Source organism: Roseibium sp. QJM3NY_11 (genome assembly GCF_056173175.1).
The window spans coordinates 2,657,824-2,771,612 of sequence record NZ_CM149660.1 but is presented as its reverse complement, the minus strand read 5'-3'; the positions used below and the strand labels follow the sequence as shown (position 1 = coordinate 2,771,612).

General features: G+C 61.6%; 109 protein-coding genes, 1 tRNA gene and 2 pseudogenes (2 of these 112 only partly in view). 47 read left to right on the top strand and 65 right to left on the bottom strand.

All coding sequences use genetic code 11. The features are described 5' to 3' along the window. The 3 genes from AC0VX3_RS12795 to AC0VX3_RS12785 form a co-directional block, all read left to right on the top strand. Positions 1–434, top strand: the 3' portion of a protein-coding gene (locus AC0VX3_RS12795; protein WP_475525030.1) for a MarR family winged helix-turn-helix transcriptional regulator. 109 nt of this gene lie to the left of the window's left edge; the window shows 434 of its 543 coding nt (coding positions 110–543); the start codon falls outside the window, past its left edge; the stop codon is at positions 432–434. Continuing rightward, positions 431–928, top strand: coding sequence for a PaaI family thioesterase (locus AC0VX3_RS12790; RefSeq protein WP_475525029.1), 498 nt, complete (start codon positions 431–433; stop codon positions 926–928). Before AC0VX3_RS12795 ends, AC0VX3_RS12790 begins: the two co-directional genes overlap by 4 nt. 67 nt (positions 929–995) lie before the next feature. Then, the gene (locus AC0VX3_RS12785; protein ID WP_475525028.1) at positions 996–1,811 is read left to right on the top strand and encodes a TrmH family RNA methyltransferase; all 816 of its coding nucleotides are present in this window, start codon (positions 996–998) and stop codon (positions 1,809–1,811) included. Positions 1,812–1,967: 156 nt separating this feature from the next. Here the strand turns inward: AC0VX3_RS12785 and AC0VX3_RS12780 are convergent, their stop codons facing one another. After that, on the bottom strand, positions 1,968–3,131 hold the full coding sequence (locus tag AC0VX3_RS12780; RefSeq protein WP_475525027.1) for an MFS transporter: 1,164 nt from the start codon (positions 3,129–3,131) through the stop codon (positions 1,968–1,970). Between the two features lie 405 nt (positions 3,132–3,536). On the opposite strand from AC0VX3_RS12780, the gene AC0VX3_RS12775 reads away from it, so the two are divergent. Continuing rightward, a tRNA-Thr gene (locus AC0VX3_RS12775) sits at positions 3,537–3,612 on the top strand. 134 nt (positions 3,613–3,746) lie between these two features. On the opposite strand, the gene AC0VX3_RS12770 is transcribed toward AC0VX3_RS12775, so the two are convergent. Next, a complete protein-coding gene (locus AC0VX3_RS12770; protein WP_475525026.1) occupies positions 3,747–5,747 on the bottom strand; it encodes a tetratricopeptide repeat protein in 2,001 nt (666 codons plus the stop codon). Between the two features lie 258 nt (positions 5,748–6,005). Here AC0VX3_RS12770 and AC0VX3_RS12765 point away from each other — a divergent pair. Then, positions 6,006–6,155, top strand: a pseudogene (locus AC0VX3_RS12765) (transposase); the annotation flags it as partial. A gap of 6 nt (positions 6,156–6,161) precedes the next feature. On the opposite strand, the gene AC0VX3_RS12760 reads toward AC0VX3_RS12765, so the two are convergent. From AC0VX3_RS12760 to AC0VX3_RS12725, 8 genes are all read right to left on the bottom strand, one after another. Continuing rightward, positions 6,162–7,916, bottom strand: a complete 1,755-nt coding sequence (locus AC0VX3_RS12760) for an AMP-binding protein (RefSeq protein ID WP_475525025.1) — start codon at positions 7,914–7,916, stop codon at positions 6,162–6,164. An 11-nt stretch (positions 7,917–7,927) separates the two neighbouring features. After that, positions 7,928–10,312 carry an amidase gene (locus tag AC0VX3_RS12755; RefSeq protein WP_475525024.1) on the bottom strand — a complete coding sequence of 795 codons (2,385 nt, stop codon included), beginning with the start codon at positions 10,310–10,312 and terminating at the stop codon, positions 7,928–7,930. A 1-nt stretch (position 10,313) separates the two neighbouring features. After that, complete coding sequence (locus tag AC0VX3_RS12750; protein ID WP_475525023.1) at positions 10,314–11,030, bottom strand: ATP-binding cassette domain-containing protein; 717 nt, start codon at positions 11,028–11,030, stop codon at positions 10,314–10,316. A 1-nt stretch (position 11,031) separates the two neighbouring features. Next, positions 11,032–12,060 (bottom strand): branched-chain amino acid ABC transporter permease, encoded by a 1,029-nt coding sequence (locus tag AC0VX3_RS12745; protein WP_475525022.1) that lies wholly within the window; start codon positions 12,058–12,060, stop codon positions 11,032–11,034. After that, positions 12,060–12,926, bottom strand: a complete 867-nt coding sequence (locus AC0VX3_RS12740) for an ABC transporter permease subunit (protein ID WP_475525021.1) — start codon at positions 12,924–12,926, stop codon at positions 12,060–12,062. Before AC0VX3_RS12740 ends, AC0VX3_RS12745 begins: the two co-directional genes overlap by 1 nt. Positions 12,927–13,025: 99 nt before the next feature. Next, on the bottom strand, positions 13,026–14,249 hold the full coding sequence (locus tag AC0VX3_RS12735) for an urea ABC transporter substrate-binding protein (protein WP_475525020.1): 1,224 nt from the start codon (positions 14,247–14,249) through the stop codon (positions 13,026–13,028). Positions 14,250–14,300: 51 nt separating this feature from the next. Continuing rightward, the gene (locus AC0VX3_RS12730; protein WP_475525019.1) at positions 14,301–15,887 is read right to left on the bottom strand and encodes a flotillin family protein; all 1,587 of its coding nucleotides are present in this window, start codon (positions 15,885–15,887) and stop codon (positions 14,301–14,303) included. Positions 15,888–16,025: 138 nt separating this feature from the next. Next, positions 16,026–17,129, bottom strand: coding sequence for a substrate-binding domain-containing protein (locus tag AC0VX3_RS12725; protein WP_475525018.1), 1,104 nt, complete (start codon positions 17,127–17,129; stop codon positions 16,026–16,028). A 115-nt stretch (positions 17,130–17,244) separates the two neighbouring features. On the opposite strand from AC0VX3_RS12725, the gene AC0VX3_RS12720 reads away from it, so the two are divergent. Beyond that, complete coding sequence (locus AC0VX3_RS12720; protein ID WP_475525017.1) at positions 17,245–17,667, top strand: MarR family winged helix-turn-helix transcriptional regulator; 423 nt, start codon at positions 17,245–17,247, stop codon at positions 17,665–17,667. A 213-nt stretch (positions 17,668–17,880) separates the two neighbouring features. Here AC0VX3_RS12720 and AC0VX3_RS12715 read toward each other — a convergent pair whose 3' ends face one another. The 4 genes from AC0VX3_RS12715 to AC0VX3_RS12700 all read right to left on the bottom strand — a co-directional run bounded on the left by AC0VX3_RS12715 (position 17,881) and on the right by AC0VX3_RS12700 (position 22,387). Continuing rightward, a complete protein-coding gene (locus AC0VX3_RS12715; RefSeq protein ID WP_475525016.1) occupies positions 17,881–18,456 on the bottom strand; it encodes a cupin domain-containing protein in 576 nt (191 codons plus the stop codon). 16 nt (positions 18,457–18,472) lie between these two features. Beyond that, the gene (locus AC0VX3_RS12710; protein WP_475525015.1) at positions 18,473–20,338 is read right to left on the bottom strand and encodes a TRAP transporter permease; all 1,866 of its coding nucleotides are present in this window, start codon (positions 20,336–20,338) and stop codon (positions 18,473–18,475) included. A 113-nt stretch (positions 20,339–20,451) separates the two neighbouring features. Further along, positions 20,452–21,378, bottom strand: a complete 927-nt coding sequence (locus tag AC0VX3_RS12705) for a TAXI family TRAP transporter solute-binding subunit (RefSeq protein WP_475525014.1) — start codon at positions 21,376–21,378, stop codon at positions 20,452–20,454. 391 nt (positions 21,379–21,769) lie between these two features. Then, complete coding sequence (locus AC0VX3_RS12700) at positions 21,770–22,387, bottom strand: biliverdin-producing heme oxygenase (protein WP_475525013.1); 618 nt, start codon at positions 22,385–22,387, stop codon at positions 21,770–21,772. 658 nt (positions 22,388–23,045) lie between these two features. Here AC0VX3_RS12700 and AC0VX3_RS12695 point away from each other — a divergent pair. Next, complete coding sequence (locus AC0VX3_RS12695; RefSeq protein ID WP_475525012.1) at positions 23,046–23,690, top strand: acyl-homoserine-lactone synthase; 645 nt, start codon at positions 23,046–23,048, stop codon at positions 23,688–23,690. A 143-nt stretch (positions 23,691–23,833) separates the two neighbouring features. Here the strand turns inward: AC0VX3_RS12695 and cyoD are convergent, their stop codons facing one another. The 5 genes from cyoD to AC0VX3_RS12670 all read right to left on the bottom strand — a co-directional run bounded on the left by cyoD (position 23,834) and on the right by AC0VX3_RS12670 (position 29,247). Next, positions 23,834–24,139 carry a cytochrome o ubiquinol oxidase subunit IV gene (gene cyoD / locus AC0VX3_RS12690; protein ID WP_475525011.1) on the bottom strand — a complete coding sequence of 102 codons (306 nt, stop codon included), beginning with the start codon at positions 24,137–24,139 and terminating at the stop codon, positions 23,834–23,836. Positions 24,140–24,150: 11 nt separating this feature from the next. After that, a complete protein-coding gene (gene cyoC / locus AC0VX3_RS12685; protein WP_475525010.1) occupies positions 24,151–24,744 on the bottom strand; it encodes a cytochrome o ubiquinol oxidase subunit III in 594 nt (197 codons plus the stop codon). Between the two features lie 14 nt (positions 24,745–24,758). Further along, positions 24,759–26,798: a cbb3-type cytochrome c oxidase subunit I gene (locus AC0VX3_RS12680; RefSeq protein WP_475525009.1), complete on the bottom strand. Its 2,040-nt coding sequence runs from the start codon at positions 26,796–26,798 to the stop codon at positions 24,759–24,761. Next, the gene (cyoA, locus tag AC0VX3_RS12675; protein WP_475525008.1) at positions 26,798–27,670 is read right to left on the bottom strand and encodes a ubiquinol oxidase subunit II; all 873 of its coding nucleotides are present in this window, start codon (positions 27,668–27,670) and stop codon (positions 26,798–26,800) included. The genes AC0VX3_RS12680 and cyoA overlap by 1 nt, the downstream gene beginning before the upstream one ends. Before the next feature lie 326 nt (positions 27,671–27,996). Further along, the gene (locus tag AC0VX3_RS12670; protein WP_475525007.1) at positions 27,997–29,247 is read right to left on the bottom strand and encodes an allantoate amidohydrolase; all 1,251 of its coding nucleotides are present in this window, start codon (positions 29,245–29,247) and stop codon (positions 27,997–27,999) included. Between the two features lie 146 nt (positions 29,248–29,393). Between AC0VX3_RS12670 and AC0VX3_RS12665 the strand changes: the two genes are divergently transcribed. From AC0VX3_RS12665 to AC0VX3_RS12625, 9 genes are all read left to right on the top strand, one after another. After that, the gene (locus AC0VX3_RS12665; RefSeq protein WP_475525006.1) at positions 29,394–30,953 is read left to right on the top strand and encodes an ABC transporter substrate-binding protein; all 1,560 of its coding nucleotides are present in this window, start codon (positions 29,394–29,396) and stop codon (positions 30,951–30,953) included. 337 nt (positions 30,954–31,290) lie between these two features. Further along, positions 31,291–32,235 (top strand): ABC transporter permease, encoded by a 945-nt coding sequence (locus tag AC0VX3_RS12660; protein WP_342892441.1) that lies wholly within the window; start codon positions 31,291–31,293, stop codon positions 32,233–32,235. Continuing rightward, positions 32,235–34,181, top strand: coding sequence for a dipeptide/oligopeptide/nickel ABC transporter permease/ATP-binding protein (locus AC0VX3_RS12655; RefSeq protein WP_475525005.1), 1,947 nt, complete (start codon positions 32,235–32,237; stop codon positions 34,179–34,181). The genes AC0VX3_RS12660 and AC0VX3_RS12655 overlap by 1 nt, the downstream gene beginning before the upstream one ends. Next, positions 34,178–35,185, top strand: a complete 1,008-nt coding sequence (locus tag AC0VX3_RS12650; protein WP_475525004.1) for an ABC transporter ATP-binding protein — start codon at positions 34,178–34,180, stop codon at positions 35,183–35,185. Before AC0VX3_RS12655 ends, AC0VX3_RS12650 begins: the two co-directional genes overlap by 4 nt. Positions 35,186–35,217: 32 nt before the next feature. Beyond that, positions 35,218–36,000 (top strand): FadR/GntR family transcriptional regulator, encoded by a 783-nt coding sequence (locus AC0VX3_RS12645; protein WP_342892438.1) that lies wholly within the window; start codon positions 35,218–35,220, stop codon positions 35,998–36,000. Positions 36,001–36,162: 162 nt separating this feature from the next. Further along, on the top strand, positions 36,163–36,507 hold the full coding sequence (locus tag AC0VX3_RS12640; protein ID WP_475525003.1) for a trypsin-like serine peptidase: 345 nt from the start codon (positions 36,163–36,165) through the stop codon (positions 36,505–36,507). 39 nt (positions 36,508–36,546) lie between these two features. Beyond that, complete coding sequence (locus tag AC0VX3_RS12635; protein ID WP_475525002.1) at positions 36,547–37,020, top strand: trypsin-like serine peptidase; 474 nt, start codon at positions 36,547–36,549, stop codon at positions 37,018–37,020. Between the two features lie 124 nt (positions 37,021–37,144). After that, positions 37,145–37,954 carry an NAD kinase gene (locus tag AC0VX3_RS12630; protein WP_342892436.1) on the top strand — a complete coding sequence of 270 codons (810 nt, stop codon included), beginning with the start codon at positions 37,145–37,147 and terminating at the stop codon, positions 37,952–37,954. Positions 37,955–38,247: 293 nt separating this feature from the next. After that, positions 38,248–38,772, top strand: a complete 525-nt coding sequence (locus tag AC0VX3_RS12625; RefSeq protein ID WP_475525001.1) for an Hpt domain-containing protein — start codon at positions 38,248–38,250, stop codon at positions 38,770–38,772. 165 nt (positions 38,773–38,937) lie between these two features. Here AC0VX3_RS12625 and AC0VX3_RS12620 read toward each other — a convergent pair whose 3' ends face one another. From AC0VX3_RS12620 to AC0VX3_RS12605, 4 genes are all read right to left on the bottom strand, one after another. Further along, entirely contained in the window at positions 38,938–39,969 is a 1,032-nt protein-coding gene (locus tag AC0VX3_RS12620; protein ID WP_475525000.1) for a DUF2336 domain-containing protein, read from the bottom strand. 218 nt (positions 39,970–40,187) lie between these two features. Beyond that, positions 40,188–41,429, bottom strand: a complete 1,242-nt coding sequence (locus AC0VX3_RS12615) for a transglycosylase SLT domain-containing protein (RefSeq protein WP_475524999.1) — start codon at positions 41,427–41,429, stop codon at positions 40,188–40,190. A gap of 326 nt (positions 41,430–41,755) precedes the next feature. Further along, positions 41,756–42,364, bottom strand: a complete 609-nt coding sequence (locus tag AC0VX3_RS12610) for a flavin reductase family protein (protein WP_475524998.1) — start codon at positions 42,362–42,364, stop codon at positions 41,756–41,758. A gap of 2 nt (positions 42,365–42,366) precedes the next feature. Then, positions 42,367–42,963, bottom strand: coding sequence for a nitroreductase family protein (locus AC0VX3_RS12605; protein WP_475524997.1), 597 nt, complete (start codon positions 42,961–42,963; stop codon positions 42,367–42,369). Positions 42,964–43,305: 342 nt separating this feature from the next. Between AC0VX3_RS12605 and AC0VX3_RS12600 the strand changes: the two genes are divergently transcribed. After that, the gene (locus AC0VX3_RS12600; RefSeq protein WP_342892430.1) at positions 43,306–44,358 is read left to right on the top strand and encodes a hypothetical protein; all 1,053 of its coding nucleotides are present in this window, start codon (positions 43,306–43,308) and stop codon (positions 44,356–44,358) included. 152 nt (positions 44,359–44,510) lie between these two features. Here the strand turns inward: AC0VX3_RS12600 and AC0VX3_RS12595 are convergent, their stop codons facing one another. The 3 genes from AC0VX3_RS12595 to AC0VX3_RS12585 form a co-directional block, all read right to left on the bottom strand. Further along, the gene (locus AC0VX3_RS12595; protein ID WP_475524996.1) at positions 44,511–45,359 is read right to left on the bottom strand and encodes a lysophospholipid acyltransferase family protein; all 849 of its coding nucleotides are present in this window, start codon (positions 45,357–45,359) and stop codon (positions 44,511–44,513) included. A 311-nt stretch (positions 45,360–45,670) separates the two neighbouring features. After that, positions 45,671–47,641 (bottom strand): threonine--tRNA ligase, encoded by a 1,971-nt coding sequence (gene thrS / locus AC0VX3_RS12590; RefSeq protein ID WP_475524995.1) that lies wholly within the window; start codon positions 47,639–47,641, stop codon positions 45,671–45,673. A 171-nt stretch (positions 47,642–47,812) separates the two neighbouring features. Continuing rightward, a complete protein-coding gene (locus tag AC0VX3_RS12585; RefSeq protein WP_475524994.1) occupies positions 47,813–48,268 on the bottom strand; it encodes an Lrp/AsnC family transcriptional regulator in 456 nt (151 codons plus the stop codon). 171 nt (positions 48,269–48,439) lie between these two features. On the opposite strand from AC0VX3_RS12585, the gene AC0VX3_RS12580 reads away from it, so the two are divergent. Continuing rightward, on the top strand, positions 48,440–49,345 hold the full coding sequence (locus AC0VX3_RS12580) for a DMT family transporter (RefSeq protein WP_475524993.1): 906 nt from the start codon (positions 48,440–48,442) through the stop codon (positions 49,343–49,345). Here AC0VX3_RS12580 and AC0VX3_RS12575 read toward each other — a convergent pair. From AC0VX3_RS12575 to AC0VX3_RS12565, 3 genes are all read right to left on the bottom strand, one after another. Next, positions 49,340–51,130 carry a B12-binding domain-containing radical SAM protein gene (locus tag AC0VX3_RS12575; protein ID WP_475525174.1) on the bottom strand — a complete coding sequence of 597 codons (1,791 nt, stop codon included), beginning with the start codon at positions 51,128–51,130 and terminating at the stop codon, positions 49,340–49,342. The two genes, AC0VX3_RS12580 and AC0VX3_RS12575, sit on opposite strands and share 6 nt — an antisense overlap. A gap of 110 nt (positions 51,131–51,240) precedes the next feature. Continuing rightward, the gene (gene yidD, locus AC0VX3_RS12570) at positions 51,241–51,591 is read right to left on the bottom strand and encodes a membrane protein insertion efficiency factor YidD (RefSeq protein WP_475524992.1); all 351 of its coding nucleotides are present in this window, start codon (positions 51,589–51,591) and stop codon (positions 51,241–51,243) included. 74 nt (positions 51,592–51,665) lie between these two features. Next, positions 51,666–52,118, bottom strand: a complete 453-nt coding sequence (locus tag AC0VX3_RS12565; RefSeq protein ID WP_475524991.1) for an iron-sulfur cluster assembly scaffold protein — start codon at positions 52,116–52,118, stop codon at positions 51,666–51,668. Positions 52,119–52,401: 283 nt separating this feature from the next. On the opposite strand from AC0VX3_RS12565, the gene folE reads away from it, so the two are divergent. From folE to AC0VX3_RS12525, 8 genes are all read left to right on the top strand, one after another. Beyond that, positions 52,402–53,037 (top strand): GTP cyclohydrolase I FolE, encoded by a 636-nt coding sequence (folE, locus tag AC0VX3_RS12560; RefSeq protein ID WP_475524990.1) that lies wholly within the window; start codon positions 52,402–52,404, stop codon positions 53,035–53,037. A gap of 47 nt (positions 53,038–53,084) precedes the next feature. Continuing rightward, a complete protein-coding gene (gene hisI, locus AC0VX3_RS12555) occupies positions 53,085–53,540 on the top strand; it encodes a phosphoribosyl-AMP cyclohydrolase (protein WP_475524989.1) in 456 nt (151 codons plus the stop codon). A gap of 202 nt (positions 53,541–53,742) precedes the next feature. Continuing rightward, positions 53,743–53,898: a periplasmic nitrate reductase, NapE protein gene (gene napE, locus AC0VX3_RS12550; RefSeq protein ID WP_475524988.1), complete on the top strand. Its 156-nt coding sequence runs from the start codon at positions 53,743–53,745 to the stop codon at positions 53,896–53,898. Between the two features lie 4 nt (positions 53,899–53,902). Beyond that, entirely contained in the window at positions 53,903–54,418 is a 516-nt protein-coding gene (gene napF, locus AC0VX3_RS12545) for a ferredoxin-type protein NapF (RefSeq protein WP_475524987.1), read from the top strand. Continuing rightward, complete coding sequence (locus AC0VX3_RS12540; protein ID WP_475524986.1) at positions 54,415–54,702, top strand: chaperone NapD; 288 nt, start codon at positions 54,415–54,417, stop codon at positions 54,700–54,702. The genes napF and AC0VX3_RS12540 overlap by 4 nt, the downstream gene beginning before the upstream one ends. Continuing rightward, on the top strand, positions 54,699–57,194 hold the full coding sequence (gene napA / locus AC0VX3_RS12535) for a nitrate reductase catalytic subunit NapA (protein WP_475524985.1): 2,496 nt from the start codon (positions 54,699–54,701) through the stop codon (positions 57,192–57,194). Before AC0VX3_RS12540 ends, napA begins: the two co-directional genes overlap by 4 nt. Positions 57,195–57,202: 8 nt before the next feature. Next, positions 57,203–57,673: a nitrate reductase cytochrome c-type subunit gene (locus AC0VX3_RS12530; RefSeq protein ID WP_475524984.1), complete on the top strand. Its 471-nt coding sequence runs from the start codon at positions 57,203–57,205 to the stop codon at positions 57,671–57,673. Beyond that, a complete protein-coding gene (locus AC0VX3_RS12525; RefSeq protein ID WP_475524983.1) occupies positions 57,673–58,329 on the top strand; it encodes a cytochrome c3 family protein in 657 nt (218 codons plus the stop codon). The genes AC0VX3_RS12530 and AC0VX3_RS12525 overlap by 1 nt, the downstream gene beginning before the upstream one ends. Before the next feature lie 61 nt (positions 58,330–58,390). On the opposite strand, the gene AC0VX3_RS12520 is transcribed toward AC0VX3_RS12525, so the two are convergent. Then, positions 58,391–58,822 carry a CBS domain-containing protein gene (locus tag AC0VX3_RS12520; protein WP_475524982.1) on the bottom strand — a complete coding sequence of 144 codons (432 nt, stop codon included), beginning with the start codon at positions 58,820–58,822 and terminating at the stop codon, positions 58,391–58,393. Positions 58,823–58,952: 130 nt separating this feature from the next. Continuing rightward, complete coding sequence (locus AC0VX3_RS12515) at positions 58,953–59,741, bottom strand: rhomboid family intramembrane serine protease (RefSeq protein ID WP_475524981.1); 789 nt, start codon at positions 59,739–59,741, stop codon at positions 58,953–58,955. Between the two features lie 586 nt (positions 59,742–60,327). Between AC0VX3_RS12515 and AC0VX3_RS12510 the strand changes: the two genes are divergently transcribed. The 3 genes from AC0VX3_RS12510 to AC0VX3_RS12500 all read left to right on the top strand — a co-directional run bounded on the left by AC0VX3_RS12510 (position 60,328) and on the right by AC0VX3_RS12500 (position 63,192). After that, complete coding sequence (locus AC0VX3_RS12510; protein WP_342892413.1) at positions 60,328–60,972, top strand: PAS domain-containing protein; 645 nt, start codon at positions 60,328–60,330, stop codon at positions 60,970–60,972. Between the two features lie 538 nt (positions 60,973–61,510). Continuing rightward, entirely contained in the window at positions 61,511–62,146 is a 636-nt protein-coding gene (locus AC0VX3_RS12505; protein ID WP_342892412.1) for a PilZ domain-containing protein, read from the top strand. A 524-nt stretch (positions 62,147–62,670) separates the two neighbouring features. After that, on the top strand, positions 62,671–63,192 hold the full coding sequence (locus AC0VX3_RS12500; protein ID WP_475524980.1) for a transglutaminase-like cysteine peptidase: 522 nt from the start codon (positions 62,671–62,673) through the stop codon (positions 63,190–63,192). Between the two features lie 175 nt (positions 63,193–63,367). Here the strand turns inward: AC0VX3_RS12500 and AC0VX3_RS12495 are convergent, their stop codons facing one another. After that, the gene (locus tag AC0VX3_RS12495) at positions 63,368–63,895 is read right to left on the bottom strand and encodes a gamma carbonic anhydrase family protein (RefSeq protein WP_342892410.1); all 528 of its coding nucleotides are present in this window, start codon (positions 63,893–63,895) and stop codon (positions 63,368–63,370) included. 6 nt (positions 63,896–63,901) lie between these two features. Continuing rightward, positions 63,902–64,228 (bottom strand): DUF6949 family protein, encoded by a 327-nt coding sequence (locus tag AC0VX3_RS12490; RefSeq protein WP_342892409.1) that lies wholly within the window; start codon positions 64,226–64,228, stop codon positions 63,902–63,904. A 174-nt stretch (positions 64,229–64,402) separates the two neighbouring features. On the opposite strand from AC0VX3_RS12490, the gene AC0VX3_RS12485 reads away from it, so the two are divergent. Then, on the top strand, positions 64,403–65,146 hold the full coding sequence (locus tag AC0VX3_RS12485; protein ID WP_475524979.1) for a hypothetical protein: 744 nt from the start codon (positions 64,403–64,405) through the stop codon (positions 65,144–65,146). Between the two features lie 64 nt (positions 65,147–65,210). Here the strand turns inward: AC0VX3_RS12485 and AC0VX3_RS12480 are convergent, their stop codons facing one another. Then, the gene (locus tag AC0VX3_RS12480; RefSeq protein ID WP_342892407.1) at positions 65,211–65,426 is read right to left on the bottom strand and encodes a DUF3126 family protein; all 216 of its coding nucleotides are present in this window, start codon (positions 65,424–65,426) and stop codon (positions 65,211–65,213) included. 120 nt (positions 65,427–65,546) lie between these two features. After that, positions 65,547–66,380: a serine O-acetyltransferase gene (gene cysE, locus AC0VX3_RS12475; protein ID WP_475524978.1), complete on the bottom strand. Its 834-nt coding sequence runs from the start codon at positions 66,378–66,380 to the stop codon at positions 65,547–65,549. 166 nt (positions 66,381–66,546) lie between these two features. Between cysE and AC0VX3_RS12470 the strand changes: the two genes are divergently transcribed. Then, complete coding sequence (locus AC0VX3_RS12470) at positions 66,547–67,359, top strand: enoyl-CoA hydratase-related protein (protein ID WP_475524977.1); 813 nt, start codon at positions 66,547–66,549, stop codon at positions 67,357–67,359. A 177-nt stretch (positions 67,360–67,536) separates the two neighbouring features. Here AC0VX3_RS12470 and AC0VX3_RS12465 read toward each other — a convergent pair whose 3' ends face one another. The 15 genes and pseudogenes from AC0VX3_RS12465 to AC0VX3_RS12395 all read right to left on the bottom strand — a co-directional run bounded on the left by AC0VX3_RS12465 (position 67,537) and on the right by AC0VX3_RS12395 (position 81,119). Continuing rightward, positions 67,537–68,427 (bottom strand): flagellin, encoded by an 891-nt coding sequence (locus AC0VX3_RS12465; RefSeq protein WP_475524976.1) that lies wholly within the window; start codon positions 68,425–68,427, stop codon positions 67,537–67,539. 16 nt (positions 68,428–68,443) lie between these two features. After that, on the bottom strand, positions 68,444–69,787 hold the full coding sequence (gene flgK, locus AC0VX3_RS12460) for a flagellar hook-associated protein FlgK (protein WP_475524975.1): 1,344 nt from the start codon (positions 69,785–69,787) through the stop codon (positions 68,444–68,446). 27 nt (positions 69,788–69,814) lie between these two features. Next, positions 69,815–70,300 carry a hypothetical protein gene (locus tag AC0VX3_RS12455; protein ID WP_475524974.1) on the bottom strand — a complete coding sequence of 162 codons (486 nt, stop codon included), beginning with the start codon at positions 70,298–70,300 and terminating at the stop codon, positions 69,815–69,817. A 2-nt stretch (positions 70,301–70,302) separates the two neighbouring features. After that, positions 70,303–70,569: a hypothetical protein gene (locus AC0VX3_RS12450; protein ID WP_475524973.1), complete on the bottom strand. Its 267-nt coding sequence runs from the start codon at positions 70,567–70,569 to the stop codon at positions 70,303–70,305. After that, entirely contained in the window at positions 70,566–71,822 is a 1,257-nt protein-coding gene (gene flgE / locus AC0VX3_RS12445) for a flagellar hook protein FlgE (RefSeq protein WP_475524972.1), read from the bottom strand. The genes AC0VX3_RS12450 and flgE overlap by 4 nt, the downstream gene beginning before the upstream one ends. A 12-nt stretch (positions 71,823–71,834) precedes the next feature. Then, positions 71,835–72,509: a flagellar hook assembly protein FlgD gene (locus AC0VX3_RS12440; RefSeq protein ID WP_475524971.1), complete on the bottom strand. Its 675-nt coding sequence runs from the start codon at positions 72,507–72,509 to the stop codon at positions 71,835–71,837. Between the two features lie 590 nt (positions 72,510–73,099). Next, positions 73,100–73,339, bottom strand: coding sequence for a hypothetical protein (locus AC0VX3_RS12435; protein ID WP_342892398.1), 240 nt, complete (start codon positions 73,337–73,339; stop codon positions 73,100–73,102). A 48-nt stretch (positions 73,340–73,387) separates the two neighbouring features. Beyond that, the gene (locus tag AC0VX3_RS12430; protein ID WP_475524970.1) at positions 73,388–73,861 is read right to left on the bottom strand and encodes a flagellar export chaperone FliS; all 474 of its coding nucleotides are present in this window, start codon (positions 73,859–73,861) and stop codon (positions 73,388–73,390) included. 3 nt (positions 73,862–73,864) lie between these two features. Then, entirely contained in the window at positions 73,865–75,562 is a 1,698-nt protein-coding gene (fliD, locus tag AC0VX3_RS12425; protein ID WP_475524969.1) for a flagellar filament capping protein FliD, read from the bottom strand. Positions 75,563–75,747: 185 nt separating this feature from the next. Next, a complete protein-coding gene (locus AC0VX3_RS12420) occupies positions 75,748–75,948 on the bottom strand; it encodes a flagellin (protein WP_475525173.1) in 201 nt (66 codons plus the stop codon). Positions 75,949–76,487: 539 nt separating this feature from the next. Beyond that, positions 76,488–76,920: pseudogene (locus AC0VX3_RS12415) on the bottom strand (flagellin); the annotation flags it as partial. A gap of 130 nt (positions 76,921–77,050) precedes the next feature. After that, positions 77,051–77,731 (bottom strand): RNA polymerase sigma factor, encoded by a 681-nt coding sequence (locus AC0VX3_RS12410; protein WP_475524968.1) that lies wholly within the window; start codon positions 77,729–77,731, stop codon positions 77,051–77,053. A gap of 450 nt (positions 77,732–78,181) precedes the next feature. Beyond that, complete coding sequence (locus AC0VX3_RS12405) at positions 78,182–79,066, bottom strand: alpha/beta fold hydrolase (protein ID WP_475524967.1); 885 nt, start codon at positions 79,064–79,066, stop codon at positions 78,182–78,184. 96 nt (positions 79,067–79,162) lie between these two features. Then, complete coding sequence (locus AC0VX3_RS12400; protein ID WP_475524966.1) at positions 79,163–79,918, bottom strand: alpha/beta fold hydrolase; 756 nt, start codon at positions 79,916–79,918, stop codon at positions 79,163–79,165. A 328-nt stretch (positions 79,919–80,246) separates the two neighbouring features. Next, a complete protein-coding gene (locus tag AC0VX3_RS12395; protein ID WP_475524965.1) occupies positions 80,247–81,119 on the bottom strand; it encodes a LysR family transcriptional regulator in 873 nt (290 codons plus the stop codon). A 149-nt stretch (positions 81,120–81,268) separates the two neighbouring features. Here AC0VX3_RS12395 and AC0VX3_RS12390 point away from each other — a divergent pair, with 149 nt between their 5' ends. After that, positions 81,269–81,661: a DoxX family protein gene (locus AC0VX3_RS12390; RefSeq protein WP_475524964.1), complete on the top strand. Its 393-nt coding sequence runs from the start codon at positions 81,269–81,271 to the stop codon at positions 81,659–81,661. 251 nt (positions 81,662–81,912) lie between these two features. Here AC0VX3_RS12390 and AC0VX3_RS12385 read toward each other — a convergent pair whose 3' ends face one another. After that, positions 81,913–82,815: an MBL fold metallo-hydrolase gene (locus tag AC0VX3_RS12385; protein WP_475524963.1), complete on the bottom strand. Its 903-nt coding sequence runs from the start codon at positions 82,813–82,815 to the stop codon at positions 81,913–81,915. A gap of 29 nt (positions 82,816–82,844) precedes the next feature. Continuing rightward, on the bottom strand, positions 82,845–83,474 hold the full coding sequence (locus tag AC0VX3_RS12380; RefSeq protein ID WP_475524962.1) for a DsbA family protein: 630 nt from the start codon (positions 83,472–83,474) through the stop codon (positions 82,845–82,847). Between the two features lie 113 nt (positions 83,475–83,587). Between AC0VX3_RS12380 and AC0VX3_RS12375 the strand changes: the two genes are divergently transcribed. From AC0VX3_RS12375 to AC0VX3_RS12350, 6 genes are all read left to right on the top strand, one after another. Next, a complete protein-coding gene (locus tag AC0VX3_RS12375; protein ID WP_475524961.1) occupies positions 83,588–84,484 on the top strand; it encodes a LysR substrate-binding domain-containing protein in 897 nt (298 codons plus the stop codon). Between the two features lie 225 nt (positions 84,485–84,709). Next, positions 84,710–84,955 (top strand): zinc-finger domain-containing protein, encoded by a 246-nt coding sequence (locus tag AC0VX3_RS12370; protein WP_348148774.1) that lies wholly within the window; start codon positions 84,710–84,712, stop codon positions 84,953–84,955. Between the two features lie 2 nt (positions 84,956–84,957). Further along, positions 84,958–86,160 carry an FAD-dependent monooxygenase gene (locus AC0VX3_RS12365; RefSeq protein WP_475524960.1) on the top strand — a complete coding sequence of 401 codons (1,203 nt, stop codon included), beginning with the start codon at positions 84,958–84,960 and terminating at the stop codon, positions 86,158–86,160. A 73-nt stretch (positions 86,161–86,233) separates the two neighbouring features. Beyond that, entirely contained in the window at positions 86,234–86,977 is a 744-nt protein-coding gene (locus AC0VX3_RS12360) for a competence/damage-inducible protein A (protein WP_475524959.1), read from the top strand. A 15-nt stretch (positions 86,978–86,992) separates the two neighbouring features. After that, a complete protein-coding gene (gene gpt / locus AC0VX3_RS12355) occupies positions 86,993–87,502 on the top strand; it encodes a xanthine phosphoribosyltransferase (protein WP_342892389.1) in 510 nt (169 codons plus the stop codon). Between the two features lie 294 nt (positions 87,503–87,796). Continuing rightward, positions 87,797–88,480, top strand: coding sequence for a L,D-transpeptidase (locus AC0VX3_RS12350; RefSeq protein ID WP_475524958.1), 684 nt, complete (start codon positions 87,797–87,799; stop codon positions 88,478–88,480). 54 nt (positions 88,481–88,534) lie between these two features. Here the strand turns inward: AC0VX3_RS12350 and sfsA are convergent, their stop codons facing one another. After that, the gene (gene sfsA, locus AC0VX3_RS12345) at positions 88,535–89,236 is read right to left on the bottom strand and encodes a DNA/RNA nuclease SfsA (RefSeq protein ID WP_475524957.1); all 702 of its coding nucleotides are present in this window, start codon (positions 89,234–89,236) and stop codon (positions 88,535–88,537) included. Positions 89,237–89,287: 51 nt separating this feature from the next. After that, positions 89,288–90,712 (bottom strand): TrkH family potassium uptake protein, encoded by a 1,425-nt coding sequence (locus AC0VX3_RS12340; RefSeq protein WP_342892617.1) that lies wholly within the window; start codon positions 90,710–90,712, stop codon positions 89,288–89,290. A gap of 329 nt (positions 90,713–91,041) precedes the next feature. Between AC0VX3_RS12340 and AC0VX3_RS12335 the strand changes: the two genes are divergently transcribed. Next, positions 91,042–93,213, top strand: a complete 2,172-nt coding sequence (locus AC0VX3_RS12335; RefSeq protein WP_475524956.1) for a putative bifunctional diguanylate cyclase/phosphodiesterase — start codon at positions 91,042–91,044, stop codon at positions 93,211–93,213. Positions 93,214–93,248: 35 nt separating this feature from the next. Here AC0VX3_RS12335 and AC0VX3_RS12330 read toward each other — a convergent pair whose 3' ends face one another. After that, complete coding sequence (locus AC0VX3_RS12330; RefSeq protein ID WP_475524955.1) at positions 93,249–93,716, bottom strand: MarR family winged helix-turn-helix transcriptional regulator; 468 nt, start codon at positions 93,714–93,716, stop codon at positions 93,249–93,251. A gap of 93 nt (positions 93,717–93,809) precedes the next feature. Here AC0VX3_RS12330 and AC0VX3_RS12325 point away from each other — a divergent pair, with 93 nt between their 5' ends. From AC0VX3_RS12325 to AC0VX3_RS12315, 3 genes are read left to right on the top strand one after another with little or no spacing between them, the layout of a single operon-like run. Continuing rightward, positions 93,810–95,585, top strand: a complete 1,776-nt coding sequence (locus tag AC0VX3_RS12325; protein WP_475524954.1) for an N-acetylglutaminylglutamine amidotransferase — start codon at positions 93,810–93,812, stop codon at positions 95,583–95,585. A 60-nt stretch (positions 95,586–95,645) separates the two neighbouring features. Beyond that, positions 95,646–97,370 carry an N-acetylglutaminylglutamine synthetase gene (gene ngg / locus AC0VX3_RS12320; protein WP_475525172.1) on the top strand — a complete coding sequence of 575 codons (1,725 nt, stop codon included), beginning with the start codon at positions 95,646–95,648 and terminating at the stop codon, positions 97,368–97,370. Next, positions 97,367–98,539: an osmoprotectant NAGGN system M42 family peptidase gene (locus AC0VX3_RS12315; RefSeq protein ID WP_475524953.1), complete on the top strand. Its 1,173-nt coding sequence runs from the start codon at positions 97,367–97,369 to the stop codon at positions 98,537–98,539. The genes ngg and AC0VX3_RS12315 overlap by 4 nt, the downstream gene beginning before the upstream one ends. 36 nt (positions 98,540–98,575) lie before the next feature. On the opposite strand, the gene AC0VX3_RS12310 is transcribed toward AC0VX3_RS12315, so the two are convergent. The 4 genes from AC0VX3_RS12310 to phnD (AC0VX3_RS12295) are packed head-to-tail and all read right to left on the bottom strand — an operon-like array spanning position 98,576 to position 101,760. Further along, entirely contained in the window at positions 98,576–99,250 is a 675-nt protein-coding gene (locus tag AC0VX3_RS12310; RefSeq protein ID WP_475524952.1) for a class I SAM-dependent methyltransferase, read from the bottom strand. After that, a complete protein-coding gene (gene phnE / locus AC0VX3_RS12305; protein ID WP_475524951.1) occupies positions 99,247–100,080 on the bottom strand; it encodes a phosphonate ABC transporter, permease protein PhnE in 834 nt (277 codons plus the stop codon). Before phnE (AC0VX3_RS12305) ends, AC0VX3_RS12310 begins: the two co-directional genes overlap by 4 nt. Then, complete coding sequence (gene phnC, locus AC0VX3_RS12300; protein WP_475524950.1) at positions 100,073–100,891, bottom strand: phosphonate ABC transporter ATP-binding protein; 819 nt, start codon at positions 100,889–100,891, stop codon at positions 100,073–100,075. The genes phnE (AC0VX3_RS12305) and phnC (AC0VX3_RS12300) overlap by 8 nt, the downstream gene beginning before the upstream one ends. Then, complete coding sequence (gene phnD, locus AC0VX3_RS12295; protein WP_475524949.1) at positions 100,888–101,760, bottom strand: phosphate/phosphite/phosphonate ABC transporter substrate-binding protein; 873 nt, start codon at positions 101,758–101,760, stop codon at positions 100,888–100,890. The genes phnC (AC0VX3_RS12300) and phnD (AC0VX3_RS12295) overlap by 4 nt, the downstream gene beginning before the upstream one ends. Before the next feature lie 298 nt (positions 101,761–102,058). On the opposite strand from phnD (AC0VX3_RS12295), the gene phnC (AC0VX3_RS12290) reads away from it, so the two are divergent. From phnC (AC0VX3_RS12290) to phnE (AC0VX3_RS12275), 4 genes are all read left to right on the top strand, one after another. Beyond that, entirely contained in the window at positions 102,059–102,880 is an 822-nt protein-coding gene (gene phnC, locus AC0VX3_RS12290) for a phosphonate ABC transporter ATP-binding protein (RefSeq protein WP_475524948.1), read from the top strand. An 87-nt stretch (positions 102,881–102,967) separates the two neighbouring features. After that, a complete protein-coding gene (gene phnD, locus AC0VX3_RS12285; protein ID WP_475524947.1) occupies positions 102,968–103,879 on the top strand; it encodes a phosphonate ABC transporter substrate-binding protein in 912 nt (303 codons plus the stop codon). Positions 103,880–103,946: 67 nt separating this feature from the next. After that, a complete protein-coding gene (gene phnE / locus AC0VX3_RS12280) occupies positions 103,947–104,867 on the top strand; it encodes a phosphonate ABC transporter, permease protein PhnE (protein ID WP_475524946.1) in 921 nt (306 codons plus the stop codon). Continuing rightward, a complete protein-coding gene (phnE, locus tag AC0VX3_RS12275; RefSeq protein ID WP_475524945.1) occupies positions 104,864–105,727 on the top strand; it encodes a phosphonate ABC transporter, permease protein PhnE in 864 nt (287 codons plus the stop codon). Before phnE (AC0VX3_RS12280) ends, phnE (AC0VX3_RS12275) begins: the two co-directional genes overlap by 4 nt. 571 nt (positions 105,728–106,298) lie before the next feature. On the opposite strand, the gene AC0VX3_RS12270 is transcribed toward phnE (AC0VX3_RS12275), so the two are convergent. The 6 genes from AC0VX3_RS12270 to AC0VX3_RS12245 form a co-directional block, all read right to left on the bottom strand. Then, a complete protein-coding gene (locus tag AC0VX3_RS12270; RefSeq protein WP_475524944.1) occupies positions 106,299–107,474 on the bottom strand; it encodes an alpha-D-ribose 1-methylphosphonate 5-triphosphate diphosphatase in 1,176 nt (391 codons plus the stop codon). A gap of 145 nt (positions 107,475–107,619) precedes the next feature. Then, positions 107,620–108,444, bottom strand: coding sequence for a phosphodiesterase (locus tag AC0VX3_RS12265; RefSeq protein WP_475524943.1), 825 nt, complete (start codon positions 108,442–108,444; stop codon positions 107,620–107,622). 74 nt (positions 108,445–108,518) lie between these two features. Then, positions 108,519–109,784 (bottom strand): extracellular solute-binding protein, encoded by a 1,266-nt coding sequence (locus AC0VX3_RS12260; RefSeq protein WP_475524942.1) that lies wholly within the window; start codon positions 109,782–109,784, stop codon positions 108,519–108,521. A gap of 126 nt (positions 109,785–109,910) precedes the next feature. Then, on the bottom strand, positions 109,911–110,858 hold the full coding sequence (locus tag AC0VX3_RS12255) for a carbohydrate ABC transporter permease (protein WP_475524941.1): 948 nt from the start codon (positions 110,856–110,858) through the stop codon (positions 109,911–109,913). After that, the gene (locus AC0VX3_RS12250) at positions 110,855–111,775 is read right to left on the bottom strand and encodes a carbohydrate ABC transporter permease (RefSeq protein WP_475524940.1); all 921 of its coding nucleotides are present in this window, start codon (positions 111,773–111,775) and stop codon (positions 110,855–110,857) included. Before AC0VX3_RS12250 ends, AC0VX3_RS12255 begins: the two co-directional genes overlap by 4 nt. Continuing rightward, positions 111,775–112,947, bottom strand: coding sequence for an ABC transporter ATP-binding protein (locus AC0VX3_RS12245; protein ID WP_475524939.1), 1,173 nt, complete (start codon positions 112,945–112,947; stop codon positions 111,775–111,777). Before AC0VX3_RS12245 ends, AC0VX3_RS12250 begins: the two co-directional genes overlap by 1 nt. Before the next feature lie 189 nt (positions 112,948–113,136). On the opposite strand from AC0VX3_RS12245, the gene AC0VX3_RS12240 reads away from it, so the two are divergent. Next, on the top strand, positions 113,137–113,789 hold the 5' portion of the coding sequence (locus AC0VX3_RS12240) for a LysR family transcriptional regulator (protein ID WP_475524938.1). The gene runs 244 nt beyond the window's last position; 653 of the gene's 897 nt are visible here — the first part of the coding sequence; its start codon is at positions 113,137–113,139; the stop codon falls past the right edge of the window.

Below are 113,789 nucleotides of genomic sequence, written 5' to 3'. Positions count from 1 at the left end.
TGGCCGGGCTCGGGCTGGAACTGACGCAGGCGCAGCTTCTGGCAGCCATCGCCGAAGGCTCCGCCAGCTCCGCTGCGGAAATCGCGCGTTTCCTCGGCATCGACCGGTCCACCCTCGCCCGCAACCTGAAACCGCTGGAGAAGGCAGGCCTCGTCACCCGGCGGCAGGATGGCGGCCGCAGGGTTCTGCCGGTCCTGACAGCGGAGGGCGAGCGCAAGGTCATCGAGATTCACCAGGCCTGGCAACGTGCCCAGGACGAACTCGGCGCATTGCTCGGTCCGGACGGCGCCGAAGCAGTCCGGGCCCACATGTCCGCGCTTCGCAAGGCCGTGCATGTTCTGGAAGACCATAAGCCGCCACGACCGACAGACGCCACATCGCCTGCGGAAACCCGAATTCAGCCCCTCCATAGCAGCCAGGACCCGAGTTCATGACCGACACCATCACCGAAAACGGCAGAGCCCATGCGCTCGATGCCCTGCCCCGATCCGCGTTCGCCACCCTGACGGGCCTGGACATCTTTGAAAGAATGATGGCCGGCGACCTGCCCGCGCCGCCGATCATGGCGCATTCCAATATAAGAATGAAGGAATTCGAAAAGGGACGGGCCGTGTTCTCGGGCCTGCCGGCGAAGGCGTTCCTGAACCCGCTCGGCACGATCCACGGGGGCTGGATCTCCACATTGATCGATACGGCGCTCAGCTGCGCCGTGCACACGACCCTGCAGCCCGGCGAGTTCTACACGACCACAAGCCTCAACGTGAACATGGTGCGCCCGCTGCGGGCCGACAGCGGCGAAGTCATCTGCGAGGGCCGGATCGTGCATCGCGGCAACCGCCTGGCGACCTCCGAGGGGGACCTGCGCGACAGTGCCGGCAAGCTGATCGCCCATGGCACGGTCAGCTGCATGATCCTGCAGCAGGCGTGACACACAAACGCCGGCTCATTGTCATCAGGCTCTTTTCCTGCGTCGGGATTCCGGTTAGAGCTGCGCCATGAGTGACGACAGAAAACCGTCGCGCCCGGGCGGCAAGCCCGGGTTTCGCGGCAACAGGAAATTCGCCGGCAAGCCGGCCCCGCGCCGGCCCGGCCTGCCGCCGGAAGGCCCCGTGCTGCTCTACGGGCTGCACACGGTCGAGGCCGCCTTCGCCAATCCTGACCGCAAGCGGCTGAAGCTCCATGCGACCGAGAACGCGCAAAACCGGCTTCAGGAGCGCGGCGTTGTCATTGACGTACCGGTCGAACCGGTGATGCCGAAGGCGCTCGATCGCATGGTCACCAGGGACGCCGTGCACCAGGGCATGATCCTGGAAGCAGATCCCCTGCCCGCCTATGGCCCGGAGCACCTGTCGGGCGCGAAGCTGGTGCTGGCACTCGACCAGGTCACCGACCCGCACAACGTGGGCGCCATCCTGCGTTCCGCCGTCGCGCTCGGTGCCGATGCCGTCGTCACCACCGAACGGCATGCCCCGGAAGAAGGCTCGGTGCTGGCCAAGTCCGCCTCGGGCGCCCTCGACATGATCAAGCATGTGCGCGTCAAGAACATGGCGCGATTCGTCGCCGAGATGACCGACGAGGGCTTCGGCTGCATCGCGCTCGACAGCGACGGTGCCGCCAGCCTGGAGGAGACGCCCTTCACCGACCGGACCGTTCTGGTGCTCGGCTCGGAGGGCAAGGGCGTGCGCCACGGCGTGCGCGAGGCTTGCGGTCTGACCGCCCGGCTCGACATGCCCGGCGCCATCCGCTCCCTCAACGTCTCCAACGCCGCCGTGCTGTCACTCTATGTGGCACGGATGAAGATGGGCCTTTAGAGCAAATCGCACTTGACCGGAATCGCTTTTCACTTTCTGGAACCAGGCGTTCCAACGCAAAAAGCGATGCTGATTTTTCCGTTTGAATGCAAAACGCTCCAGGAAACAGCCCAGTGCGCTATGGCCGTCCGGCTGAACGCCGCAGCAGGTGAATGCTCACTCGGCGGACTGGGCCTGCAGCCGGTTTGCGGCCCGCGTGAGAAATGGCGCCAGCACAAGACTCAGTCCGATCATCGGCGCCAGTGCCATCAGCCCGGCCCGGATCCCATAGGCATCGGCCAGCGGTCCGATCATCAGCGGCCCGGCCAGAAAGCCGAGCAGCGCGACGAATGAGAGCACGGCGACATTGGACGCCGCGCTCGTCCCCGGGGCGGACGCGGCCGCGCTCACACCGAGCGGAAAGGCCAGCGCCGCGCCGACACCCAGGATGCCGAGCGCCGCCAGAGCCGCCGGCGCGCCGGGAGCCAGCCAGATCCCGGCCAGACCCGCCAGCGCGACCGCAGCCAGCCCCTGCCCGAGACGGCCCGGCGGTGCCACCTGCCGCAAACGGTCACCGAACAGGCGCGTCGTCGCCAGGCACAGGGAGAAAACGGAAATGCCGAGCCCGGCCAGCCCCGGGCTGGCCGCGAACGCGTCGCGCAGGTAGACCGCCGCCCAGTCGGCGACGGCGCCTTCCACCAGCGTGGTGCCGAAGGTGAAGACGCACACGCCCAGAAGCAGCGGATGCGGCAGCCTCACCCCCTGCCGTCTCGGGGGCGCGACCGCGCCCGCCCCGGCAGCGCGCTCCGGCAGGCCCAGGATGATCGGCAGGACCAGGGCCTGCACCACAAGACCGATCCCCAGGCCGGCCACGAACGGATCGAAGTGCAGGCCGGCGACGGCCGAGCCGATCAGGGTTCCGGCCAGCAGACCGAAACTCCAGCAGCCGTGGGCCTTGCTCATGATCTTGCGGCCGGTGTCCTTTTCATAGTCGTCCGCCAGCACGTTCAGCCCCAGTTCCAGCACCGACAGGGATCCGCCGACCAGCACAAGCGCGCCCATCAGCAGCCATTGCGAGGTTGCCAGAAAAGGCAGCAGCATCGCGCTCAGGAAGACCGGATAGAACGCCAGCGTGATCTTCCGCGCGCCGATCCGGTTCGCCAGCCACCCGGCCACCAGCAGCGCGGACGACGTGCCCACCGGCCCCCCGACGAGCGCGAGCGCAAGCGCGCTGTTGCTGAGCCCGAGCGCCGTCTGAACGCCCGGAATATGCGGCAGCCAGGCCCCCAGCGCGATCGGCTGAAGAAAAAAGACAAGGCAAATGCGCTGCGACTGGGTCATCTGGACTGGTCCGGGAAAACGGGTGCTGACCGCCGGCATGCCGTCCTGCCGCGCAGTCTTGCGATGCAGTCTTGCGATGATGGCTGAAACCCGAAGGATTGAAGACGGCCTGCGGCCACCCGAAGAGAAATACGCTGCTACCAGACACGCTTTGCCGCGCAGTTTCAAGTCGGGGCACACGACCGGGGTCAAGACCGGCGCGGCGCAGCGCCGATCCGGACCGCACTTGTTTTCGCACAACACAAACACCCCCGGCCGGCCCGTGTCGTTCCGCACGTTTGTCCACAGCGGCTATGCAATTTCATGAAAAATCTCAGTGCCTTGACGCGAAACAAGCGCAGCTTGCCAAAAATTTCACTCGAGAGCATGGACAAGCGCGCCCAATCTGGTAGAAGCCTTCCCGGCGCCGGTATAGCTCAGCTGGTAGAGCACGTGATTTGTAATCTCGGGGTCGCGGGTTCGAATCCTGCTGCCGGCACCATTTTCCCTTTTCGATCCGAGTGATGAAAGCCCGCCAGCGAACCTGCGCAAGCGCGCGCCTTCGCGTGCGGATGTGTAGCGCGCAACTTCGTTTGGCGTTTCGCGCAACTTCACTTGGCACCCAGATTGTGAAGCCTACTCGCCGTCCCGATGCTCCGAAATGCGTCGGTTCGTTTCAGCGATCTTGTCTTCGAAATCGCGAGAATAGCGGTCGCCATATGCCTTGAAGTACTCTTCCGCAGAAAGCTCAAAGGCGTTTTTCGCTTTCGCGAATGTGGCCCACCCGCCCCCCTTTTCTCCAAGCACCTGAAGCGCGGCGCCCAGGTTGTTCTGCGTCATCGCCCAGGAAAGCGGAACCCGAGCGCGTGTCCTCTCTTCAAGCGCCAGGCGATAGGCCGTCACAGCCTCTTCAAGACGCACCGTCCCCGCCTCGCGCGCGCCAAGCTCCTGAAGCGCGGTGCCCAGGTTGTTCTGCGTCATCGCCCAGTCAAGCGGAACCCGAGCGCGCGTCCACTCCTCAAGCGCCAGGCGATAGGCCGTCACAGCCTCTTCCAGACGCGCCGTCCCCGCCTCGCGCTCGCCAAGCGCCGAAAGCGTGGTGCCCAGGTTGTTCTGCGTCGTCGCCCAGTCAAGCGGAACTTGAGCGCGCGTCATCTCCTCAAGCGCCAGTCGATAGGCCGTCACAGCCTCTTCAAGACGCACCGTGCTGGCCTCGCGCTCGCCAAGCACCTGAAGCGCGGTGCCCAGGTTGTTCTGCGTCATCGCCCAGTCAAGCGGAACCCGAGCGCGCGTCCACTCCTCAAGCGCCAGGCGATAGGCCGTCACAGCCTCTTCCAGACGCGCCGTCCCCGCCTCGCGCTCGCCAAGCGCCGAAAGCGTGGTGCCCAGGTTGTTCTGCGTCGTCGCCCAGTCAAGCGGAACTTGAGCGCGCGTCCACTCCTCAAGCGCCAGGCTAAAGGCCGTCACAGCCTCTTCAAGACGCGCCGTCCCCGCCTCGCGCTCGCCAAGCACACGAAGCGCGTCGCCCAGGTTGTTCTGCGTCGTCGCCCAGTCAAGCGGAACCCGATCGCGCGTCCACTCCTCAAGCGCCAGGCTAAAGGCCGTCACAGCCTCTTCAAGACGCACCGTCCCCGCCTCGCGCTCGCCAAGCACCTTTAGCGCGGCGCCCAGGTTGTTCTGCGTCATACCGCGTTGGTCTTGCGTTCGCGCCCTTGCGGCAGCCTCCTGCGCAAGCAGTATGGACACCTCAAGGTCGAAATTGAGCCCCTTGTCCCGGCCACGCTCGTACCACTCATCTTGAGCGCTGAGCAGTGCGTCGAATTGTTCATTGGGGTGGGAGGGCGGGTCGAGGTTAAGCTTGGCCAGAACGAAACGGCTGGCATTGTCGGGCCTGCGGGTCAGCACAGCCTGGGCGATGCCCTTATCGTAAAGTCTCGTGCGCGCGGCCTTGCGCCGTTCGTCTTCCTGATCCATTTCGACAAGCTCAGTCTCCAGAGCCGAAGCTGCCTCGTCGATCCTGCCTGCATCGTTCAGCGCGTCCATCCGCTCAAGAACCGCCGCGACCGCATCGCCGGTATTGGACGGCAGTCGCCCGCGTTCCGCTTCCGCATGCGCCACTTCAAGCGCCCGCTTAAGACCGGTCAAAGCCGCTTCGAAGTTGTCCGGTGACCCTTCCGCATAGCGCTCCGCAAGCGAAATCAGTAACCCTTCCTTGACGCCGAACTCCTTCGCCTGAGTAGCCAGTGACTGCGTCAGGTGCTCAACCAAACCCGGAGAACCTGCAGTCTCCTGAGGCTGGTTGATGATCGTGACAGGACTGTTTTGTATACTTCCGAGAACCGCGAGGCTGCCATCCCCTTCACTTCGAACTTCGGTCGGACCCTCCGTTTTGAGCACCGCGTTCGGACTGCTATCCATAGTTATCGTGCCACCGGCAATGTTGCCATCGCCCTCAGCACGAATGCCGTCTCCGGAATTGTCTTGCTGCTTTTTTGTCTCGGTGCTCTTTTTGGACTTCAGGAAAAAGGTAACAACTATCCAAGCGCCGCTGCAAAAGACCGCGAGTCCTCCGCCTAACCAACCCAAAGTCTTTCGGTTGTTCTCGTCGGTTAAAAACGCCCAGATATCCGCAAGCATTTGAGCCCCAGAAATAGAAAAAACTATCCTGACACCCTAGGCTTGCGATGCCGTGCAATCAACTCCCGAAAGCCTCCCTGAGAGTTCGCCACGCATAAGCTGCGACCAGCGGCACAACCCCGTTACCGGCTGCCCTGGATCGCTCCACCCGATAGGCCAGCCCATCATCCAGTCCGAGTGACGTGCTCCCGCTAAATGCCCTCGATTTGAGTTAGAGTTTTCCGCGACGATTTTCCTGGCTGGGAAGGAGCGGAATTGATGAAGGCATCGAAGTTTTCGGACGCGCAGAAGGCGTTCATTCTGAAGCAGGGCGACGATGGCGTTCCGGTTGCGGAGATCTGCCGTGAGTCGGGGATATCGGACGCAACGTATTATGCTTGGCCCAACACACATGCGGGTCTGATGCCGGCGATGCTATGTGCCTGAAAGAAGCTCGATCATCTGGTCGCGCATCACGAATTTCTGCGGCTTCCCGGTGATGGTCATCGGCAGATCTTCGACGATCCTCACGTGTCTGGGCACCTTGAAATGCGCAATCTGGCCATTGCAGAAGTCCCTCAGCTCTTCCGCGGAAATGCCCATCCCCGGCTTGGGGATCGCCCAGGCACAGATCTCCTCGCCGGATTTTTCATCCGGAATCCCAAACACCTGAACATTGCTGATCTTGGGATGACGCATGAGGTATTCTTCGATTTCACGCGGATAGATGTTCTCGCCGCCGCGAATGATCATGTTCTTGGCCCGTCCGACAATCGAGCAGAAGCCGTCCGCATCCAGCACCGCGAGATCGCCCGTCCGCATCCAGCCGTCCTGAATGCTGTCCGCCGTCTTCTCTGCATCGTCCCAATAGCCCTTCATCACCGAATAGCCGCGCGTGCACAATTCGCCCGTCTCTCCCACGGGAACAATCTGGCCATCGGCACCGATAACCTTGACCTCGAGATGGGGATGGACACGGCCGATCGTCTCGCAGCGCTTTTCAGTCGGATCGTCGACAAAGCTTTGAAAGGACACCGGCGAGGTCTCGGTCATGCCGTAGCAGATGGTGACATCGCCCATGTTCATGTCCGAATTGACCCGCTGCATGATCTCGACCGGGCACGGTGCTCCGGCCATGATGCCGGTGCGCAGGCTGGAGAGATCGCGCGGCGCCTTTTCCAGTGCTTCCAGCATGGCGACAAACATTGTCGGCACCCCATAGAGCGCCGTGCAGCTTTCCCTCGCCAGCACATCAAGCACCCTGTCGGGCTGAAACGCTTCGCCGGGAAACACCATGGCCGCGCCCTTGCTGACGGCCCCCAGCACGCCCATGACCATTCCGAAACAATGATAGAGCGGCACCGGAATGGCCAGCCGGTCGGTTTCCGTGAGCTGTATCCTGTCGGTCACGAACCGCGCATTGTTGACGATGTTGTAGTGCGAGAGTGTCGCCCCCTTGGGCTGCCCGGTGGTGCCGGATGTGAACTGGATGTTGACCGCATCATCAGGGCTGAGCGTCTTGTCGATGTCGGGCAGGCGCAGTTGTTGCGCCGGGCCGCCGAGCGTCCTGAGTTCATCGAAGGAATACGTTCCCGCCAGGCCGGCATCATCCATCAGAACGACGCTGCGCAGGTGCGGCAGTCTGGCTGCGCGCAGGCGGCCCGGCTGACACCGGTCAAGCTCGGGAGCCAGAGACGTGATCATCCCCGCATAGTCTGAAGACTTGAAGGATCTGGCTGCGATCAGGGCCTTGCAGCCCACCTTGTTGAGCGCATAGTCCAGCTCGGCCAGACGGTAGGCCGGGTTGATGTTGACCAGGATGAGGCCGACCCGCGCGGTCGCAAACTGGGTCAGCACCCACTCGAACCTGTTGGGCGACCAGATCCCGACCCGATCGCCCTTTTCCAGTCCGAGCGCAAGCAATCCCGTTGCCAGTTCGTCAACGGCCCGGTCAAGATCATAATAGCTCATCCGGATATTCTGTTCGCTGAACACCGCCGCCTCGCGGGGTCCGAACCGGGACACCGCCTCGCGCAGCAACCTGGGGATGGTGATATAGGCCAGCGGCGGATCGAAAGCGCCTCTCACATAGGAAACCCCATCCGCCGGAGCCGTTGTGTCGGCGCCCGCGCCAGAACTCGTGTCCCAGCCGACGATCCGGTCTGCGAGGCTTTCATTCAAGATCGACATGATCGTCTCCTTCAACCGGTGCGCCAGTCGCCGCTTTGTTCAAACGCGTGGGCGGCCTGATAGATTTTCATTTCACCGTAATGCGGTCCGACCAGCATCATGCCGATCGGCAATCCCTCGATCAGTCCGCAAGGCAGGCTCATGGCCGGCAATCCGCCATTGAAGGGCGCGGTGTTGGCGACCATTTCGAAGGCACGCTGGACATAGAGACTGATGGAACAGTCCGCAGGCGGAATTTCCTGCGGCTTGACCGGCATGGTCGGCATCAGCAGGACATCAAAATTCTGCAGCGCCGCCAGATAGCGTTCGTTGGCCCTGCGCATGAGGTTTTGCCCCTTGCCGTAGAACCGGCCCCGGTACTGGGTCTGGAAGTGTTCGCCGACGAACATGCAGGCCTTCAGTGAATGGCTGAGTTCGTCCGCCCGGTTGCGCCATTGCGCCATGTGATCGGTCATCGACGGCAGAAACAGGCCGCGGTAATTGCTGCCCGTGGAATGCCCCCACATCATGCCGTCCTGCAGGCCCTCAAGCGTGATCGCCGTCCAGGCGTCCATCGCCATGTGATGCTCCGGAATGGACACGTCTTCGACCCGCGCGCCCAGTTCGCGGAACCTTTCCGCTGCCTGCAGAACTTTCTGGTCAACGTCGCTTTCGCTGTTGGGATGTGCAAAGCCTTCCTTCAAGACGCCGATCCGCAGCCCCTGCGCGCCCCGGCCCAGAGCCTCGGTATAGCGGTAGGTCCTGGGCTTGTACTGGCGCGGGTCCAGCCCGTCTTCACCCGCCAGCACTTCCAGCAGAAGCGCGTTGTCGGCAACAGTCCTGGTGACCGGCCCCAGATGATCGATCGTCTGTTCGATCGGCATCGCGCCGGTATAGGGCACCAGCCCGTGCGTGGCCTTCATGCCATAGACACCACAGCACGATGCCGGCAGGCGGATCGATCCGCCCTGGTCCCCGGCAATGGCCATGTCGACTTCGCCGGTTGCGACCAGAACGGCGGACCCGCTCGACGACCCGCCGGCCATATACCCGTGTTTCCAGGGATTGTGGACTGGCCCCTTCGCGTTGGTATGCGAGCCGCCGGACAGGCAGAAGTTCTCGCAATGCGCCTTTCCGGCGATGACCGCACCTGCGTCCAGGAGCCTTGTGACGATGGTCGCGTCGATTTCGGGCGTGTACCCTTCCATGATCGACGACCCGTTCATCATCGGGACACCGGCGAGGCAGATGGTGTCCTTGAGGGCGATCCGCTTGCCGCGCAAGGGTCCATCGGGCGCGCCGCGCACCTCGGTCTTCACATACCAGGCGTTCAGCGGATTTTCCGAAGGGGCCGGGAAATGTCCGGGACTGCGCGGATAGCGGACTTCCGGCAGATTGTCCGGCATTGCGTCCAGCCGGTCATAGGCCTGCATGTAAGGCTCGATGATTTGCGAATATTCCTGCAATTCCGCATCGGAAAGGCTCATGCCGAAGCGGTTTGCCATCTCGCGCATTTGCGCAAGGGTCGGACGTTTGACTGTCATTGCTGTCACCGTGGAAGGCCGGATGTCTTGTGGCGGGGAATGCGGGTGGGCGATCGAAGCGGAGGCGACCGCCTCCGGGCTTCGGATCGGTCCGGGATCTGTGGAGTGGCGGGATACCCTCTCCCCTGGTCCCCGGGTCGCGCGCGCTGCGCCCAACCCGAGAAACTGGTTCACCTTGGCCTGATCGGAGAGTTCGTGCCTGTTCAGCTTTCCCGTGATGCGGCCGCGCTCCAGCACGAGAACCCTGTCGGACAGATCGGCGATGAAGTCGAAATTCTGCTCCACCAGAAGGATCGACAGACCCCGGGTCTTCTTGAGCTGCAGCAGTGTTTCAGCCATCTCTTCGATGATCGACGGCTGAATGCCCTCCGTCGGCTCGTCGAGAAGCAGGAAATCCGGATCGCCCATCAGGCACCGTGCAAGGGACAACAGTTGCTGCTCTCCACCCGAAAGCGCTCCGCCATCCCGGTCCAGCAACCGGTGCAGCCGTGGAAAATCCTCCAGAACCTTGTCGAGAACGTCCTCTTCCGGTCCGCCGGAATACGCGTGCCAGGCAAATCTCAGATTGTCGCGAACCGAAAGCTGCGGGAAAATCCCGCGCCCTTGCGGAACGTAGCCAATACCCAGTCCGGCCCGCTGGTTGGGGGGCATCCGGGTCACGTCGGTTCCATGAAACCTGACCGTGCCCGACGCCGGGGCCAGAAAGCCCATCAGGGTTTTCAGGAGGGTCGTCTTGCCCATGCCATTGTGGCCGAGAATGCCGACGACCTCGTTTTCAGCGACGGAAAACCCGATCCCGTGGAGGATGGGAACACGCCCGTATCCGCCGGAGAGCGCCTTGACGTCCAGAATTGCCGAGACATCGCCTGTCATGTCAGGCCTTCCTTCCAAGATATACGTTGCGCACGGTCGGGTCGGACATCACCTTGTCGACATGGTCCTCCATCAGCACCGCCCCCTGATGGAAAACCGTCACGTCCCGGGCAATCGAGCGAATGAACTGCATGTCGTGTTCGACAATGACGATGGCCGCTGTCTTGTTGACCTCGTGAATGATCCCGGTCATGCGCTCGACATCCTCGGCGCTCATCCCGGCGGCGGGCTCGTCAAGCAGCACCAGCCAGGGCTCGCCGACGGCAACGAGCCCCAGTTCAACGCCCTGGCGTTCCCCATGCGCGAGACGTCCCAGTTCGGTTCGCGCGATGGCGTTGAGCGAAAGGCGCTCGATGATTTCCTGCGTTTTCCGGTTGGCCTCGCCCTTTGGATGAAAGCGGCGGGCCGCCAGCCAGATGTTCTCGAAGACACTCAGGGCATCGAGGACATTCGGGGTTTGCGTCTTGATCCCGACACCGAGCGAGGCGATCTCGTGCGGCAACCACTGCGTGGTCTCCTCGCCGCGCATGTAGACATGCCCTTCGCTCGGCGTCTGAAGACCTGTGACGCATTTGAAAAACGTGGATTTGCCGGCGCCGTTGGGACCGATCAGACATCTCAACTCACGTGCCCTGAGCTTGAAATCGACGTTGTTGGCCGCCACAACGCCGCCGAAACGCATTGTCAGGCCCGTGGTCTCCAGGACGATTTCAGCCATATCAGACCTCCCTCCGGCGCGTATGCCGGGCGCGGATGGTCCGCCCGGACCGCCGGCGCCAGGGCACGCTACTGAAGAGATCCACAAGTGTCGGCACCGCCCCGCGCGGCAGGAAAAGCACGAACAGAACGAGGATGAGGCCCATGATCAGCGTGTTGTCGATCATGCTTTGCTGACCGAGCAGAAACTTCAGATAAGCAAGTCCGGCAGCCCCGAGGATCGGACCGAACCGTGTCCCCAGACCTCCGACGATGCACCAGATGATGATTTCCGCGGACTGGCCGAGCGAGAAGAGGTTCGGAGTGACGATCTCGCCCCAGTTGGCAAAAAGCGCCCCGGCCAAACCCGCAATCGCGGCCCCGGCCGTGAACAGGACCGTCTTTCGGGCCCGCACGTCATATCCCATCAAGGACATGCGGGTTTCGTTTTCCCGGATGCCGACGGCGATGCGCCCGAAACTCGATCGCAACAGCGCCGAGACCAGAAGAAAGACCCCGGCAAGCGCAACGGCACACACATGGAAATAGGCATCCCCCCAGATGTAGGCGTCCGGTCTGCCCGGAACATTCAGGGTCTGGAAACCGGGGATGCCGTTGAAGCCGCCCAGACGCGCGTTTCCGATGGTGTATTGAGGCCCGGCGGTCGAGTTGATGAACTTGAAGAGAATGAGGGTAACGACCAGCGTGATCACCCCCAGATACACATCGTTCAGGCGGCCGTAGAACATCATCGCACCGAGCAACGCCGCAAAGACCGCGGGCACCGCGACCGCCAGCAGCATCGGCAGAGTGCTCTCGCCGATGTTGATGGCCGCAATGGCATAGGTATAGGCGCCAAGCCCGAAAAACGCGGCCTGACCAAAGCACAGGAATCCACCGAAACCCCAGATCAGGCCGAGGCTGAGGCCCAGCATTCCATAGATGACCAACACCGTGAGCGTGAATGTGCTGATGAAGACCGGCATCAGCCATATGAGCAGCGCCGTTGCGATCACCGTCGCGACGATGTCTTTCTGGAAACTGCCGTTCATCAGAATTTGCCCCGGAAGAATTTGCTTGTGATGCCCTGCGGGATCAGGCGCAGCAGCACCACGGCGGAGACCAGGAGGGCGACCTCGCCGAACACGGGCGACACTGCAAAGGTGAACACCTGGTTGACCGCGCCGAAGAAGCCGGCACTGGTGAGCAGGCCCGCGATCAGGGATGGTCCGCCGGCAATGACCGTGATGAAGGCCTTGGCGATATAGGCGCCGCCGGAGGTTGGCACCAGACCGACCAGAGGCGCCAGAACGGCGCCGGCAAGTCCTGAAAGCGCCGATCCGCAGAAGAACGTCGCCATGTAGATGCGCTCAGGGCTGTATCCGAGAGCTGCGGCCATGTCGGCGCGCTGCATCGCGCCCCTGGCGATCAGCCCGGCCCGGGTTGTTTTCAGGATCAGGAAGACGGCCAGAAGCAGAAGAAACGCGACGGCGATGATGAAAAAATTGTAGCCGCCGATCTGATAGTTTCCGACCGAGAACCCGGGGATCGGTGTGGAGATACCGGTCGTGGTATTGCCGAAGATCATCGTCGCCAGACCGATGAAGAACAGGCTCAATCCCCAGGTTGCCAGCATGGTATCGACAAGCCGGCCGTAGAGCCGGCGGATCACCAGCCGTTCAACGACCAGTCCGATCATCCCCACGATGAGGGGGGCAACGACCAGCATGGCGATGAAGATGTTCACGCCCAGGTCCACGGCGGTGATGGTCGCATATCCGCCCATCATCATGAATTCGCCATGGGCAAGGTTGATCACCTTCATCATGCCGAAGACCACTGCAAGTCCGGCGCTGATGAGGATGAGAGACCCGATGGCGTAGAGAATTTCCAGCAGGATTACGAAGAAGAGATCCATCCCAGGTGCCCCACGGCAATAGTTACCCTTGGAACGCAAGCGCGTTCCGCCCATCGGCTGCAACGGCCCACGCCGTCGCAGCCGGTCAAGTCCGGGAGGTCAGATCTTGATTTCGTATTGTTGATTGTCGTTGGGATTCGCCTTCAGATCGCACACGGCCTGGGTGTCGATAGGCGCGCGCTGCGGCAGACCCTTGATGACCTTCATGCGCTGGTTCTCAAGCTCCATGATGTAGACATCGAGATAGGCATGGTGCGATTTGGAATCGACCGTGACCTTGCCGGCCGGGCCATCGATCGTCACGCCGTTCTCGAGAGCCTCGACCACCTGATCACGGTCCAGGGAACCGGCTGCCCGAATGCCTTCAGCCCAGGTCATGACGCCCTGGTAGGTGGACACGGCAAGTTCGTGAATGCTGCTCGTGTCGCCATAGGCCCGTTCCCAGTTTGTCTGGAAATGGGTATTGGCCCGGCCACGAAGCTCTTCACTGTAGTTGTAGGCAACCATGATTCCATCGCCCTCTTCCGGGGTCAGGACCTTGTGTTCATTGCCGACGCCAAGCGTGGTGGAGGCAAGCGGGATCCGGTCTTTCATTCCAGCCGCGGCCCATTGACGGAAGAAGGACAGATGAGCCCCGCCGACCAGCGGCGCGATCACGAGATCGGGTGCTGCTGTCTGGATCTTGGCGATTGTCGATCCGAAATCGGACACATCCAGCGGGAAGAAATCCACGGCGACCGTTTCGCCGCCGTTTTCGGCAACATATTTCTGGATCCACTTGGCCGTAATGTGTCCGTAGTTGTAGTCGGCGGCGAGAACGTAGACCTTCTTGCCACCCGCCTTTTCCAACGCATAAGGCACCAGCGCCTCGACCTGCTGCGCAGGCGTGACACCGTTGATGAAGATGTTGCGGTCGCAGACGCCCCCCTCATAGAGCACGTTGTAGAAATACAGCGTCTTGGATTTGCGGAGCGTTTGCCGAATGGCCTCGCGGGACGCCGACAGGATGCCGCCGTGCACCACGTCGACCTGATCCTTGCGGACGAGCTGCTGCGCATACTGGGTGTAAAGGGCGATGTCGGACTGGGTATCGTAAGCCACGACGTTGACCTGTCTGCCAAGAAGGCCGCCGAATTCATTGATTTCATTGACCACGAGCCGCAGCGCCATGTCCATCGGTTTGCCGTAGGCGTCAAAAATACCGGACGTATCAAGCAACGACCCCAACTTGATGGTCTCGGCGGCCATGGCCCCGCGCGGCAGCAATGAGGATCCGGCAAGAGCTGTGGCTGCTGCCAGTAGACTTCTTCTGTTCAATGTCATTTCAGACCTCCTGAGTGGACCTTCAGTCCCGTGGTGGAATGCGCCCCGGCATCATTCTTTGGTTTTTGGCTGGATGCGGTTGGCATAGTCGGCCGTGCGGCCGGCAAGGTTGGCATCAAAATCCAGACCGATTTCTTCGCCCATCTGTTTCATCGCGGGCAGGCGAACCGCCATTCCGAGGATCTGATCCATGGCTGAGCCGAAGGCGCCGTCGGCGCCGTCACCGGAGCCGCCGCCGTTGACGCCGGTTATCTGGTTGATGCGAATGGAATCGATCTTCTCGACCGGCTTCATCATCTGCGTCATGATTTCAGGCATGCGGTCGAGCTTGCGCTCTTCGAGCCGCATCCGGATCACCGCTTCACTCAAGGTGTTTTCCGCGGAATTGAGCGCACTCATGCCGGCAGCTTCAGCCTCCATGCGAATCCGGCCGGCCTCGGCGGTCCTAGCTGTCGCAGACGCCTCCGCCTCGGCTTTGGCCAGCAATGTTGCCGTGTCGCTTTTGACCCGGGCTGCTTCCAGCTCGAGGTCCTTGTCCTGTTTCAGACGCGCAATCTCGCGCTCGCGTTCGGCAACCGCGCGGTCTTTTTGAACCTGGACGTTTTCGGCGGCGAGCAGAACCTGCGCCCGGGCCTCTTCTTCGGCCGCTTTGGCTTCGGCTTCCTCTGCCCGTTTTCTGGAGAGCTGAATGCTGTTGGCAATTTTCTCTTCTTCCAGCGCCAGAAGCGCTGCCATTTCCGTGGACCTCAGTGTCTGGTCGTTCTCGACCTGGCTTGCCTTTGCCCGGCCGTCATTTTCGATCCGGACCTTTTCGCTCGCGAGCTTTGCATCGTTGCGCGCGGCCTCTTCGCGTGAGGCGGCATCGGCTTCGAGTTTCGCCAGATGTTCGTGCTGGGAAATCTGGGCTTCACGTTCTTCGCGCTGCAATTCCAGTTGCCGCTGATGTTGTGCCAGCCGGCTTTCGCCTATCGATATTTCCGCTTCGGTTTCAATGCGAATGCGCGCCTTCCGCTGCTCGGAAACAAGCTCGGCCAGTCGGCGCATCCCCAGGGCGTTGAAGGCGTTGTTTTCATTCCACAGGCCGAGATCGCTCTGATCCAGAGAGACAATGGAGGCGGAAACGAGCCGGAGCCCCATGAGCCCGACCTGGGCATCGACCACTTCCGCCAACTCTTCGGAAAACCCGCTGCGATCCAGATGGATGTCTTCCAGGGTGCGTACGGCCCCAGCATTTTGAATGGCATGGACCAACGCGCCGGAAATGACCTCCCGGACGGTTTCCCCGCCCCGGGCGATCCGCTGTCCAAGGGATTTTGCCGCAGTGGCAATACCTTCGGCATCCGGTGCAACCTGGAACTCGAATTCGCAGGTGATGTCGGCCCGCATCTGGTCCCGGGTCAGAACGGCATTCCGGCCTTCACGCTCGATCGAAACCGTCAGCGCGCCCATGGACACTTTCTGCAAGCGGTGCAGGAACGGCAATACCAGGCACCCGCCGTCCATGACGACACGCCGGCCGCCAAACCCGGTTCTGACCAGAGCCGTATCCAGAGACGCCTTGGCGTAGAAGCGTTGAAGAAACCAGATTCCGATCAGGACGATCAGTGCCAGTAGCACCGTTGAGATAATCCAGAGCAAGCCCGTTCTCCCCTAGCTTGTCGAGCGCATCGCACATTTTTTTTGCGTGCAATCAAAGTCGGCAAAGCGTGGGAGATATTAATTTCCAATTCAAGTAAAAAATATGAATTGGAAATTAAAAAATTATAAGTTTATGATTTAGAATTGTTTTATCACTTCAAATTTCAACCCGTCTGCACGTGCGAGATAGATCGGCGCCCGGCTGCTCTGGCTTGGAACCTGGATATGACGGCCGCTGCGATGCCTCACGGTCAGGTCCGCGGTGACACAGCGCCGACGCCACTTTCCCCGGTGTCCGTGGATGAGCCCGGCCAGAAAATGAACCCCTTCGTAGGTGGATTGCCCAAGCCCGTTCAGGACGGGAGCCTGATCTCCGTGCAGACTGTAGTAAAGCTCCTTGAAGGCCGCATTGGCATCCGTCGGCAAGGATCCGAAATAGGACGATGCCGAAAACATGCGTTTGCTGTTTCGAGAGCCACAGGCCAGCAGCCCGTTCTCCTCGATGGCACAGGAAAGGCGAACCATGCGGTTGTGCAGCCCGGCACTCCCGAAGGCCCGGTTGAAGGCAATCGCATCCTGGCCAACAAGGGAAATCAGCACCGCTTCGGCACCGGAGGTGCCGATCGCCTCCACACGGCGGGCCATGTCTCTTGCCCCAAAAGGAACATAGCTCTCGTGGGCCAGCCCCGCGGACATCTCCTTCAGCTTGGCCTTGGCATATAGATGAGACGTTCGCGGCCAGACATAGTTGTTGCCGATCAGCGCCCAGCTCGATGGCCGGAATTCATTTTGAACGAACTCCATGGACGGCCCAAGCTGCTCTTGCGGCGTCTCACCGATCGCGAACACCCCGGCCGTGTTTTCCCCGCCCTCGTAGAGAGGGGTGTATATGTAGGGAATTCTCTGGCGAACCACCTTGCTCAGGCGTTGACGGATCGCGCTGATATGCATCCCGACGATGGCATCGATCGCGTCGGTCTCGATCAGGTCGTTGATGGTCTCCTCGATCAGAATCTGCGCTTCGAGCGCAGCATCGATCATGATGAGTTGAACCTTCCGGCCGTCAATGCCTCCTGCCCGGTTGAGTTCCTCGACCGCAACCTGAGCACTGGAGATACAGGACGGTCCCCAAAGTCCGGCCGAGCCGCACAAGGGGATCAGCAAGGCTATTCGATAGGTCGCTCTTCTGCGCAGATGAATATCATCACGCAGCTCATCCAGCTCGGTGGGGACAGAGGACATTCTCAAAAGCATTGCGTTCCCGGCTGCACCTGCCTCCATGGACGTGAAGTCTACATTTCATTTGAATTTATTTTCCAAGTCAACTAAATTTCAGTCTGAAACACCGGTGAAGAGCATGGACCCCAAAAACAGCCCCATCCAGAACTACCTGTCTTATGCCCTTGCAGCAGCCCACAGGAAGGTCAGCACCTCCCTGAACGCGCGGCTGCGCAAACACGGCATCCAGATCGAGGCCTGGCGCATTCTTGAAACACTGGAAGCAGGGGACCGCCTCACCATGGGCGAACTTGCGGAAATCGTGCTGATGAACCCGCCGACGCTGACCAAACTGGTGGACCGGCTTGTGTCCGACGGACTGGTGCACCGCCAGGTCGCCCGGAACGATCATCGTCAGGTCAACGTCCTGCCCACGGCTCTGGGCAGAAAACGCATGGTTCAGATCCGGCAGGAAATACAGGATCAGGACGCCATGCTGCTGGAAAAACTGGGCGATTCACAATCGCAACAACTCATTCAGTTGTTGCGCGGGATTGCCTGAAATCAGAGTGCCCGATCCGCTCCATCCGATCTCGCGCGCCGCGTAACCGTTTGAAAATCCGCAAAACGCCGAACAACCGGGAATGACCGGTCCCTCCCGGGCTTGCCGCAGGAACCAGCGGGGCTGGCCTGTTTGAGGTCAGCCCCGCCAGGCCATTCGGGCCACTCCAGCCAGGGCCTCTCCAGCCAGAGCTCGTCCCGATCAGCCTCCTGATCACCGCTGCGGAATTCCCTTGCGCTCCCCGTCACCCGCATCGCGCGTGGTGACGCCGTCGACCAGGACAAAAACGATCGAACACGGCTCGGTGCCGCGGTTGGACCAGGCGTGGTTGGTGCCGCGCTGGACCACGGTATCGCCGGCTTTCAAAAGGACCTCGTCCTCGTCGAGCAGCATGTAGATTTCCCCGGTCAGAACAACGGCATAGTCGACGCTGTCAGTGCGGTGCATGAACGGATGGCGGGCGTTCTCGACGATATTGTCCCCTGCCCCCATCTCCGCGAACGCGGCCTTGCCGTCGAGCGTTGCCATCACTTCCGGATCCTCGGGCAGGAATTCCACCACCCGGAAGACGCTGCCGTTTTTCGGCGGATGCAGGATGAACGGCCCGTCGCAGGTCTCCACCGCCCCATCATATTCGGCGGGCGTTCCGTCCGAGATCCAGAAATTGGTCAGGGTCACGCCCGGGCGGCTCGGCCGCTGCAGCTTGTGGCTCGCGATGACGTTGCTTTCGACAATCGCGACGCCGTTCTGGTCGTGACCGGTTACGACGCGCCGGAATTCTCTCGTCATGTCAGTTCCATCTTTGTCAGTGTTTGAGGGAAAACGGTCTGCGGGGCGCATGCTGCAGCACCTGCCAGGCCAGCAGCACACCGCCGATGGCGGCGGTCGGCCAGGATTGCACCAGCAGGCACAGCCCGGCTGCCAGAACGATCAGCCTGTTGACCGGCGTGAGCGGCGAAAACAGGCAGCCGACCACGCCCGCGGCGACGGCGCCGACACCGGCGACCCCGGTGACGACCGCCATCAGGTTGGCCACGCTGTCCGCCTGCAGCAGCAGCCCCGGACCGAACACGAAGGCGAACGGCAGCACGAAACTGGTTGCGGCATAGGCCGCAGCCGTCCAGCCGACCTTGTTGACGTCCGCCCCGGCAATGCCTGCGGCCACGTAGGACGCCAGCGCAACCGGCGGCGTGATGGTCGAGATACAGCCGTAATAGAAAACGAAAAAATGCGCCGTCAGCATGGGCACGCCGAATTTCACCAGCGCCGGTGCGACCACGGTCGCCAGGATCAGATAGGCCGCGGTCGTCGGCAGGCCCATGCCCAGAATGATCGAGGCGATCATCGTGAACAGCAGCGCCAGGAACAGATGGCCGTTGGAAGCCACATCGATCAGCAGTGCGATCTTCGATCCGAGGCCGGTGATGCCGAGCGTGCCGGAAATCACTCCGGCGGCGGCACAGGCCGCCGAAATGGTGACGACGTTGCGCGAGCCTTCCGCGATGCCCCCGGCAATGCGTTTGAGAAGCGCAAGATCCACCCGGCGGCGGCTGACGACATCCAGGCCGATCAGCACGCCCATGGCCCAAAGCGATGCCTTGAACGGAGAGAACCCGGCCAGCATCAGCGCGAGCAGGCTGCCGAATGCCCCGATGAAAGGCGCCCCCTGGATCAGGACCGCGCCGAGCGGCCGGCCATCGTGCTGCGTGTCCTGAACCGGTTCGATGCCGGATTTGACCGCCTGAAGATGCACCACGACAAAGGCGGAACCGAAAAACAGCAGCGCCGGAAGAATGGCCACGCTCATGACGGTCGTATAGGGAACGCCGACAATTTCAGCCATGATGAACGCCGCCGCGCCCATCACAGGCGGCATTAGTTGACCGCCGGTCGAGGCGACCGCTTCGATCGCGCCGGCCTGGTGGGCCTTGTAGCCTTCCCGTTTCATGACCGGGATCGTCACGGTGCCCGTTACGGCGACATTGCCGGCCGCCGATCCGGACACCATTCCGATCAAGGTCGAGAACAGGACCGCCGACTTGGCGCTCGCGGCCCGCAATCCCCTGGTGAGCCGCGTCGAGATCTCGAAAAAGAAGTCCCCCGCCCCGAAGCGGGACAGCATGGCCCCGAAAATCGTGAACACGATGATATAGGTCGCCGCGACACCGATCGGGATGCCGTAAACGCCCTGCGTGTCCGTCGTCAGGAACAGCACCATGCGCTCAAGGCTGTAGCCGCGGCCATTGAGGATACCCGGCAGATAGGGGCTGAAAAACGGATAGCAGAAGAAAACCAGCGTGATCAGCGCAAGTATGAGGCCGACACCGCGCCGCGCGGCTTCGAACACAACAAGGAGAATGATCGCGCCGGCGTAGAAATCGCCGTCTGTGGTCAACCCGCCGCTGAAGGCGATTGCCTTCCAGCGCGTGATCAGCCAGACGCTCGCCCCGACTATCGCGGCAATCAGGATCAGGGTCGCCGCAAGGTCGCGCTTCGTGCCCTTGAGACCGGGCGTGAGCGGTTTCATCGCGAACAGAAGCGAAAAGGCGAAGGCCACATGCACCAGCCGCATGGGCATGGTCGAGATCGCGATCACGCCGGAGACGGCCGCCAGATGGAACAGGCCAAAGACGAATGCCGCCGCCAGAACGAGGCTGTGGCGACTGATCAATGAAGTGTTTTCGAGCTTGCCCGGCACCTGGCCTGACCTTTCTCAGGAAACCGTAAGCGGAACCTGGCAGACCGGGTTCCGCTTAGCGAGGAATGATGGCCGTTTCAGCCGGCCTATTTGTTGAAGTAACGCGCGGCACCTTCATGCAGAGGGATCGCCAAGGTCTTTGACTGTTCCGGCTTGATCTGCTTGGCGTTGGCGTTTTCGGCCTTGAAAGCGTCCAGGTGATCGAAGACCGAAGCGACGATCTTCTCAACGACATCGGCCGGCATGGAGTTTGGCGCGATCAGCATGTTGTTGACGCCGATCACCGTGCCGGGCGCCTCCGTGCCATAGACATCGGCCGCGATGTCGACCGCGTTATAGGCGCCGTTCTTTTCAAGCGCCTTGTCGAGCATGCCGTCGGAGAAGGCAATGAAGCGCAGCTTGCTGCCCGCCGCCGCCTGCATGACCGCCCCTGCCGGATAGCCGGACAGGGCGAAAGCCGCATCGACGTTGCCGTCGCTCAACTGGCTGAAGCCATCCGAATAGGACAGGAAGCTCGGCACGATGTCATCAAGAGACATGTCGTGCAGCGGCAACAGGAAATTCATGAAACCGAGGGTGCCGCCGCCCGCCGGACCCACGGCAACGCGCTTGCCCTTGATGTCCTCGAAGGTCTTGATGTCTGAATCTTCCAGAACGATCATGTGCAGAACGCTCGGATGCAGCGCAGCGACGGCGCTGATGTCGATAGGGCCACTCTTGTAGGGACCTTTGCCGTTTACAGCCAGAACCGCGAGGTTGTTGTTGGTGATTGCGATCTCGACCTCGCCGCTGTCGACCAGCCTGGGGTTCTGGACCGATCCGCCGGTGACAACCGGAACCATCGTGATGTCACCGCCCGCGTGTTCGTTGACCAGGTTGGCGATGCTCTGCCCCATCGGATAGAAAGCGCCGCCAAGGCTGGCCGTGCCGATGCGCAGTTCTTCAGCCTGCGCGATACTCGCCGAGACGAGGAAGCCGACGGCGAGGCCCGTCGTTTTGATCAGTTTCAACATGGTAATCCTCCCGAGATTTTCACTCAGGTTAAACGATATTTATCCTCTTTCAAGTTTTTTATCGATTTTTTAAGAGCACTAACACCGCCGGCCGGCGAGACAAGGCCGCGTGTCCCCTGGCAGCTCACAGTCATCGCTCCTGACCGGAAAGCCTCGGCAAATATACCCAGACCATCCCGGCACCAGTATAGGTCAACTGGTAGAGCACGTGATTTGTAATTTCGGGGTAGCGGGTATGAATCCCGCCGCTGGCACCATTTTTCCTTATGTCTGACCCGGAGACATGGGGGACAAATGCGTGTCGTACGGGTTGCCTCGGTGACCTGACCTGATGCCCGCCATTCGATCGCAGCGATAAAAGTACTGCTTCAAAATCCGGTAAGTTCCTGGACTAAACACCCTGGCAGGACTTGGATTTCGGGAGAATGCTGTCCGCCAGATCGGATGCGCGTGCAAAAGCTGCCTGTGCGCCGGTGGACGCTTCGCGGAACTGGGCAGCATCGAGGTCTGCGGCATCGAGTTTGTCCGTGAAACGGCGCCAGTGGCGGGCGGGGCCTTCAGGCGCCGGTGCAAGATGGCGGGCACCGAACGTGTCGCAAAGCCCAAGCTTCACTGCGGCCTTGCTCAGCACAGCGGCACCGAGCTTTGAACCTTCGATGACATACAACCATCCCAGCGCTTCAGCGAAGGACATCGTCCATTGCTTGTTGTTTGCAGGCAGGTCGGAAGGCACCTCGACATCCAGGTCCACGAGGTCCTGCTTGACGTCCCGAAAGCGGGAAAATGCATCGAGCCCCTGCAATCGGCGAGACACGTCCGGCAGTTCGTAAAGAACATATACGTCGCGGTGCAAAATGAATTGAACCTGGAGAAAGCGGGCATAATTTGCCAGATCGGCGAATGGTCTTGCAGCCATGATCTTGGTGTCAAGCCGCTCATGAGTTGACTGCGTTGCCGCCTTCAACCTCTTGCTCAACGGCAGCCCTTCAGAAGTCTGTCCTGATGTCATTGCGTACTCCATACCAATGAGCGTGAGCCGATGTCAGTTTCTCCAGAACCGACGGTAAGCGCAAGAAAGCCTCGCAAGAGATACGGATAGCAAAATGGCGAGTATTGGCGCTGATCCCTGCGCGAAACTGGAGCACGTTCCAAAAACAGGCGGTTTTCAAGAAGGATAGCCCGGCAACGGCTGTGACGAGCACGTCTTAGGCTCCGTCTCCTGTGTGGACTGGCGTCTTGCACCGCCATGTGATCGAGCCCGCCGGTCCGTGCCGAGCGTTTCCCAGCCGCCGGCGCAATGCCTGCAGTGACCGCAGGCCGCGTGAAGCCAGGAATTCCCACCCGACCATCCTCCTTCACACGTGTCATGCCACGGCCAATCCCGATACCATCTGCTGTCACTGGACAATCCGCAGCAAGCACCTCCATAACGATAAAAAATACAATACACCCGCATAGGAAGTTGTTTTTGTAAAAAATCAACAACTATTCATACTTCTTCACAAAAAATACAAAATATACAGTTAATTTTCTATCTTCTAACTAATATTTACATTTATATACGTTTTATTTTATTATTTCATTACAAAAAATACCGAAAAAGAAAATACTTTCTATTTATAAGACGATGGTACGTGTAATTATTCAGATTTTTCTCTGGAGACAACATGGCGAAGACAGTCTACGTTTCGTGGAACACGATTCATCTTCACAACGACCTTTGGCTTCAGCACCTGAAGTTGCGGAAACAGCTTTTTGTCGACGAAAAAGGCTGGTCCATTCCGCATACGGAAGACCTGGAGTGGGACCAGTATGATACCGGTCTTACGCGCTACCTGCTGACCATCGAGGGAGATCGCGTGCTTGCCGCTTCCAGGCTCAACCCCTGCAACTATGCGTGCGCCACGAGTTCCTACATGATCCGCGACGCCGTGCTTGGCAGGTTGCCGGAAATTCCGGATACGCTTCTGACCGATCCGCCTTGCGACGACAATACCTGGGAAGCGACGCGTTTCACCGTTGACCCGACGCTTTCGCAAGACGAGCGGAGCACAGTTCTGGCCGAAAATGCCAATGCGATGAAAAAGTGGGCTGTGGACACAGGAGCACAGCGCCTCATCATGCTGATGCACCCGGCCTTTATGAAATGGCTTAAAAAGAACGGCGTGATGACGAGGCCGCTCGGTCCGACCGTTGTAGATGCTGAGGGCAACCGCATGTGCGTTCTGGAATGGAACCGCCTGACGAGTGGACTGCCGCTACCACCCGCTGCACCAGATCTACCGCCGACGCCATGCTCCCCCACCAGATAACCGCGCCCTGCCGCGTCGGCAGTTTTCCAAAACAAGTCTTCCCGCGATAACGTACAAAATCTTTCACATTTTCAGGTTGAGATGGCTCCCGATATTCCAATTGAATGGAGCAAGCCCCGCCCTTCAGGCTATCGCCCACTCCCTCACATCATCCGGTGATGGAGATCCGTCATGATCCACAGGCTGCCACCGACCATGATGACGATCAGCACCGCGGCAAAACCGAGAAAGAACAGGTTCTCCGCCGGGGTCGATTTCAGGTTGAGGTGCAGGAAGAACACCAGGTGCACCACCACCTGCAAAAGCGCGGCAGCGGCGATGATCGCGTAGACTTCCGGGCCGGTGACCAGCCCGCCCCAGACGACGGCGAACGGAATCGCGGTCAGGAGGACGGCCAGCACGAAGCCGGTGAGATAGGTCGTAACGCTGCGCTCGGCGGTATGGTTCATGTTGCTCGCTCCTACATCACGCCCGGCAGATAGATGACCGAGAAGATCCCGATCCAGACGATATCGAGAAAGTGCCAGAACAGCCCGAGCCGGATCAGCCGCGAACGGACCGGCAGGGTCAGGCCCTTGACCAACACCTGTCCCGTCATCACGACGATCCCGAGCGCGCCGAATGCGACATGCAGGCCATGGGTGCCCACCAGCGTGAAGAACGCGGACAGGAATCCGCTGACCTCAGGTCCTCCGCCCTTGGCGATCATGCCGTGGAATTCCAGCAGTTCCATCGCCAGAAACCCCAGGCCCAGCGCCAGCGTCACGATCAGCCACAGCACCACCCGGCCGGAGCGGCCCGCCGTCATCGCGATGGTCGCCATGCCGAAGGTCAGGCTGGACAGGAGCAGCAGCGCCGTTTCCACGGCAGTGTGCCTCAGATCGAACAGCTCGTTCGAGGTGGGCCCGGCCGCGGAATTCTTCGACAGGACCACATAGGTGGCGAACAGGAGCGCGAAGATGATCGCATCGGTCATCAGATAGACCCAGAAGCCGAACTCCCTGGCTTCCAGCGATCTGGTCTCTTCTTCTTCCAGAACGGTCGCAACGGACATCGCTCGATCCTTTTCTAAACCGTCCCGGGCAGAGGCGCCCCAGAGGCGGCTCCACGCGGCAGGAAATCACGCATGTCATGAAGGTCCGCCGGACTGATCTGCGCCAGCCGTTCGGTCTCGATCCGGGCAACCTCAGCCGCCGGCAGCACGAAGTCGGTGTCGTCGTCGCAGGCACGGATGCCGACACAGACCAGTGTGAGCACGAAGCAGAGCGCCACCAGCCACCAGATGTACCAGACGAAGGCGAACCCCAGGCCGAAGGCGAGCGCGCCGAGGACCGGGCCGATCCAGGTGCTTTTCGGCATGACGATGTCTTCATACTGCGGCGGCGGCCGGTAGGCTTCCCCCGCGAGCTTCATGTCATGAAAGGCATCCAGGCCGTGAACCTCCGGCAGGACGGCGAAATTATAGGGCGCGGCCGGCGACGAGGTCGCCCACTCCAGCGTGCGCCCGTTCCAGGGGTCGCCGGTGATGTCGCGGGCCGACCCCCAGGTCTTCGCCGAGACATAGAGCTGGATGGCGATACAGGCGATGCCTGCCAGGACGCACAGCGCCCCGATCGCCGCGACGACAAGGTAAGGCTGCCAGTTCGGATCGGCGTAATGCTCCATGCGCCGGCTCATGCCCATGAACCCGAGCACATAGAGCGGCATGAACGCCAGATAGAAGCCGATGAACCAGCACCAGAACGAGCGGATGCCCCATTTGGCGTCCAGCTTGAAGCCGAAGGCCTTCGGGAACCAGTAGTTCAGGCCGGCGAAATAGCCGAAAAGGGCGCCGGGGATGAGCATGTTGTGGAAATGCGCCACCAGGAAGGTGGAATTGTGCATCAGGTAGTCGGCCGGCGGCAACGCCAGCAGAACGCCTGTCACGCCGCCGATGACGAAGGTCACCATGAAGCCGATCGTATACACCATGGACGGGTGAAACTCGATCCGGCCGCGGTACAGGGTGAACAGCCAGTCGAAGATTTTCACCCCTGTCGGCACGGCGATGATCATGGTGGCAATGCCGAACACGGCATTCACGTTGGACGAGGAGCCCATGGTGAAGAAGTGGTGCAGCCAGACGGTGAAGGACAGCAGCGCGATGCACGCCGTCGCATAGACCAGCGACGTATAACCGAACAGGCGCTTGCGCGAGAAGGTCGCGACGACCTCGGAAAAGATACCGAAGGCCGGCAGGATCAGGATGTAGACTTCCGGGTGCCCCCAGATCCAAAGGAGATTGGCGAACATCATCATGTTGCCGCCGTCGCCATTGGTGAAGAAGTGAAACCCCAGCGTCCGGTCAAGCGTCAGTTCGGCGGCGACCACCGTCAGCCCCGGAAACGCGAAGGCGATCAGCACCGAGATGCACAGCGTCGTCCAGGTGAACAGCGGCATGCGCATGTAGGTCATGCCCGGACAGCGGTTCTTGACGATGGTGACGATGAAATTGATGCCCGCCAGGGTGCTGCCGATACCGCTGACGATCAAGGCCCAGAGCCAGTAGTCGACGCCGACGCCGGGGCTGTACTCGATCCCCGAATAGGGCGGATAGCCGGTCCAGCCGGCCTGGGAGAACTTGCCGACCACCAGCGAGACCAGCACCAGGGCGGCCCCTGCCGCTGTCAGCCACAAGCTGACGGAATTGAGGAACGGAAAGGCGACATCGCGGGCCCCGATCTGCTGCGGCACGATGATGTTGATCAGCCCGGTCAGGAACGGCATCGCCACGAAGAAGATCATGATGGTGCCGTGGGAGGAGAAGATCTGCTCGAAATGCTCCGGCGGCAGATAGCCTTCACTGTTGAGCGCGATCGCCTGCTGGGCGCGCATCATCAGGGCATCGACGAAGCCCCGCACCAGCATCACCAGGGCGAGCACCACGTACATGATGCCGATTTTCTTGTGATCGACGCTGGTCAGCCAGTCGGTCCACAGCACCTTCCAGGCACGCAGATAGGTGATCAGCAGGAAGACGGCGAGCCCGCCGGCGACAGTCACTCCCGCGCCGCCCATGGCGACCCAGGAATAAAACGGCAGGGCATCGACGGTCAGACGTCCCAGCATCACGAATTCCCCCGGCAGATCAGTTCGGCCGCTTCACTTTCGTAAGGACCGACGATCGGCGCGTATTTGCGCAAGATGATGTCGAACAGCTTCGCTTCCGTAGCCGAATAATAAGCCACCGGATTGGCTGTGCTGTCCTTGTGAAGTTCCAGATAGGCCGGCGCGTCGAGCACATCCGGCGATGCGGAGACCTTTGCCTTCCAGGCCGTGAAGTCGCTTTCGCTCATCGCATGGGCCTTGAAGTGCTGGTCGGAAAAGCCGTCGCCGGAATACATGGTGTTGCGTCCCGTGAACACGCCCGGCCCGTCCGCCAGAAGATTGAGCTCCGAGCGCATCCCGGCCATGGCATAGATCTGCCCGCCGAGCGCGGGAATCATCAGCGAATTCATGACCGTGTCGGAAGTGATTTCGATGGAAAGCGGCCGGTCCGCGGGAAAGGCAAGTTCATTGACGCTGGCCGTTCCCAGCTCCGGATAGACAAACAGCCATTTCCAGTCGAGCGCGACCGCCTGGACCTTGAAGGCCGGCTTGTCGGAGACCAGCGCCTTGTAGGGATCGAACTCATGGGTTCTGGTCCAGACCAGCGTGCCGAGCACGACAACGATGGCGCCCGGCACCAGCCAGACAACCGTCTCCACGATCCAGGACCCGTCCCAGTCGGGTGTGTAGACGCCGCCGTTCTTTCTCTTTCGGTAGCGCCAGGCGAAGAACAGGGTCAGCACGATGGCCGGAATCGCGACGATCATCATGATCGCAAAGGCCGTGAACAGGAGATCCCGCTCAGCCAGTGCGATCGGCCCCTTGGGGAAAAGCACCGGCGCATCGGAAAGCGCACAGCCCGAAAGCAGAAAACCGGAGAAGACAAGCGCCACTGATGGCGCGATTTTGCGAAGCCATATTGAACAGAAACCGGCAATCACGTCCATTCCGCCCCTTGCTGGAAAGACCAGAGGCAACCGAAACGGATACACCGCCGCCCATGTCTTCGCCCGTGTCACAACCTGTATCTATGTGACTGGATCCTAAAGAGAATCGGTGAAGATACCATGACCGTCACTTCAGGAATCACTTGTTCCGGGAAAGCCTAGCCGAGCACAGCCGCCTTTGAAAGGTCACGGCCGGAGAATCTCACCGGCACGCTCTGCTGCCGGAAACGGCACCTGTTCGGAACCGGATCATCACCAAAGCCGGAGTGATGTCAGCGGGAAGCCCCGGACAGGTCGATCAGCGCCTGCAGCATCAGGTTCGCACCCTGCACAATGTCTTCCCAGTCGCTGTGTTCTTCCGGGGCATGGCTGATGCCCGCACGGCTCGGCACGAAAATCAGCCCGGCAGGGCAGAAGCCCTGCAGCGTCTGGGCGTCGTGGCCGGCGCCGGACGGCATCCGCCTGGCGGGCAATCCGTGCGCGTCGGCCAACTCCGACAGGCGTGCGGCTATGTCCGCATCGAGCCGGACGGGTGCCAGCCAGCTCCGCTCCGTGGTCTCCAGGCTCAGCCCGTGCCGTCCCGCGACAGCAGCAGCGCGCTCCACGAACCCGGACTTGAGCGCACGCATGACCTCTTCGCATGTATCGCGCAGGATGACCGAGAACACCGCCCGGCCCGGGATCGTATGCGGCTGATTGGGGCTCAGCTCGACATGTCCGATGGTGATCCGGCTCTGGTCGGTGCCGTGCTCCAGGATCAGCTCCGGGACGGTCCCGGCGAGTTCGGCCAGGCCGGCAAAGGCATCCGACCGCAGATGCATTGGCGTGGTTCCGGAATGATTGGCAATGCCGGTCAGCGTCAGTTCCAGATAGCAGACACCGGAAACCTCCTCGGCGATGCCGATGGGCAGCCTTTCCTGTTCCAGCACCGGCCCCTGCTCGACATGCAGCTCCAGAAAAGCGGCAATGGAACCGGCAGGCCGCGCCGAATCGAGGATATGACCGGGTTCAAGACCGCTCGCCGCCATCGCGGCGCTCAGCCGGATGCCGTCGGCATCGATGGCACCCTCGATCCAGCCGGCAGTGACCTCCCCGGTGATCGCCTGTGATCCCAGCATGCCACCGAACCGGCCTTCTTCCTCCGATGTCGCGACCACCTCGATCGCCGTTTCCGGTTCAAGACCGGCGTCTTTCATGGCACGGACGCATTCCAGCGCGACACAGACCCCGAGCGCACCATCGAACGCGCCGCCGTTGACGACCGTGTCCAGGTGGGATCCGGCCATGATGCAGGGTCCGTCCGGCGGCCCGAACCGCCCGAAAAGATTGAGGGCGCCGTCGCTCCACACTTTGAGGCCATCGCCCTGCATTTGCGCGGAGAACCAGGCCCGGCAGTCAAGGTCCGCACCGGAGAACCCCGGCCGGTTGTAGCCACCTGTCGCCGGGTCGAATCCGAAGCTGTTGACGCCGGCAAGAAGCGTTTTCAGACGCTCCAGATCGATGGTGGCGGAAGGCCGTGGCATCCGGAATTCTCCCCATGTTTCAGCGCTTAAGCGCCCGATTGGCCTGGAGTCGCACCCCTCAGGCGAAATTAAATATGAAATAATTGTTGAATGAATGCAATTAATCATGATTAATTATTTGTCAGAACACAATGAGGGGAATGGTCATGAAAAACATCCTAGCCGCGGCACTCGCCTCGGCCTTCCTGGCTCTTGCGCCGCAGGCGCAGGCCCAGACACCGCCCAATGTGCTGGTCGTCGGCCAGATTGCCGAACCCAAGTCGCTCGACCCGCATGCGGTCACGGCGGTCAATGACTTCCGCATCCTGGTCAACCTCTATGACGGGCTGGTGCGCTACAAGGACGGCACGCTGGAGGTCGAACCGTCCCTGGCCGAGAGCTGGACGATCTCAGAGGACGGCAAGAGCTACACCTTCAAGCTGAAGGAAGGCGTCACCTTCCACGACGGCACGCCGTTCAACGCCGAAGCGGTGAAATTCAATTTCGACCGCATGCTGAAAGAGGACCATCCCTTTCACGACACCGGCCCCTTCCCGCTGTCGTTCTTCTTCTCCACCGTCGAGGACGTGACGGCCGAGGATGACACCACGGTCACTTTCAGCCTCAACGCGCCCTACGCACCGTTCCTGTCCAACCTTGCCTATCCCACCGGCCTGATCGTCTCACCGGCGGCGGTCGAAAAATTCGGCAAGGATTTCGGACGCAATCCCTCCGGTACCGGCGCCTACAGGTTCGGCGAGTGGGATGCGAACGCAAAGATGGTCGCGGTCCGCAACGAGGATTACTGGGACGGCGCACCGGATCTTGAAGCGGTCATCTACCGCCCGATCACCGACGCCAACACGCGGATTGCCGAAATGCTCTCCGGCGGTCTGGATGTCATGGTCGAGGTGCCGCCCGACAGCCTGCAGCAGTTCAAGTCGGATGAGACTTTCACGGTGCTGGAACAGGCCGGACCCCACGTCTGGTTCCTGATCCTCAACGCCAGGGAAGCCCCCTTCGACAACAAGGCCGCCCGTCAGGCCGCCAACTACGCCATCGACAAGAAGGCACTGGTCGAGAACATCCTGCAGGGCACCGCGGAAGTTGCCGCCGGCCCGACCCCGCCTGCTTTCGCCTGGGCTTATAACGAAAACCTGGAACCCTATCCTTACGACCCGGAAAAAGCGAAGGAACTCCTGAAGGAGGCCGGCTACAACGGTGAGGAAGTCACGTTCTACGTCACCGAAGGCGGCTCGGGCATGCTCGATCCGATTGCCATGGGAACGGCCATCCAGGCCGATCTTCAGGCCGTCGGCATGAACGTCAAGATCGAGACCTACGAGTGGAACACCTTCCTCGGCAAGGTCAATCCGGGCCTTGAGGGCAAGGCGGCCATGGCGGAAATGGCCTGGATGACCAACGATCCGGACACATTGCCGTTCCTGGCCCTGCGCACCGGCGCCATGCCCGACAAGGGCGGCTTCAACTCCGGCTATTATTCCAACCCCAAGGTGGACGAGCTGCTGGAGAAAGCCCGCGAGGTCACCGATCAGGCTGAACGCGCAGCCCTTTACAAGGAAATGCAGGAAATCGTCCAGGAGGACGCCCCCTGGGTCTTCGTCGCCAACTGGAAGCAGAACGCGGTGACGAAAACATCGGTCGAGGACTTCAAGCTGCAACCGTCCTTCTTCCTGATGCTCCAGGACGTCAGGAAACCGCAGTAGGCTGAAAACACGGTCCCGGCGAGCCTTCAGGTTTGCCGGGATGCCGGAATTTGCTTCCTGAACGCAGGGCGGGTCCGGCGCAGGCAGCACCTCTTGCGGCAAATTTCCTGGCCCCTTGATATGGCGGTTCACGGATTGATCGAGAATTCCAGACTACGTGCCGTGCCGTCCCGGCTCAAGGCCGGGGAAGCGCAAGGGACAAAAGCCTCACACCGGCCTGATAGGGAGATAACGCCGGCGAAACTGTTGGCATGATCCTCTTCGGAAGGGGCGACCGGAGCGAGAACCGCAGTTCGAAGTCCTTTGTGACAGCGCTGCGCAAAAGAGGGAGAGAACGTTGGCCGCTTATATCGTCAGGCGTTTGCTCGCCGCCATACCCGTTCTGTTCGGGCTGACCGTGATTGTCTTCCTGATCATGGCCATGATCCCCGGAGATCCGGCAACCGCCATTCTCGGCTCTTACGCCACCCCGGAAAATGTCGCCAGGCTCAACCGGGACCTCGGCCTCGACAAGCCGCTGGTCCAGCAGTATTTCATCTGGATCGGCAACCTGTTCCAGGGCGACCTCGGCCGTTCCTACACCCTCAACCGGCCGGTGCTCGACGAGGTGCTGGAGCGGTTCTCGGCAACCCTCATCCTGGCCGGCACCTCGCTCATACTCTGCTCGATCCTCGGTCTGCTGGCCGGTATCGTCTCCGCCGTGCGGCAATACGGCTGGGCCGACAAGATCATCACGCTGCTGGTTCTGATCGGCATCTCGACGCCGTCCTTCTGGCTCGGCCTGCTGCTGATCCTGATCTTTGCGGTCAATCTCCGCCTGTTCCCCGCTTCCGGCATGTACGCGATCTATGGCGGCGGTGATCTGCCGGACCTCGCGTATCACCTGGCCCTGCCCGCGCTGACCCTGTCGGTGGTCGCGACCGGCGTGATCGCCCGCCTCACCCGCACCGCCATGCTGGAGGTGCTGCGCCAGGACTATATCCGCACGGCCCGCGCCAAGGGCCTGTCGGAGCGCAAGGTCATCTACAAGCACGCCTTCAAATCCGCCCTGGTCGGTGTTGTTCCGGTGATCGGCATCCAGGCCGGTTTCGTCATCGGCGGCGCGGTCTATATCGAGACCGTGTTCCAGTGGCCCGGCATCGGCTCCATGCTGGTGACCGCCATCTCCACCCGGGACCTGCTGCTGGTGCAAGGCGGTGTGCTGGTCGTCGCCGCGGCCTACGTGCTCTTCAATCTGGTCGCCGATGTCGTCCAGACCGTGCTCGATCCGAGGTTGCGCTGATGAGCGACATCTTGAGCCCGGCGACGAAGTCCGCCCGAAAACCCGGCCGCAAATCCGCCCGGCCCGGCACCCTCGCCCTCCTCCTGAACAACACGCTCGCAACCGGTGGCCTGATCATTCTGGCCGCCGTCTTCCTGGTGGCGCTCGCGGCGCCGATCCTGCCGCTGCCGAACCCGGATGTCACCGCCCCGGCCAATCGCCTTCTGCCGGTCTTCAGAGATGGCCATCTGCTGGGAACCGATCACCTCGGCCGGGACCTCCTGTCGCGACTTGTCTGGGGCACGCGCGTGTCGCTTGCGGTCGGCCTGTCGGCAACGGTTATCGCGGCCTTCTTCGGCTCGCTTCTCGGCCTGGTGGCCGGCTATGCGGGCGGGCGCACCGACACGTTCATCATGCGCGGCATCGACATGGTGATGGCGTTTCCCTACATCCTGCTGGCGCTCGCCATCGTCGCGGTTCTGGGACCGGGACTGCTCAACGCGCTTTACGCCATCGCCCTGGTGAACATTCCCTTCTTTGCCCGCAACATCCGCGGCATCACCCTCGGCCTGTCGCGGCGCGAATTCGTCGATGCGGCGCGGCTGTCCGGCAAGTCCCCCGCACAGATCCTGTTTCTGGAAATCCTGCCCAACGTGCTGCCGGTGATCGTCATCACCATGTCGACCACGGTCGGCTGGATGATCCTGGAAACGGCCGGCCTGTCCTTCCTCGGCCTCGGCGCCCAGCCGCCCCAGGCAGACCTCGGTTCCATGCTCGGCGAAGGCCGCAAGATCCTGTTCACCGCGCCGCATGTCTCGATCATCCCCGGCCTGATGATCTTCGTCCTCGTCATGAGCATCAACCTGTTCGGCGACGGCGTGCGCGACATTCTCGACCCGCGTCTCAGGGCCGGTTCGCTGACCCGGCCGGTCTCGCGCACGGCTGTCGAGCGAGACGCGTCCGATATTCCCGCCCCCTCCGCTCAGGGCGGAGTTCTGGAAGTCAGGCAGATGCGCACCGAATTCCGGATCGGGTCTTCCGTCTACAAGGCGGTCGGCGGCGTCGACCTCAACCTTCAGCAGGGCGAATGCCTGGGCATTGTCGGCGAGAGCGGCTCGGGCAAATCCGTCACCGCCATGTCGATCATGGGCCTGGTGCCGACGCCGCCCGGCCGCATAGCCGGCGGCGCGGCCTATCTGGAAGGCGAGGATCTTTTTGCCGCCAGCGACAGGCGCATTCGCGACCTGCGCGGCGGGTCGGTTGCCTATGTCTTCCAGGATCCGCTGTCGACCCTGCATCCGCTGTTCACTGTTGGCGACCAGCTCAGGGAAGCGATCACGGCCCACCAGCCCCTGTCCGGGGCAAAGGCAACCGCAAGCGCCGTCGAATTGCTGTCTCTGGTGCGCATTCCCAACCCGGACGAGCGCCTGGGTGCCTATCCCCACGAACTCTCCGGCGGCATGCGCCAGCGGGTCTGCATCGCCATGGCGCTCGCCAACGACGCCAGGGTGCTGATTGCCGACGAACCGACCACGGCCCTCGATGTCACCGTCCAGGCCCAGATCCTGACCCTGATGAACGGTCTGCGCCGTGAGCGCAACGCGGCGATCCTGTTCATCACCCATGATTTCGGCGTGGTCTCTTCCATCTGCGACCGGGTGGCGGTGATGTATGCGGGCCGGATCGTCGAAACCGGCACAACCGAAGAAGTCCTGAACAGCCCGCAGCATCCCTATACGGCCAGGCTGATCGAATGCGTGCCGGTTCTGGGACAACCGGAACGCCGGCTCGATGCCATCGAAGGCCGTCCGCCCGTTGTCAACGACCTGCCCGCGGGCTGCGCCTTCGCAGATCGGTGTCCCCGCGTGCAACCGGCCTGCCGGCAGGGAGAAGTCGAGCTGGCCATGAGTTCCGGCACCCGTGGCGTGCGCTGTCTCTTTCCGCTGACTTCGGGAGCCACCGCATGAACGCGTCGCGCCGGAAGCCGGCGGGAGGCGAAGCGCTCCTCACCATCGAGGCCGTCGAACGCATCTTCGGTGGCGGGCGCAAGCTGTTCGGCGGTCACCACCCGGCTGTTCACGCGGTTCAGGGCCTCAGCCTCGATGTGAAAAAAGGCGAGACGCTCGGCGTGGTCGGGGAATCCGGCTGCGGCAAGTCCACCCTTGCCCGCCTTGTCGTCGGTCTGGACCTGCCAACCTCGGGGACGATCACCTTCAATGGCGAGGATCTGACGGCTCTGGCCCGGAAGGACCGCAGAGCCCTCGCCCGCAAGATCCAGTATGTTTTTCAGGACCCGGTCGCCTCGCTCAATCCGCGCAAGACCATCCGCACCATCCTCGAAGCCCCGCTGAAGCACCTTACCGGGCTGAACGCCGACGGACGCAAGCACCGGCTGGACGAGCTTTTACAGGCGGTCAACCTGGCGCCGGAGTTCCTGGACCGTTACCCCCACGAGTTTTCCGGCGGCCAGGCCCAGCGGATCGGAATTGCCCGGGCGCTTGCCGCAGGGCCTGAGCTGATCGTTCTGGATGAACCGGTGTCCGCGCTGGATGTCTCCGTGCAGGCCCAGGTGCTCAACCTTCTGGACAAGCTGAAGGACGAATTCGGCCTCACCTACATCTTCATCAGCCACGACCTCTCGGTCGTGGAAAGCGTCAGTGACCGGGTGGCGGTGATGTATTTCGGCCGCATGGCCGAGCTTGGCCCGGCAAGGGACATCTTCCGGCAGCCGCTGCATCCCTATACCGGCCTGCTGATGCGCTCCGCCCCCGCCCCCGGCCGGCACGACCTCCTGGCCGAGGATGCCACGACCGAATTGCCCGACCCGTATAACCCTCCAGCGGGCTGCGCCTTTGCCGCCCGATGCCCGAACCGGACCGACACATGCGTTACCGCGAGGCCCGCGCCGGATGAGGCCACCGGCGGACCGGATCATTTCGCGGCTTGCTATCATCCTCTGGGGCGGGCATAGGCTCTAACAAGGGGCAACCAGATTATACGGTCATGAGAATTCCTGAAGGCGCAACAGATCCGAAGACCCGCAAACGGCTGAGGCGGTCCGACCTGGTCGCCCAGCAGATCCGCGAGCAGATCGTCGAGGCGGGCTTGCGGCCCGGAGACCGGGTGCCCAACGAATGGCTGTCGCCGGATGCCGTCAGGGTCGCACGCGGCACCTTGCGCGAAGCGCTCAAGGTGCTTGAATACCAGGGGCTGATTTCAACCCGAAGCGGACCCGGCGGCGGCGTCTTTGTTGCGTCGGTGGAACCGGGTGAAGCCATCCGCCTGCTGGACAACCTGTTCCTGTTCGACCAGCCGTCCATTGCCGACATCTACACACTGCGCAAGCAACTGGAACCGGAACTTGCCGCCTCGGTCGCCGGCACCCTGACGGAAGACGCCTTCCAGTCCCTGCAGGGCTGCATCCGGCTCTACGAGGACGAGCCGAAGACCGCGGAAGAGGAATACGCGCAGCGCCTCGCCGAACTCGATTTCCACGAAGAGCTTGCCCGGCACTGTCCGAACCCGATCCTCGCCTTCACCTGTTCGTTCCTGCTCAGCCTGCTGCGCGACATGACCGTCTGCCGGTCCATCTACAAGCAGCCCAACCCGAACCTGAGGGCGACGGGCCTGCATTATCAGGTGCAATTGCTGCGCGCGATCAAGGCGGGGGATGCGGAACTCTGCCGCATGATCATGCGCGGACATATGATCGAGGCAGAAAAATACATGCTCGAGCGGGCTGCCATGCGCGCCCGGCGCGGCGCGCCATCGCCCGCGGCACGATAGGCCGAGCGCCGATCGACGGCCGCAGCGGGATCGAACGATGCCCTTTGCCGGATCGCCGAGCCTGACGGCGTTTCCGCCACCTGCCACCGTGTTTGTCCGGCCGGTTTCAGTCTCCGTTAAACCGCATGCCGGACAATGGGACCCGCAACGGGACCCGAAGACATGCTTGCCAGTGCAAAAAAGCCCCGACCGAAGGCTGCGGCGCCGGGCCGATCGCTGCGCCGCTGGACAACACCGGTCATTGCGGCCGTCGCCGTGTTGGCAGCCATTCCCCTGTCCGTTGCCGGCGATCTGACTGTCATCGACAGCACCGAGGCACCCTGGCCTTCCATCGGGCGGGTCAATGTCGGCGGTCATCGCTCGACCTCCATGTGCACCGGGACGCTGATCGCCCCCGGCATCGTGCTCACCGCCGCCCATTGCCTTTTCAACAAGAAATCGCTCAAGCCCTTTCCGGTCGAAGATATCCATTTCATCGCCGGGGTTCGCCGTGACGAATTCGCCTAGCGTCTGGATGCCGCCTGCGTCCTGACCGCGAAAACGTATGTGCCGCGAACGGGCCCGAAACTGCGGGACGTGCACAATGATGTCGGCATCCTCGTGCTGAAGGACGCCAGCTCCCTGCCGCCCGTTCCGGTTCTCTCTCCGGCCGATGCCGGCATTCTGAACCGGGACACGCGGTTCCGCTCCGTCGGCTACCGGCGCAGCCGTCGGTTCCTGCCCACGCTCATACCCGCCTGCCGTGTCCTGGGCACGGTGGGGGAAAGCTGGGTCACCGACTGTGCTTCCGAAAGCGGTGCCTCGGGCGGCCCGCTTCTCGTCGAAACGCCTCACGGGCTCCGGGTCGCCGGCGTCATGTCGGCAAGCATCGATGACACCCGCTCCGCGATCGTGCCTTTTTTCGCCTGGCAGGAGCTGCTGGAAAACCCGATGTGCCGGGCGCCGGAGACTCCCGCGAAACCGGCTCTGCGGAGTTCGATCGCGGACAACGGCCGGCCGGCGAACACGGCCGCCAGGTAAATTTTCTCTGCCCCTTGGCGCACAGCCCGGTTATGGTGCTGCTCCACACCCTTGGCCGGCACGCTGTTCGACAGACGGACGTCCGGGACCGGGCAACGCTGTCAGACACAGATCTCCGCAGGCCATGAACCAATCCCTCCCGCCCGATCCAGAATTCCTCCGTCCCGCCGCGACGGAAAAACTCGCCTTCGTCTCGAGCGATACAGAGGAAGCCCGCGAAGCGCTCGAAGAGCTTTCCGAGCGTTATGGCAACGTCCCGCCACAGGAAGCCGACGTGATCGTCGCACTTGGCGGCGACGGCCTGATGCTGCAGACGCTCCATGCCCACATGGGCTCCGGCAAGCCGATCTACGGCATGAACCGGGGTTCGGTCGGCTTTCTGATGAACGAGTACCGGCACAACGATCTGAAGGAACGGCTTTCAAAGGCGGACGTGACCACGATCCGGCCTCTGGAAATGACGGCCACCACCGAAGACGGAAATGTTCACAAAGCACTGGCCATCAACGAAGTGTCCCTCCTGCGCCAGACCTCCCAGGCCGCGCGCCTCAGGATCTCGGTCGACGGCCGGGTCCGGCTGGATGAGCTCATTTGTGACGGCATCATCGTCGCGACACCGGCCGGCAGCACCGCCTACAATCTGTCCGCGCACGGCCCCATTCTGCCCATTAATGCCCAGCTCCTGGCCCTGACGCCGATCAGCGCGTTCCGCCCGCGAAGCTGGCGCGGCGCCCTTCTGGCGAACGGAGCCCGGGTGGACATCGAGATTGCCGATGCCTCCAAGCGCCCGGTCAGCGCATCCGCGGACCATACCGAGATCCGGAATGTCACCCATGTCGCCGTAAAGGAATCGACCGAGGCGCAAGGCGTGATCATGTTCGATTCCGATCATGGCTGGGACGAGCGTATCCTCACGGAAATGTTCCGCTACTAGAGCCGTTCCCGCTCGGATTCGTTGATTTGACCGGAGCGCCCTTGTTTGCGGATGAGGCGACTTGCACGCCTTGGTGCAAACACCAGGAGCGCAAGCCAACGAAGTCAGCGAGCAAATCAGCCAATCTGAGCGGGGAAGGCTCAAACTGTCCAACCCGACAGGACAGTTTCTTGTGCGGTCGGTCGCCGATCTCGTCTCGCATCGGTGGTCCGGCAACGCCCTGTTAAGCATGTTTACCGATACTCGTGGTCAACGGTTCCCTGCCGGACCTGCTGATGAGGACACCAAGCGTTATGGCTGACACCGCCAAGGATGAGGACTACGAGATCCTGTCCCCGCCAACCAACCTGCGCGACAAGGTCAGGGAACTGACACCCCGGGAAGCCAGGAAGTTCGATCCCGTCAAGGCGGCGGAGGCGGCGTTGGCACGGCTGTCCCCCCAATTCGGCAACTGGATGGACGATGAGACCAGGACGCTCATGAGCGCGTGGCAGGCGGTTCGATCCGACGGGCTGAACGAGGAAACGCTGGCGACCCTGTTCCAGGCAACCCACAACATCAAGGGTCAGGCTCTCACACTCGGCTTTCCACTGGTCGGCCAGGCCGCCGCCGGCTTCTACCACCTCATGGAGAACATCCCCTCCCCGGACAAGCTGCCGCTCGAACTGGCCGAACGCTACGTGACGGCCATCCGCGCAATGGTCATGGAAGGCGCGAAGAACGACGACAACAAGACCGGGGTCGCCCTGCTGAACTCCCTGAACAGCGTCACCGCGGACTACCTGGCCCAGTTTCCGAAGAAACCCGACGAGAGCTGATAGGGGCGAACGCTCGCAAATTCAGTCTACCCCGCACGACGCTCGGCAATGTGCCGCTTTTGCAGCCCCAGGGGCCGAAATAGCAAACCAATCCGTTGTTACTGGAAGTAACAGACCACTTCGTTCGGCCTAAAGTTCAAGACTGCCGCGCAAACTGGCGTCGCCTCACGCCGCCGCAGTCACCTGCAAGCGGCTGTTTCTGACCAGCAGCCGGGCTTCCAGACGGGCGACGTCGATGGCGAAGCGGCGCAGGAATGCGACCACGTCCTCGTCGGCCCCGAGCGCCCCGTCCTGCATTTCCGCAAGCAGTGTTTCGGTCAAGGCGCGGGCCTCATCGAGGGCAAGATCGTAGGTGAAGTCGGCCTCCGCCTGGCGGGCAATATCGATCGCCAGCAGGAACGCCTGATGCGCGCGCAGCGGCAGGCCGGCCTTTCTGAGAATCGCCTGGAGCGCGGACCGGCGCACGGTGATCAACAGCTTGCACAGGCGCGGCAGGGGCACCTGCCCAAGGTTGGCGAGAGCGGCCGCGAAAAACCGCAGCCGGCCGCAGCAGACCGCACGCAGCATCAACCGCGTCGTGAGCTTGCCGTTGGCGCGCAGATGCTCGACAAATTCTGGAAGGTCCTCGGCGCCCGCCTCCAGCGCCAGGCGCAGAACCACCTTGTCTTCCGCGTCGCTCAGAAACGAATGTCGCTGATTTTCCGGAACCCGCTCCAGCACGATTGGATGGTCGTCCAGGTTCTCGGCCAGCCGCATCAGCAGCTGATAGCGCACCGCAAGCGGCAGATCCCGGGTTTTCAGAAGCTGGTCGCACAGGTCCGGCCGGTCCTCGAAGCGCTGCGCCAGCCGAAGCAGCGAGGATTGAAGAACCTGGGCGCCGGTGTTCTCAAGCAAGGTTCTGCACGCCGTTTCACATCCAACCTCGCAGATCGCGGCGCAGACGGATGCCGCCAGTCCCGCGCGCCCGGCGATCGCCCCCTGCACCGCATCGCTTCCTTCCGCGACAAGATCGACCAGTTCGACATCGGTCAGTATCGGCGAGCAGGCAAGAACGGGAAGCGCGACCTCGTCGACATCGCTGGCAAGGCAGCGAATGACGTGGCCGGGGGCGTGCGGGCTCGAGCGCAGGGCTTTCGCAATCGCCTTGCGGACGGCCCGGCTCGGATCGTCGAGCAGGATGGTCAATGCCGCCGCCATGCTCGTCCGCTCCCTGCAGCCGGCTTCGGTGGCCAGATAACGCGCCGCGATGTCACGTGCGGCCTGTATATCCAGGGGTCGCTCATCATCTTCATTCAGCTGCAAAAAGTCGTGTATGGTCATGGCGGTGAAACAATCTTCCCAAGTGTCAGATCCAGTCTGGCATCAAAGGCTTAACGATCGGTTCACCATAATTTTGACGAGGGCCAGCCAGCGGCCTAGGCCGGTGGCAGCAAGTCCCTTTGCTCTTCTTCGGCCTTCAGGCGAAGGAAGCGGGTCAGATCCAGCGGTCCGCCCTGGTTGGCCAGGGCCAGTTCCTGTGCCTGCACCTGACTGGACGTCCCTGTCAGCGAACTGAACAGGGCGGCTTCCTCGACGGCGGAAAAGGCCGAGGCGAAGCGCGTGTTGACCTCGGCCCGGGAAGAGCCGTCGTCATTGCGGAACAGGGCCTCGAACGGACTTGACGTTTCCGTTGCCTGGAAAGCGGACAGCACCCGTGTGGTCGCATCGAAGTCGCTTCCCTTGATCGAAGCCTCATCCGGGTCGCGCGGCGCGCGGCGGACCTCGGGTAAAGGCACGCCCGCTTCGGCAAATTCAACCGGGTTGTCCGCAGGAAGCTGCGGTACCGCGGTGGCGGCCGACGCAACTTGAACCGCCGCCTGCGGCTTGCCCCGCATGGCGAAGGCAGCAGCCGGATCTCCGGCAAGGTGATCGAACCCCCCGCTGTCGAGCGGTGCTCCTTGGACAGGTTCCCCAGTCGGCTTCGCTGTCGGCAGCGCGGCAACCTGGGTCAGTTCGCCGGACGAGCGCAGGTTTTTCTTGCCGCTCGCCTGTGCGATCATGTTGACCGCGTCATGCTTGGAAACGATGACCTCGTAGACTTCCTGCATGGACCGGGCCTTGCCGCTACGGTCATAGAAAATCGGTTTGTTGGCACGCGCCTGGGGCGCGAAGATCCTGTCGGCCCGCATGTCCGGATTGGCGGCGGTCGCGTCGATCAGCTTGCCGGCACCATTGGCACCGAGAAAATGCGCCATGTAGAGCTCGCCGTCCGTCGGCTCGCGGCCGATCCTGCGTTCAAGGTGCTGCGCGTTTTTCTGCGTCAGCGCCCCCGCCATGATCGACGATATTTCCGGATCCTTCCGCAATTCCAGGATTTCCCGGCGCATCTGTGGATCGCTGACAAAGTACTTGCCGCTCTTGGAACGCTGAATCTCGTCGGAAAACTTTTCCAGCCCGTGTTTCGGTCCGGCTTCTTTCAGGGTTTCGAGCCAGGTGGACTCGATGAACTGGAACAGGCCGGTTGCGCTCGACGTTTTTGCCTTGGCCGCCGGATTGAATGACGACTCCCGGGCGGCAGTTTTCACCAGGTAGTCAAAAGACGTCCCTGTGGAAGTACTCGCAGACTGGAAAGCAAGCTCGATCCGTGACGCGACCGAGGTAGTGTCAGCAACAAGCATGACGCTGTCTCCTCGACGGAACTAAGTTATCTCTTCGTTAACTTTCGCGCTCGAATGGTTAACAAAACCTTAACAGCCCACAGGGTGGCGCCTTTTCGGACGGTGGCGGATAAGTTTTTTCATCGACCTGCGCAGATCTGCCGATACACGTGCCCGCAATTGCGGAAATCAAGGCAAATCCGGACATTTTCCCGGGAAAATCCCGCCAGGAAAACGCAGCCGCGCGAAGCCTGATAGCTCTCGCCGACCGAGTCGGCAACCTTTTTCAAACAAAAACGCCGACTCCGCCGGCGTCTTGTCCTGTCAAACCACGTCACATCAGGACATCAACCCTCAACCTTGGGCCGGCCCATCTCGAAAACCTCGGTCACGGCGGCATAGTCCATGTAGCCGAGCCGTGCCAGGGGCTTGTAAAGAGTGACATCGACCCGTCCGTCGACAATCACGCTGTCGTCGATGTGCACCCCGACGACCTGGCCGAAGATGACGTAGCTGTCGGTTTCGGCACCATCGAGCCCCTTGAGACGAAGTGTCTGCAGATGCCGGCATTCCAGCGCGGTGACGGCCTTGGCAACGCGCGGTGCCCGCACCAGCCGCGACGGCGCCATTTCCAGGCCGGACAGGTCGAACTCCGAGGTTTCATGCGGCACGGCAGCGGAGGTCTGGTTCATCGCGTCCCTCAGGTCCCAGCTTGCCATGTTGCACACGAACTCGCCGGTCGCGTCCACATTGGCGACGCTGTCCTTGTAGCCGGTTGAGGAAAACATCACGATCGGCGGCGCGTCACTGACCGCGTTGAAGAAACTGTAGGGCGCCAGATTGGCGCGCCCGTCCCTGTCGAGGGACGAAATCCAGCCGATCGGCCGCGGTGCCACAATCGCCTTGAGGGGATTACGCGGCAGGCCGTGGTCGTTTGTCGCAGTGTCGTAGAACATGTTCAATCAATCTCGGTCCAGGTGGTGATCAGGTCAGAAAGGTTTGGACGGGGCCGCTCGACGGGGGGCTGGGTCGCGGTTCCGATATGGACGAACCCGGCGAAGCTCTCTCCCGGGCGGGCTCCCAGATAGCGGACCGCCAGGTCATCGAAGCTGTACCATTCGCTCAGCCATTGCGAGGCGAAGCCGGATGCGGCTGCCGCCGTGACCAGGTTCATGCACACCGCGCCGGCGGACAGTTGCTGCTCCCACAGCGGGATCTTGGGGTGTTCGGCCGCCTGGCTGACGACGCCGACCACGAGAGGCGCCCGGGTAAAGCGGGTCCGTTCCTTTTGCCGCTGTTCGTCGTCAAGCGGCCCGCTGATCCTTGCGTAGCGTTCTGCCAGCCAGCTTCCGATCTTCCGGCCTGCGTCCGGCCGGTACAGGATAAATCGCCACGGCGCCAGTTTGCCATGGTCGGGCACCCGCGCCGCGATGGTCAGGATCTCGTCGATCTGGTCGTCGCAGGGTCCGGGTTCCGTCATGGTGACGGACGGATGCGAGCGCCGGTTCTTCAGGAAGTCCAGTGTCGCCGGCGATCCGGCTGTAAAACTCGGCATGCAGAAGTCCTGTCCTGCGGTTTCGGTCCTTGCTCCACCTAATTCATTGACCGTAATTGTCAACTTTAATGGCCGGGTCTTGAATTTGCCGGATTTTCAGGCGCATTAGTCACGCGCCGGCGTCACGCATCGAAGCTAGGCATCGGAGCCAGGCATCGGGCAGCGCCGCGCACAGGACACCGGCCCGTTCCGGACCCCGATCCGGTCCGGCGCAGGTACCAACCGCATCGGCAACGGGTGACACGGGTTCCAAAAGACTGGTAAACCTTTTCGAGTCGAAATGATAATAAAGTGGGCATGGTGAACACACAAACTGACACAGGCCGATTTGGCATCAGGCGCATGATCCGTTGCGCCGCGATCTGTACACTGTTTCTGGGCCTTCCGGCTGCGGGTCTGTCGCCGCAGGCCCTGGCCCAGTCGGCCGAACTGCCGCCGCCCCCGGCTCAAAAACCGGACCCTGATGCCCCTTCGAGAGCACCGGAAAATCCGATCATCAACCTGCTCGACAGGGAACCCGAGCCGCTCTTTTCCGATACGCTCGTTCCATATGCCCCCGCGCGCTCCGCCACGACCGGAATTTCCGGCGGCCTCCAGCAGGGAGCGCTGTACCTGATGGCCAAGCTCACGCCGGACAGCCCGCCGCTGAATGAGGGTCTGATCTGGCGCATCTATTCCGAGACGACCAATACGGACGGCCGGCTTCAACTCGTCGCCACGTCCAGCGGCGGTGACGCCGACTTCCGCCTGGATCCCGGCACCTATCTGATTCACACCGCCTACGGCTTCGCCCAGGCCACCAACCGGATCGTGATCGGCAAGGAAGTCCAGTCCAAGATGGTCACGCTCAATGCCGGAGGCATCAAGTTCGGTGCTGCCCTCAAGGACGGCGAGGACCTCGACGGCAAGCCCGTGTCCTTCGAAATCTTCGGCATGGATTTCAATCAGCGCGGCGAACGCCACGTGATCGCTCGAGACGTCAAACCCGGATCGATCATGCGGCTGAACGCGGACACCTATCACGTTGTCAGCCACTACGGGAATGCCAACGCCACCGTGCGCGCCGACATACAGGTGCTGCCCGGCAAGCTGACGGAAGCGACCATCTTCCACAAGGCGGCCGGGATCACGCTGAAACTGGTCAATGAACGTGGCGGCGAGGCGATCGCCAACACCACCTGGTCGGTACTCAGCCCCGGCGGCGACATCGTCGTGGAAGCAACCGGAGCCTTTCCGGATTTTGTGCTCGCCGAAGGTGAATACGAGGCCCTCGCCCGCAACAACGGCCGCACATATCTTCAGACCTTCAGGGTCGATCCCGGTGAGGACCGCGAGGTCGAGGTGGTCACGTCACTGAGTGAGTTATCAGTTCAGGAAGTCGGTTCAAGCAACTGATTTCAAAAATAAATTTATCAATTTACCCGCGATAAAAACTGCTGTTCCGTCGGCATGCGGCTCGGGTACGGAGTCCGTTTCCTGCGCCGGAGGAGCCTCGGCCGCGCTCACCTGGACCGGACATCATCGCGAAGTGCGAACCTGAAGCCGGCTCAGCGCCTGCGGCCGAGCAGCCCGTTCCCGCGCGCCGCCGGCGCCATTTCCAGGACCTGGGTCTGCAGGAAATCCATGATTTCCTTCTGGTCGCCGAAGCCGGACAGGGTTTCGAAGGGGATCGGCCGGCCGGCACGCGCGGTGATCACCGACCCGAGAATCCGCCGGAACTCGCGCACCAGCAGCGACAGGCGCAGGGTCAGCGAATATTTGCTGACCAGATGAAACAGCCAGGAGTTCTGGCCGTCGAAATACAGCGGCAGCACGGTGGCCCTGGACGAACGGATCATCTTGGCAGTGAAGGTCTTCCAGGGAAGTTCCTCGGCACGGCCGAACGGTTTTGCCGCCGTGGCCACTCCGCCGCCCGGAAAGACGATGATGGTGGTGCCTTCCGCAAGCAGGCGCAAGGCTTCCTTGCGGGTTGCCATGTTGGTCTTCAGCGCATCCTTGGTTTCCTCGAAATCCACGGGCAGCGAAAACGGCCGGACTTCGGGCACCTTCAGGAGTTCGTTGTTGATCAGGATCTTGAACGGGCGGTCCAATTTCTCCGCCAGCGCCAGGAGCGCAAGCCCGTCACCGATGCCGTAGGGATGGTTCGCGACCAGAACCAGCGGGCCTTCCGGCAGGTTCTCCGGCGGCCACTGGCCGTCCGCCACGGAAACGTTGAGATTGATCAGGCCGAGAAGATCGCTCCAAATATAGTCCGACGTGCCGACCATGGTGTCTTTCCACACGTCGTAGATGTCGACCAGTTTCCGGCGCCCGGAGATGCCCTCGATGGCGCGGATGGTCCACCGCTTCAAGGGCGGCTGTTCCGCATTGGCATAACTGAATTCAGCGTGGTTCACGGCTGTGATCTTGGTCCCGAGAGAGTTCTGGCAAATCCGGAACCCAATAGCAAAAATTCTGTTTCACGAGTGTGACAGCACATTGCCTTTTTGTCTCAAGGAATGTGCCGCGCCATTCAAGCATCGATAACGCGCACCTGGACAATGCCAACGCTCGATATCCGGATGCCCGGTCAATCGCGACCGGACACCCGCCAGTCAGGCATATGCCCCAAAGGAAGGTCCTGGCACAAGCTGTCAGTTTTTACCTTAACCTCGTGGAATACCAGGCTCGAAAACAGCGTCCTGTCCGTCGAGCCTGGTATCACGGCTTATTTCAGGTCCGGCGGCGTTGCTTCGTCCACAAAGGCGGCAAGCGCCTCTTCGAGACCCATGGATGTCTGGTCCCTGGAGCCGAGACGGCGGACGTTGACGGTCCGCTCTTCGGCTTCCCGCATGCCGCAGACGATGATCACCGGCACCTTCGCAAGCGAATGCTCACGAACCTTGTAGTTGATCTTCTCGTTGCGGAAATCAGTCTCGACCTTGAGTCCCCTGGACTTCAGCAGATCGGCAACTTCCTGGCCATAGCCGTCAGCCTCGGACGTGATCGTGGCCACCACAATCTGCAACGGCGCGAACCACAGCGGGAAATGGCCGGCATGGTTCTCGATCAGGATCCCGAGGAACCGTTCCATCGAGCCGCAGATGGCCCGGTGGATCATCACCGGCGTCTTCTTCTCGCCGTCACTGTCGACATAGAACGCGCCGAAGCGTTCGGGCAGGTTGAAATCGACCTGGGTCGTGCCGCACTGCCATTCACGTCCAATGGCATCGCGCAGGGTGTATTCGAACTTCGGTCCGTAGAAGGCCCCCTCGCCCGGCAGGATCTCGGTCTTCACCCGGCCTTCCGACTGCGCCTCGATCTGTTTCAGAACCTCGCCCATGACCTCTTCGGCGTGGTCCCACAGATCGTCGGTGCCGACGCGCTTTTCCGGGCGGGTCGACAGCTTGACGACGATCTCGTCAAAGCCGAAGTCCTTGTAGACCGACAGGATCAGGTCATTGATCTTCAGGCACTCGTCCGCCATCTGATCCTCGGTGCAGAAGACGTGGGCATCGTCCTGGGTAAACCCGCGCACGCGCATCAGGCCGTGCAGCGCGCCGGACGGCTCATACCGGTGCACCACCCCGAATTCGGCGAGGCGCAGCGGCAGGTCGCGGTAGCTCTTGAGGCCGTGCTTGAAGATCTGCACGTGACCCGGGCAGTTCATCGGCTTCAGCGCGAACACACGGGCGTCCTCGGCCTCCGGGTCGGCGGACTGCACGGAGAACATGTTCTCCTTGTACCAGCCCCAGTGACCGGACGTTTCCCAAAGCGACGTGTGCAGCACCTGCGGCGCGTTCACTTCCTTGTAGGTCTCTTTCAGCACCCGGCGCTTGTAGGCGATCAGGTTCTGGAACATGTCCCAGCCCTTCGGATGCCAGAAGACGACGCCCGGGCCCTCTTCCTGGAAATGGAACAGGTCCATTTCCCGGCCAAGCTTGCGGTGATCGCGCTTTTCGGCTTCTTCCAGCATGTGAAGGTAGCCTTTCAGCTCCTTCTCGGTGTGCCAGGCGGTCGCGTAGATGCGTGACAGCATCTCGTTGTTCGAGTCGCCGCGCCAGTAGGCCCCGGCCACCTTCATCAGCTTGAAGGCATCGCCGATCTGTTTCGTGGACACCATGTGCGGGCCGCGGCACAGGTCCAGCCACTGGCCCTGCCTGTAGATCTTGAGATCCTGGTCTTCCGGAATGGCGTCGATCAGCTCGACCTTGTAGTCCTCGCCCTTGGCCGCGAAGTAGCGTTTGGCTTCCTCGCGCGACCAGATTTCCTTGGTGAACTGCGCGCCGCGCGAAATGATCTCGCGCATCTTCTTCTCGATGACAGGCAATTCTTCCGGGTGGAACGGCCAGTCGTCGCCGCTGTCCGGATGGACGCGCTTGAAATCGTAGTAAAATCCGTTCTCGATCACCGGGCCGATGGTGACCTGCGTGCCCGGCCAAAGTTCCTGCACGGCTTCCGCCATCACATGCGCCGCGTCGTGACGGATCAGTTCAAGCGCGCGCGGGTCGTCCCGCGTGACGATCTCGATGGCGTGGCTGGTGTCGATCTGGTCGCTGAGATCTCTCAGCTCCCCATCCAGAGACATCGCTACAGCCTTCTTGGCGAGCGATTTGGATATGCCTTCGGCGACCGCCAGTCCGCTGGTGCCTGCCTCGTATTCGCGCACGGAATTGTCGGGGAAAGTCAGTTGGATCATCGGTGTTCTCCTGCTCACTCCTGCAGACAAGGCAGGTAAGCTGTTGATCGTCTATCGAATGGGCGTGGCATACGGGATTCAGGGTAACGCGGCAACCTTTTCCCGGACTTTCGCCTGTCTTTTATGTCGATATTCCCTCACCTGACTTCAAGCCGGAAACTCCGGCTGCCGCTAGTCACCTCCCGCGCCGGCAACGACCAGCGGAGGTGGACGGCGGCGGATCGGCTGGGATTTCACGATCGACGTGCTGGTTTCCGCCTTGTCGGAGATGCGGTCGAGAATGCCGTCCAGAAGATCGATCGACGGGATCATGAGCCGGGCGACGAAACAGTCCTCGCCGGTGACCTTGTCGCACTCACAGAATTCCGGAATGTCCTGGATCAGCTGCTGGACAATGTGCAGCTTTCCCGGCAGCGGCCGGATACGGACGATGGCCTGCAGGCTGTAGCCCAGCGCCTTGGGATCGATATCGGCGGTGAAGCCCCGGATGACGCCCCGGTCCTGCAGGCGCCGGATCCGTTCCGACACGCCGGGTGACGACAGACCCGCCTGGGCGGCCAGGTCCTTCAGCGACAGGCGCGCATCGCCAATCAGGGCTTCGATAATTTTTCTGTCAATCTCATCCATCTTCATTCCAAAACTTTTCAAGCAGCTTCACCTAACAAGATACAGAAATATTCGACTTTGTCCTAATTATTCAAATGGAAGCATTGCGCCGGTTTTGACAGACTCCTGCCATCGTCAATTGCCGGATGGCCCGCATCTGCGAGCGGACATCCCTTGCTACAGGAGGCAGATATGGACAGAACCTTACGCGGCGGCGCCGAAATGACCGCCGCGATGACCATTCTCGGAACCATAGGATTGTTCGTGGTGCTCTCGGGCCAGGCAGCCGTCGACGTTGTGTTCTGGCGCTGCGCGTTCGGCGCGCTGGCGCTTGTGATCATCTGCGTCGCGCAGGGTCTGTTCCGGCGGCAACTCACCTTGAAAAAGCTCGGCATCGCGGCAGTCGGCGGTGTCGCGATCGTCGTCAACTGGGCAATGCTGTTTACCGCCTATGGCGAGACGTTGATCGGCGTCGCCACCGCCGTCTACAACACCCAGCCGTTCATTCTGGTCGGCTTCGGCGCGCTGTTTCTGGGCGAACGGATCACGATTGCCAGGCTTGGCTGGCTGGCGGTCGCCTTTGCCGGCGTCCTCCTGATTGTCCTGTCCAGGCCCGGCGGTGCGGACTATGCCGGATCGCACTACGCGCTCGGCATTGCTCTCGCCCTGGGTGCCGCATTCTTCTGGGCGGTGGCGGCGCTCCTGACCAAGAAGCTCACCGGCACGCCGCCACAGCTGATCGCGCTGATCCAGGTCTGCGTCGGCATCCTGATGCTGGCTCCGTTTGTCAGCTGGCAGGCGCTGCCGGAAGGAACAACCGCCTGGGGCGCACTGATCACCCTCGGCGTGGTCCACACCGGCATCATGTACATCCTGATGTACGGAGCCGTTCAGAAACTGCCGACCTATCTGCAGGGCGCGTTCTCGTTCATCTATCCCGTGGTGGCGATTGTCGTCGACTATGCCGCCTTCGGCCACAGGCTGCAGCCGCTCCAGCTCATGGGAGCCGCCGCGATCATCCTGGCCGCAACGGGCATGACATTCGGCTGGCGTCTGGTTCGCACCCGAAAGGCGGCCGCGACCGCCTGCCCGTCATGACGGTGTCGCCGCCCGCGCCCGGTCCTTGCCGGCCTTGCGCAGGGCGGCGTCGCGGACCTGCCGGGCCACGGCTTCCGTGCCGCCGCGCGTTTCCCGGATCATGGCAAGGTCCTCTTCCAAGGTCCCGTCCATCGGACCAATCGCCAGATCGGTATAGTTGCGCCGGTCCGGTGACGCCTTGACCCTTCTGTAGATCCGGTAGACCCGCCACACCGCCGAAAGATAGGCCCAGTGCTTGGAAACGATCTCCGCAAGATAACGCGCGTAGAAGGGGACCGGGTGCTCACGCGGCAGACCGACGCGCCGGTCGCTCCGGACCTTCAGCCGGAAATAACCGCCCTCCAGCGGATGTACGCCCTCGCACTCGACCATCAGCTTGAACCACATCATCAGGAACAGCTTGTTGCCCGGCCGCCCCTTCCTGTGGGCGGCCGCGCGGCGCAGAACCGTCTCGATATGCGCGTCCGAATAATAGTTCTGCCAGGCTTCCCGGTAAGCTTCTTCCCATTCCGCGTCGCTCATTTTCGGATGGTGGGTCACCCGGTGATTGAGATCGTATTTATTGGGATCCGGATCCATCCAGACGCCCTTCGACAGCAGCACCTTGTGATCCTCGGAGCCGGGCAGCGGGGTCAGGTAAAAAAACTCCAGCAGGTCGAGCGGAAGCTCTTTCTTGATGATCTCCACATCCCGGAGAACCGCCTCCTTGGTGTCGCCCGGAAAGCCGATGATGTAGCCGGCATAGGTGGTCGCGCCGTGAGCGCGCCATTTCTGCAGCATTTCGCGGTATTCGGTGATCTTGTTCTGGCGCTTTTTTGCCGCCAGCAGATTGTCCGGATTGATGTTCTCCAGGCCGATGAACACCCGGTTCACACCGGCGCGGGTGGCTTTCTCGATGAAGCCGTCGATCCGGTGGCACAGGGTGTCCACCTGGATGATGAACTTGATGTCGAACTTTTCCTTCTGCCGCAGCAAGATCAGCCGGTCGAAAAGAGATTCCCATTCCCGGTTGCGGGCGAAATTGTCGTCCGTGATGAAAAACCGGTTGATGCCCTGGGCATGGTTTTCCCGGATGATCCGTTCCAGGTCATCGGCGGAACGGAACCGGCTCTTGCGGCCCTGCACGTTGATGATGGTGCAGAAGGAACACTGGAACGGGCAGCCGCGCCCCAGATCGAAGCTGGAATGAGACCCGGCGGTGAACTGAATGTGCTTGGACGGCAGGATCGGCGTCGGCTCACCTCCGAGCGAAGGCAGATCCGCCATGAAATCGTAGAGCGGTTTCAGCGTGCCGTTGAAAGCGTCCCGGAGCACCATGTCCAGCCTGCGATCCTCCGCTTCGCCGGCGAAATAGCTCACGCCCTCTTGCTGCAAACCGACCATGTCCGCAGGCATCTCGTCGAGCATGGAAATGCAGCCGGACACGTGAAATCCGCCGATCGCCGTCTGCAGGCCCTCCGCCATGAACTTGCGGGCGAGATCGGTCGCCCTCGGAAACTGGTTCGACTGCACACCGACAAGGGCGATCAGCGCCCTGCCACCCTGTTTGCGGATCTGCGCGGCGATATGCGCGGGACGAACCCGCTTGTTGGTTTCGTCAAAGGTGTGCAGGTGAATGCGAACCTCTTCGCCAAGCGCATGTCTGTCGCGGGCGGCCTCCGCAAGGCCGTTCAGACTGGCAAGCGTGTTCGACGGGATTGCCGAGCGAAGCCACTGGATCGGGTAGCCGTCGTCATCGTAATGGGTCGGCTTGATCATCACGAGATGGAAGTCGCGCGCGCTCATGTGCCATTCCACCTTCCGGTTGAAGACCATGAGGGTTGCACTCACCTTCCGCTGGGTCAATCCCTTCTCGTCAAATATGCGGTGGTCCCGACTGCCGGCGGCGGCGCGGCTCAGTCCAGCCGGTGTTCTTGCGCAATATGCCGGCCGCTCCAGCGGCCATAGCGCCAGGGCAGGAACCAGCGGGCATTCTCGGGCAGGCTGTCGGCAACCGGATCGAACCCGGACGCGCCCCAGGGATTGCACCGGAGTATCCGTGCCAGACCGACCCAACCGCCGGCCCAGAAACCGAACCGGCGGATCGCCTGCTCGGTATAGTCCGAACAGGTCGGAGCGTAGCGACAGCCCCGCCCCATCACCAACGACAGCGAATGGCGGTAGATCCAGATCAGGCCGACCGCGATCCGCCCGGCGACGGAAAGGGGCCTGCTTGCGTCCGCGTCCTGTATTGAAGGAGTGCACATGTGTTTTTCAGAGGTTTCTGATCGTTCGGGGCCCGAAAGCTGACACCTGAGCTGGCACCTGAGTGGCGCCGGCTTCACGCGACGATGTTGTCCTGCCCGGCCGTGGCCTCGATCTTGTCGATCGCGTCGACAACCGCGTCGAAAGTCAAGAGGGTGGAAGCGTGCCTGGCCTTGTATTCGCGCACGGGCTCAAGGAACTTCAGGTCGGCGAACCGGCCCTCGGGCGGCTCGCCCCCCTCCTTCAGCATTGCGCGCATGGCCCTGCGCACCTCCCGCAATTCGCCGGCGCTCGCACCGACGATGTTCTGCGCCATGATCGAGGACGACGCCTGGCCGAGGGCGCAGGCCTTTACGTCATGGGCGAAGTCGGAGACCACGCCGTCGTTCATGCAAAGATCCACCACGACGGTCGAGCCGCACAGTTTGGAATGCGCTTTTGCGCTGGCGTCCGGGTGCTCGAGACGGCCGATCCGGGGTATGTTCCCGGCATATTCCAGGATTTTCGCGTTGTAGATGTCGTCAAGCATTCTCGCCTCTTCGTGAAAGCCTGTGATGCGCGACACATTGATGGCGCACTGCTTTCATATATATAGATCAGACGCCACGGCAAATTCGCAAGGGCGGAGTGGTTGAAGTTGGTCGTCCCGGTGCCGCGAACGCACCTGAACCCGGCTTTACCGACTCGGAAACTGTGCGTTCGTCTTTTGCGTGGAGTATGATAGATGTCCGCGGCTTCGAAGCCCGGGCTTGTGATCTGTGCACCGCGAGCGCCGTATGATGAGTGACAAGGGTAATATTGCGAGGATCCCAATGGACGCTGTCCTCAAGCCGGTTGAAAAATCCTTCGAAAGGAAGACACCGGATCAGTTGCATCGGCCGAGCCGCGAGGAAGCCGAGGCGGCCGTGCGCACGATTCTCGCCTGGACCGGAGACGATCCGGACCGAGAAGGCCTGCTTGACACTCCCAAGCGCGTCGTCAAGGCGCTGAGCCAGCTTTACAGCGGCTATTTCGAGGATCCGGCAGAGCATCTGTCCCGGACCTTCGAGGATGTCGGCGGGTACAAGGATATCGTGCTGGTGCGCGGCATTCCTTTCCATTCCCATTGCGAGCATCACATGCTGCCCTTCATCGGTGAGGCGCATATCGCCTATTATCCGGCGGAAGGCGTCGTCGGCCTGTCGAAACTCGCGCGTGTCGTCGACATATTTGCCAAGCGCCTGCAGACCCAGGAGAACTTGACGGCGCAGGTCGCATCGGTCATTGACGATGCGCTGGCTCCGCGTGGCCTGGCCGTGATGCTGGAAGCAGAGCACCAGTGCATGACCATGCGCGGAGTCCAGAAACCGGGGGTCTCCACGATCACCACCCAATTCACAGGCGTCTTCCAGGATGATCCGGCCGAGCAGGCCAAATTCATGACCCTGGTGCGCGGCATGGGCGTTTAAGGTTCACGCCCCTGCCGGACTTTTCTACTGGCAGGGGTTCTTACCGGATGTGTCAAGCTGAATTATCCGAGCGCGGCGACAAGAAGGCGATCGAAGACGGCGATCTCCTGATGCCGAAGTTCGACGCCGACGGCCTGATTGCCGCTGTCGTCACCGACATCGCGACCGGCGAGGTGCTGATGGTCGGCTACATGAATGCCGAAGCGCTGAAGCGCACCATCGAAACGGGGGAAGCCTGGTACTGGAGCCGCTCCCGGCAGGAGTTCTGGAAAAAGGGCGCGACTTCCGGGCAGATCCAGAGCGTCCATGAAATCCTGACGGATTGCGACCAGGACGCGCTGGTGCTCAAGGTCTCCGTCGCCGGCAACGGCGCCACCTGTCACGTCGGCTACAGGTCCTGTTTCTATCGCAAGGTTGTCAGCGGAAGCGACGGCGCCGTGCGCCTGAAGCGCACGGAAGTGGATCGCGTCTACGACCCCGATGAAATCTACGGCAAGAAGTGAAGCAACCTGCGCAACAGCCGCTGCGACACCCTGCCAGAGCCTTGATTATTTTACTTGTTTCGAATTCTATTACATAATGTATAGGTAGTTAGACCTATATCGACAATCCATTGTTTCCGCCTACAGTTCCGGCGGGCGCAAAAAATCAGAAAAGAACAAACGGCCGTCCGAATCTACCAGCCCGCAAGCTGAGGGAGAGGCCATGGCGGAGAATGGTGTTCAGACAAAACGGGATGAACGCACGACGTTCATTTTGCTTGCCGTAGTATTGGCGCCGGCACTGTCTGTAGCGATTGTTGGCGGCTACGGCTTCATCATATGGATGTCACAGATCCTCCTCGGCCCACCAAGCGGCTGATCACATGTCGCCAGACCCCCAATTTTCGGCAAGCCGCAGGGGCTTTCTCAAACTTCCCAGCCAGCCGAAAACAGAAGCCCTCCGTCCTCCCTGGACGGATGAGCACAGCGTTGCCGCGAGATGCACGTCCTGCAACAGCTGCGTGGACGCCTGTCCCGAATCCATTCTCCGGCCCGACAGCGCCGGCAGGCCTCTGGTCGCGTTCGACGGAGGCGAATGCACCTTCTGCGGAAAATGCGCAGACGCCTGCAACGACGGTGTCTTCGATCCCGGCCGCCTCCCTCCCTGGAACCTGAAAGCCGCGTTTCAGCCGGGCTGCCTTCAGGATCACGGCATCAGCTGCCAGCTCTGCCGCGACATGTGCCCGACTTCCGCCATTCGGGTCGACCTGACCAAACGTCCCTTCGGCCGGCTGAAAATCGACGAAACAGCCTGCACCGGGTGCGGCGCCTGCCTGGCTGTCTGTCCGCAGAACGCCCTCGCCGTCACTTTCCCCCAGCCCGAAGCGGAGCAGGCATGAACGCAACAGTCCACATCGCCAGCCTTCTCGTGCACGCCACCAGCGAGCGGCGTGACGCGGTCGAGCGCGACATAGTGGCAATGGGAAACGCCGAAATCGCCCATGCGGACGGGGCCGGCCGGCTCATTGTCACGCTCGAGACGCCGAGCGAAGCCGAGATCATTCAGACCATGACAGACATTCAGTTGCTCACCGGCGTTGTCAGCGCCTCCCTTGTCTATCACCAGGCCGACGGCGAGCCAGACGCCGCGCCCACCTCCCTTCAAGGAGACAGCATCCAATGAGCGCAATAAGCAGACGCGATGTCATCAAGGCGCAAGCCGTGGCCGCGGCGGCAGCTGCGGCGGGCATTCCCGTGCCGGCGGCGGCCCAGAACCTGATCACCCATGCGGAGTTGACGGACTTGAAATGGTCCAAGGCCGCCTGCCGGTTCTGCGGCACCGGCTGCTCGATCATGGTTGCCACCAAGGCCGGCCGGGTCGTGGCAACCCACGGGGACGCGGAAGCGGAGGTCAACCGCGGCCTCAACTGCGTCAAGGGATATTTCCTGTCCAAGATTATGTACGGCAAGGACCGGATGACCACGCCGCTTCTGCGCAAGACGGACGGAAAATTCGACAAGAACGGCGCATTCGAGCCGGTCAGCTGGGACGAAGCCTTCGACATCATGGCCGAAAAATGGAAGGCCACCCTCAAGGCGAAGGGGCCCAAGGCCGTCGGCATGTTCGGGTCCGGCCAGTGGACCGTCTGGGAGGGCTATGCCGCCTCCAAGCTGATGAAAGCCGGGTTCCGGTCGAACAACATCGATCCGAATGCCCGCCATTGCATGGCTTCTGCGGTCGGCGGTTTCATGCGCACCTTCGGCATGGACGAGCCCATGGGCTGCTACGACGATTTCGAACACGCGGATGCCTTTGTCCTGTGGGGCTCCAACATGGCCGAGATGCACCCGATCCTGTGGACTCGGCTCGCCGACCGCAGGCTCAGCCATCCCCATGTCAAGGTCGCGGTCCTGTCGACCTTCGAACACCGCAGTTTCGACCTTGCCGATATTCCTGGCGTATTCGTTCCCCAGACCGATCTGGTCATCGCCAACTACATCGCCAATCACATCATCCAGACCGGCGCGGTGAACCAGGACTTCGTTTCCAGGCACGTCAATTTCCGCAAGGGTGCCCAGGATATCGGCTATGGCCTGCGGCCGGAAAATCCACTCGAGCAAGCCGCAGCCAATGCCGGCTCCGGTGCGTCGGAACCGATGTCGCTCGAGGAATTCGCCGAATTCGTGAAGCCTTACACCCTGGACTATGCCGCAGAAAAATCCGGTGTCCCCAGGGAGAGGCTGCAGCAGATCGCCGAGCTATACGCCGATCCGGACACCAAGGTGATGTCGCTGTGGACCATGGGTGTGAATCAGCACACCCGCGGCGTGTGGATGAACAACCTGCTCTACAACATTCATCTGCTCACCGGAAAGATCGCCCAACCGGGCAATTCGCCCTTTTCGCTGACCGGTCAGCCGTCCGCCTGCGGCACGGCCCGCGAGGTCGGCACCTTCGCCCACCGCTTGCCGGCCGACCTCGTCGTCACCAATCCCGAGCACCGGGCAACCGCCGAAGACATCTGGAAGCTTCCGGCCGGAACCGTGCCGGACTGGGTCGGCGCCCATGCGGTGCTGCAGAACCGCATGCTCAAGGACGGTGACATCAACTGCTACTGGGTGCAGGTCAACAACAACATGCAGGCCGCACCGAACATGATGGAGGAGGGTCTGCCGGGATATCGAAACCCGGACAACTTCATCGTCGTGTCGGACGCCTATCCGACGGTCACCGCCGAAGCCGCCGACCTGATCCTGCCCACGGCCATGTGGGTCGAGAAGGAAGGCGCCTATGGCAACGCCGAGCGGCGTACCCAGTTCTGGCACCAGCTCGTAGATGCCCCCGAAGGGGCAATGTCGGACATGTGGCAGCTGGTCGAGTTCTCCAAGCGCTTCACAACCGACGAAGTCTGGCCGCCGGAGTTGCTGGCCGACAATCCGGACTACAAGGGCAAGACGCTCTACGAGGTTCTGTACGAAAACGGCAATGTGAACGCCTTTCCCAACAGCGACCGCGCGGAAGGATACGGCAACCACGAAGCAGATGACTTCGGCTTCTACATCCAGAAAGGTCTGTTCGAGGAATATGCCCGCTTTGGCCGCGGTCATGCTCACGACCTTGCGGATTTCGACACCTACCACGAGGTCCGTGGCCTCAGATGGCCGGTAGTTGACGGCAAGGAGACCCGTTGGCGCTACAACAGCGCATACGATCCCTATGTCGCGGACGGCGCGGATTTCCAGTTCTACGGCAAACCGGATGGCAGGGCCGTTGTCTTCGCCCTGCCCTTTGAACCCGCGGCGGAAAACCCGGACGCGGATTTTCCTTTCTGGCTGTCCACCGGCCGCGTGCTGGAACATTGGCATTCGGGTTCCATGACCCAAAGGGTGCCCGAACTCTACAAGGCCGTGCCCGACGCCCTCTGCTTCATGCATCCCGACGACGCCGAGGGGCTCGGCCTGCGGCGCGGATCCGAAGTGCGGGTCAAGTCCCGGCGCGGCGAAATCATTACACGCATCGAGACCAGAGGCCGCAACAAACCACCGAAGGGGCTTGTCTTCGTACCCTGGTTCGATGCCCGCCAACTGATCAACAAGGTGACGCTGGACGCCACCGATCCGCTGTCGAAACAGACCGACTACAAAAAATGCGCCGTGCGCATCGAAGCCGTGTGAGGTCAGCCATGAAACGCATAGCAATTTGCCTGATTGCCGGTCTCGGCCTGCTGGCCGCTGCGGCAGCCACCGCCCAGGAAAGCGTGTCCACGCTGCGCCAGGCCACGCCACTGGCTGACAACGCGCCTGCCGCGCCCATGCCGAAACCGGTCAATTCCGATATCCGCCAGGTGCGCAACTATCCGGAACAGCCGCCCCTGATCCCGCACACGATCGAGGGCTACCAGATCGACAGGAACGCCAACAAGTGCCTGACCTGCCATGCCCGCGCCGCCGTGGAGATCAGTCAGGCACCGATGGTGTCGATCACCCACTTCATGAACCGGGAGAACCAGTTCCTCGCCTCGGTCACCCCGCGCCGGTATTTCTGCAATCAGTGCCATGTACCGCAAATGGACGCCAAGCCGCTGGTCGAGAACGAATTTGTCGACGTGGACAAGGTGCTTGAGTATGTGAAATCGAAAGAGGGAGCCAACTGATGCTGGCCTTCCTGAAGAGGCTCTGGTCCACGGCTCTGCGCCCCAGCGTGCACTACAGCCTCGGGTTCCTGACCCTGGGCGGCTTCGTGATGGGGATCATTTTCTGGGGCGGCTTCAACACCGCCCTGGAACTGACCAACACGGAGGCGTTTTGCACCGGCTGTCACGAAATGCGCGACAATGTCTTTGCCGAACTGAAACCGACCATCCACTACTCGAACCGGTCCGGCGTGCGCGCGACCTGCCCGGATTGTCACGTGCCGCATGAGTGGACGGACAAGATCGCCCGCAAGATGCAGGCCTCCAAGGAAGTCTGGGGCACGATATTCGGCACGATCAACACCCGTGAAAAGTTCCTTGAACACCGGCTGGAGCTGGCCCAGCACGAATGGGCCCGGCTGAAGGCCAACAATTCCCTGGAATGCCGCAACTGCCACTCCGCCGAGTCGATGGACATCACCCGGCAAAGCCCACGGGCATCGCAAGCCCATGAAAGGTTCCTGTTTACGGGTGAGAAAACCTGCATCGACTGCCACAAGGGCATCGCGCATCATCTCCCGGACATGTCACAGGCCGCCTGGGAAGATGATGACCGCGCAGACACGCTGAAGCGCGCGACCGCCTTTCTGGAGGCCAGACAGAGCGAAGCGAACTGATCCGAACAGGCAGGCAACGTTGCGAAAGGCCGGCCTTTCCGGCCGGCCTTTTGTGCCTGGGTCAGGTCATCGTGATGTAACTGCGCATCTGCTCGGCCTCGAGCTCGACCTGCGCGATCTTGAACTTCACCACATCGCCGATCGAGATGACGCCGGTAAGCTTGCCGTCCTTGACCACCGGCATGTGCCGGAAGCGGCCCTGGGTCATGCGCGCCATCACTTCATTGATGTTGTTGTCTTCCGTGCAGGTCACGACGTTCTTGGTCATGACGGTGGAGACAGCCAGTTGCAGGGCCGACGCACCCTGATTGCCGATGAAACGCACGATATCGCGCTCTGAGATGATGCCCTCGATATCAAGGTCACCGCTGCAGACGACGACCGCCCCTATCTTGTTTTTCGCCAGGGTTTCACAGATTTCGCTCAACAACGCGTCACTACGCGCGGTTATCGTTTCGTGGCCCTTCCCACTCAGGATCGCGGCTACGGTCATCCAAAACACCTCCCATGGCATCAATGCCCGTTACATACGGGGATCTCCATCATGGCAAAAAAAACTGTCCACGCAAACCGTTGTGGTGAGCCTTGGAACCGTTATCAAGCACGGAAGTACCGTTGGGGCATCAGTGAAGCCGCCGTTGCGGCACCGGATCGAGAAACGGGAACAGGGCGAGACCGGCGACAAATCCGCCGATATGCGCCTGCCAGGCGACGCTGGCCGGCTGTCCCGCCAAGGGGCCGCTCATCAGGCCGAACAGGAGATTGAGACCGAACCAGACCCCGACGAACACCAGAACCTGCTGATTGCGAAGGCATTCGGACAGCGGTTGCGCGGGCACGAGATAGGCACGGCGGTCCGAACTGCGGAAAGCGCCCAGCGGTCCGCCAAGCTCGAAAACGAACCGCAGGGCAGCCGCCATCTGGCCGGAGATCGCGGCCGAGGCCCCCACCATGGGCGCGGTATCACCCCAGTTTGTCGCCAGATGCGCCAGGGCCCCGCCGACAGCGCACAGGGCGGAGAATACCAGGAACCGCCCTGCCCCGAACCGGCGCGCGACGGCGGTTCCGAAAATCGCCATCCAGAGAAGGTTGAAGATGATGTGCATGGCACTGCCATGCAAAAAGCCGTAGCTGACGAAACCCCAGACGCTCGAAGCAACTTCAACCGGTGTCAGGCTGGAGAATGCCGCGTATTTTACCGGCCAGAAGGCAAACAGATATACGACAAGATTGTCCCATCCTCCGGGCAGCACGAGAGAGCGCAGCAGATGGATCGCGACCATGACACCGCCAAGCCAGACAATGACCGTCGGCAGATTGAAAATCGGCGGTTCCGAGGGCCGTTCGCGTTCCCCGTCTTTTCTGGCCTGCTCGCGCCGGGCGCGCTCTTTGTCGAACTGATAGATGCTCATGAAACCTCAGACTATACGGGCGCCGAATTCAGGCTGACTCACGAAGGAAGCCTAAGCAAGATCCGGGACAAAACAAGGGCGGGTGGTCGCGCAATCAGGTTCAAGTGCAGGATATAGTGAATCCCCGGTGTTTCATGAAGAGGCATCAAGCAGGCGCCAGACAACAAAACGCCGGTCATCCTCAGAATGACCGGCGCCTTGCGATGCCCCCCGAATAGCGGTCGCGTCCCCACGCGCCTCAATCGGCCCTGTGCTCACGTCGCCCGGCGCTTGTTTTGCCGCAAGCCGGCTCTTGTTGGCCGATCCTCACGGTGCGCTGCCTTGTCGGCGAACCCGGATACCTCCCACCCGAACTCTTCGTGAACAAGACCTTAAGCTGCCAGCCCGCCCCCGGCAGAGCAAGCTTTACCTCCAGTTAACCTTAACAATCCCCGCCGGCCTGAAGCACGCGTCAACTCAAGGACTTGGCACACCCCCTGCTTAGGAACACTCAAACAATCACAGGGAAAGGCATGCGTCCCGTTTTGAAACAGACACTGTCTTGAGACGAAACACCGGACGCAGATCGGCAAAGAGGCGATACCAGATGAAACATGGCGTGACCCAAACACTCTATAACTATTGGGACAACCTGCGCGGCGCCCGCCCGGCCCCAAATCGCAGCGAAGTCGATCCGGGCGAGATCCGCGGTCTGCTTGGCGACACGTTCATCCTGGAGACCAGCGGGCCCAGGGATGTACGGTACCGCCTCGCCGGTACCCGCCTGTGTTCGGCACACTGCCGGGAACTGAAAGGCCGCAATTTCCTGCGCGGCTGGAGCGAAAAGGACAAGGAAGCCCTTGAAAGCCTGATCGCCGCGATTGTCGAGGACGGCGCGGCGGCGGTGATCGGCATCAACGGCCATACGGAACGCGACCACGTCCTGCAGATGGAAATGCTGCTGGTACCGCTCAACGTGCCTGGCGAAGGCCGAGTCCGCATTCTGGGCAGCTGTACTCCGATGGAAAAACCCTACTGGATCGGTCTGCATCCCATTTTGAGGCAGAGCGTCAGCAGCCTGCGCCTGGTCTGGCCCGACGAACGCCCCTATTTCATGGAATCGCAGGCATCGGTGAACCCGATCTTGCCGCGTTTCACTGCGGAAGGCCTTTCCATGCCGACACCTCCGCTTCCGAAGGGGGCCGAACGCAAGGTCGGACACCTGACGGTCTATTCCGGCGGCAAGCCCTGACAAGATCGCCCACGTCCGGAGGCCCCCGACACGCCCGCGCAAAGGCCCAAACAACGGTATTTGCGCGGCGCGCGCGCGGTCTCAACCGGCAAGGCGATTTTTTTCCCGGGCCGGTTCCGGCATATTTCACACGCCCATTGAGTGAATTGCCATGGCCAGTTTTGCTGCCCATCACCAGGCACGCGCGCCGGATGTAACGAACCGAAAGCGCAGCCCGACGCCCGGAGAGAAACAGGCATCAGAAGTATTTTATTTATTTAAGTCAATAATTTAGCAAAAATCGACAAGACCGGAAACAGTGCAGGACGGTGCCGTGGACAGTGGAGGCTTGCTGCCCCACGCACAGCCACACAACCTGTGGAAGAGCCCTCGTTTCATACGCGGAATGCGTCATCACGACCCCGCGACCAGGGCGCCCGGACCGCCGCACTCTTACACATCGTTAACCCCAGCTGCCTAAAGTAGACACTGGACGTCTTCAGAATCGCATCTCGGCCGGGAAAAGTGCGATTTTCGCACGGGTTTGGATACAGCAGCCATGAGCGCCGGATTGGCAACAGCACCAGAAGGAAGCAAATCGCTTCAAGTCACTGACCGCCGGCGGCACCAACGGGTTCAGGTGAACATTCTTGGCCGGTTCATGCTTGAGAACCGCTGCGAGTATCCGTGCCAGATCATCGACATGTCCCCGGGCGGCATGGCCATGATCACACCGGTGACCGGCAGGGTCGGCGAACGCGTGATTGCCTATCTCGATCATATGAGCCGCGTTGAAGGCAAGATCGCCCGTCTGATCGAGGGTGGTTTCGCGGTCGAGCTGCGCAACACGATCCGCAAGCGCGACAAGATCGCCAATGTCCTGACCTGGCTGGCCAACCGGGACGAACTCAATCTTCCCGAAGACCGCCGCCATGACCGCTTCGTTCCGAAGAACCCGATGACGAAGATGATCCTCCCGGACGGAACCGAGCATGTCTGCCGGGTCGTTGACGTGTCCCTGTCCGGTGCGGCAATCGCCACCGATGTTTTCCCCGAATCCGGTGACAGGATCACGCTCGGCAAGATGACCGCGCGCGTGGTCCGCCGCATCGAAGGCGGCATCGCGGTCGAATTTGCCGCCGTACAGAGCCGCGCCCTGCTGGAACAGCACATCACGGATCCAGACGCGGGCTGACGACGCCTTCGAAATTCCTGAAACAACCGCTCTATCGAACCCGGCATTCCGTCATGTACAAAGGCGGCCGCCGGGTTTTTTGCCGTCTCGGCCCCGCCGCACCGGTTCCAGTCAAAGAAAATTCAACTTTTTTTCGCCGCCCCGAGAAGCTGCCCCAACGGCAGATTTAGGTTGCGGGAATGCCTTCGTGCCGTCTTGCCGGGCAGCCCCTTCAGTGCAGTATCGGGGGTTTTTCTATATTTTACGGGCACTTACAGAGGATATTTCCAATTTTACGAAAATTTTCCTCAAACTTAAATCGAATAAGAATCAAACTAAATTCAAAATAAACTAAAATAAACATCAAACACAATTATAGTTTTACTTTGAAGTTTTTCTCCAAATAAAATCCAGTCAGTCATCGTTACGTCAGCCTTGGGGAGGGCGTTACGATGAAATTACTTAGAAATACAGTACTCGCAACTACCTTGATCTTGACGTCGATCGCATCCGGCACGTCTGCGTTTGCCGACCCGGGACGCTTCATGATCATGAGAACGTCGGTGAAAGCACCGGTGGGCCATGTCCAGTTCTGCCGGGAAAACACGGGCTCATGTCCACGTGAAAAGTACGAACCGGTTGTGGTCCGGCTGGACGAAGCCCGCTGGCAAGAACTCATCGCCATCAATGCGGACGTCAACCGACGTGTCCGGCCGATGACCGACACCGATCTGTACGGCAAGGAAGAACACTGGACCTATCCTGTCAACGGATACGGCGACTGCGAAGAATACGTGCTGGAAAAGCAGCGTGTGCTGATCGAAGCCGGCTGGCCGAAAAGCGCGCTTCTGATCACCGTGGCCAAGGACATCCAGAATTCCGGCCACGCGGTCCTGACCGTGCGAACGGACCATGGCGACATGATCCTCGACAACCAGATCGAGGCCGTTCTGCCCTGGTACTCGACGCCGTATCGTTACATCAAACGCCAGTCCGCACGCTCACCCGTGCTGTGGACCGGCATTTCGGACACACGCGTGACCACTGTCAGCAGCGTGACGAACTAGGATTGGGAATTGGCCGGTTCGCCGGCCATACGGACGATCCGGTCGCGTCCCCACCCTCCCCATCCCTACCACGACCGGATCCAGGAAGCCGGCCTGCCCCCCGCAGGCCGGCTTCCGCCTTTTCAGGGTCATGAAGTCAGGGATGGAGCAATCGGGCCGGCGCTCTGGTAAGAGATCAGGCTTCCCGCAGGCCCGCCTTGAAGCGGCGCCAGTTGCGGACGTACCCCTCGGCCGATTTCGCGATATCGGCCGCAGCCGTATCGGGCAGCGTCCGGACAACTTTCCCCGGCACGCCGACAACCAGCGAATTATCCGGGATTTCCTTTCCTTCCGCGATCAGCGCGTTGGCGCCGATGATGCAGTTCGACCCGATGACGGCGCCATTGAGCACGGTCGCGCCCATGCCTATCAACGAGTTGTCCCCGATCGTGCAGCCGTGGAGGATCGCATTGTGGCCGACGGTGCAATTGGCACCGATCGTCAGGGGATGCCCCATGTCGGTATGGAAGACACAGCCATCCTGGACGTTGGAGTTCGCACCCACGGCAATCGTTTCATTGTCGCCGCGCAGAACGGCGCCGAACCAGACACTGGCGCAGTCGTGCAGAACGATGTCGCCGATCAGCGTCGCGGTCGGAGCGATCCAGTAGTCACCGGTGTCCGGAAAAACGGGTCTGCGCCCGTCGAGCGAGAATACGGGCATGAAACCTCAGTTGTAACCGATGAGCACCAGGGCGACATTCATGACCATCACCCCGGAACACATGCTCCACATGCCCGCAATGGTGGAGGACGCGACCAGCCAGCCGAGCGGCCGTTTTTCGATCCGGCGTCCGCGGATGGCATTGCGCATGATGATGAACGGACCGGCGAAAACGCACACGACGATACCTGCGAAGAATCCGGGCAGGTTTTCTCCGGCAAAACTGAATCTGGGTGGTTCGCGGGTGATCAACTGATAGAGGCTGCCAAGCACCCCGGCAGCCACAAAACCCGCGCATGCGATATATCCAACGAGAAGTAGATCGAACAGCACGGCCGTTAACCCCTTGTTAACTCTTCCCCACGGAAACTGATGAAGAATTCCTTAAGGGTCAAGAGCAAAGACTGTGCCGGAACGGCGAATGGGCCAAATCCCCGAAACACCGCCGCTTGATGCGGTTAAACGACCATCCCCGACCGGGACATGTGTTCCGTATCGGGACAGGCTGTGCCAATCCTGCGCAGTCCGGCATGGGACGGCCCGCTGGTGATCCCTGTTTCCCTTCCCCAGCCCATCAGGACGCAACCGCGCCACTTCACCTGGCTTTCAGGGGCGATCTGTGTCCTCGGGGCCGCGCTTTTTGCGTTGAAGGTGCACGGCTGGTCGGAGTACGGACTGCCGGTTTCCTTCGTCCCGTCGGATGAGCCGGTGTCCGTATCCGTGGGCCCGGCAACGCTCCGTTTGCCGGAGAGCTATATCGCGACCGCCCGCCAGCGCCGCATGTCCCGCCTTGAGGATGCGCGCTTCGAAATGCTTCGCCTGGCGGTGCGCTGGCCCGTCATGTCCGCCGCCGACGCACCGGCCGGGGTCATCGTCCCCGAGAACGGGACCATCGTGATCGAGCTGGAAAGCAGCCCCGGACGGGAAAGCCTTCGCGCCAGGCTGGATCCCTTTTACCGCCGGCTGGCAAGGGGCGGCGAACTGGCGGGACCGGACGGACTGAAGATACTGAGCCTGTCCGCGCGCGGGGAACCGGCCGCCGATCTGATCGCCTTCGATCCAACGGCGCAGAATGGCTTCATCGCCAGGTGCCGCAGCACACCACCTGCGGTCTCCGCCATATGCCACCGCGCCTTCACCGGAGCTTCCGGCGTTGAGGTTCGTTACAGTTTCGAACAGGCGCTGCTTTCCGACTGGCGCCAGATCGACCGGGCCGTCGCCGAAAAGATACTGGAATTCCGGCTGCGTTAGCCACTCACAAAAAAACGGCCCGCGACGGGCCGTTCTTTTTTGGCAGGCTTGATCCCGGATACGCTCAGACGTCTTCCAGGTCGATTTCCAGAATGGCCATCTGGAAGTTCCAGCTCAGGTCCTCGTCCTCATCGTCGCGAAAGATCACGCCGATAAATTCCTCACCGATGTAGACTTCCGCGGAATCGTCCTTGCGAGGACGGGCGCGAACCTGAAGGCTCGGCAATTCGAACTTCGAACGCATATACACTTCGATCTTGCGGATTTCATCGGGCTTCACGGCGATCTCCTGATAGTGCCAATGATTTTTGACTGGCCGGGACCCTACAGGAGCAGGTGCCGATGCCAAAGCCTTTCCGTGAGCTATCCCCGTCTTCCTGAGCCCGTTTGGCAGCCAGTTTCAGACCGACGGATGATCCTCGCCGAGCAACTGGTTCATGCTGCGCGCGGGCTCCGCGCACCCTGCCTTGCCGACGATCCTGGCGGGAACGCCCGCAACCGTCGTATTGGGCGGAACATCGGCAAGCACGACCGATCCGGAAGCGATCCGCGAGCAATGGCCGATCTCCAGGTTGCCGAGCACCTTCGCCCCCGCCCCCAGAAGCACACCGCAGCGGATCTTCGGATGACGGTCACCGCCCGTCTTGCCGGTTCCGCCGAGCGTCACCCCTTGCAGGATGGAGACGTTGTCCTCGATCACCGCTGTACCGCCCACGACGATGCCCGTGCCATGATCGATGAAGATGCCGCGTCCGACCGGGACCGCCGGATGAATGTCGATCTGGAAAACCTCCGAGGCACGGCTCTGCAGGTACAATGCAAAATCCTTGCGCCCCTTGCGCCACAGCCAGTTGGCGAGCCTGTGGGTCTGAAGACCGTGAAAGCCCTTGAAATAGAGCACCGGTTCCAGGTAGCGGAAACAGGCCGGATCACGATCGTAAACGGCGACGATGTCGACCCGGAAGATCTTGGCGAGTTCCGACTCGTCCGCCAGCGCTTCCAGATAGGTCTGGCGGATGAGCGATGCGGAAACGATGTCGCGGCCCAGGCGCTCGCCCAGCCGATGCACCACGGCCTCTTCCAGGCTGTCGTGATTGAGCACCGTTTCATAGACGAAAGAAGACAGCGCCGGTTCCTGCGCAACCATGGCCTGCGCTTCGCTGCGCAACTGGTGCCAGACCGGATCGTGGGTGGGAACCTGTTGCAGACCGGACTTGCTGATCGGTGCGGACATCGCCTGTTTCCTTTTCAAGCCGTCACGTTCGAGACCTAAGATAGGACTGTCGTCTGATATTCCAAAATGAAACTTCCTGATATCAGATATGAAGCTTTATGATGAACCCGCAAAATTCCTAATTTTCAGTGCGATAACGTCACATACCGTGTTTTGAGGAAACCGCATGCCATCGTGCAAGAGTTCCCCTGCCCGCCCCGACAATCCGCTTCGGAGCGTTCGCGGGCCGATCGCGGAACTGCTGTTGAACGCCCCAGCCCGCAAGAACGCGCTTCCGCTTGCGGCCTGGCAGGCGCTTCCCGGAGAGCTCGAAATCGTGCGGCAGGACCCGTCGGTGCGCGTGTGTGTCCTGCGCGGTGCGGGCGGCGAAAGCTTCTGCGCTGGCGCGGATATTTCCGAATTCGAGGCAATCCGCTCCACTCCGGCCGCTGCGAAACACTATGACGACATCAATGTCGCTGCCTTCAAGGCACTGAAATCCCTTCCTGTGCCCGTCATTGCCGCCATCGAGGGTCCTTGCCTCGGCGGTGGACTCGGCCTGGCGCTGGCCTGCGACCTGCGCATCGCCGCCGGTTCGGCCAGCTTCGCCATCCCGGCAGCCAGGCTGGGACTGGCCTATCCGCCGGAAGCGCTCGGCGATCTGCTCGAAGCCGTCTCGCCGTCGGAGGCCAAGAAACTTCTGTTCATGGCGCAAAAGCTGTCTTCGAGCGAAGCCCTGCGCATCGGCCTGATCAATGAGGTGGTCGAAGACACCGAACTGGACAGCCGGATTGAGGCCCTCTGCGCGCTTGTCTGCGACAACGCCCCGCTCTCCCTCAAGGCGGCCAAGCGGGCCATCAACCTGCTTGCAGCCCCTGCCCGGGCAGAAAATCTGGCAACGCTCCTTGAGGATGCCAGGACTTGCATCGACAGCGCGGACTACCGGGAGGGCTGCCGGGCTTTCCTGGAAAAACGCCCAGCACGGTTCAAGGGCACTTAACCACCTCGCCGGGCCATCTGACCGTACCTTCTGGCCGTACCTTCTGGCCGCGACACGCTGCGCCCTGGAGCATGTCGCGTTAAATTGAATTCAGGAAATCGCCCGAACGCATTTGAAATGCAAACGCTGCCTCAGGCGTCTTCCTGAACCCATGAAGCCACTTAAACGCGACATGCCCTAGAAGAGATAGTCGAGCACCGACAGATCGTTCAGGGAACCGAGGGCCGCGTAACTCGCTTCCAGCTGGACTTCGTAGCTGGATGCCTCGACGATGAGTTCGGCGATATCCGCCGAGGACACCTCCGTGATCATTTCCTCGGCACTGGCGATAAAGCTCTCTTCGGACGTGATGAAACTTTCCAGACTGGCGGCGGTAGTGGACGACATGCTCTGCAGTGCGATGATCCCGTCCTGGGCACTGACCAGCAGGTCCGACAGCGTCGCGACGTCATCCATCGACAGGGGATCCGCACTCGCCGCATATGAAATCGCGCGCAACGCCGCCTCGATGGCGTCCTCGTCCGCGGTGACACCATATTCGATCGTCCGATCCGTGCCGAGGCGGACCGACTGGGTGTAGTCGTCGCCCGTATAGTAGCCGGTATCGACATCCGTGAGAGTGGCCGCCTCGTAGGTCTGCAGGTCGACCGGGGCATCCTGCGTGGAACTGCCGGCGAAGAGATAGCGGCCGGCAAGCTGGGTATTCAGCAAGGAGGCCACATCCTCCAGATAGGATGCGGCGACCGTCTGCAGGCCGGCGATGTCCTCCTCGGTCAACACGGCCGTGACGTTGCTGCGCATTGAAGTGAGAATATCGCTGATCCCGCCGAGCACCGAATAAGTCGTCTCGACGCGGATCAGCGTGTCCCCGGCAGCATTCACCGCCGCCTGAGACCGGGAGACCGACACCTCCAGGTCGACCAGAGTGACCGCAGATTGCCCCAGCCCGGCATAGTCGCCGGACAGGATCCCGCTGGCCTGCTGCTCCTGGTTCTGCGCGAGCCTGGCCTGGGTCTGCAGCGCGCTCTGCAGGATCATCGATGTCTGGCTGAATGTGGCAACGCGCATGACCATCGTCCCGCTCCTATTGTACCGCGGCCATCAGGTCGTCGAACATCTCCTGAACCACGCTCAGAAGCGTCGATGCGGCGGAGTAAAGCTGTTCGAGTTCCGAGAGCCGGACCAGTTCCTCATCGATATTCACCCCGTAGGTGGAGGATATCGTGTCCGAGACCGTGGTCAGTTCGGTCTCGGCAAGTTCGAGCCGTGTCGCGGCTGCGGTCGCCTTGCTGACCACATCGGCAAGCAGATCGCCGGTATACTCCGTGAAGGTCATGGAGCCACCCGCGTGACCGCCGGCTGCATTGAAATCTGCGTCCGACTGCAGGACGTCCAGCATGTCGTAGGCGACCTCGGACGGCAGCGTGTCGCCGAGCATCAGGGCGGGTGTCTCCCGCACGGCGTCGCTGACCGCAATATCCGCCGCCCCGGTCCCGGTCAGCAGGCCCGGGCTCACGGAATTCATGCCGGCGACGAACACCGTCGCAAGTTCATCGAGCATCTCCAGGGTTTCCGGCAGGGTCTCGTCGCGCAGGGTGATCAGGGCGCCGAGGCGGCCGCTGTCCAGGTCGTCCGTGATGTCCGTCCCGTTGACGGTAATGGCGGTCAAGCCGTCAGACCCGGTGTCGGCGTCGAGCAGGTGAGCCGTGTCACCGACCAGAATCTGTCCGCCGCTGGTATAGACCTTCACCGTGCCGTCTTCGCCGTTGAAGGTGGTGATCTCCACCTGTTCCGACAGCGTCACAAGCGCGGCATTCAGATCGTCCTCGAGATCCGCCGTCGCCGCGCCGCGCGCCGCGGCCGCCTCGATCTGCCCGTTCAGGGTGTCGATCGTCTCGATGGCCTGGTTCGCAGCAGTCACTGCATCGACGATTTCCGCGTCTGCGGTGGCGATCTCCTCCTGGATCTCGTCTACCTGCTGTCTCACCTGATAGGTCAGGTCTTCCAGTGCCGACACCGCCGAGCTGGCCAGGCTTGCGCTTTCCGGGGTCTGCGCCAGGTCCGTCAGCGCGGCCTCGAACGCGGCAATCGTGTTTGCCAGGGAGTTTCCGTCGCCATCATCCCCGGTGGTCTGCCCCAGGGATTGTTGCAGGCTGTCGAGATAATTTGCGGTCACTGTCGCACCGGCCGTCTCCGACGTTGCGCTCAGCAGATCCGCCATCAGGTATTTGCTGACGCTCGACGAAATGCCTGAAACGGAGACACCCGCCCCGTAGCCCAGCGTCGACTGCGAGGTCACGCTGACGGACTTTGCGGTATAGCCCTCGGTGTCCGCGTTGGCGATGTTCGCCGACGTCACCGAGACCTGAACCTGCGACGCCGTCAGGGCACTGCTTGCGATCAGGCTCGCGACATTGAGGCTGGACATCGGGCTGTCTCCCTTGGCAACTCCGGATCAAACTTCGTATCGGCGGCCGATCGACAGCGGCTGAGACGGCTTTGCGCCATACCGGCCGGTCTTGTCGTAGCGCGCATTGGCGGATTGCTTGTCCTGGATTGCCCGCATGATCGTATCCACCCTGCGCCGGTTCGCCGTCAGCGCCCGGACAAGATTGCGGCTGTTTTCCGAAAGTGCGCTCGCCAGCTTCTCGTTGCTGACCTGAAGCTGGGTGAATTTTTTCGGCGACGCCAGCAGGAACAGGTTGCTCTGCTCCTTGAACGATTTGAGAAACGCTTCCAGTTCGCTCACGAGCGCCCGCTTGCGGTCCATCAGGTCGTCAATGGAGGTCGGCCGGCCGCTCTTCAGACGACGGTTTTCCTCCAACGTCACCGTGTGGAGTTCATCGGAAACCTGAACGGCCCGGTCGACGGCGGCTTCCACCCTGGCGACATCGGCCGGTGAGAGCAGGACTTTCATGTGTTTTCCCGGTTTGGTCTGCATGGCTAACGTCCTTTGTTGGTCCAAGCTTGCGCGGTCCTGGCATAGGCATTGACGGCCTGGGTCACGGCGGTGGAGCGGGACATCTGCTGTCCAACGAGCGACTGCTGTTCGCGCAGGCCTCGGACAACATTCTGCAGATCGCGCTTCAACAGCATCAGCTTCAGTCGGCTTGAAGCCGATCCCGCGGAGACTTCGAGTGAACGGACCTGCGCCATCAGGCGGCGGCGCATGTCCGCCGAGGCCTTCAGGTCGGTCGTGACCTCCGTCAACGGACCGCATCCAGCAGCGTGTCGAACATGTCGTTGGCGGTCGACATGATCTGCGAAGCGGCCGAATAGGCCTGCTGCGCCGACAGCATCTTGGAGAACTCTTCGCTGGTATCGACCGTGCTGGCTTCCAGCCAGCCACCCTGGATCGTCCCTGCCCCACCTTCACCCGGTTCATGCAGCGTGGCATTGCCCGACGTCGCGGACCGGGCGTAGATGCCGTCGCTCATTTCGTCCAGGCCGTCCGGACTTCCAAAGGTGGCCACCGGGATCTGATAGATCGGGCGCTCCTCGCCATTGTCGAAGAAGGCAACGACCGTACCGTCGTCGGAGATCTCGATGGAACTGAGATTGCCGTAGGCCAGGCCGTCCTGATCGATCGACTGGACATCAATCGACGGATCCCCGTCGCCGGAGGAATACTGGGTCACCCCGTTCGTGCCGCCGACCTCGCCAAGATCAATGCCGATGGAACTGTCTTCCGCGCCCGTGGTCCAGCCTTCGATCGTCAGTTCGGCGGGATCGGGTACGGTCGACGCCAGCGTGCCGTCCTCGTTGAACGTCACCTCGATGGTGCCCGAGGTCACCGTTCCGACAGTTTCGCCGGTCGACGGCAACGTCGGATCGGAATATTCGATCTCCCAGGTGTTCTCCGCGGTCTTGGAATAGGTGGCGGTCACGGTGCTCGTCGTGCCAAGCGAGTCGTAGACTTCAAACGTCATTTCGAAACTGTCGCCGGTCTCCGCATCCGCCGGCAGGTTGGCCTGGAAAGCGACGCTCGTGGTGGCGTCGACCGAACTCTGGACAGAATCGAGGTCGATCGGTTCCAGGGCATTCTCGCTGGTTCCGCCAATGGCATTGCCATCGCTGTCCGTTGCCCATCCAAGCAGGTAATAGTCCCCGTTGGTCAGGTAACCGGCACTGTCGACCGTGAATTCACCGTTGCGGCTGTAGTAGGTTGAGGCCCCGTCAACGCCGTCCGCAACAATGAAGAACCCGTCTCCCTCGATGGCCAGATGCGTCGCTTCGGTGGACTGGACCAGCAATCCCTGCTGGTCGACATTGGAAACCATGGTCGCGGCAACACCGCCGCTCGAATTCGAGCCACTGCCGGCCACGAGGCTCGAGAAGCTGGTGGTGGAGGATTTATACGCAGTCGTCTGGGAATTCGCCAGGTTGTCGGAAATGACGGACAGCGCGCTGCTTTGCGCAGCCAGCGCCGAGATGGAGGCGTTCAGGGCTCCTTGCAAACTCATACCGGCCTCCCCTTACTGCGTCGCCCGAACGGCGAGCACGTTTTCAAGAAGGACGGCCGCATCGCCGATACCCAGAACAGCTTCGTCGCCTGACGAATCCACGGCGCTGACCTCGGCGATGACGGTGGTGTAGCCGGAGACATCATTGCCCTCGTCATCCACCGCTTCGACCTGGATCGTGTATTGACCGCCGTCGGCGAGCTGGTCGCCGTCCGAGGTCAAGCCGTCCCACTCAAACGAATGGGAGCCGGCTTGCGTCTCGCCGCTGGTGCTGTGGACCGTGTTGCCGTCCTCATCCAGAATGCTGACCGTCACGCTTTCGGCGTCACTGTCGAGGCTGTAGGACCACTGCGCCTCACCGTCCTGCAGGGACGTGGTGTTGCCGACCGCCTCGACCGTCTGGCCGAGATAACCGAGACCCTGGGAACTCATGAAACCGGACAACGTATCGGTAATCGTCGTCAGCTGATCCGAAATGTCGGCCTGGGTCTGGTAGCTCGCATAGTCGACCATCTGACCGATGTATTCGCTGGTATCGGTCGGATTGGTCGGATCCTGGTTCTGAAGCTGTTCCACCATCAGCAGCAGAAATTCATCGCTGTCGACAGTCGTGCGCTCATCATCCGTAGATGTCGTCGACGTCGTGCTTGAAGTGACCGCGTAGGAATTCACGGTTGATATGGTCATATCTCCGCCCTCATCGTTGAAATACATTCAGAGGGTGAAGCTGAATTCATGCGCTCAAATATTCACCCGATCTGTTATTGAAACGGGCGGGCTCACAGATCCGGGCGCAGTAAATTGCATTTTTTACTTGGGAATATTTTGCCGACCACATACGATGTATTGGGAAAAATTTGCCTACCGGCTGAATTTGTCTTGAAATGCGCCTGTTCCCGGCCTCCTACCGACCTCACCAGACAGGGTTCTGTTCCGCGAGGCGCCGCGTCGCGGGGCCTTCGGTGGCCCATTGACGCCGGCCGGACTTCGTTGCGCCGGACAGCCGGACCGCGCAACGCGAGGCGCCGCGCAGGCACCCGGAAACGCGTCCGGGAATTGCCGCGTTCAATCGGCGGCGGCAAAGCGGTTGACAGTCAGGTTCCTTGTGAAATCAGGTACCTTGAAAAAACCGGCGAGAGGTTCGGCCGCAGCAGCGGACCGGCCGCCGTCCCGTCGGCAGACGACGGGACATGCCGACGTTTCGATACCCTGTGCACGGCATCAGGAGAGACGCGGTCCTGGCGTCATCAGAAAACGCGACGTTTTCATTTCAGCAGTCAGGAGGTTTCGATTGCTTTCTTGACGATCTTTTGCGCAAGGCCGGCGGGCGCCGGGGGCACGGGGCGCGCGGACAGCAATGCGGACAGAGCACGTTCGTCGTTGATCCTTGAGCGCGCGGCACTGGACATCTTCAGAAGTTCCCTTGCGGCCGCCTGCTCTGTCACAGGCCAGACATCCACATTCGGCCCGTGCTGATCCAGCAGGGCATCAAACTTTTCGATCGCCATAACAGGCATTGAAGTGACCATTTCCGAAACATGGATTCTGCGTACGATTTTGTAACGCTACATGTCTGCAGATTGAATGTCCATGAGTTTGAAACATTCAGCAACATATCGTTCGCTATGGATATCTCTCAGGAGAGCCTCCCGATTTCTCGGCAAAAGCGTCGTCATTTCGGCCCATGCGTTGCGCAGGTCAAGCAGCCCTTCCGCGATCGATACAAAACGGTCCTCCGCGTCCGGTTTTACAACTGCACCGTTCAGGGCAAAGATGTTTCGTGTGTACATTGCGATCAACTGCCTGCCCAGGGATTTATCGATCTCGAGATCGACGTTCTGACGCAGGCCCCGCAGGATACCGGTCGCCCTGGCAATGCGGGCATGCGCGTTTTCGTAGTGCCGCCTGCGCAGCTCCTCAGCGGCCAGCACGATCGCGTTCAGCACCTCGTCGAACAGCAGCGTCACGGCTGCGGGAGGCGCGACGGTCGTCGCGGCGGTGCGATAGGCCGCGATGGCCCGGTTCATGGCATAGCTCATCGTCTAGTCTCCTGAGTTGAGAAGAGCTTCAATGTATGCAAGGTCGATTTCCGCCTGCTCGATCGCGGTCTGATAGGAAGCATAGAGCGTCGTCAGGTAGTCCCTGTAATCGTCCGCATCGGAAATGATGCTGTCGTATTCTTCCTGGTAGTCGGCGTTCTGCTCACTGAGATCGGCCAGGATCTCCGTCAGCAGCCCGTCGCTTTCGTCCGCATAGGAATTGACGGCGTTGTAGAGGCTTTCCGAGATCCCCGTGCTGAATGTCATGTCGACAGTCTGGCTTTCGGTCCCCGTGAAGACAAAGCTGATGCCCTCGTAGACGGACCCTTCGGCACCGACGATCCGAGAGCCGCTGATTTCGAACAAGCCGCCTTCGCCGTTCACCTGAACACCCGTCACGTTGCCGTCGGCATCGGTTGCGATATCCAGGGACAAGGCGTCCGGCATGGCGTCGTTGCGCGCCAGAAGCGCCAGGTCGCTCGAGCTGGTCTGCATGCCGAACAAGAGCAGGCTCTCAATGACATCCAGGTTGGTTAGAAGCGCATCGGCAAGAGTGTCGTCGTCGACTTCCAGATAATTGCTGCTGTCGTAGGAAAGTCCGAGCAGCGCCATGCTTTCCTCGTCGATGACCGTCGAAAGGCCTTCTGCGATGTCGGAATTCGCGCTTCGCAGGATGCTGTCTCCGAACAGGGCGGCATCGTCCGCCGCGCCCCCGCCCGAGCTCACTTCCTGCTGCGTCAATGCCCATTCGCGATAGGCATTATAGGCATCGACAAGATCATAGACCGCATTCTGGACGCTGGTCAGCGATTGCGAGATTTCGACGGCGACAGAGCCCTCGTCCCCGGTCTCCTGGTAGATCGAGAACGTGATACCGTCGATGACGTCATCGATGACGTTGCTGTCGCGCGTGATGTCGACCCCGTCGACGCTTATGATCGCGTCCTGGGAAGACTGCAGCACCTCGGAGAACCCGCCGGTCGTATCGACGACACCGAGCGCCTGGCCGACATCGTCGTCAGAGACACTGGAAAAAACGATTTCCTGCCCCGTTTCCGCAGCACTCAGGACGAGCTTGTATTCCGCGTCGGAAACCTGGATGACCGACGCGGTGACCCCGGTGGTGTCCGACTGGACACTGATCGCCTCCGCAATCTCGTCGAGAGACATGTCCGCGGTGATCTCGATTTCGACGGCGCTGTCCCCGTCCTCGTAGTCCGCTCCGTCAAGTTCGAGCGAAAAGACGCCGGAGACCCCAAGCTCGGCCGAACTGTCCGCAAAGACGCTTCCCGTCACCTTGTGGCTCGTTGCGAGCTGCAGGATCTGCAATTCATAAGTGGCGACATCGATGCCGTCCTCGGCCGTCACCACGACCGCCGACTCCGCATCGACATCGCCGTATCCGGTCAGATAGGCTTCCCGCAGCGAGAAGATGTCGTCGTTTTCAGTCAGGGAATTGTCGGTGCCGCGTATGGTGTCGAGCGCGGTCAGCATGCCCTGCAGGAGCGACTGCATCTCCTCATAGGCCGCGATCTCGGCGTCGTTTTCCTCCATCTTGATTTCGATCGTATCGGCCGGCACCTGCTTTACGAGCACGGCGGCCTCGATCAGCGCGTCCCAGTCAATGCTCGAGTCCGCATTGGCGGACGCCGTGTAGACGGTCGTAGATGTCGCCGACGATGTGGTGTCGGTCACGCTCATGGCGAAATCCTTTTCGAACGGATGAAGGGCTCCCGGACCGCCGCTGCCACTGCTCTCGCAGATTATTGGGGGGGACTGACGTCAACGGCCCGGGAACTGGGAACCGGATCAACCTGCCTCCGGGACAACAGCCCCGAAGGCACTCACTCCTGACCGCCCGGCGTTGCCGCCGGACGTCCCTCGACCTAGCGGATGAGGGCGAGCAGGTTCTCCGGCATTTCGTTCGCCTGGGACGCGGCTGCGACCGCGGCCTGCACCTTCACGCTGGCGGCGGAAAGCGTGGCCTGTTCCTTGGCGATATCGACATCGGCGATCGCGGATTGAGCGGCATCGAGATTTTCGATGCTGGTTTCAATCTGGGCGGACCGGAATTCGAAACGTGACATGGTGGCGCCCATTTCGGCGCGCGCATTGGAGACCTCGTCGATCGCCATGTCGAGAACCGAGAGCGCTTCCTTGGCGCCGTCCGCGGTCGACACGTCGAGGCTCTCGATACCCAGGGCCTCGGTGGTCAGCTCCGGCAAGGCAAGATTGATGGTATCGGCCGAAGAGGACCCGACAACGATATCGGCGCCGGTCGTGTCGACCTCCGTCGTGGTGCCGGTCGTGGTTCCAGCGGTCAGGCCGAGGGTCGCGAGATTGAGGGTACCGGTGCCGTCTTCCAGGCTTATGGAGGAATTTTCACCCGAATTCAGCGTGGTCAGGGTCAGTGTGCCGGATTCGTTCGATGCAACGATCGTGTATTCGCCTTCCGACTGCAGGCCGGTATTGATCTGGTCCACCATTTCGTCGACCGTCATGGTCGTGTCGTCGCTCGACAGTTCGATCTCGATATCGTTGACGATGATGGTACCGCTGGTGTCCGCGGTCACCGTTGCGTCCGCAGTCGCACCGGCAACGGTTGCCGCGGTGTCGATGGAATCGTCGGAGAAATCGCTCGATCCGTCCAGAAGGCTCTGGCCGTTGTAGCGCGTGCTTTCGGCGATACCGTCGATTTCTTCCTGGAGTTGCTCGAATTCCGCCTGGATATACGCGCGTTCGGTATCCGTCACGGTACCGGAGGCGGACTGCGATGCCAGGGTTTTCATCCGTTCGAGAATGTCGCTAACATTCGCTGCACCGCCATCGGCGGTCTGCAGCACCGAGATGCCGTGGGACGAATTGGTCGAAGCCTGTTCCAGGGCGGCGACGTCCGAAGAGATCTTGGTAGCGATCGCAAGGCCGGCGGCATCGTCGGACGCCTTGGTGATGCTCGAGCCGCTCGCGAGCTTGGCAAGGGACTCCGACTGTTCGCTCGCGTTGGAATTGAGGTAGCGAACCGCGGTATTGGCGGCCGTGTTGGTCGAGATTACTGGCATCGTCTTCTCCTAGTGTCAGCAAACCGCGTCCGGAATTCGACGCAGCGGCGCGATGGCCCGCGCTCTGACAGTTGAACGGAGTGACTGCCTCGTATCAGGCGGTTTTTTATTACCGGCCAGAGAAGTAGAGTTAACTATTCGTAAACGCCGTCAGGATATCGGCCCGCTGCCGCCGCAGCAACTGCTTGAGTTTCTGCCGGCCGCGCTTCAGAAGCGACTCGACGGCGGACACTGTCGTTTCCATGATTTCGGCGATCTCGCCATTGCTCATGTTTTCATTATAGGAAAAGACCAGCGCGACGCGCTGCTGATCCGGCAGTTCCATCATGGCGCGTTCCAGCAATTCGCCCGCCTCGCGCCGCTCCAGGTCCCTGGACTGATTGCTGCTGCTGTCGACCAGTTCCGGCAGTTCGGCGACCGTTTCCGTCCGCGGCTTGCGCAACAGGTCGATACAGCGATTGCTGACTACGCGAAACAGCCAGGTGGAGAATTTGGCCCGGCCATTCTCCCACACCTCCCGGCGCGTCCAGACCTTCAGAAACGCGTCCTGGACCACATCCTCCGCATCGGAGCCATTCTGCAGAATACGGTAGGCAACCGCATAGCCCCGATCGATATGCCGCTCGACCAGCACCTGAAACGCGTCTTCCCGGCTGGCGCGGATCAATTCGAGCAAGTCTTCATCGGACATTGCCTTCAGGTCGGCCTCGGCTTCCACCGGCGCCTTGTTGGCCCGCCCGTCCCGGCTGCCGTCCGCGCTGTCGTCCCCGCCGTCATCGATGCGACTGCCGGACGCTGCAGACTTTGACATAGCAACACACATATCCCTGGCCCCAAGTCGTGACTGAAATGGTCAGTAGCCCCTGCTACAAATCTATAACGCAATAATAATGATTTTCAGGCGCGAAAAGTTAAGTTTATTTGGATTTTTACTAGGAAAATACTTCCACTTCATTAGGAAAAAATTTCCTGCAGGTAGGAATTTTCTGCCGATGGCAGTTTTTCAAAAGAAAAAATACAGCAAAAACCAAGAATATAATGGTTTTCAAATTATTAATTTACGTATTCATTAACTCTGCAAAAACTGCCGACCGGCCCCGGAGAGAGCTTCCAAATGAAACGTTGAACTCATCCGGCAAGGTGACACCGAAGATCTACGCCACCGGACGGATCGAGTGCATGGCACGCAGAGCGGTCCGGCCGGTCCCGTTCGACGCAATTGCGCTCTGGCGCCGCATTTGTCCGCGGCACGCGAGCATTGTCACGCCGGCTCCGCGTCCGATTTCAGCTTGATCAGGAAATCCTCGACGGCGCCGGCGAACACGTCGTTGCGGTCGCCTGCCACCATGTGGCCCGCATCGCGGATGTCCGTGAAACAGGCGTGGGGCACCAGATCCTGGAACTCCCGGACGTGGTCCATGGACACCAGTTCGGAATTCTGACCGCGCACAAGCAGAACCGGGAGTGAGAGATTGCCGGCCGCCTCGAGCATGGCCATCTGTGCTGCCTCCGCCCGCGCCGGATCCTGGTGATGCTTCGATTTCAGGAAAGCCGGGTCCCAGTGCCAGCGGTAGCGGCCGTCCTCGTGCAGTCTCAGGTTCTTTGACAGGCCCGACAGGTCCTTCGGCCTGGCGCGGTTGGGCAGGTAGCGCGCGATCGCCTCGGCCGCTTCCTCCACATCGGCAAAACCCTCGTCGACACGTTCGCCCATGAACCCGAGGATCTTGCTGACCCCGCCCATGTCGATCCGGGGCGTGATATCCACCAGAACCAGCGCCGAAAGCCCACCCGGGTTTTGCTGCCCCTCCGCCAGCATGCCGGCAAAGCCCCCCAGCGAAGCGCCGACGACAACCGGTTTGCGGCGATGCAGCGCGCCGACCTGACGGGTCACCGCCACCAGGTCCCCGGCGAAATCGTCGAAGGCATAATGGCCGGACCCGACCCAGCCGCTCTCACCGTGGCCACGCTGGTCCAGGGCGTAGACAGGATGTCCGAGATCCGCGATGCGCCGCGCCGCGCCAACCCAGGAATGCCGCGTCTGACCGCCGCCGTGCAGCATGATCACCGGCTGTTCGCCCGTGCCATAGCGGTCCGCAACAAGTGTGTTTTGTTCGGCTCCCTGAAAGTCTACCCGCTTCGGACCCATGTCCCCTCCATTGTCACGTTCAACCGGCCAGGCACCGCGTCCCGGCGTTGCCTGCCGCTTCAGCCCACCCCGCCGATGTTCAGGCCCCGACTGTGTTCAGGCCTCAACTGTGTTCAGAAACGCCAGGACGCCCTGCTTGTGGACCTTGTCTCCCACGGCGACCATATGGTCGCGTCCCGGTATCTCCAGAACGTCCGCATTGGGGATCAGCGCGGCGAGTTTTTGCGGTGAACCGGCGATATCGTCCTTGGTGCCCACAGCGACCAGGACCGGGCGTTCGATGCGCGCGACATCTTCTTCGCTGATCTTCTGGCGCGAGGACCGCATGCAGGCTGCAAGCGCCATCCGGTCCGAACCGGTCTGCTCGGCAAAAGCCCGGAAGGCGCGGCCGGTCCTGTCGGAAACATCCTTGAGCCGGTCCGCCTCCAGTGCCGCGGCGATCGGTTCCGGGTCGCCGACACCGGCAATCATGCCGTAGCCGAGACCGCTGAAGACGGCTTTCCGGACCCGGTCCGGGTGATTGAGCGTCAGGAAGGCAGAGATCCGTGCACCCATGGAATAGCCCATCACATCGGCGCGCTCGATCTTGAGATGATCCAGCAGACGCCTGGCGTCCTCCGCCATCACCGGCGCCCCATAGGCGGCCGGATCGTGAAACTTCTGGCTGTCGCCATGCCCCCGGTTGTCGAGTGCGATCACCCGCCGTCCATCCTTTACCAGGAGATCCACCCAGCCGGGATATTGCCAGTTGACCTGCTTGTTGGATGCAAAACCGTGGATCAGCAGGATCGGATCATCAGATCCTTCATCCAGGTAGGCGATCCTGACCCCGTCATATTCGAACTGCGGCATGCAATAGCTAACCTTTACGTAAACGGAAAATACATATTCTCCTAGATTAAGCAGAAAAACCGTCTTTGCAAAGGCTCAAACCCCAAATCTCCCCGCTGACCGGGCATGTCTGTCGGTCAGAAAACGTCCCCTTCGTGGAAGAGCGCCAATGTGCCCAATTCCACGCCTCGTGCAGCTTCAACTGCCCCCTGACAATGACACCCTTCCGAAGCCCTGCGGGCAGGCGATACGCTGGTCCAGAAGGAACAGACGGGTGATCACATTTCGGGTTCGGCAGGGCCCGCCCTGCAAAAGCGGATGCCGTTCGTGTGGTCCATGGGTGCAACGGTCAGGTTTCCTCGAGCGCCATCTCAATGAATTTTCGGACCTTGGGCGGCACGAAACTCTGCCGGGGATAGACCAGATAGGTGGTGAATTCGCCCGTCTTGAAATCCGCCAGGACAGGTCGCAATTGCAGGTTCGACGAGCGGGTCGCCGATATGAATTCCGGCAACGGTCCAATCCCCAGGCCGGCCTCGATAAACGCCTTGCAGGTTTGCAGGTCATCCACCTGAAGATTGTCCCCAATAGTCACCAGATGGGTCTGCCCTGCCCGATCGATCAGCGGCATGTCTCGCGGCCTCTGGGCAATCCCGATGAGGTTGTGATTGCCGAGATCTGAAAGCGTAACGGGGCTGCCGTGTCGGTCGAGATAGGACTCGCTGGCCCAGAGCCCAACGCGCATGTTGAGGAACCGGCGGGCGACCAGGGTCGAATCGGCCAGGTCACCGATGCGGACCGCAAGATCGATCTTTTCCGCGATAAGGTCCTGGACGTTGTTGGACACGTTCACTTCGACCGCAACCCGCGAATAGCGGTCCATATAACGCTTGATGATCGGCGCCAGCAGCGTTTGCGACAGTTCCGCCGTGGCTGTGATCCGGAGACGCCCCGTCGGCACGTCGGAACCTTGCTCGAGCACCTGTTCGGCTGCTGCCATCTCCTTGAGCGCCCTGACGCAGTGCGCATGATATCTGCGTCCTGCCTCGGTGACATTCAGCCTGCGCGTTGTCCTGTGCAAAAGCGTGACGCCCAACTGTTTTTCCAGCCGTGCCAGTTTTGCGCTGACTGTGGTGGTCGGCATGCCAAGACGCCGGGCCGCGCCGGAAAAGCTCTGCGCATCGACGACTTCTACAAAGACATCAATTCCATCAAGGACCATGTCGGCCTCCGGCCTGCATCCAATTATCCCATATTATGCAAAGTAATTCCATTTTATACCATATAGATAAATGATGCGTGAGCCTGTACCTCCCCTTCAGAACGCTCGAGCGGAAAAGCGGCGGCGAAGAGATCTGAAAGGAACATGAAATGGCTACAGGGTCGAAAAAACTGAATATCGGATTGTGGGTCGCCCAAATCCTGTTGCTGGCGGTCTATGGCCTGGCTGGCGCCATGAAGGCAACGCAGCCGATCCCCATGCTGGATGAAATGATGGGCGGTTGGCCCGGACAGGCCCCGGCGCTGGCGCGGTTCATCGGTGTCGCGGAAATTCTCGGAGCAATTGGCATGGTTGCCCCCATGCTCACCGGCATAAAACCCCGCCTGACCCTGTGGGCCGCGGCAGGTTTGTCGCTCGTGCAGGCCCTTGCGATCCCCTTCCACATTTACCGCGGCGAGTATGAAGCGCTTCCGGTAAACATCGTTCTGATCGCGCTGTCGCTCTTCGTGCTGTGGGGCCGGGGCCGCAAGATCCCCGTCTGATCAGCACGGGAACACACCATGACCAGCAGGTTGCCGATCTGGTGTTCATCCAGCGGCGACGGCATTTCCCGGAGTACGAGGAAATACATCTGAAAGGCCCGGTCGATGGCTTCAAGGCTCACCGTGCCTTAAGAGGTCATGACCACGACAGTTTGTCGAGATACCAAGGAGCGGCCAGAATATTCCGGCCACTCCTCAAAGTTCCCTTCACAGCCCTTGCAGGACCGGGTCAAGGCTGCCCTCTACCGGATTTAGCCCCACTTCATTTCACCCGTGGCGACCTTGGAGCCGATGTCGAGTGCGATTTCCATGCCCAGACCCGGGAAGCGGTCCAGCATTGCGGCCTTGAGGGCGGCACTGTCGCTGGCCTTGCCGATCTCTTCCTCGAAAGCAAGAAGATAGGACCTGGTATATTCCACGGCTGAAAGGTCGGTTGCGGCATCGACTGTCATATGCCCGGGGATCAGGATCTCGGGGTTGCGCGCTGCAATCGCGTCCAGGGTCCTGACCCAGGCGGCACGGCTTTCGGCGGTCTGCGTGTCAGCGGTCCACACATGGACGCCCGAGAAGACCATCACACCTCCGAACACCGCATTGAGTGACGGTACGAACAGGTAGCGGCGGTTTGCAAGGCCGTCTTCGGCATCGACGATCTCGATGGTCTCACCATCAAGTGAAAGCGCCGGTTCATCATAGACCTCCGGGAACACGATATCATCGACGGTCGCCGGGCCGTTTTCCTTGAGTTGCGGCCCCCAGGCGGCGAGTTTCTTTTCAACGTTGCCCTTGATCGCATCCAGCGCTGCGGAAGCCGCGATGACCCTTGCGTCCGGGAAAGCTTCGGTGACCGGCTTCAGGCTGAAATAGAAGTCCGGATCGGACTGGCTGATATAGATGGTTGTCAGCTTCTTGCCGGTTGCCTTGATCGCGTCGGCAAGCGCGTGGCCATCCGGATAGGTAAAGCCTCCATCGATGAGGACCGCTTCAGTCGGTCCGGAAAGCAGGACCGGCGCACGGAAGAAGCCGCCCGGACCTGCGGGGAAATGCTCCCAGCTAAGCTTGCTGCCGGCGGCATTGCCAATATCGGCGCGCGCGAACGCGGCGGTTGCTCCAAGAGCGATCGAGGTCGTCAGGACTTGCCTTCTTGTCAGCATTTGAATGTTTCCCTTGCTGTTTGGAATGGTCAGACGGCGATCTGTGCCGCAAGCTGGTCGAAGTCGCTGAAGAGCGCGTTGCTGTTCAGCAGGCGGCGTGAGTCGCGGTCGCCGGCCACCAGCGCCGGCACACCGTTGGCGCCAAAAGCCGCCATGTCGCTGCGCGCGGCGGAAATTTTTTCGCGATAGACAGCGTAAAGACTCTCGTCGGGCGCACGCAGGCTGCGCGCCGCGGCCGGTAAGCCGGCTTCCTCCAGAATGGCTGCGACGGTTTCCAGATCGGAGGTGTCGCGGCCGTCTTGATAGCGAGCACGTTGCAGGGTCTTCAAAACGGCGAGTTCCTTGCCTGGCTCGCTCAGCCCCACGGCAACGAGCGCCAGCGTCGCAGGCGCCGAATCGAACATGTGGCCTTCGGCGTCCAGAACCTGTGCCTTGTAGGCCATCGTGAAGGGCAGACCGGTCAGTCGCGCGATCCGCTGATCGTTCTGCCAGGCGAATTGCGCGAAGCCTGCATCCAGGGGACGCGCGCCTTCTCCTGCGAACAGCCCGGTGGGGCTGAGGGCCAGCGTCACGTTCTCAAGGGCTGCCAAGCGTTCGATGGCCGGGCTTGCGCCATAACACCAGCCGCACAAGGGGTCGAAAAGGTAGGTGATCTGCAATTCCGGTCTCCATCAGTCTCGGTGTCGTTGACAGATAGAGCCAGTTGATTGACAGATAAATGACATACAATCATACAGACTGTATGTTAAAAGCTTACAATTAGCAGGCCCTAATGAAGCCGATCAATCTCAACCGTCTTGCCTATTTCGCCGCCGTCGTCGACACGGGGTCCTTCACGCGGGCGGCCGAACGGCTCGGCATTACCAAGACCGTCGTCAGCCAGCAGGTCGCTAAACTTGAAGATGATTTGAAAACCACACTGCTGGTTCGCACGACGCGCCGGGTGATGCCGACCGAAGCCGGCCGGCTGCTGCATGCGCGCAGCGTTCTGATCCTGCGGGAGCTGGAGGAAGCGATCGATGAAGTCGGTGAAGCCAATGCGGAACCGGTCGGCACCCTTCGCATAGCGGCTCCAAACGACTACGGGACAACCATGATTGCGCCGCTGGCGGCCGCATTCCGGAAGCAGTACCCCGCTTGTGACATCGAGCTTCTGATTTCCGACGACCGGCTGGATGTGATCGGCAATCAGGTCGATCTTTCCATCCGGGTCGGCTGGCTCGCCGATTCCAGCCTGAAGGCCCGCCGGATCGGGACCTTTCGGCAAATTCTGGTCGCCTCCCCCGGCTTCGCGGACGAACTGCATTTACGGGACCCCCGGGACCTTGCCGCCGCGCCGCTCGTCGCCAACATGGCGCTGCGCGAACCACTTACCTGGAGCTTCACCAGAAACGACATCGACCACAGAAGAGTAACCTTGAAGGAGGCAATCTCCATCAATGCGACACCGGCCGTCCTCCAGGCGTGTCTTGCGGATGGCGGCCTCGCCATCTTGCCGGATTTTCTGATTGCCGGACATCTGGCCCGGGGCAGTCTGGTCCGGGTGTTGCCGCAATGGGAACTGCCGACGGGCGGAATCCACGTGGTCTATCCCGCAGCACGCTTCAGACCTCAGAAAGTGACGCGTTTCGTCGACATGCTCACGGCGCGCCAGCAGCAATTTTCCTGACCCAAGCGCACCCCGCAGAGCCGTTATCGAACAGAGAGCCGGACCGGTATTTCGTCCCGGCGGGCTCATTGCGCACTTTTGAAGCGTATCCGCCCATCAAGGACGCCATTTGCCTCTTGTTTGGGGGATCGCGGCACAATGCCCCTACCAAACCGTTTTTCAGATGGATATGGTCCGCGAAACTTGATATCGGGAATTGCCCCTTGCAAGAAAAGGAAAGTGACAATGGCGGATCATGTCGTCCCGCATTTCCAGAACTCGAGCGGACACGATTCTGTTGCGATCGGAGCAAGGGAATTCATGTGCATCGGTGCAAATCCCCCGTTCGATCATCCCCACGTATTCCTGGACATGGGCAGCGAGAATGAAGTCGTCTGCCCGTATTGCTCGACCCTGTACAAGTTCGACGCCACATTGCAGGCCACCGAGTCCTCACCTGTCGACTGCACCTGGACGCCAGTCGCCGCCTAGAGATGACCAACGGTGGTGACAGCGTCCAGCCGATCGTCGTAGCCGGCGCCGGCATCGGCGGGCTTGCGGCCGCCCTGGCCCTGCGCGCGCAGGGGCACACCATCGTGCTGATGGACAAGGTTCCCGCGCTCGAGGAAGTCGGTGCGGGCCTTCAGCTTTCCCCTAATGCCTGTGCGGTTCTCGATCAGCTCGGCCTGCTGGATGACCTTGAGCCGTTTGCCTGCGCCCCTGACAATCTGCGTATCTGGTCCGGCGGCACCGGCCGCCAGCTTGCCACGGTGCGCATGGGCGCTTTCCTGAAGGAACGTCACGGCTATCCGTTCTGGCAGATCCACCGGGCCGACCTGCAACAGGTGTTGCTGCGAAAGGTCGAGGCCACGCCGGGCATCACGGTGCGGCTGGGCTGCGCGGTTCAGGACCTCACGGCAACTCCCTACGATCATCTGACCTGCGGATTTCGCGAGGGCGACGCGGCCGGCAGTCAGCATTGCAAGGCCCTGATCGGCGCGGACGGGGTCTGGTCCAAGGTCAGGCGTCTCGTACCCGGCCACGCCAACACGCATTTCAGCGGACAGGTCGCCTACCGGACCACGGTGCCGGTGGACGCCGTCCCCGGGAGATGGTCCGCCGACCCCGGCCTCTGGCTGCACCGGGACAGCCATCTGGTCCACTACCCCGTGCGCGGCGGACGCGATCTCAACATTGTCGCTCTGGCTGAAGAGGCCTGGCAGGATGAGCGGTGGTCGACCAGAGCCGACAGGGATGCCCTTCTGCGCCTCTTCAGGGAGTGGCCTTCGGACGTGCGCAATCTTCTGGCGGCCTCCAACGAATGGTTGAAGTGGGCCCTGTGCAGCGTTGACGCGTCCGGGCCCTGGAGCCACGGCAATGTCGTGCTCATCGGCGACGCGGCCCATGCCATGCTGCCCTATATGGCACAAGGCGCCGCGATGGCCATCGAGGACGCCGCCGTTCTGGCCAGGCATCTGCCGCAAGATGTCCGGAACATCCCGGCGGCCCTCAGGTCGTTCGAACGCGAACGCAAGTCACGCGTGTCACGGATCCAGAAAATATCCTTCGGCAATGCCCGGACCTTTCACTTTTCAGGCCCGCTGGCCTTCGCGCGCGACACGGCTCTCAGGTTGTCGAAGCCCGAGCGGCTGGCCGCCCGCTATGACGACATTTACGGCTGGACGCCGGATCGATAGTCCCGCTTTTACTTGAGCCGAGTGGAAAGCTGCGATAAAGCCAAACCCCACCGAGGTGCCAGGGAGTAGTACGATGACCGGTCAGAAGACACACAACGTTGTAACCGCAGCGTTTCTGGTCATCGGAGATGAAATCCTGTCCGGCCGCACCAAGGACAAGAACATCGGCTTTCTCGCCGACTACCTCACATCCCTGGGCATCGACCTCAAGGAAGTGCGTATCGTACCGGACGAAAAACCCGAGATCGTCGCAGCCGTCAATAGCCTCAGGAACCGCTACGACTACGTGTTCACTTCCGGGGGCATCGGCCCGACCCACGACGACATCACCGCCGAGTGCATCGCGGAAGCCTTCGGCGTCGCCCTGAATCTGGATTCCCGGGCCGTGGCGATTCTCGAGACACACTACCCGCCGGGACAGTTCACCCCGGCGCGGCAGCGCATGGCGCGGATCCCCGAAGGGGCCGAGCTGATCGAAAACAAGGTCTCCAAAGCACCCGGTTTCCGGATCGGCAACGTGCACGTGATGGCCGGCGTGCCCTCGATCATGCAGGCGATGATGGATGCCATCGCCCCGACGCTGAAGACCGGAACGAAAATGTTGTCGGAAACCGTGGCTGCCGACATGCCTGAAAGCCGGATAGCGGAACGGCTTGCCGCCATTCAGGACGCTCATCCCCACACGCTGATCGGTTCCTATCCCAGGGCGACGGACGGAAAATTCACCACGCAGATCGTTATCCGCTCGCGGGACGAGGCAATTTTGCAGGCGGCCGTCAGGGACGTGGCCGAAGCCGTTGCCGAGATCGCGGGATAACCTGAAGGACAAAAAATGGAAAACCCCGCTCAAAACAAGGCATTCCCGGTCTCCTGGGACATGTTTCACCGAGATTCGCGCGCGCTCGCGTGGCGGCTGTCGAGCGAAGGCGAATGGAAAGCCATCGTCTGCATCACCCGCGGCGGACTGGTCCCGGCCGGTATTGTCGCACGCGAACTCGGCATCCGTACAATCGAGACGGTCTGCATCGCCTCCTATCACGATTACGAGAACCAGGGCGCACTGAAGGTGATCAAGCCGGTCGACCCGAAGGTCGTCGACCTGGAGGGCGGTGAAGGCAGCGGCGTCCTGGTCATCGATGACCTTGTCGACACGGGCAAGACCTTGAAGGTGGTGCGCGAGATGCTTCCCAAGGCGCATTACGCGACTGTCTATGCAAAACCGGTCGGCGTGCCGATGGTCGACACATTCATCACGGAAGTTTCCCAGGACACCTGGATCTATTTCCCCTGGGACATGGGCTGGCAATTCCAGCCGCCGCTGGCGAAGGACACCGCCGGCTGAGACTGCGCAAATCCGGCCGAAACAGCTCCGGTTCCCGGCAACGTTTGTGGACCTCACCGGAAGGTGAAGCCGGTGCCACTTTTCCGCCGGAAATATCCTGATAAGGCTTTGATCGACCGGTCGGACACGCTGTCCCGCCGGTCGTTTTTCGTCCGGCCGGACCAGAGCGGAAGGTTTCAGGACCTTCTGAAGTCGGTTCAAGAACACGACAACAGCGAACTTTTTCGATTGATCCGCGTTGCTCTCTAACGACATGCACTGCGTGGAAACCAAAAGATCTGAACGGGATATGGAATGCTGAACCGAAGATTGTTCCTTGCCTCTGCCGCTGCCGCACTGGCCGCCGGCTGCGCCTCAAGCCAGCGTGGGGCCCAATTGCCGGCCCGGCCGGGCCGCCCCGGCAGCGGCCCGGTCGCAGGTGCACGCATTGCTCCCGAATACCTGCAGATGTATCGGGCAATGCCTGAAGAGCGGTTTCCGATCCCCGCCGTCGACCTGACCAAGATCGACCCGCTCTACTATCGCCAGCTGGTCGACTATGCGGCTCCGGAGCAGGCCGGAACCATCATCGTGGACACGCCCAACAGGTTTCTCTACCTGACCATGGAGAACGGCAAGGCCATGCGCTACGGCGTCGGCATCGGCCGTGCCGGGTTTGCCTGGGGCGGACGGGCGAAAATTCAGTACAAGAAAGCCTGGCCCACCTGGACCCCGCCCGCGGAAATGATCGCCCGGGAGCCGGAGCTTGAGAAATACCGCACCGGCATGGCCCCCAGCCTGGAAAATCCCCTTGGCGCTCGCGCGCTCTACATTTTCGAAGGCGGCCGCGACACGCTCTACCGGCTGCACGGCACATCCGAGACCTGGTCGATCGGCAAGGCCGTTTCCTCCGGCTGCGTGCGGCTCCTGCACCAGGATGTGATCGATCTCTACAACAGGGTACCCAATGGCACGCCGATTGTCGTCAGGCAGGCTTAACCGGGAGGCGTCATCTGGCAGCTAGGCCGACCGGCCGGCCCGCGCGGCACACCGTCAGATGACGAGGGTCACCGGCTTGACGGCATCGATGCCGTCGAGACGGACGTCACAGCCGATGGCGTAGACTTCCACGCCCGCCTCGCGGGCGCTCTTGAAAGCGTCCGCGTAGGTCGGGTCGATGTCCGCGGCAAGATCGAGCCGCGAACAGTCCGGCCGCTGCACCAGGAACACCATGGCCGCCCTGTGCCCCTCCCCGACCATGTCGGCGAGTTCCCCCAGATGCTTGGTGCCACGCGCGGTCACGCTGTCGGGAAATTCGGCAAGTCCGGCTTCACGCATCAGGTGCACGTTCTTGACCTCGACATAGGTCCTTGCGCCTCCCGCCTGCTCCAGCAGCATGTCGATCCGCGAATTCTTGCCGTATTTCACTTCCCGGCGCAGGCTGTCGAATTTCGAGAGCGCCTCGATGCGGCCGGCCTGCAGCGCCTCTTCCACGAGCTGGTTCGGATGCGCGGTGTTGATGCCGACCAGAACGCCGTCCGCCTCGGCCACCTCCCAGGAGTATTTGAGCTTGCGCTTGGGATTGTCGGACTGCGACAGCCACACCCGGGACCCCGGCTCCTTCAGGCCCAGCATGGCTCCGGGATTGGCGCAATGCGCCGTGACCGCACTGCCGTCCTCAAGAAGCACATCTGCCAGAAAACGCTTGTAGCGCTTGACAAGACGGCCGCCGACAAGCGGAGCGGAAAAATTCATGTCATCAACACCCTGTTCGGAAGTTCACGGACCGGCGGCCGTCACGCCGGCTCACTTGGACCAGAAGTCCGGGTCGAGCAGCACCAGCACGGTGAACAGTTCAAGACGGCCGACCAGCATGGCGAAAGACAGCAGCCATTTCGCGCCATCGGGAAGCGGCGCGAAGTGCCCGGACGGGCCGATCACGGGACCGAGCCCCGGACCGACGTTGCCGACGGACGTTGCAGCCGCCGAAATCGCGGTCACCAGGTCGAGGTCGAAAAACGACAGGGCCACCGTGATGATACCGACGGATCCCATGTATACGACCAGGAATGCCAGCACCGAAAAGGACAGTTCCGGGGTCAGACGGGTGCCGCCGTATTCTTCCGACATGATCCGGTGAGGCCGCACCATGCGGCGCAGATGCGCGCGCACCGTGCCGAAGAACACCAGGAACCGGAAGATCTTGATGCCGCCTGTGGTCGAACCGGTGCAGCCGCCGACGAACATCAGCAGCAGACCGATGCCGACAACCGGCGGCCCCCATTCGGTAAAATCTCCAAGCGCATACCCGGTCCCTGTAACGATGGAGACCACGTTGAACGTCGCCTTCAGCAGGGCATCGTCGAACGGGAACTGCATGTTCAGGCCGAGATAGACGGTCAGGGTCAGCGACACGAGCGCCAGGAAGCCCAGGAGCGCCCGCACCTGGGGATCGCGCCAGAGCTGCAGCGGATGTCCGCGCAGGGCCTGGACGATCAGCACGAAGGGCAAGGCACCGACAATCATGAAGAACACCGCGACCCAACCGGAAGCCGGGTTGGTGAAATAGCCGAATGACTGGTCGTGGGTCGAGAAACCGCCTGTCGCGATCGTGGTCAAGGCGTGGTTGAATGCATCGAACAGCTCCATGCCGGTGGCCAGATAGGATACGATGCACGAAACGGTGAGGAACAGGTAGGCCAGGCCGATCAGCCGGATCAGCTCCACGGACCGGCTGACGATCTTCTCCGAACGGTCGGAATTTTCGCTCTGGAACAGTTGCATTCCGCCGATCCTGAGAAACGGCAGCAGCACGATCGCCATGACGACGATACCCACGCCGCCCATCCACTGCATGAGGGAACGCCAAACAAGCAGGCCGGGCGGAAGACTGTCCAGGCCTGTCAGAACGGTGGAGCCGGTGGTGGTGAATCCGGAAACCGCCTCGAACACGGCATCCGCATAGCCGATGCCGAGCCACAGAAACGGCAACGCCCCGAAGGCCGGCAGCGTCGTCCAGGCCAGCGTGGTCAGGATGAAGGTCTGCCGCGTGTCCAACCCCTCCCGCAGCGCGCCGCCGACCGCAATCGACAGCAACATCCCGACCATTCCGGTCAGGAGAGCGGAGAAAACAAAAGCCTGCCAGTCCGCATTCTTCTGGGCGACGTCCACGATCGCCGGAATCAGCATAGCCGTCGCCAGGCCCACATAGAGGAAGCCGAGAACGTTCAGGACGGGTCTGAGAGAAATCAAGCAGCAGTCTTCCCAAGAATCCAACCGGGCGGCGCATCACATGGCGGCCACCTCAGCCTCCCGTCCTACCCGCTTTCCGGTCAATTTCCAATGGGCAGCACGCACCTTCCCCGTATGATGGAGTCATGCGGGAAGTCCATTCTGGACCCGCAAGTCTTCAATTCGCGCTGTTTATGATGATTTTCACTATCATGTTCAGGTTTTCGTAGCGAATAAAGCTTACTTTCGCGTGCCGCACTCAAAAAAACCTCCTTAACGAGAAACAGGCAAGGAATAGTGCAATAAAACGGCTTGGTCTCAACACGCTCGTGTTCCGGATCAGCGTCATCCTGGTTGTTCTGGTGCTTTGCAGCATCGGCCTCGTCTCGGGGTTGAGCTTTCAGGAAGTGTCTAATTCGGCCAAAGAGAACGCGTCCATACGGATCGACCGCGCCGCCCGGGCTGCGATGGCGATCCTTTGTTATGCCACCGACTCGGAATTTCATCCCCAGATCGGGGTCGAGGGCCAGCCTGTTTCCTTGCGCCTGACGACGAATACCGCGGACAGTGTTCTGGTGCCTTCCGACAAACTGGATCAGTTACTGCAGGCAATTGCCCAGACCAACCAGGGCGCTGCCAACCTGTTCCGCTGGTCTGCGGACACAGCAACTTTCGACCGGTTCGCCACCACATTCCGTACGCCGGACGGCAATCCGGAACCCGCCGTCTCCTTCGGCGCGGACCATCCGGCCCACGCCCGACTGGCCGCGGGCAAGCCTTATGTCGGTCCCGTTCCCGTCCACGGCCGTTTGCGCCTTGCCTATCTGACACCGATCCTCGCATTGAATGGAGATGTCGCTGGCGCCGTGGCCGTCGATGTCGGCTGGGTCGATGATCTGGCACTGGCTGAAAAGCGGCTGAAGGTCCGCATTCTCTCGGCGGCGGCGGTCATCCTGGCCGTCGTGATCCTGCTGGGGGGCATGGTGATGGGTATTGAATTGCGTCCCCTGCGCCAGCTTGCGAAGACAGCGGAACAACTGGCGGCCGGGACACGACCGAAAGACATCCCCTATACGGAGAGACGTGACGAGATAGGTGACCTGGCCCATGGCCTGGCAAGGGCGACCGACCTGCAGGACAAGCTGCAGAAGCTTGCCTATACCGACCCGGTCACGACTGCGGGCAACCGCGCGAAATATTTCTCCGACCTGACCGAAACGATCCGGCGCACGCGGATGGAAGCGTACACGGCGTCTCTCAGTCACCTGGATTTCAAGGGTTTTTCAAAGGTGAATGACGCCTTCGGCCATCAGGTCGGAAATCGGGTCCTGCTCCAGGCCTATGCCCGTCTCGCCAGCATCTTCGGACCGTCCGCCCAGATCGCCCGTATCTCCGCCGATGATTTCTGCATCCTGCTGCCCTTTGACGGCAAGGGGGTCGTCGCGGAAGATTACGCCCTGAAGGCCATCGACCTGCTGTCGGCCCCGTTTCAGCTCGAGGAGGGCGAAATCAGGCTGGAGCCGAGCATCGGCATCGCACTCCTGCCCCGGGATGCCAGCAACGTCGAAACCGCTCACCGCGTCGCCGGTCTGGCGCTGAGGGCCGCAAAAGACCGCAACGGTGCCCAGTACGAATTCTTCTCCCCACCGCTCAATGAGCGGGTGCAGATGGAGATGCTGACGGAAACACTTCTTCGCACCGCCTTGAAAACGCGGCAGCTCACGCTGCATTACCAGCCCCAGGTCTGCCCCGCGAACGGGCAGCTGGTCGGTCTGGAGGCCCTGATCCGCTGGCCCAGCGAGAAGCGGCAGTTCATTCCGCCTTCGGAGTTCATTCCCGTTGCCGAAAAGACCGGACTGATCCTGGAACTGGGACAATTTGTGCTCGACGAAGCCTGCAGGCAGGCCGCCCTCTGGCGCCGGGAGGGATTTGAGTTCGGCCAGGTCTCCGTGAACGTCTCGCCGATCCAGTTCCGCAGGGGCAACTTCGCGAACACCGTCAGGCAAACACTGAGTGCATATGACCTGCCCGCGCACCTCGTGTGCCTGGAAGTCACGGAAAACGTCTTTCTCGACACCGGTGAGCAACTGATCCTCGACATTCTTTCGGAATTGCAGACCATCGGTGTGCAGATGTCGCTGGACGATTTCGGCTCGGGCTACTCGTCCCTGAGTTACCTGCACCGGTTGCCGTTCCAGGAACTGAAAATCGACCGGGCCTTTCTGTCAGGAGCGGACCAGAACCCCCAGAAAGCCAGGCTTTTCAAGGGGATTGTCGGTCTTGGCCGCAGTCTGGGCCTGCGCATTATCGCCGAGGGTGCCGAGACCGCCGGAGAATACGCGCTCGCCGCGGCGCATAACTGCGACGGCCTGCAGGGTTTCTTCTGCACACCCGCCATTCCTGCCGACGAAGTCGCGAGCCGGCTCGCCGCCTTCCACAGGTCGCTTGACGAGGCCACCGGCAACTGCCTTGGCGAAGGAGAGCGCAAGCTGCGCGCCTGAGGCCACAACACCTGTCCGCGACACCGAAGGGCCGGTCAGCCGGACACCTTGCCTGTCATCAGAATGGGAGCGGCATCAAGCTTGTGTGCGTTCATCATTTCGGAAATCCGCTCGATGGCGGAAATCATCTGGGCCCGGTCCCCGGCGTCGAGATCGGCGAATTTCTTCTCGAATTCCTCATGCAGCAATCCGGGAAGATTCTTGGCCGTCTCCTGCCCGCGCCCGGTGAGCCGGGCATGAACGATTCGCCGGTCGGAGACGGACCGGTAACGCTCGACCAGCCCTTTTTCCTCGAGTTTGTCCAGAATGGTCACCACCGTCGCGGAGCTGAGATCCGCATTCTCCGACAAGGCCTTCGTGGTCACCTCTCCAAGATCGCGAACGCCCTGAAGAACAACGATTTGCGGAATTGTCAGGCCCGTCTGCCTGGACACCTCCCGCGAGCGCAGATCAATGGCCCGAACGATCTTCCGGATGGCCTTGACCACTTGCGATGACTCCATCGCCTGCATCATTACACCTCTACTGATTTGAACTCTAATGATTAGAGTTCTATATAGTGACCGTCTTTTCAGGAAACGGAGAAAATTGTCAATATGTGCGGCATTTGCGGCGAAGTGGTTTTCAACGGCGGTCAGGCGGATGTGGTCCGGGTCAGCCGAATGGCGGATGAGATGGAAAAGCGCGGGCCGGACGGCATGGGTGTGACCCAGCGCGGCCGGGTCGCCTTTGGCCACCGGCGTCTCAAGATCATCGACCTGAGCGAGCGCGGTGCCCAGCCGATGACCGACATGGCGCTCGGCCTGTCGATGGTCTTCAACGGCTGCATCTACAATTACCAGGAGCTGCGGGAAGAACTGTCCGGCAAGGGCTATTCGTTCTTCTCGACCAGCGACACGGAAGTCATCCTGAAAGCCTGGGCGGAATGGGGCAAGGACTGCTTCTCACGCTTCCACGGCATGTTCGCCGTCGCCATCCACGAGCACGAGAGCGGCCGTGTCCATCTGGCGCGGGACCGCTTCGGCATCAAGCCGTTCTATCTGAGCGAGTCCGGCGGGCGCCTGGCCTTCGCCTCCTCCCTGCCCGCGCTGTTGGCAGGCGGCGGCATCGACAAGTCGATCGACCGGGTCGCCCTGCATCACTACATGAGCTGGCACGCGGTCGTTCCCGCTCCCCGCACCATACTCAACGGTGTGCGCAAGCTGCCGGCCGGCACAGTCCGCACCGTGGAAGCTGACGGCTCGGCAAGCGACTACACCTACTGGGAGCCGGAATTCGAGAAATCCGCCGAGGACCTCGCCCGCAGCGCAGACGACTGGCGCGACGCGGTTCTGGAAAGCCTGCGCACCGCCGTACGCCGCCGCATGGTCGCCGACGTTCCGGTCGGCGTGCTGCTGTCGGGCGGTGTCGATTCCAGCCTGATCGTCGGCCTTCTGGCGGAAGAGGGCCAGAAGGATCTGGCCACCTTCTCGATCGGATTTGAAGAAGCCCACGGCGAAAAGGGCGACGAATTCCAGTACTCGGACCTGATCGCAAACCACTACGGCACCAATCACCACCAGATTTTCATCCCGTCTTCGGAACTTCAGGCAAATCTGCCCGGAGCGATCAGGGCGATGTCGGAGCCGATGGTGTCCTACGACAATATCGGCTTTTATCTGCTGTCCCGGGAAGTTTCCAAACACATCACCGTGGTCCAGTCCGGCCAGGGAGCGGACGAGGTCTTCGCCGGCTATCACTGGTATCCGAAGCTGACCGGATCGAACCGGCCCGCCCAGGACTATGCAGCCGCGTTTTTCGATCGCACGCAAGCGCAGATGACGGAAGCCGTATCGCCGGACTACCTGTGCGAAAGGGATGAAAGCATGGCCTTCGTCGAGGCGCATTTCGCGCGCCCAGGCGCTGCGGACCCGGTCGACAAGGCCTTGCGGCTCGACACCAATGTGATGCTAGTCGACGATCCCGTGAAACGTGTGGACAGCCATTCCATGGCCTGGGGTCTCGAAGCCCGCGTCCCCTTCCTGGACCACGAACTGGTGGAACTCGCCGGCCGGATCCCGGCTGAATTCAAGCTGGCGCAGGAAGGCAAGGGTGTCCTTAAGGAAGCCGCGCGTCTGGTGGTGCCCAGCGCGGTGATCGACCGCCCGAAAGGCTATTTTCCCGTGCCTGCCCTGAAGTATATTCAGGGGGATTATCTGGACATGGTGCGTGATACGCTGTCCAGTCAGGCAGCGAGGGAACGCGGGCTCTTCAACAGCGTTTACCTGGAGAAGCTCTACGCCGACCCGACTGAATACATCACCCCCCTGCGCGGCTCCGAACTCTGGCAGGTCGCGCTGTTGGAAATGTGGCTGCAGGCACAGGAGGTCTGATCCTTGGCCGACAACGAACCACCTCGGCCGAAAGGCGCGTTTGACCACCGCCTGAAGCGCATGCGTGAACACGGGCTCAAGCCGGAATTCCGCATTGACGAAAGCGATGCCCACAAGGACCGCTACATCAATTGCGGCTGGGGCCGCCTGGTTTTTGCCAACACCTACCAGGATACCGGAAAACTCGTGGAGGTCCTGCGCAACGAGCGGCCCGACCGGCGCGACATCGCCTTCTATGTGCGCGATCCCCATGTGCTGGTCGGCTCGGCCCCCCAGGAACTCTTCCTCGATCCCTCCCATACCTTCCGTCTGGATCTGGCCACCTACCGGCCGGCCCGCAGCCGGCGGATGGGGTTCACGGTCCGCCGCCTGTCCTCACGCTCCGACGCCGAAGCCATCAATGAGCTTTACATCAGCAGGGGCATGGTGCCGGTTCCGCCGGAATTCTTCTGGTCGGACCTGGATCCCAGGATGATCACTGTGCTGGTGGCGGAGGAAGACGACACCGGCGCGATCGTCGGCACGGCCATGGGCGTTGATCACGGCCAGGCCACCAGCGGCGCGGACCTCGGCAGTTCGCTCTGGTGCCTTTCGGTCTCGCCCCAGGCCCGGTTTCCCGGGGTCGGCGAAGCGCTCGTGCGCCGTCTGGCCGAGGTGTTCAAGGGCAAGGGCCTGCCGCACATGGACCTGTCGGTCCTGCACGACAACGAACTGGCGATCGGCCTTTATGAAAAGCTGGGTTTCCAGCGCGTGCCGTTTTTCACGGTCAAGCGCAAGAATACCATCAACGAAGCTCTTTTCGCCGGTCCGGCCCATGACGACAAGCTCAACCCCTACGCCACCATCATCGTCAACGAGGCCCGCCGCCGCGGGATCCAGACCGAGATCATCGACGCGGAGGGCGGCCTGTTCCGGCTTTCCTACGGCGGCAGATCCGTGGCCTGCCGGGAATCCTTGAGCGAATTCACCAGCGCGGTTGCCATGTCCATTTGCGACGACAAGGCCATCACCCGCAGGATCGTCGAGCGCGCCGGGGTCGAGGTCCCCGATCAGATACAGGCCGGCTCGGCTGACAACGTCGCGGCCTTTCTGGAAAAACATCCCTCCGTGGTGGTCAAGCCTGCCCGCGGCGAACAGGGCAAGGGCATCTCCATCGGCCTGACCACAGTCAGTGACATCATGGCTGCTGTCGATGTGGCCAGAACCTATTCGAACGTCGTTCTGGTGGAGGAATGCGTCACCGGTCAGGATCTGCGCCTCGTCGTGATCGACTACAAGGTGGTCGCCTCCGCGCTGCGCAAGCCGGCTGAGATCACCGGCAACGGCAAGGCGACGATCAGCGAACTGATCGACATCCAGTCCAGGCGCAGGGCGGCGGCCACCGGCGGCGAATCCAGGATCACCATCGACGACGAGGTTATCCGCTGCGTCAGCGGCAACGGCTTCGCCCTTGAGGATGTGCTGCCGCAGGGCCGGACCCTGACCGTGCGCCGGACGGCCAATCTTCACACCGGCGGCACCATTCACGATGTCACCGGCGAGACCCATCACACGCTGATCGATGCCGCCATAAAGGCAGCCCGCGCAATAGAAATTCCGGTCACGGGCATTGACTTGATGGTCAAGGACCCCCGACAACCCGAGTATCGATTTATCGAGGCGAACGAGCGGCCGGGGCTGGCAAATCACGAACCGCAACCGACCGCCGAGCGTTTCGTCGATTTTCTTTTCCCCCTGTCCGTGCCGCAGCCGGTCAGGACGACTTTGAACAGAGCCGGTGCATGACCCTTTTGAATATCGACATTGCCTATCTCACGGAAAAACTGGAGAAGTTTCTCAAGATCCCCAGCCCGACCGGCTACACCGACGAGATCGTCCGGCACCTCTCGAAGGAACTGGAGGCGCTCGGTGTTTTCTATGAAATCACCCGCCGCGGCGGCGTCCGTGCCCGGGTCCCCGGCAAGAAACGCAAGCCCGCCCGTGCGTTCGTCTCCCACCTGGACACGCTCGGTGCCCAGGTCAAGTCGCTGAAGGACAACGGCCGGCTGGAACTTGTCCCGATCGGTCACTGGTCCGCCCGGTTCGCGGAAGGTGCCAGAACGACGATTTTCTCGGAAAACGGCGCCTACACCGGCACGATCATGCCTTTGAAGGCCTCCGGTCACACCTTCAACAAGGAGGTGGACGACCTGCCGATCGGCTGGGAATACGTGGAACTCAGGGTCGACGCCTATTCAAAGAACACCGAAGACCTGCAACGGCTCGGCATCAACGTCGGCGATTTTGTCGCCATCGATCCGGCACCGGAATTTCTCGACAACGGCTTCATTGTCTCGCGCCACCTCGACAACAAGGCCGGCGTCGCCGTGATGCTGGCAGCCCTGAAGGCGCTTGTGGAATCGGGCGAGGAACCGACCGTGGACGTGTTCTGGCTGTTCACCATCGCCGAGGAAACCGGCCATGGCGCGCAATCGATCCTGACCCCGGACATCGCCTCGCTGGTGGCCATCGACAACGGCACCACCGCGCCGGGACAGAACTCCGACGAATTCGGTGTCACCATTGCCATGGCCGACCAGACCGGGCCGTTCGACTATCACCTGACCCGCAAGATGGTCCAGCTCTGCCGCGACAACGACATCAAGTTCCAGAAGGACGTGTTCCGCTTCTACCGCTCCGATGCCGCCACGGCGATCGAAGCGGGCGCGGATGTGCGCACCGCGCTGATCACCTTCGGTGTCGATGCCAGCCACGGCTACGAGCGCATTCACATGCATGCACTGCGCTCGCTCGCCGAACTGGCCACCGGCTACATTCTCAGCCCCGTGGAAATCCAGCGTGACGCCCGCGAATTCGCCGGTCTCAAGGGCTTCACCCGCCAGCCGACGGAAGATGCCGACCAGACGCTGGCGCCGGAAACCGACGAACCACTGCCGGAACCGGCAGGCGAGTAGCCGCCAGGGTGGCGGCCGACCGCCTGACCGGCCTGCTCAGGCCAGGCGGTCGGCGATCATGTGCCAGTGCCAGGACCCGGGCTTGCGATGCAGATTGTCTTCCAGGGACCGGAGCTCGAAGCCCCTGAAGAGAGCGACCAGTTCACCTGCGTTGCAGTAGAAATGCGGGTGGTCCTTGTCGTCGTTGCCCTCGCGCACGTATGTATGCGGAGCGACTTCGGTTCCAACCCCGAAATTTCCGTTGCGCTTCGACAGCATGGTGCCCTGATAGACACCGCCCGGCTTCAGAACCCGGGCGATTTCGGCGATGGCTTTTGCCACGATCGCCGGATCGCCGTGATAGATCACGTTGAAGGACAGGACATAATCGAAGGAGTTGTCCGCGAACGGCAGCTCCGTCATCGGGGCCAGTTGTGTCTTGACCGCCAGCCCTTCCGAGCCCGCGCTTTTTTCCAGTTCGGCAAGCCCCGTCTCGGACATGTCCACGGCATGGGTCTCGAAACCGGCCCGGGCGAAGGCAAGTGCGTGGCGGCCGACGCCGCATCCAAGATCAAGCGCCTTGACCGGACCGGCCTGGTCAAGGGACGCAATCAGCCTGGCGACATCGTCTTCCGGCTTCAGCCAGTCGGCCCGCCCTTCCTCGGTCTTCCATCTCTTGTCCCATGCCAGATGGGCGGTGTCGGTTTTTTCCAGGCTCTGCATGTCGCTCATTGAGACGACCCTTCCAAAATTCGGCTGCGGGCGATACTGCCCAGCCGTTCAACAAGAAGCACCAGCACGAAGATCATCAGGATGATGGTCATCGCGAGCTGATAGTCGAAAAAGTCCATCGCCACCTTCAACTCGATGCCGATACCACCAGCGCCGACAAGACCGAGAACAACCGAGGATCGGGTGGCCTTTTCCAGCGCGAACAGGGCCGTCGTTATGAAGGACGGCATCGCGGCGGGAACCACCGCGCAAAAAATCGTGTCGAACCTGCCTGCTCCCGCGGCGGTCAGTGCCTCGCTCGGGCCCTTTTCGACATCCTCCATCGACTCGGCGAAAAACCGGCCGCAGAACCCGATCGTGTCGATTGCAATGGCCAGCATCCCCGCGAACGGCCCGAGGCCGACGGTGATGACGAAGACCAGCGCCCAGACCAGATCCGGCACCGTCCGGAAAAACGCGATCAGCAGGCGCGATGTGGAATAGAAGACCCTGGATACGAGTGTCTGCCGGCTCAGGCTTTTCGCCGCCAGGATGGCGAGCGGCAGGCTGACGATGACGCCGATGATGGTTCCCGCAAGCGCCATCTGGAACGTCTCCACCAGGGCCTTGAAGAGCTGTGGCAGGCGCTCCAGCGACGGTGGCCAGGTCCGGTACAGGAAATCGGCCATGGCCGGACCGCCTGACATCAGGGCGGAAAACGACCAGCCCGCCCCCTGAAACGACCACAACACAAAAGCGGCCAGGGCGACATAGACGGTGAACTGGAGCGCCCCCGGCCGGTCGACCCGGCTCGGCAGTCGGTCTCGTCTGCTGCGTATAGCGTCATCCATAATGCTTGCCCAGATCCGCTGCCGACAGCTGGCCGCTCGGTTTGTCCAGAACGATGACACCCTGCCTGATCACAAGCACCCGGTCGCAATAGTCCAGTGCCTGTTGCACGTTGTGAGAGGTGAACAGCAGCGCGATGCCCTCCTCACCCGTCAGCTGGTGGAACAGATCCATCACCTCGCGCCCGGCGACCGGATCGAGGCTGGCCACGGGCTCGTCCGCCACGATCATCCTGGGCTGCTGCATCAGGGCCCGGGCGATCGCAACCCTCTGCGACTGACCGCCGGAGAGCTGATCGGCGCGTTTGGCCGCATGATCGGCCAGCCCCACCCGCTCAAGGCACGCCATTGCCCGTTCGCGCAGTTCGGACCGCGCAAACACCTGGGACCATCCGCGCAGCCCGCCGGAGCGGCCCAGATTGCCGTGGAGCACGTTGGTCAGTGCGGACACACGCGGCACCAGATTGTGTTTCTGGAAGACGAACCCGACATCGGCCCGAACCTTTCTGAGCTGCCGCGAATGCGCCGAGGAGATATCCTCGTCAAACAGGGCCAGCGACCCGGCTTCAGGCTCGACAAGCCTGAGCGCGCACCGCAAAGCGGTGGACTTGCCCGCACCGTTGGAGCCGATCAGAGCGACCGCCTCGCGCCGGCGCACCGAAAAGGAGACGCCGCGGAGCACCTCACGGTCCTTGCCGAAGGATTTGCGCAATCCCTCGACCCTGAGCTCGCATGGGGCCTCGGAACTCCCGGGCTGCGGCACGGCCACCGGCGCCTGGGCGTCGGCGGCACGAAGTTGGGCACTCGGCATCATTCGCCGATGAAGTTGTCGTATTGCGGGAACCCGGCGGTCGTGTACATGGACCTGACGAGACCGTAGGCACCGTCCTCGATCGCAACCAGATCCATGCCGGAATACTTGTCGTTTTCCTCATGCTGCATGATCGCGGCGATGATCGCTTCCTTGTTGTCGAGGATCGCGTCGCGGACGCCTTCGGCCGTCGCCGGATCCACATGGGCGGCAACCATCAGCATGTCGTTCGGCAGGTCGCCGGACCGGGCCACCACACGGAAGAACCCGTTCGGCACGCTGTCGTCCTTGTTGCGCACGTTCAGCCAGGAATTGTGGTTGGTGCCGATGGCCGCCACGTCGCCTTTCTTCAGGGCTTCATGGGCAATGTTGCGCGACGTGTGCAGCTTGTCGACATCCTTGACCGGGTCGACGCCGTAGTCCGCCATGAGCTGCATCGGGCACAGCATGTTGGAGGTGGAGCCGATGTCACCGAAGGCGACCTTCTTGCCCTTGAGATCCGCAGGGCGGGTGATGCCGCTGTCGGCGCGCACCACGATCGCGCAGTAATAATCGGGACGGCCGAGACCGATCAGCGGCGTGGCTTCGGTCAACGTGTTGATGACGATGTATTCCGCCGGGCCGGTGACGACAAAATCGACGCGCTTGGCGCGCAGTGCCTCGGCGGCGGCCGTGCGGCTGGTGACCGGGAAGAATTCGAACGTGTGATCGGTCGCGTTTTCAAGGGCCTCCTTGAAAGGGGCCCATTCGACCTGAAGACGCTCCAGGCCTTCCACATCCGTGACGGCCAGTTTGAAGGTGTCGGCAAAGGATGAAGACAGGGAAACGGCGAGAGCGGCGGCGGTGACCGCGGCGAATTTCAGAAAGCGCATATCGGGAACTCCGTGTGTGGCCGGTGCAAAGCCGGCAAGGCAACGGAAACGTAACGACAAGGGCGGCGCTGAAAGTGAACGTATTATGTAAATTGGACGACAATTACAAAGAGGATCGAAGCAAAAAATTTCCGAAAATTATTTTATCAATAAAAAATTGAACCATAACTTGGACTTATTATTTTTACGGCAAATAATATTCTGAAGACCGTCGCAAAACTTCATAAAAGTATAATCGTATAGACATCTGCCAAGGACGGTTTCTTGCTATGTCGCTCTCCGTTTCCAGGAGGTGTGCATGCTGGTCATTGAGCAATTGTCAAAAGAGTTCGGCAACCTGGTTGCGGTTGATGGAGTGTCGCTGGCGATCCCGCAGGGACAGATGATCGGGGTCATCGGCCGGTCGGGCGCCGGCAAGTCAACGCTGCTGCGCATGATCAACCGGCTCACCGATCCGAGCCGGGGCACCATCATCAACGAGGGCCGCAACATCACGGCGCTGCGCGGACGCGACCTGCGCCTGTGGCGGGCCTCCTGCGCCATGATCTTCCAGCAGTTCAATCTGGTGGAGCGCATGGACGTGCTGACCAACGTGATGGTCGGCCGGATTGCGCATACCGGGTTTGTCCGGGCCATGACGCGCTCCTTCACGGACGAGGATCGTGCCCGGGCCATCGAGGCGCTGGACCGGCTCGACCTGGTACCGCAGGCGCTTCAGCGCGCGGGCACGCTGTCAGGCGGCCAGCAGCAGCGGGTCGCGATCGCCAAAGCACTGGTCCAAAACCCGCGCATCATGCTCGCCGACGAGCCTATTGCCTCCCTCGACCCGGCAAACGCCACGCGGGTCATGGATGCGCTGCGCGAGATCAACAGAACCGACGGGCTGACTGTGCTGGTGAACCTGCACACGCTGGACACGGCCCGCGCCTGTTGCGACCGGATCATCGCCATGCGTGCCGGGCAGGTCCATTTCGACGGACCGCCGGATGCCCTTACCAGCGAAAAGGTTCGCGCGATCTACGGCTCGAACGACCTGTCGGCACCTATCGACGAGGCCGTCACCTCCACGTCCATGACACCTGCTACGCCCCGGCCGGCCAGACAGGCCGCCGGGGCCTGACCCGCGGGAGCGGTTGACCGCTCGCGCATCCCTGGAGCGGCCGCGGCCGCGCACCCGCCGGAGACCCCGGCGACAAGGAGCATCACCATGAAGGCCATTCTCGCAGCAGCAGTGTCCACTGCCGTTCTGGCAGCCTCCCCGGCCCTGGCGGACAGCTGGAAAGATCAGTACAAGACCATCAAGTTCGGCATCCTGTCCGGCGAAAACGAAAAGGACCGGATCGCCCGCTACACGCCTTTCGAAAAATACCTGGAACGCGAGCTCGGCGTCGAAGTCGATATCTTCACCGCCGGCTCCTATGACGGCGTGATCCAGGCGATCGCCGCCGACCAGATCGAATTCGCCTTCTTCGGCTCGTCGTCCTATGCCGCCGCCTACACCGAAACCGACGGCGGTGTCGTTCCGCTGGTATCACGGCTGCAGAAGGACGGTTCCACCGGCTATTTCTCTGTCGTCGCCGTGCGCTGCGACAGCGGCTACAAGTCGCTTGAGGACCTCAAGGGCAAGACCCTCGCCTTCGCCGATCCGGACAGCACCTCCGGCTACGCCGTGCCCTATTTCAACCTGGCCAAACAGGGTTTCGACCCGAAGAGCTATTTCGCCGCGACGCCGTTCTCCGGCGCGCACGAGACCGGCGTGCTCGGCGTCCACAACAAGCAGTATGATGCGGCCGCCACCTACATCACCAACGAAGCCGACGGCATTCCCCAGCGCATGGTCACCAAGGGCATGATCGACGAGGGCGCGATCTGCACCATCTGGAAATCTCCGGAAATCACATCCGGCCCGCTGGCAGCCCGCGCCAACCTGCCGGAAGACCTGATCAGCGACATGCGCCAGGCCCTCATGGACATTCCGGAGAACGACACCCTCGCCTTCATTGAAATGACCGGCGGCGCGGACAGCACCCAGGAAGGCTGGATCGAGGTCGATCACGACCGCTACCAGTGGATTGTCGACATGCGCGACTGGCTGAAAAAACAGCGCCGCGGCGGCTGATTCCTCACCCTGAAGGGAGGCGGCACACGGCGCCTCCCTTTTTTCCACTGAAGAGACCGTCCAGCTCATGACCACTCTTTCCCCCGCCATCGACCTGTTCGAACGCGACTATGCTGCCGCACGCAGGTCGGCGCTGCGCGTCAACGCGCTATCGACCGTTTTGTTCGTGATCTGCTTTCTCGCTGCCGCCTGGGTCGGTGGATTTTTCGACATGACCGACGTGACCCTTGCCAATGAGGATCGGGTCTCCAAGTGGAAGATCTGGGCCGGGCTGCCAAGGCTCGGGGAATATCTCTACAAGACCCTGCCCGTCCTGCGCTGGGACACGCTCGGGGCGGATCTGGCGGAGTGGTTCTGGCGCTGGAAGGTCTGGCTCCGGCTTCTGGTCGAAACCATCCTGATTGCTTATCTGGCGACGCTGCTCGGCATCGGCGGCGCTTTCCTTCTGAGCTTTCCGGCCTCGCGCAACCTGACGCCGAATGCGCTGGTGTTCAATGTCACGCGCCGCTACCTGGAGATCCTGCGCACGGTGCCGGATCTCGTCTGGGCGCTGATCTTCGTCTTCTGCTTCGGGGTCGGCCCGCTCGCGGGTGTTCTTGCCATCGGCATACATGCCACGGGCGCACTCGGAAAACTCTATTCCGAAGCCAACGAAAACGCCGACATGCGCCCCGTGGAAGGTATCCGGGCCTCCGGCGGCTCCTGGTTCGACCAGATCCGCTACGGCATCGTCCCGCAGGTGGTTCCGAACATCATCAGCTACACGCTGCTCCGGTTCGAGATCAATGTGCGGTCCTCCTCCATCATCGGCTTTGTCGGGGCCGGCGGCCTGGGTCAGGAAATCCGGGTGGCCATGTCCCTGCAGGAATACACCGACCTGTCGGCCCTGTTCCTGATCATCTTCGTGACCGTGATTGTCATGGACATGCTGAGCGAATGGGTCCGCCACCGCATCATCGGTCTGACCGGAAAAGGCGTGCGTTCATGACTGAAGTAACTCCCGATCTGGCACGGGCCAGGTCCCTGGTCCCGGCCGCCTTCGGCACCCCGCGCAGAACCCGGCTTCTCCGCCTAACCGCCTGGTCGGCCTGCTTGCTGCTGACCGGCTGGTGCTTGTGGGCCTTCGGCTTCTCCCCTGCCCGCCTTCTGGCGGGTGTGACCCGGTTCGGCGACGTGCTCTCCTTCATGTTCCCACCCTATGTCTGGACCACCTGGGCCGAATGGCGGGAGATACTGAAAGGCCTGGCCGAGACGGTCTCCATGGCATTCATGGGCACGCTGCTCGGCGCGATCATCGCCTTTCCGCTCGCCTTTCTCGGCGCCGGAAACATCATGCCGTCCCGCTGGTTCCGCCTTGGCATCCGACGGGGTTTCGATGCTTTGCGCGCCATCGAGCAGTTGATCCTGGCGCTGGTGTTCATCCGCGCCTTCGGCCTCGGCCCGCTCGCCGGCATCCTGGCGATCGCGGTGTCGGAAATCGGCACCTTTTCCAAACTGTTTTCCGAAGCGATCGAGAACACGTCGAACAAATCGGCCGACGGCATCCGCGCTTCCGGAGGGGGCAACTTGCACACTGTGCGCTTTGCCATCCTGCCGCAGGCCCTGCCGGTGATCCTGTCGATCGTGCTCTACAACTTCGAGAGCAACACCCGCTCGGGAACGATCCTGGGCATTGTCGGCGCCGGTGGCATCGGCTTCCTGCTCGCCGACCGCATCAGTGCCTACCGCTGGCCGGAGGCCTGGACGATCATCTTCCTGATCATCTTCATGGTCTACCTGATCGACGGGTTTTCCGGGTTCCTGCGGAAAAGGATCATTGGCGGGAACGGCGGCGGCGGCCTGCAGTAAAGCAACCGCTCGTTCCGGGACAAAAGCTCAGGCCAGTTCGACAAAATCCTCGGACAAACGCAACGGCATCCCAATTGGCCGCCCCTGCGGAGGCAGGGGCCCAGTAACGCATGACGCTTATGAGAAAAATCGGCGCTGGGGCTACTGGATCCCGGACCTTCGCTTCGCTGCGTCCGGGACGGCTGACACTGGTGGCATCGTCCGCGTCTGAAAAGCTTCTGACACTCTCAAAAGTGAATAGACCGCTTCAGATCGTGCCATTCCGGGTTCAGGCCTTCGATCAGTTCAGTCTTCCATTTCCCCGGCCAGGACTTGATCGCCTTCTCCCGGGCAATGGGCTGCGGCGCGAAAGAATGCTCCTCCTACCAGACCAGGCGCATTGCGCCTCAGAAGGCAGTAAATTTTGAGCCCTGCGCGGTTTCATGTTCAAAAATACGTCGTGAAATATCGTTGGTGACACCTGTATGAAGCGTCCCGTTCTTGCCGCATGCAACGATGCATACTCGAAAGCGCCTCATCAGCAGATAGGAACCGGCATGGATTGCGCGGTCGGCCCGGCGGCACAACCTCCTCAAAGCACCCGGTTGCCCGCCCGCCAGGCCTGTTTCACGAACGGATGGCCGTCATGCACGCCGACATGGAGCAGGTCGGCACGCTTGCCTTCCGCGATCGCGCCCCTGTCGGTGAGGCCGGCGACTTCGGCCGGCGTCGCGGAGACCATGCGCACCGCTTGCGGCAGATCGATCTCCAGGGTCTCCTCGGCGGCTATCACGAAGGCACAGTCCAGCAGCGCGCGCGGCACGTAGTCCGACGCCAGGATATCGACCAGATCCTCGGCCATCAGGTCGCCGACCGCGACATTGCCGGACTGGGACCCGCCGCGGATCACATTGGGCGCGCCGCCGACCACATGCATGCCGTTTTGCCTGGCCTTGCGCGCGGCCTCCTGCGTGCACGGAAATTCCGAGACGCTGATGCCTTCACCGAGTGCCTCGTCGATATGCTCCAGCTCCGTGTCGTCATGGCTGAGCAGCGGCAATTTGTGGGCATGGGCCAGGGCCACGACCGCGGGCCGGACCGCCGCGCCGGTCTCGTCGGAAAAACGCAGCAACTCCTGGGTCGCCCGCTCCGTCATCTGCCGCGTCTCGCCGGTTTCGGCCATCCTGCGGGCAATGTAACCCTCGATATCCTTGCTCTGGCGGCGTCCGGGCAGGTGTTCCATCACCGAAACCATGCGCACGATGTCCTTGCCGATGTTCTCCTCGGTCAGGCGCGTGGTTTCCGCATCCGTGATTTCGCAACGCAGATGCACCAGGTGCTCCGCGCGCAGCATCCCGGCCGCCTGTGCCTTTTCCAGCGCATCGATCATCGGCGCCAGGATCTCGCGCCGTTCCGGATTCTTGATGGTCGCCCCGACGCACAGGCTGTCGAACACGGTGGTGATGCCGCTGCCGATGATCTGCGCGTCATGCGCCATGGCTGCCCGCAAGGGGTCCCAGCGCACATGCGCGCGCGGAAACACATGCTTTTCGAAATGGTCGGTATGAATATCGACCAGTCCCGGCAGAAGATAGTCGCCCTCAAGATCCAGACCGGCCCGCGGCGCAACACCGGTGTCGATGGCGACGATCCTGCCATCCGCCACCGACAGATGGCCTGTGACAATCTCATTGCCGAGCACGATCCGGGCGTTTTTCAGGACGGTCAGCTCGCTGCCCGTGGGCACGCGGTTGTCGGCGAAGGTCATGGGCTCTCCTTGTCTCGGCGGGCAGGCTCCGGCGCGTTGACCGGACGCGGCTCCACTTATATCTGGCGGAACCGCTTTCTACGCCCGATTCCCGCTCGAATTGTAACAGTTTCGCCACGGGAGCGTGACATTGACGGTGCAAGACCTAGCGGACCATCGTCAACCGGTTCCAGTCGGCATAATCCGGCGAACCCTCCCGGCGGATCTCGCCCTGATACCCGTATTCCACCATATGCACCATCACCGAAGCCTCCCTTGCCAGGATGACCGCATAGCTTTCCGGCAGGTCGCAGGCGCTGAGATTGCTTTCGTTGCCGAAGTCCGGCCAGCCGGCATGATTGGTGCCGCGCGGTGCGCTGAAGGGGACGCCGTGCAGGGATCCGCACAGGGGCAGATGGCAATGCCCGTGGAAAATATGACGGATCTTGCCTGCGTGAGCAGCCACAAGCGCGCCGAACGCCTCGGCATCCTGCAGCATGATCTGGTCCACCGGCGCGATGCCGATCGGCACCGGATTGTGATGCATGAACAGGAATGCCGGAGCTTCGAGTGTCGCCAGCCGGCTGTCCAGCCAGGCCCGCCGCGTCTCGCAGTAAAATCCCGCATGGGTGTCCGGCCCCCAGGTATCCAGAAGGATGCCGCTGCCGCCCGGCAGGTCGAAAACCGATTGCACGAAGCCGTTCTCATCCGCCCGCTCGGGGAAAACCGACAGGAAGGTGTCGCGCTCGTCGTGATTGCCGATGCACAGATGAACGGGCAAAGGCAGCTCTGTGATGATGTCCTTCAGGCGCAAATAGTCGTCCCTGTCGCCCCAGTCGGACAGGTCGCCGGTGATGACCAGGGCCTCGGCATCCGCATGCCTGTCAAGCGCGTGGCCGATGGCTTTCCTGAAATTCTCGTTGGGCTCGCGTCCGCCGATGGTCTTGCCCGGTGCGTTCAGATGGATGTCGGTCAGCTGAAGAAGTTTCACGGCTTCCTCCAATTCTTGTTCTGATTGAAAACGCCGCCCGGAGACCGGGCGGCGCTGCTTTTTAGGAAACGGGATCAGTTGCCGGAAGGAAGAAGGTCGCCGACCTCTTCGCCCAGGTCTTCCTGAAGCGCGTTCATGTCGTCATATTCGCCAGTGACGATGCCCTCGATGCCGTCGTAGATCACCTGGGTGACCGCGAGACCATTGTCACCCGGATAGGCCTGCCAGTCGCGCAGCAGCGGCAGCTGGCGCACGGCGGTCTCCTTGTTCGGGTTTTCCTTGTAGAAGTCCGCCAGGATCACTTCGTTGGCGGCCTTGTTCGGCGGCATGTAGCCGGTGGTGCGGGCAACTTCCGCCGCGCCCTGGCCGGACGTGATGAACTTCAGCCACTTCCAGGCAGCGTCCAGTTTCTTGGGGTCCTCGGACGTGGACACCAGCATGGCGGCGTTGCCGCCCGCCGGCAGGCCCTTCGGGCCGGAGGCTTCCAGACCAGGGAACTCGTTGGTTTTCAGCTCGAAATCACCCTTCGCGCGCTCGACGGCACCCAGAGCGGAAGTGGACCAGAACATCATGCCGATTTCACCGGCCGAGAAAGAGGAAAGTGCCGCTTTCCATTCGATGTTCTGCATGTCGCAGCCGCGGAACAGCGCCTTCATGGTTTCCAGGGACTTCAGGCCCTCGGCGGAGGAAATCTGGAAAGCGCCGTCTTCCATGGTCGGCTTGTCCTGGGACCACATCAGCGCCTGCAGGAACCAGTTTCCGGTGATGTTCCAGCCCCAGAACATCGGGTTCCGGACACCGGCCTCACGCAGCTTGCCGCAGGTCGCGACGACTTCTTCCCAGGTCTTGGGCAACTGGTCGGCGGACGTGATCCCGGCTTTCGCCATCACGTCCATGTTGTAGTAGCCGACCGGCAGGGAGATGGAGAACGGCAGGCCGAAGATGTCGTCGTTGAACGTGCCCAGCGCCAGCATGGCATCGTGGTAGCCGTCCTTGGCGAAGTCTTCTTCCCTGAGGATGAACGGCTCGAGCGACCTGGCGATGCCCTTGTCGACCAGGATCGCCTGACGGTTCAGGCCCTGCATGGTGACATCGGGCAATTCGCCGGCGACGGCCTCGCGCAGGATGGTGTTGGAAGCGTCCTCGTAGGATTCGTAGGACGCCCGCATCTTCACCTCGATATCAGGATACTGCGCGTTGAACATCGGCAGGACCTTTTCATAGGTCACATCGAAGAGGTGGGAATAAGGGTATGCGAATTCGATGGTGATTTTCTCGTCTTCCGCCTGAGCCGAACCGGCCATGAGCAGAAAAGCAATTGCAGTGAGACACTTTTTCATGAAACTCTCCGTCGTATTGCCGGGGTGCGGTCCGGTCGCCAAACTGTCCGCACCCGGTCGATCCCGGTCGGGATCTGGCTACGGGGCCGCCAACCAATGGCGGTCCCGACTTGAAACCCCGTGCGGCTATTTCATGCCGCTCAGGGTAATGCCCTCGATGAACCGCCTCTGGGCGATCAGGAACGCCACGATCAGCGGCGTGACGATGATCGTCGCCGTCGCCATCATCGGCCCGAAATTGTCGCCGTCCGCATCGCCCTTGAATTCGCGCAGGCCCAGCGGCGGCGTGAACAGGCTGCGGTCGCCGGTGATCACGATGCGTGGCCAGAAATAGTCGTTCCAGTGCGCCACCACCGAGAAGATGGCAAAGGCCAGCAGCGCCGGGATCGCGGTCGGCAACATGACGTTCCAGATGATCGAGAACTCGCGCATGCCATCCATGCGTGCCGCGTCGATCAGGTCGTCCGGAACCGTCATGAAGAACTGGCGCATCAGGAAGATGCCGAACACCGAGATCGTCCAGGGGATGACCAGCGCAGCGTAGGAATTGGTCAGGCCGAGCTTGGCCAGCATGATGTAGAGCGGCAGCGCGATGGCGTGGACCGGGATCAGCAGGCAGAACAGCACCAGCCCGAGCACCGCCTCGCGCCCCCAGAAGCGCAGCTTTGCCAGCGCATAGGCGCAGGGCAGCGCGACCAGCACCTGGATGACGAAGATCGACACCGTCACCACCAGCCCGTTGAAGAGGTAACGCAGCAGCGGCGCCTTCTGGAACGCTGTGGTGTAATTGTAGATCACCGGCGTCACCATGCAGTCGGCCAGATCCCGGCCGAGCTTGACGCAATAATCGTCGCGGAACAGCTCCTGGGCACCGAAGAAGCCGCCCATGTTCTGCATGATTTCCGCCGGGCTCTTGAAGCTGTAGCTGACCATCACGTAGAAGGGCAGCAGCACAACCAGGCTGCCCAGCACCAGGATCAGGTGCTTCGCCGTTTCCGCCACTGAGAACCGGAAAGCCGGCCCGGCACGGGAAGCGGAGACAGGCGCGCTGGCAGGGAGGGCTGTGTCACTCATGAATAATGCACCTTTTTTTCCACCAGCCAGCGCTGGACCAGCGTCAGGAACATGACGAAGGCCAGGAACACCACGGTGATCGCCGCGCCGATGCCCATCAGGTTCTGCTGGATGGCTTTCTCATAGATGGCGAACATCATCACGTAGACGGACTTCGACGGGCCGCCGCCTTGCGGATAGAACGCCTCGACGGTGTCGAACACCTGGAAGGAGCGAATGAACGAAATGGTGACGACGAACACCGTCGTCGGGCCCAGCATCGGCCACGTCACCAGCCGGAACCGGTCCCAGGCGGATTTCGCGCCGTCCATTTCGGCGGCGTGGTAGAGCTCGCGCGGCACCGATGTGAGCCCGGCGAGATACAGCACCATGTTGAAACCGAATCCCTGCCAGACGCCGATGAAGGCCACCGTCCAGATCGCGTAGTCCCTGTCGGTCAGCCACAGGGGAAAACCGCGTTCACAGCCCCGGGCAAACCAGGACCATCCTTCCAGAAACGTGCCGCAGCCCCGCTCCAGCGTTGAATTGACGATGCCGACGGTCGGATGAAGCGCGAATTCCCAGACGATCGCCATGGCGATCAGCGCGGCCATCACCGGCAGGAAATAGATCGTCTTGTAGAGATCGCCGAAGCGTTTCGTCGAATTGATCAGCAAGGCCGCTCCGAGGCCCAGACCGACGGAGAGCGGCACCACCACGAACACGTAACGGAAGGTGGCACCGAACATCTTGGCGTAGGTCGAGCGGGTGAAGATCTTCTCGTAATTGTCGAAGCCGACAAACGCCGCGCCCGGATTGCCCAGGCTGTAGCTAGTGAAGCTCAGCGCACCGGCCATCACGATGGGCATCAGGAGAATGACCACCATCAGGAACAGCGCCGGGCCGACAAACCACCAATGCGCACCACCGCTCCGCATCAGGCGACCTCGGCCACGGTGCGGCCGGTCACGCCGGAAAGCCCGAGGCGATTGCCGTTCGGGCCGAACACCATGGCCTGGTCCTCGAGACGCCGGACATGCAGGGTCCGGCCAAGGGACGCGGTCCGCCCCTCCCGGGGCGTTGTCCGCACCACGATCCTGTGGGCACCGTCCTGCACCGCCAGATGCAGATAGACATCGGCGCCCAGATTCTCCTTGTGAACCACCCGGCCGCACAGGGACTGCGGCGCGCCACTGTCGCACAGGGCCAGGTGCTCCGGCCTGAGCCCGATCGTCACCGGTCCGCTCGTCACCGGCCCTGCATCCCCGCCATCCGTGACGCGGGTCAGAACCATGTCGCCGAACCGTGCATGGCCGGCAGAATCCAGTGTTCCGGGCAACAGGTTGATCTTCGGCGCGCCGACAAATTCGGCCACCCGGATATCGACGGGATTGTTGTAGATTTCCTCCGGCGCGCCGAGCTGAAGGATCTGCCCGTCCATCATCACGGCCATGCGGTCCGACATGGTCAGCGCTTCCGCCTGATCGTGGGTGACATAGACGAATGTGCTCTTCAGGGAACGGTGCAGTTCGGCAAGTTCGGCACGCATGTGAATGCGCAAGGCCGCATCCAGGTTCGACAGCGGCTCATCCATCAGGAAGGCAATGGGCTCACGCACCATGGCGCGCCCGAGCGCGGCACGCTGGCGCTGCCCGCCGGAAAGCTGCCCCGGCTTGCGGTCCAGCAGGTGCTCTATCTTCAGTATCTGCGCGGTGTCCTCGACCCGGGCAAGGATGGACCGGTACGCCTCCCGGGCCAGCAACGGCCCGACAAGCGGCAGCCTGCCCGCAAAGGACAGGTCGCGCAGCTTCAGTGGGGTCATCATGTTCTGGGCGACGCTCAGGTGCGGATAAAGCGCATAGGACTGGAACACCATGGCCAGGTTCCGGCTGGCGGGCCGGATGTCATTGACGATCCTGCCGTCGATCTCGACGGTCCCGGAGGTCGGTGCTTCAAGTCCGGCCAGGATCCGCAGCAGCGTTGACTTGCCGCAGCCCGACGGACCGACCAGCGTCAGGAACTCCCCATCGGCGATGCTCAGATCGATGCCGTCCAGCACACGTGTGCTGCCGAAGCTCTTTTCGATTGCCTTCAAGGCGATGGCCGTCATGTCTTGCCCCCGTTTCTGAAGGCGACATTAGTCAGGCTGATTGAAACGTCTGTGACGTAATATAAGCGTCGCTAATGCGAACTAAGGTTTGGCAGCGCAATCCATATGGAAGTGTCATGAACCGACGGCACGGCGCAGCAGGCTTCCTCTTGCTTTTCTGCGCCCAAAGACGTTCGTGAGGACAATTTCATGAGTTCCCTCCCAAAGCCAAGCCCTTACCAGATCAAGGCTTTCACCTTCGCCGCCCGGGAAGGCAGCATCTCCGGCGGCGCCCTTGCGCTCGGTGTCACGCAGTCCTCCGTGACACAGCACATTGCCCGGCTTGAAACCCTGATGGGCACGCAGCTCTTTGTCCGCCGCAGGAGCGGACTGGAACTGACGCGGGCCGGCAAGGAACTCTTCGCCGTCTCCGACCGGCTGGCGACCATGGAACAGCTCGTTACCGAAAAGATCAGCGACTACAGCGCTCTGACGGACGGCCACATCCGCCTGATCGCCAATGCGCCGCGCCCGGCCATGCCGATCATCGCCCAGTACGGCAGGCTCTTTCCCAGCGTTCAGATCGATTTCACTCTCTACAACTGGACCACGGCAATGACGCTGCTGGCCGAACGCCAGGTCGACATCGCCATCATCACCGAGCCGGAAGAAAGCCCGGCGCTGTTCACCCGTGAGCTCAGGCGAAGCCCCTACAAGGTCCATATGCGCAAGGATCACCCGCTGGCAGGCCGCCGCGCCCTGTCGCTGGCCCAACTGCAATCCCAAACGCTGGTCCTGCCCGAAGACGGCTCCCTGACCCAGAAGATCGCCCACGCCAAGATCCGCGAACACGGGCTGGACTT

Coding starts and splice junctions, on each gene's coding strand:
- cysE (WP_475524978.1), bottom strand. CDS start 66,380: ATGTCCGCACCGATCAGCAAGTCCGGTCTGCAACAGGTTCCCACCCAC.
- AC0VX3_RS12790 (WP_475525029.1), top strand. CDS start 431: ATGACCGACACCATCACCGAAAACGGCAGAGCCCATGCGCTCGATGCC.
- AC0VX3_RS12330 (WP_475524955.1), bottom strand. CDS start 93,716: ATGGAGTCATCGCAAGTGGTCAAGGCCATCCGGAAGATCGTTCGGGCC.
- AC0VX3_RS12565 (WP_475524991.1), bottom strand. CDS start 52,118: ATGCTTGACGACATCTACAACGCGAAAATCCTGGAATATGCCGGGAAC.
- cyoD (WP_475525011.1), bottom strand. CDS start 24,139: ATGAACCATACCGCCGAGCGCAGCGTTACGACCTATCTCACCGGCTTC.
- AC0VX3_RS12465 (WP_475524976.1), bottom strand. CDS start 68,427: ATGCGCGTTGCCACATTCAGCCAGACATCGATGATCCTGCAGAGCGCG.
- AC0VX3_RS12325 (WP_475524954.1), top strand. CDS start 93,810: ATGTGCGGCATTTGCGGCGAAGTGGTTTTCAACGGCGGTCAGGCGGAT.
- sfsA (WP_475524957.1), bottom strand. CDS start 89,236: ATGAATTTTTCCGCTCCGCTTGTCGGCGGCCGTCTTGTCAAGCGCTAC.
- AC0VX3_RS12455 (WP_475524974.1), bottom strand. CDS start 70,300: ATGCAGACCAAACCGGGAAAACACATGAAAGTCCTGCTCTCACCGGCC.
- AC0VX3_RS12600 (WP_342892430.1), top strand. CDS start 43,306: ATGATCCGTTGCGCCGCGATCTGTACACTGTTTCTGGGCCTTCCGGCT.
- gpt (WP_342892389.1), top strand. CDS start 86,993: ATGGAAAACCCCGCTCAAAACAAGGCATTCCCGGTCTCCTGGGACATG.
- AC0VX3_RS12650 (WP_475525004.1), top strand. CDS start 34,178: ATGAACGCGTCGCGCCGGAAGCCGGCGGGAGGCGAAGCGCTCCTCACC.
- AC0VX3_RS12350 (WP_475524958.1), top strand. CDS start 87,797: ATGCTGAACCGAAGATTGTTCCTTGCCTCTGCCGCTGCCGCACTGGCC.
- phnD (WP_475524949.1), bottom strand. CDS start 101,760: ATGCGCTTTCTGAAATTCGCCGCGGTCACCGCCGCCGCTCTCGCCGTT.
- AC0VX3_RS12745 (WP_475525022.1), bottom strand. CDS start 12,060: ATGAACGGCAGTTTCCAGAAAGACATCGTCGCGACGGTGATCGCAACG.
- AC0VX3_RS12400 (WP_475524966.1), bottom strand. CDS start 79,918: ATGCCGCAGTTCGAATATGACGGGGTCAGGATCGCCTACCTGGATGAA.
- AC0VX3_RS12495 (WP_342892410.1), bottom strand. CDS start 63,895: ATGCCCGTATTCTCGCTCGACGGGCGCAGACCCGTTTTTCCGGACACC.
- AC0VX3_RS12270 (WP_475524944.1), bottom strand. CDS start 107,474: ATGACCTTCGCCGACAACCGCGTGCCCACGGGCAGCGAGCTGACCGTC.
- AC0VX3_RS12440 (WP_475524971.1), bottom strand. CDS start 72,509: ATGACCATATCAACCGTGAATTCCTACGCGGTCACTTCAAGCACGACG.
- AC0VX3_RS12735 (WP_475525020.1), bottom strand. CDS start 14,249: ATGACATTGAACAGAAGAAGTCTACTGGCAGCAGCCACAGCTCTTGCC.
- ngg (WP_475525172.1), top strand. CDS start 95,646: ATGCGTGAACACGGGCTCAAGCCGGAATTCCGCATTGACGAAAGCGAT.
- AC0VX3_RS12580 (WP_475524993.1), top strand. CDS start 48,440: ATGGACAGAACCTTACGCGGCGGCGCCGAAATGACCGCCGCGATGACC.
- yidD (WP_475524992.1), bottom strand. CDS start 51,591: ATGTGCACTCCTTCAATACAGGACGCGGACGCAAGCAGGCCCCTTTCC.
- AC0VX3_RS12665 (WP_475525006.1), top strand. CDS start 29,394: ATGAAAAACATCCTAGCCGCGGCACTCGCCTCGGCCTTCCTGGCTCTT.
- AC0VX3_RS12780 (WP_475525027.1), bottom strand. CDS start 3,131: ATGACCCAGTCGCAGCGCATTTGCCTTGTCTTTTTTCTTCAGCCGATC.
- AC0VX3_RS12575 (WP_475525174.1), bottom strand. CDS start 51,130: ATGAGCGCGCGCGACTTCCATCTCGTGATGATCAAGCCGACCCATTAC.
- AC0VX3_RS12360 (WP_475524959.1), top strand. CDS start 86,234: ATGACCGGTCAGAAGACACACAACGTTGTAACCGCAGCGTTTCTGGTC.
- AC0VX3_RS12365 (WP_475524960.1), top strand. CDS start 84,958: ATGACCAACGGTGGTGACAGCGTCCAGCCGATCGTCGTAGCCGGCGCC.
- napA (WP_475524985.1), top strand. CDS start 54,699: ATGAGCGCAATAAGCAGACGCGATGTCATCAAGGCGCAAGCCGTGGCC.
- AC0VX3_RS12585 (WP_475524994.1), bottom strand. CDS start 48,268: ATGGATGAGATTGACAGAAAAATTATCGAAGCCCTGATTGGCGATGCG.
- AC0VX3_RS12435 (WP_342892398.1), bottom strand. CDS start 73,339: ATGCCTGTTATGGCGATCGAAAAGTTTGATGCCCTGCTGGATCAGCAC.
- AC0VX3_RS12760 (WP_475525025.1), bottom strand. CDS start 7,916: ATGTCGATCTTGAATGAAAGCCTCGCAGACCGGATCGTCGGCTGGGAC.
- AC0VX3_RS12315 (WP_475524953.1), top strand. CDS start 97,367: ATGACCCTTTTGAATATCGACATTGCCTATCTCACGGAAAAACTGGAG.
- phnC (WP_475524948.1), top strand. CDS start 102,059: ATGCTGGTCATTGAGCAATTGTCAAAAGAGTTCGGCAACCTGGTTGCG.
- AC0VX3_RS12530 (WP_475524984.1), top strand. CDS start 57,203: ATGAAACGCATAGCAATTTGCCTGATTGCCGGTCTCGGCCTGCTGGCC.
- AC0VX3_RS12245 (WP_475524939.1), bottom strand. CDS start 112,947: ATGACGGCCATCGCCTTGAAGGCAATCGAAAAGAGCTTCGGCAGCACA.
- phnE (WP_475524951.1), bottom strand. CDS start 100,080: ATGGATGACGCTATACGCAGCAGACGAGACCGACTGCCGAGCCGGGTC.
- AC0VX3_RS12610 (WP_475524998.1), bottom strand. CDS start 42,364: ATGTTCTACGACACTGCGACAAACGACCACGGCCTGCCGCGTAATCCC.
- AC0VX3_RS12680 (WP_475525009.1), bottom strand. CDS start 26,798: ATGCTGGGACGTCTGACCGTCGATGCCCTGCCGTTTTATTCCTGGGTC.
- AC0VX3_RS12645 (WP_342892438.1), top strand. CDS start 35,218: ATGAGAATTCCTGAAGGCGCAACAGATCCGAAGACCCGCAAACGGCTG.
- AC0VX3_RS12700 (WP_475525013.1), bottom strand. CDS start 22,387: ATGACATCAGGACAGACTTCTGAAGGGCTGCCGTTGAGCAAGAGGTTG.
- hisI (WP_475524989.1), top strand. CDS start 53,085: ATGTGTCAAGCTGAATTATCCGAGCGCGGCGACAAGAAGGCGATCGAA.
- AC0VX3_RS12750 (WP_475525023.1), bottom strand. CDS start 11,030: ATGGCTGAAATCGTCCTGGAGACCACGGGCCTGACAATGCGTTTCGGC.
- AC0VX3_RS12655 (WP_475525005.1), top strand. CDS start 32,235: ATGAGCGACATCTTGAGCCCGGCGACGAAGTCCGCCCGAAAACCCGGC.
- cyoC (WP_475525010.1), bottom strand. CDS start 24,744: ATGTCCGTTGCGACCGTTCTGGAAGAAGAAGAGACCAGATCGCTGGAA.
- fliD (WP_475524969.1), bottom strand. CDS start 75,562: ATGAGCGTGACCGACACCACATCGTCGGCGACATCTACGACCGTCTAC.
- AC0VX3_RS12410 (WP_475524968.1), bottom strand. CDS start 77,731: ATGTCAAAGTCTGCAGCGTCCGGCAGTCGCATCGATGACGGCGGGGAC.
- AC0VX3_RS12605 (WP_475524997.1), bottom strand. CDS start 42,963: ATGCCGAGTTTTACAGCCGGATCGCCGGCGACACTGGACTTCCTGAAG.
- folE (WP_475524990.1), top strand. CDS start 52,402: ATGGACGCTGTCCTCAAGCCGGTTGAAAAATCCTTCGAAAGGAAGACA.
- AC0VX3_RS12785 (WP_475525028.1), top strand. CDS start 996: ATGAGTGACGACAGAAAACCGTCGCGCCCGGGCGGCAAGCCCGGGTTT.
- flgK (WP_475524975.1), bottom strand. CDS start 69,787: ATGTCCAGCCTCAATGTCGCGAGCCTGATCGCAAGCAGTGCCCTGACG.
- AC0VX3_RS12370 (WP_348148774.1), top strand. CDS start 84,710: ATGGCGGATCATGTCGTCCCGCATTTCCAGAACTCGAGCGGACACGAT.
- AC0VX3_RS12720 (WP_475525017.1), top strand. CDS start 17,245: ATGGACCCCAAAAACAGCCCCATCCAGAACTACCTGTCTTATGCCCTT.
- AC0VX3_RS12670 (WP_475525007.1), bottom strand. CDS start 29,247: ATGCCACGGCCTTCCGCCACCATCGATCTGGAGCGTCTGAAAACGCTT.
- AC0VX3_RS12630 (WP_342892436.1), top strand. CDS start 37,145: ATGAACCAATCCCTCCCGCCCGATCCAGAATTCCTCCGTCCCGCCGCG.
- AC0VX3_RS12705 (WP_475525014.1), bottom strand. CDS start 21,378: ATGTTGAAACTGATCAAAACGACGGGCCTCGCCGTCGGCTTCCTCGTC.
- AC0VX3_RS12625 (WP_475525001.1), top strand. CDS start 38,248: ATGGCTGACACCGCCAAGGATGAGGACTACGAGATCCTGTCCCCGCCA.
- AC0VX3_RS12385 (WP_475524963.1), bottom strand. CDS start 82,815: ATGCTGACAAGAAGGCAAGTCCTGACGACCTCGATCGCTCTTGGAGCA.
- AC0VX3_RS12395 (WP_475524965.1), bottom strand. CDS start 81,119: ATGGTCCTTGATGGAATTGATGTCTTTGTAGAAGTCGTCGATGCGCAG.
- AC0VX3_RS12725 (WP_475525018.1), bottom strand. CDS start 17,129: ATGTCCTCTGTCCCCACCGAGCTGGATGAGCTGCGTGATGATATTCAT.
- napF (WP_475524987.1), top strand. CDS start 53,903: ATGTCGCCAGACCCCCAATTTTCGGCAAGCCGCAGGGGCTTTCTCAAA.
- AC0VX3_RS12515 (WP_475524981.1), bottom strand. CDS start 59,741: ATGAGCATCTATCAGTTCGACAAAGAGCGCGCCCGGCGCGAGCAGGCC.
- AC0VX3_RS12525 (WP_475524983.1), top strand. CDS start 57,673: ATGCTGGCCTTCCTGAAGAGGCTCTGGTCCACGGCTCTGCGCCCCAGC.
- AC0VX3_RS12695 (WP_475525012.1), top strand. CDS start 23,046: ATGGCGAAGACAGTCTACGTTTCGTGGAACACGATTCATCTTCACAAC.
- AC0VX3_RS12260 (WP_475524942.1), bottom strand. CDS start 109,784: ATGAAAAAGTGTCTCACTGCAATTGCTTTTCTGCTCATGGCCGGTTCG.
- AC0VX3_RS12420 (WP_475525173.1), bottom strand. CDS start 75,948: ATGTCACGTTTCGAATTCCGGTCCGCCCAGATTGAAACCAGCATCGAA.
- napE (WP_475524988.1), top strand. CDS start 53,743: ATGGCGGAGAATGGTGTTCAGACAAAACGGGATGAACGCACGACGTTC.
- AC0VX3_RS12640 (WP_475525003.1), top strand. CDS start 36,163: ATGCTTGCCAGTGCAAAAAAGCCCCGACCGAAGGCTGCGGCGCCGGGC.
- AC0VX3_RS12505 (WP_342892412.1), top strand. CDS start 61,511: ATGAGCGCCGGATTGGCAACAGCACCAGAAGGAAGCAAATCGCTTCAA.
- AC0VX3_RS12470 (WP_475524977.1), top strand. CDS start 66,547: ATGCCATCGTGCAAGAGTTCCCCTGCCCGCCCCGACAATCCGCTTCGG.
- AC0VX3_RS12740 (WP_475525021.1), bottom strand. CDS start 12,926: ATGGATCTCTTCTTCGTAATCCTGCTGGAAATTCTCTACGCCATCGGG.
- phnC (WP_475524950.1), bottom strand. CDS start 100,891: ATGATGCCGAGTGCCCAACTTCGTGCCGCCGACGCCCAGGCGCCGGTG.
- AC0VX3_RS12390 (WP_475524964.1), top strand. CDS start 81,269: ATGGCTACAGGGTCGAAAAAACTGAATATCGGATTGTGGGTCGCCCAA.
- phnE (WP_475524945.1), top strand. CDS start 104,864: ATGACTGAAGTAACTCCCGATCTGGCACGGGCCAGGTCCCTGGTCCCG.
- AC0VX3_RS12430 (WP_475524970.1), bottom strand. CDS start 73,861: ATGAGCTATGCCATGAACCGGGCCATCGCGGCCTATCGCACCGCCGCG.
- AC0VX3_RS12540 (WP_475524986.1), top strand. CDS start 54,415: ATGAACGCAACAGTCCACATCGCCAGCCTTCTCGTGCACGCCACCAGC.
- phnD (WP_475524947.1), top strand. CDS start 102,968: ATGAAGGCCATTCTCGCAGCAGCAGTGTCCACTGCCGTTCTGGCAGCC.
- AC0VX3_RS12500 (WP_475524980.1), top strand. CDS start 62,671: ATGATCATGAGAACGTCGGTGAAAGCACCGGTGGGCCATGTCCAGTTC.
- AC0VX3_RS12755 (WP_475525024.1), bottom strand. CDS start 10,312: ATGACAGGCGATGTCTCGGCAATTCTGGACGTCAAGGCGCTCTCCGGC.
- AC0VX3_RS12770 (WP_475525026.1), bottom strand. CDS start 5,747: ATGCTTGCGGATATCTGGGCGTTTTTAACCGACGAGAACAACCGAAAG.
- AC0VX3_RS12520 (WP_475524982.1), bottom strand. CDS start 58,822: ATGACCGTAGCCGCGATCCTGAGTGGGAAGGGCCACGAAACGATAACC.
- AC0VX3_RS12615 (WP_475524999.1), bottom strand. CDS start 41,429: ATGCTTGTTGCTGACACTACCTCGGTCGCGTCACGGATCGAGCTTGCT.
- phnE (WP_475524946.1), top strand. CDS start 103,947: ATGACCACTCTTTCCCCCGCCATCGACCTGTTCGAACGCGACTATGCT.
- flgE (WP_475524972.1), bottom strand. CDS start 71,822: ATGAGTTTGCAAGGAGCCCTGAACGCCTCCATCTCGGCGCTGGCTGCG.
- AC0VX3_RS12715 (WP_475525016.1), bottom strand. CDS start 18,456: ATGACGAGAGAATTCCGGCGCGTCGTAACCGGTCACGACCAGAACGGC.
- AC0VX3_RS12255 (WP_475524941.1), bottom strand. CDS start 110,858: ATGAGTGACACAGCCCTCCCTGCCAGCGCGCCTGTCTCCGCTTCCCGT.
- AC0VX3_RS12405 (WP_475524967.1), bottom strand. CDS start 79,066: ATGGGTCCGAAGCGGGTAGACTTTCAGGGAGCCGAACAAAACACACTT.
- AC0VX3_RS12375 (WP_475524961.1), top strand. CDS start 83,588: ATGAAGCCGATCAATCTCAACCGTCTTGCCTATTTCGCCGCCGTCGTC.
- AC0VX3_RS12250 (WP_475524940.1), bottom strand. CDS start 111,775: ATGCGGAGCGGTGGTGCGCATTGGTGGTTTGTCGGCCCGGCGCTGTTC.
- thrS (WP_475524995.1), bottom strand. CDS start 47,641: ATGATCCAACTGACTTTCCCCGACAATTCCGTGCGCGAATACGAGGCA.
- AC0VX3_RS12310 (WP_475524952.1), bottom strand. CDS start 99,250: ATGAGCGACATGCAGAGCCTGGAAAAAACCGACACCGCCCATCTGGCA.
- AC0VX3_RS12510 (WP_342892413.1), top strand. CDS start 60,328: ATGAAACATGGCGTGACCCAAACACTCTATAACTATTGGGACAACCTG.
- AC0VX3_RS12620 (WP_475525000.1), bottom strand. CDS start 39,969: ATGGCGGCGGCATTGACCATCCTGCTCGACGATCCGAGCCGGGCCGTC.